This window comes from Collinsella sp. AM43-1 (assembly GCF_003467925.1).
Taxonomy (GTDB): domain Bacteria; phylum Actinomycetota; class Coriobacteriia; order Coriobacteriales; family Coriobacteriaceae; genus Collinsella.
In genome coordinates this window covers 1-115,343 of the sequence record NZ_QSFR01000004.1, presented here as the reverse complement: position 1 = coordinate 115,343, position 115,343 = coordinate 1, and the positions used below count along the sequence as shown (strand labels likewise).

Sequence of the window (115,343 nt, the reverse complement as noted above, 5' to 3'; positions counted from 1 at the left end):
CCGTGAATGGAGGCGAGCTCGAAGATGAGTAACTTCTTCAAGCCCAAGGAATTCAAGGACTTCAACGAGGCTCCAGCCCCCGTACAACTCCCCGATGGCTCCTATGAGCCCGTCCTTACCGACGAAGACCTCAAGATCTGCTCGCGCCGTATGTGCCTGATGGATACGGTCTCGTACTCCTACGCCACGCAGAACGCCCCGTGCGCCATGTTCGCCTCCTACTACGCGCTTCGCAAGATCTACGGCAACGACGAGGACGCCTTCAACACCGCGATCCTGAACCAGCTCGACTGCGTGTTCAACGCCACGCCTCCCGTCTCGGGCCTGCTTCTCGGTGCCGGCCTCGCCATGGAGGATAAGGGCCACCTTAACGGCATCCATGCCGAGAACGACCTCAAGGTCGGCCTCATGGGCCCCATCTCCGGTATCGGCGACGTCTTTATCTGGATCCTGCCGATGACGATCCTCGGCTCCATCGCCGGCTATATGGCCCAGCAGGGAAGCCCCGTTGGCATCCTCCTGTGGCTGGCGGTCTGGGCCGCCCTGTACTTCTGGCGTATGCAGAACTACGTCCAGGGCTACAAGGCGGGCGCTTCCGTGGTGACCAAGATGGGCGATAAGCTCAACGTCCTCACCGACGCCGCCTCCATCCTCGGCCTTACCGTGGTCGGCTCGCTGATCTACAGCTCCGTCAAGCTCACCACGCCCCTCGTGTTCCAGTACGGCGAGATCTCGCTCGGTATCCAGGAGGGCGTGCTCGACCAGATTTTCCCCAACATCTTGGGTCTGCTCTTGGCCGTCGTGGTCTACAAACTGATCAAGAAGGGCGTCAAGCTCAACTGGATCATCCTTGGTATCCTTGCCGTGAGCTGCGTCTGCGCCGCCTTCGGTATCCTGGCCGCCTAAGTTCCTTCACTTTTCCTCCGTCGGTGGCTTCCCCCGACCGCCGACGGGGCTGTGGGCGCCATCCCACGGCCCCGGTGTTACGGTTCGTATCTGATTTGAGCGAACCGTTCCACCGCACCCGCCCTGCACGTCTCCTTACACGCTTGTGCGCGGCGGGTGCCATGGAACGGTTTGTTTAGCGGGGTTCACTCCCGCTACTACATAAGGAGTTGGCTCATGAGGCAGGTAATCCTTGCGTCGCACCATAAATTTGCTCAGGGCTTGGCCGATACGCTGGAGTTTCTGGGCGCCAAGTGCGACTTTCACGTGATCTGCGCGTACGTGGACGATACGCCGCTCGAGCCGCAGGTCGAGACCGTGTTCGACGCGATTTCTCCCGACGACGAGGTGCTCGTTTTGACCGACATCCTGGCAGGCAGTGTCAATCAGAAGTTTCTGCCCTACGTGGCCCCCAACGTCTTTGTGGTGGCGGGCGTCAATGTGGTCCTGGCGATGGAGCTCTGCCTGGCACCTGCGCCGCTCACGGCCGAGGGTATCCAGAACGCGATCGACATGGCCGGGCAGTCCATCAAACTCCTCAACACCATCCAGGTCGAGGACGACGAGGACGACGAGTAGCATCTGCCGCTCAGACGGCACATGCGGTTGGTCATTTAGTTCCAAAAGGAGATTCATATGCTTATCAGCGAGGTTATCCAACACGTCAAGGACTTCTCGACAGGCGTGGACTCGTTTACCGGCAAGGCAATCGACGACGCGACTACGCGTGACCAGGTGCTCTACGGCGCTACCGACACCGAGTGCACGGGCATCGTTACCTGCATCTGGCCCACGGCAGATATCATCCGCCGCGCTCAGGAGCTTGGCGCCAACCTGATCATCAGCCACGAGGCACTTTTTTGGAACCATGGCGACCATCAGGACGTGGTGGGCGATACCGTAACGTTCAAGGCCAAGAAGACCCTGCTCGACGAGTGGGGCGGTGCCGTCTGGCGCTGCCACGACTATATCCACTCGCGCGTGCCCATCGACGCGGACGGTGCTCTGGCAGACGGCATCTTCTACGGCCTGGCCGATAAGCTCGGCTGGCTCGACTACCGCATGGGCGAGGACAAGGGCTTTTGCCTGGAGTACCAGATCCCCGAGACAGACGCCACGGAGCTCGCGCAGGAGCTCGTGCACAAGCTCGGCCTCAACGGCACACGTATTACCGGCGACCCGCACGCACGCGTCAAGAGCGTTCGCGTCCCGATGCATGTGACCGGCGACGCCAAGAGCGATACCGCCGAAATCAATCGCACCGATGCCGAGGCCAACGACTGCCTTATGACGATGGAGTTCATCGATTTCACCACGTGCGAGTACATCCGCGACTCTGGCATGCTCGGCCAAAACCGGTGCGCCATCACCATCGGGCACTTCAACCTGGAGGAGCCCGGTATGGAGTACATGGTCAACTGGCTGCCCGAGGCTCTGGGGACGAGCGAAATCCCGGCCACGTTTGTGCCGATGGGCGACACGTACCGCTACGTGGTCGCATAGCGAACAATATCTGCACTGCATGCCCGGGGCGCCCTGTGCGTCTCGGGCTTTTTTGAAAGGAGAGCCATGAAGGCTGCAAGCATATCTGTCGATATCACTCCCGCGGGCACGTTTTGGATGGAGGGCTATATCCATCCCATCCGCAAGCAGCCGGCGACGGGCGTGCACGATACGCCGCGTGCGACGCTGCTCCTGCTCGAGGTCGAGGGCACACGGTCGCTCTTTGTATCGATCGACGTGTGCATCCTCACGGCCCAGACGACCCGCGCGATGCGCGAGGGCCTCGCCGCGGGGCTTGGGGTCGCGAGCGAGAACATCGTGATCAACTCCATCCACTCGCACTCGTGCGCCAACGGCTTTGAGGGCGCGGGCGCCATGGGCATCCCCACCACGCCCGGCTATGTCGAGCTGGTCACGGGGCTGGTGCTGCAGGCGGCGACGGGTTTGGATGAGGAGCTCGTCGACGCCGCGCCCGAGATGCTCACGAGGCACGTACGCGGTTGGTATTCCAACCGCAACGATGCCGACCTGCCGTTTGACGATGAGGCCCTGGTGCTGCGCTTTGTGGCTGAGGGCGGCAAGACGCTGGGCGCGATGCTCAACTTCAACTGCCATGCCACGGTGGTCGGCCCCACCAACCGCCTGCTCACGACCGACGTGCAGGGAGGCGTGCGCGACAAGCTTGCGGACTGGATCGGCTGCGTGCCGTATATCTTTACCGGCGCCTCGGGCGATTTGGGCAACCGACAGTTCCGCCAGGGCAACGACTTTGCGGAGCTCCGCCGCGTGAGCAACGGCATCGCGGGCGAGATCATGAAGGGCGCCTTTGAGCCCATTGAGCTCGCTGCGCCCAAGGTTTCGCGGTTTGAGCACCATGTCCACTACAACAACGAGGACTTTTACCCGCAGTACCAGGCGCAGCTTGACGAGGTGCTCGAGGTGCTCGCCAACAATCCCACGTTTGACGAGAAGAAACTCGCCGATACCGAGAAGGAGATGCTCGAGCAGCAGCTCCAGCGCCACGAGATGGACTTCACCGTTGCGATGACGACGCTCGACTTTGGCTCGGTGGTGTTCACGACCTTCCCCGGCGAGCTTGCAAGCGAGCTAGGCGCCATCGTCAAGGGTGCGTTCGACGGGACGGGCAAGCATCCGGTGATCATCGGCTACGCCAACGATTACCAGGGCTATTTTGTCGCCGCCCACACCTATGGTGGTTCGAGCTACGAGAGCTACGTGACTCAGATGCCCAAGGGTTGGACCGAGCAGATGCTCGCGTCCTATGGGGAGCAGCTGTGAGCGCCGGTGGGGTGCGCTTAGAGAAGGGTCCGGTCGTTGCGTTTTTCGACGTTGACGGGACGTTGGTGTGCCGCGATCCCGTAACGGGCCCCGGCAGCTTTCCCACTGAGCGCGTGGTGCGCGCCGTGGAGGAGTTCGCCGAGCGCGGCGGCATTCCGATTCTCTCGACTGGACGCGCCCGGGTGGGGATCGACCAGCTGCTCAACAACCTCCCGTTTCGCGGATATGTTTCGCTCGACGGAGCGCACGTGGTGCTCGACGGCAAGGTTATCCTCGACTGTTGCTTTCCGCGCGCGGTGCTCGAGCGCATGGTAGCGGAGATGCTCCGCGTGGGGATGCCCGCCTTTTTTGAGGGGACGGAGCTCTGCCTGGAGCTCAACGCGAGCGGTGGGAGCCTCTACAACTGGGGTCCTGTGGCGTGCGACCTCGAGGAGATGCGTAGTACCAAGCCCGACCTGCGGTTTGCCAAGGTCGATTTTGTCGACGAGGCGTACGGGGCCTACCGGGCGAGCGACTTTTTGATGGAGGAGCTCGGCTACTACAACGTGGGCGAGGGGAGCCACGAGCTCGTCATGCCCGGGGTGTCCAAAGGTGCTGGGGCCCGGGCCCTGCTCGCGGAGCTCACTGCTGCGGCGGGTGCGGCGCCGGCGCGTGTCTTTGCCTTCGGTGATTCCGAGAACGATCTGTCTCTCTTTGAGACCGCGGACGTTGCCGTGGCGATGGGCCAGGCAGCACCCCATGTGCGCGAGGCCGCCGACTACGTCGCGGTCCCCTGTGCAGACGACGGCGTCGCCCAGGCCATGGAACACTTCGGCCTGATCTAGCCCCGCACTTTACAATACCCTGCAGGACTGAGGGGGCCAAATGTTCCTAGTTAATTTTTATCACGGCTCTAACGGGAGCATTTGACCCCTCAACTGTTTTGTAGCCATCCGAGGCATGTGATCACCCGGGCAATTCGACAGTGAAAAACTTGCTTAACTACTAATCAAGCTTCACACAATCTTACTTATCTGCTAATCAAGAATCGATATAATCTTGATTAGCATATAAGCAAGATTGGAGAATCATGGCATTCAACGACTTGGTGGCCCAGAAAATAAAGGACTTTGAACAGCAGGGGGTTCCACAGGTCTTTGAGCGAGACCTTGATCTGGGAAACCCACAGGAGCCAAAGCGCGACAACATCGTAAATGTGGTTGTGGGGGCCCGCCGTTGTGGAAAGACGTATCGCCTGTATCAGGAGATGCAGCGGCTTCGGGGCCGGGGCGTCGAGCTTGACCGGATGCTTTACTTTAATTTTGAGGACGAGCGCTTGCGCCCGTATGAGCCATCGCTGCTGGCGGACGTGCTCGACACGTTCTATGCGCTGCATCCTGCTGCTCGAACCGAGGGCGCTTACATTTTCTTTGACGAGATCCAGGAAATTCCCGAATGGGGTGCGTTTCTGCGGCGTGTAGTCGATACGGAGAAAGCGACCGTCTATGTGACGGGATCTTCTTCTAAGATGCTGTCCTCAGAACTTAAGAGCGAGTTCAGGGGTCGTTCTCTTATACGAGAGCTTTTTCCGTTGAGTTTTTCGGAATACGTTCGATATAAGACGGGGAGCGTTTTCGAGCCAGATGCGACCTTTTCCCCAAGCGATGCAGCGCTGCTTCGACATCATCTGATCGGATATCTTGAACGAGGGGGATTCATCGCGACGCTTGAGCAGACGCCCGCAGACGCGATTCAGCTGCTACAGGAATATGCTTCGCGAACGGTCGCTATGGACGTCGTTGAGCGTTACGACGTCAAGAACCCTCGCCTGGCATCGCTGTTCCTAACGCGGTGTATGGCATCTTCGGGACGAGAGCTGTCGGTGAACAAAGTGTACAACGAGTTCAAGAGCAGGCAGATACCCGTCAGTCGTAATTCGCTCAGCGACTTACTTGAGTATTATGAGGATGCCTACCTGCTGTTCTCCGTGCCGGAGTTCACGCGTTCACTGGCAAATAACATGCGGTCTGCGTCTAAGGTCTACGCTGTCGATCCCGCGATGTTTGGAGCATTCTCTCCCGCATCGGCATTGGACCAGGGCCAGAGGCTCGAGACCGCAGTGTTCAACGCGCTAAGAAGAAGGACTCCCGCGGTGAGGATCGGATCGGTCTGCCGCCTGCTGATCAAAGAGAAGAGCAAGAGCCATGAGGTGGACTTTGTGGCTGGGGATGCACTGCTCATGCAGGCTTACGGCCTGATTCAGGTAAGTGTGGATATGACAAGCGAGAAAACGCGCGAGCGCGAAATTGCCGCGCTCGATGCCGCGATGGCCCAGTTTGATCTTGGCGAGTCGGCAATCGTTACCATGGATGAGCAGGCCGATATTCCATGCAAACACGGCGTGGTACATGCTGTGCCCGCATGGAAGTGGCTCCTTTCCTAATCGTCTATGGATTTGCGAGGCCAGGACTCAGGTGTCATGGTCCGCTAGTCCTGGGCTTTGATGCTCGGCATCAGAATCTGGGCGAGGTAGTCGGTCTCGAGTTTGGTCGCGGCGTCGGCTTTGCCCTCTTTGCCGACCAGTACGTTCTTGATCTGGCTATAGGTGTAGCGGTTGCCGGTCGTAAGCTCGACAAGCTCAATGGCCGTGTCCATGGGGTAGGTTGACACGGGATTCTGCGTCCGTCCGTTGATGGTCTGGGGCACCACGTACGGATAGACGGGGCCGCTGGCGTAGACGGTATAACCGTTGCCTAGGTTGGCCGCACCCAAAACCGTATCGCCCTCATCGGGCGTAAAGCTCTCGCCCTCGCGCACCGCGACGAGCGTCACAATCGGCGTGTTCGTGTCGCCGGCAAGATAGATGCACAGCGTGCTGCCATTTTGCCAAGTCTCGACCTTGCCGTACCATTCGACGGGGATATCGAGCTGGTAGAGGTCGGTTGCCTTGTGGCGAGCGTCAGCATCGCGGGCTGCCTGTGCCTTTTGCGCGCTCACGGCATTGACGGCGGCGTCGCGCCGCGCGGTTGCCGCCTGCTGGAGCACCTTGGCGGTGGCGGCGGAGCTCGCGCCTCCCTCCTCGGCATATTTGGCGGCGGCATCGATCTGGTCGTCGGTTACCGTGTCGGCCGAAGGCACCTTGAGCTTAAAGGCGGCCTGGCTGCTTAGGTCCTGTCCGTCGCTCTTGATCGTGACCTGCGCCTTGGTGGTCGGCACGGTATAGACGGTGCCGTCGGACGCGATGGGGGAGGCAGCGATGGAGAGCGTGTAGTCACCGGGTAGCAGTTTGATGCCACGGCCGTGCTCGTCAACATAGAGTGTTTCGCTCACGGAGGATCCGTCAGAATCCTGGCCACTCACTTGTACGGGAATCTTGGAGCCGGCGGAACAGTCGAGCCCCGCGGCATGTACGCCAATCTGCACCGACATCATCGTGTGGGCATTGGCGGCGACAGCGGCAGCCTGCTCTTGCTGATATCCGTTCCAGGCAGCATAGCCTGCACCGCCGGCGACGAGCGCGACGGCCACGACACCGGCGACCATCAGATTGCGGCGCTTGGGCGACATCTTGCGATGACGAACCTCGGCCTCGCGTGCCGAGGGGACGGACGGAAGGGGAATATCGCCCATGGCGATGGTCTCGTCCACGGCCGGTGCGGAACCCAGGCCAGGAAGCTCGCGGGTCAGCGAATCCTCGGCCGGCAAGCTGTCGAGCAAGACGGTTTCCTCGCCCGTGTCGGATTCGAGCTGATTGCCGGCCTCGCTTTCGGTGTCTTCGTGACCTGCCTCATCTTTGGCAGGCTCAACGTCGTCTGCATCCTGATCATCGGACTGCGCCTCGATTTCCGGCTCATCCTGCACATCAACGCTCGAATCGTCAAACGTAATCTCGGCCAGCGCGATCTGGTCTAGACTCTCCAGGGCCTCGGCACACGCTTCTGCATCTTGGACCGCGTCCTCTTGGCCCATCGTCTCATCTTTCATATATCCCCCAAGCTCAATATCGGGACAACAATGTACCCAAAAACGGGGCTCCATAGAGCCGCCGCATGATTTGAAATCCGATTTTATATATGCGCGTGTTTTTGAATAGATGAATAGAGGCGCAACGACAAAAAGCCCCCGGAAAGCGAGCGAAACGCTTTTCGGGGGCTCTGCGAGACATTGGATTGAAAGGCCTGGTGAGCGGGCCTATGCCCAAGTGCCAACAGCGGCCAACATGTTACTCGGCGTGCGCGTAATCCGCCTTGGCGCGGCGGGCGGTAGCCTTCTCCCAGTCGCTGGTGCCCTCAAAGACATCCTGCTTGTAGGGATTGCGGCCGAGCTTCTTGGCGCGGTAGGCGATGTAGATGATCGCGGCGACGTTGGCGACCAGTGCGGCGATCGAGACCGCGGTAGCGGCGCCGGGGTCGAGCGTGGAGTGGGTCACAAAGATGGACTCCTCCTGGAAGTACGGGAACACCTGGGCAAACATGCACCAAATAGCAAGCGTAAAGGCGCGGTTCTGGATCCAGCCGCCCTTGTTCCAGATAAAGGCGGCGACGGTGGGCGCCAGCAGCAGCGCAAAGCCGCAGAACCAGGAGTGGGTGGGCAGGCAGTTGTAGGTGTAGCAGAAGTTCCAGATATCGTAGGCGATGATGTAGACCCAGGTCATGTCGGGCCACAGCATGTCGGTCTGATCCTCGGAGGCGTAGACGCTCCACCAACCGGTCATGCAGAAGATGTTGATGATACCGGCGATGCCGTTGAACACGTTGTTCCAGCCGGCCAGCTGCGTAGCACCTTCGGAGGTGACCCAGGTGGACTCGCCCAGGACAAAGAAGTGATAGGCGCTCTCAAAGTCGGACACGACGGCGATCATGATGTTGATGGCGACGATCACAAACGGCCAAGCGCGGAACCAGTGCGCCTTGCCGATCTTGCCCCACTGATACTTAATGGCGATGAAGCCCCAACAACCGGCCAACGCCGCGTAGACCTTGGCGTAGTGGAACCAGCTGTTCTGGTACACATGGGTGGGGTTGGTGAGCGCCCACTCGGCACCCTGCGAAACGCCGACGGCGATGGCGATGCAATAGATGGTCATGGCCAGCGGAGCCACGCCAAAGATGATTGCCGCGCCGAGCTTGGTGCGGCGGCCGACCTCGTTGAGCACGATCAGGCCGATAAAGACCATGGCCCAGCCGACCCAGTGGATAAGGGTATTGCTACCCCAAACATCGAACAGCATGCTGCTCTCCTTTCACGCGCCCGCGGCCCCTCTTCCGATCGCGGGCAGTTTGGCAAAATGTCGTCAGTTCCTGGGCTTGCGCTCGGGATACTTGGCGGTGTAGCCCTCGATGTGGAGCGTCGAGGCGATGATTTCCTTGACCGTCTCGTCGGGCACATCGGGGTGCGTGCGGATATACATCAACAGTCCCATGATGAGGGTGTAGAACGTCTCATAGACATGGTCGATGCGCAGGTCATGATGGGCGACAAAGTCCACCACGGTGGTGTCGCAAATGTATTGCGCCACGCGCTGGACCACGTTGTGCAGAAAGCCGCCGTAGAGCGCGCCGCTGCTCGAGGTAAGCGTGCTCGGCAACTCGTGGCCGCTCACGACCAGGCGCTTAAAGAGCGGAGCGACGGTGTCGAGTGCGCCTTCGATGTCACCAACCGTGCGGCTGGCGTTCCACTGCTCGAGCTCGGCGATAAAGCCGTCGATCGCCTCGTCCATAACGGCGGTGACGGCGGCGTCCATATCGGCAAAGTAGTGGTAGAACAATGAACGCGTGCAGCCGGCTCGCTTGGTCACGGCCGATACCGATAGGTGGGACACGCCCAGCTCGGAGCTTACGGTGCGCACGGCATCGAGGATCTCGCGACGGCGCTCGTCGCCCGTCAGGCGCTTTGCCGCACTATCGGATGCGGGGACGGCATCGACCACAGAGGTATCTGCTGTTTTGCCGCCCATGTTTTGCCGCCTTCCATCCTCTTTTGCCTGACCGTTCGCCTAACAGTCTTGAATATTGTTGACGGTTCGTCAATACTATTTTTGACACAATGTCAACTAATGGCGGGTGAACGGCATGGGGGCATGTCCGGCCTGCAAAAAAGAGGGGCGCTGCGGCCTCGTCGGGCTGCGGCAAGAGAAGGGACAACCATGATTCTCAACGGACCGGGAATTAGCTACACCGAGCCTGACATCGGTTCGGAGTTCGTGCCGCCGCTGCCGGAGCATCCGCGCGAGGCCATCGTCAAGCTGTGCGAGCACTGCACCAACCGTCTGCTGCATCGCGACGAGCTGCTGGGCTACGAGTACTGGTCGTTTGCCGAGGCCGCAACCGACGAGCAGGCCGAAGTGCTCTGCAAGATGAAGATGCGCCGTCCCTATACGCTGCCCGAGATGGTCAAGCTCACCGGCATGCCCGAGGCCGATATCGAGAAGATGCTCGACGACATGAGCTACACGGGTCTGCTCGAGTACAACTGGGAAAATCCCGAGCGCGCCAAGCAGTGGGTGCTGCCCATGCTGGTGCCGGGTTCCGCCGAGTTCCTCAACATGCGCGTGAGCCAGCTCGAGGAGCACCCGGTCTATGCCAAGTTCTTTGAGCAGGCGTCCAAGGGACCGCTGTCCCGCGCCACGCCGATGGTGCCGCCCGGAGGCGCCGGTATCGGCATGCACGTCATTCCGGTCGAGAAGGCCATCGATGCCGCGAGCACGTCGGTGCCGATCGAGCATATCGAGCATTGGCTCGACAAATACGATGGCAAGTATGCCGCCAGCACCTGCAGCTGCCGCGCGAGCCGTCGCGTGATGGGAGAGGGCTGCGCCGACGACCCGGCCGACTGGTGCATCGCCGTGGGCGATATGGCCGACTACGTGGTCGAGACCGACCGTGGCCATTACGTGACGCGCGACGAGGTCTACGACATTTTGCGCCAGGCCGAGGACAACGGCTTTGTGCACCAGATCACCAATATCGACGGCGAGAACAAGATCTTCGCCATCTGCAACTGCAACGTCAACGTGTGCTACGCCCTGCGCACCTCTCAGCTGTTCAACACGCCCAACCTGTCGCGCTCGGCCTATGTCGCCAAGGTCGAGAAGGACAAGTGCGTTGCCTGCGGTCGCTGCGTTGAGGTGTGCCCGGCCGGCGCCGCCAAGCTGGGCCAAAAGCTCTGCAGCAAAAAGGCCGGCGGACAGGTGCCCGAGTATCCGCGCCAGGAGCTGCCCGATGCCACCAAGTGGGACCACACCAAGTGGTCGCCCAACTACCGCAACGATAACCGCATCGAGACGCATGAGTCCGGCACCGCGCCCTGCAAGACGGCCTGCCCCGCGCACGTTGCCGTTCAGGGCTATCTGAAGCTCGCGGCGCAGGGTCGCTATGACGAGGCCCTGGCGCTCATCAAGCGCGAGAACCCGCTGCCCGCTATCTGCGGCCGTGTGTGCAACCGCCGCTGTGAGGATGCCTGCACCCGCGGCCGTGTGGACGCCGCCGTGGCTATCGACGAGGTCAAGAAGTTTATCGCCCAGCGCGATCTGGATGCCGCGACCCGCTATGTCCCACCTGTGGTGACCCCGACGCGTGCCGGCGGCTTCGATCAGAAGATTGCCATCATCGGTGCCGGTCCGGCCGGCCTGTCCTGCGCTTTTTATCTGGCCGAGAAGGGCTACAAGCCCGTCGTGTTCGAGAAAAACGAGCGCCCGGGCGGCATGCTCACCTACGGCATTCCCAGCTTTAAGCTGCAGAAGGACGTCATTGAGGCCGAGGTCGAGGTCATTCGCCTGATGGGTGCCGAGTTCCGCTATGGCGTGGAAGTCGGTCGAGACGTGACGCTCGACGAGCTGCGCGCGCAGGGCTTCAAGGCCTTCTACGTTGCCATTGGCTGCCAGGGCGGCCGCCTTGCCGGCATTCCGGGCGAGGACGCCGAGGACGTGACCGTGGCCGTCGACTTTTTGCGCGAGGTCAACAGCGGCAAGATCGATGCGCTGCCCGGCCGCACCATCGTGGTGGGCGGCGGCAACGTGGCCATCGACGTTGCCCGCAACGCCTGCCGTCTGGGTTCCGAGCACGTTGAGATGTTCTGCCTGGAGAGCGAGGCACAGATGCCCGCCAGCGAGGAAGAGCGTCGCGAGGCCATCGAGGACGGCGCACACATCAGTTGCGGTTGGGGCCCCAAGGAGGTCCATCTGGACGAGGCCGGTCATGTGCGCGGCATCACCTTCAAGCGCTGCACGCGTGTCTTTGACGACGAGGGCCGTTTTGCGCCCGAGTACGACGAGAACGACCTGCGTCGTGTCGATGCCGACCGCGTGGTCATGTCCATCGGCCAGTCCATTGTGTGGGGCAACCTGCTGGCTGGCTCCAAGGTGGAGCTTGGCCGCGGCCAGGGTGCTCTTGCCGATCCTCAGACCTACCAGACCGCCGAGCCAGACATCTTTGTGGGCGGCGACGTCTACACCGGCCCCAGCTTTGCCATCGACGCCATCGCCGCCGGTCATGAGGCCGCGGTGTCCATCCATCGCTTTGTGCAGCCGGGCTCCACGCTCACCATCGGCCGCAACCAGCGCCGCTACACCGCGCTCGACCGCGACGACGTTGTGCTCGAGAGCTACGACAACGCGAGCCGCGAGGTTGCGCATGTGGACCGCGAACGCGAGAAGGCCGCGCCGTTTAGCGAGTACGTCGAGACCTTTACCGAGGAACAGGTGCGCGCCGAGACCGCTCGCTGCCTGGGCTGCGGCGCCTCGATCGTCGACCCCAACAAGTGTATCGGCTGCGGTCTGTGCACCACCAAGTGCGCGTTCGACGCCATCCATCTGGATCGCGACCGCCCCGAGTGCTCAACGATGGTCAAATACGAGCAAAAGCTCCCCAGCCTCGGCAAGTACGCTTTGAAGCGCGCGATCAAAATCAAATTTGGGAAGAAATAAAAAACGCAACAAACAAGAGAACGGCGCAGAGAACGGTTGGACAGCGAGCGAGTCCCAGGCGTGGCGAGGTGCCTTGAAAGAGGAGGGCATAGGGCTTTTGCCCATGCCCGACGATTGAAAGGCAGATCGCCCGTCTGGGGCTCGCGCAGCGTCAAGCCGACCGCCGTTCGTTAGAACGGCGGAAGGAATAAAAGTGCACGAGCTCGGGATTGTTTACCACATCATTCGTGATGTCGAGAATGTGGCGCGCGCCAATGGCGTGAGTCGCGTTTCGAGCGTGACGCTGCTCCTGGGCGAGGTCTCGGGCGTCGTTCCCGATCTGCTGCTTGATGCTTGGCGCTGGGCGGCAGATAAAAAGCCTATCACGCAGGGCGCGGAGCTTATTGTGGAGCCTGTCGAGGCCGTGACGCATTGCGAGGCGTGCGGCTGCGACTACGCGACGGTCGAGCACGGCAAGACCTGCCCCCATTGCGGTAGCGGCGAGACCTATCTGCTGCAGGGCCAGGAGGTCATGATCAAGCAGATCGAGACCCCCGACGAGGACCCGACAGACGCTGCCCCCGACGGCCTATCCGATGCCCCCGATGCCGTCGACGCCGCCAACCCCCTCCACATCGCCTAACTTAGTCGTTGGGGACGTTCTTAAACGACTAGTCGAAAAAGAACGTCCCCAATGACTAGCCATTTAAGAACGTCCCCAATAACTACTTTGCTAGAGCATATCGCTCGCCATTAGTCAAGGCATAGCTGTTTAAACGAAATAGCCTCAGTCTCAGCACGTTTGCATCTGTTTAAAAGCGGTAATAATGACAGCATGCGCATATCCGTCGTGTAAGTATTGGTTGGGTATCAGTTATCAGCGGCAGATCAGCCAATGATGCCGGAATGTAATCAACTTGTAACAAATTAAGACGTTTAAACAAATAATGCTACCTTTTGCAGTTTTTCAAACAATTCTGCTGTATTTGCAGCTATACTCCATAACTGTCGTGTAGGAATTACGTAGACAAAAAGGAGGTTATGTGATGGTAAGTATTGTTCTTGCTAGCCATGGTGACTTGGCGGCTGGAATCAAGCAGACGGGCTCGATGGTCTTTGGCGATCAGCCGTCTGTAGCCGTGGTCTCGCTCGAGCCGAGCATGGGCCCCGACGACTTCCGAGCCAAGGTCGAGGAAGCAGTCGCTTCCTTCGAGGACCAGGAGCAGGTGCTCTTCCTCGTTGATCTGTGGGGCGGCACGCCCTTCAACCAGATCAGCGGTCTCATCGAGGGCCATGATTCCTGGGCTATCGTCACCGGTGTCAACCTGCCTATGCTCATCGAGGCATATTCGCAGCGCTTTGACGCAAAGAACACTGCACATGCGATCGCAAAACATCTCGTGACTGAGGCTAAGGCCGGCGTGCGCGTCAAGCCCGAGTCTCTGGAGCCCGAGGAGAAGAAGCCGGCTGCGGCCGCCGCTGCTCCTGCGGGTGCCATTCCTCCGGGAACGGTGATCGGCGACGGGCACATCAAGATCGCCCACGTCCGTATCGACACGCGTCTGCTGCATGGTCAGGTGGCCACCACGTGGACCAAGCAGATCAACCCCAACCGCATCATCGTGGTCTCCGACGGCGTTGCTCACGACGAGCTCCGCAAGACCATGATCGAGCAGGCTGCCCCTCCGGGAGTCCACGCCAACGTCGTGCCTATCAAGAAGATGGCCGAGGTCGTCAAGGACACGCGCTTTGGCGACACCAAGGCGATGCTGCTGTTCGAGAACCCGCAGGATCTGCTCAGGGCCATCGAGGCCGGCGTCGACATCAAGGAAGCCAACATCGGTTCCATGGCCCACTCCAAGGGCAAGGTCGTCGTCACTAACGCTGTCGCTATGGGCGATGACGATGTCAAGACCATCGAGGCTCTCAAGGCCAAGGGCGTCAAGTTCGAGGTCCGCAAGGTTCCTTCGGATTCCTCCGAGGATCTCGACGCCATGTTGAAGAAAGCTAAGGCCGAACTGGCCGCTCAAGCATAGTAAAGGAGGGTCCGATACATGTCTGCAATCACTATTCTGCTTGTTGCGATTGTCGCGTTGCTTGCCGGTATGGAAGGCATTCTGGATGAGTTCCAGTTCCATCAGCCGCTCGTGGCATGCACGCTTATCGGTCTCGTAACCGGTCACCTTCAGGAGGGCATCCTCCTGGGCGGTTCGCTCCAGATGATGGCCCTTGGCTGGGCTAACGTCGGCGCCGCCGTCGCGCCTGACGCCGCTCTGGCCTCGGTCGCTTCTTCGATCATCATGGTGCTCGCCCTCAACGGCGGCGCCACCGATTCGGCCAAGGCCGTTACCGCCGCCATCGCCGTCGCCGTCCCGCTGTCGGTCGCTGGTCTGTTCCTGACCATGATCTGCCGTACCCTGGCTACCGCTATGGTTCACGGCATGGACGCCTGCGCCGAGAAGGGCGACTTCGCCGGCATCGAGCGTTGGCAGTACGCCGGCATCCTCATGCAGGGTGTTCGTATCGCCATCCCGGCAGTACTTCTGTGCATCATCCCGGCCGAGGCCGTTACCAACGCGCTTAACGCTATGCCCGATTGGCTGTCCGGCGGCATGGCTGTCGGCGGCGGCATGGTCGCTTCCGTCGGTTACGCCATGGTCATCAACATGATGGCCACCAAGGAGACCTGGCCGTTCTTCATCCTCGGCTTTGTCCTTGCTGCCATCCCTCAGCTCACGCTGATCGCCCTTGGCCTCATCGGCATCTCCCTTGCCCTCATCTACCTTGGCCTTAAGGATCTGGCCAAGCAGGGTGGCGGCATGGGCGGTGGCTCCGGTGACCCGCTCGGCGACATTCTGAACGATTACGAGTAGGAGGGGAGTGATACATATGGCAGAGAACAAGATTCAGCTCACCAAGGCTGACCGTAAGAAGGTTTGCTTCCGTCATCAGTTCCTTCAGGGCTCGTGGAACTACGAGCGTATGCAGAACGGCGGCTGGTGCTTCGCAATGATCCCTGCGATCAAGAAGCTCTACACCAGCAAGGATGACCAGATTGCCGCTCTTAAGCGCCACCTGGAGTTCTATAACACCCACCCCTATGTTTCCGCCCCCGTCATTGGCGTTACCCTCGCCCTCGAGGAGGAGCGCGCCAACGGTGCTCCGATTGACGACGTCGCCATTCAGGGCGTCAAGGTCGGTATGATGGGCCCGCTCGCCGGCGTCGGCGACCCCGCCTTCTGGTTCACCCTTCGCCCGATTCTGGGTGCACTGGGCGCTTCCCTGGCCCTGTCCGGCAGCATCGCCGGTCCGCTGCTGTTCTTCTTCGCGTGGAACATCATCCGTTACGCCTTCCTGTGGTACACGCAGGAGTTTGGCTACAAGGTCGGCTCCTCCATCGCCAAGGACCTCTCCGGCGGTCTGATGGGCAAGGTCACCGAGGGTGCTTCCATCCTGGGTATGTTCATCATCGGCGCCCTGGTCGAGCGCTGGGTGTCCATCTCCTTCACCCCGGTCGTCTCCAAGGTCACGCAGTCCGCTGGCGCCTATATCGACTGGGCCAACCTGCCCGCCGGTTCTGAGGGCATCAAGCAGGCATTGACGATGTACAGCTCTGTCGGTGCCAACGCACTCGACCCGGTGAAGGTCACCACGCTTCAGGCCAACCTCGATCAGCTCATCCCCGGCCTTGCCGCCGTGTGCCTGACCCTTCTGGTCTGCAAGCTCCTCAAGAAGAAGGTCAGCCCGATCGTCATCATCCTGGCTCTCTTCGCCGTCGGCATCATCGGTCGCGTCTGCGGCTTCATGTAAGCACGCTTCGGCTTAAGACCGAGAGTTGCTAGGCAAGGGCTTTTGAGCCATTGAAACGGGCCGCACCCGGTGGGTACACTGGATGCGGTCCGATTGTTTTTATTGGAGGGCGAGGCGCGTATGGCGCAATCTCAGAACAGCACGGTCGATCTGGCAACGCCGGCAACCTGCCTGATGGGGCTTACCAGTCACGGTAACGTGATGGTGGGCAATAAGGCGTTTGAGTACTATAACGAGCGTAATCCCGAGGATTATATCCAAATCCCGTGGGACGAGGTCGACTATATTGCCGCCGAGGTTTTGCGCGGCACCAAGAAGATTACGCGTTTTGCCATCTTTACCAAAGAGAATGGCCACTTTACGTTTTCGACGCGCAATGACAAGGAAACGCTTCGCGCGGTGCGTAAGTACATTGACGAGGACAAGCTCGTTCGTTCGCCCGACTTTATCGATGTGACGGCCAAGGGCGCCAAGAGCATCCCCTCCGTTATCAAAAACCTTTTCCACAAAGGCAAGTAGTCATTAAAGAGCGCCCCCTCAAAGTGGGGCGCAGTCTCCCATGTGGCTCGATCGGGAAAGTGCATCCCAGTTCGAGCGTCGATTCCGGGATGTAGTTTCCGGAACGGGGTCGTTTGGGAAACCGTGTCCCGTTTCGAGCCGAAATTCTGGGTCACAGTTTCCCAGCGAGGTCTCATGGGGAAAGTCTGACCCAGAATTTGCCTGGATAGTGGGACGCACTTTCCGGAGGGCTGTTCCACCGCAACTTCGAAGAGTGGGTATACGCTGCATTACAGCGGCGTAAATCTGCTACACTAATACAACATGCCTCCGTAGCTCAGGGGATAGAGCACCGCTCTCCTAAAGCGGGTGTCGACGGTTCGAATCCGCCCGGGGGCACCAGAAAAATCGCAGGTCAGGAGTTAATTTTGCTTCTGACCTGTTCTGGTTTTAGGGTTAAGAACTGCTTTTGTTTGTAAATCTGGTAAGTAAATAATTTAACTTACCGAGTTTTCCACTGAAAACAGGAAATCACCATTTTGGGGATAAAAAGTTTTCAACAGCCGTTAGTCGGTTCCATTTTGGTGAAGCGCTTCCTCAATTTGGGTAAAAAATTTCACCATTTTGATGATTCGGCTGCTTTGAGTTTTTGATAAAAACGCCTGTTCAGAAGCTTGCGCTATACCCATTTTGGTGAAACCAATTAATAGAGAAATATACTATAAAAATATAGGGACGGCGATGCCGTCCTCTTCGCTCGCGAAGCTCGCTGCGCGGCCACGTACCGTGTCCTTGCCGCCGGCTAAGCCGTCGATAAAGAATAGGGACAGCGATGCTGTCCCCCTTCGCTCGCGAAGCTCGCTGCGCGGTCACGCGCCGTGACCTTGCCGCCGGCTGTGCCGTCGATTGATTCGCTCACTGCGTTCGCTGATTGATTGATGGACTAATCCGTTTTCTCAGTCACACCAGTCATGAGTGCAGCGATTGTCATGTCGAATCCGTTAGCAATTTTACAGAGGTTAGAAAGACTGACATTTCTTCGTCCGACCTCTATCGAGGCGTAGTAAGACCTGTCCATGCCGATGCGATTCGCAAATTGTACTTGAGAGTAACCAGACTTTGATCTTAATTCTTTGCAGCGTAGACCAAAGGATCGTTGTAGCGGCGAGATATCCATGACAAAAAGAGTCATGGATTGTTGTATAAAAGCCAACGGACCATATACAACAATCCCTGTTAAGGCGCATAATTATCTCTATTGGAAAGCACCCTGATGCCCAGTCGGATAGGGCACGGAAAAGGAATGGAATAGCAATGACTCAGGGAAAGCATTTCGCTGCCGGCGGCGATCACTTCGCCACACTGCCAAACAAAAAGATTCACGCCCCGAAGGGGATCGCGCGTCTGACCGTCACCGCGGCGACCATGGCCGCCATGACCGGATCGAGCCTCATCTCACCGTTCACGGCATTCGCCCAGACCGGTGACGGGGGCACGCAGCACCCCGCCGTGATGTCGCCGATTGCCGCCCACGCCGGCGCGGCATCCGGTGTCGGCGCGAAATCCGCCGCACAGACCATCGCGGACCTGCAGAAGGCAGTCGACGAGGCGAAGGCGAAGGAGGACGCCGCCAAGGCATCCTACGATGAGGCCGCCGGTCCCTACAACGAGGCGGCTTCCGCCCGCGACCAGGCCAAGGCATCCTACGATTCGGCAGTCAGCGCCGGCACGGCAGCCGACCGAGCGGCAATGGACGAGTACGCCCGTCAGGTCGCGGAGGGCAAGGACGCCGCCGATGCCGCCGGCAAGGACCTCGAGCAGGCGAAGGCGGGTCTCGCAGACGCCAAGGCGGATGCATCCGAGAAGGACGAAGCGTACCAGTCCGCCCTCAAGGCGGCCCAGGACGCCAAGGATGCCCTCGATAAAGCCAAGGCCGATGCCGTAAGCGCCACCCCGGAGGCTATCCGTGCCGCCGAGCAGGCGGTACGCGACGCCCAGGATGCCGTGAGCAGGGCACAGGCCGAACTCGACAACGCCAACGCGACGCTTGCCGATGCCCAGTCCAAGCTGGTTGCGGCCCAGTCTGCAAAGGATTCCGCCGATTCCGTCCTCGCCGCAGCCCAGCAGAACAAGGACGTGGCGGATGCGAAGGCCGCAGCCGCCAGCGCCGCCTACGAGAAGGCGAAAGCAGACCTCGCCGCAGCGGAGGCAGGCGCCAGCGGTCCGGAGTACGATGCGGCGAAACAGAAGGTCGCGGACGCGGAGGCAGCCCTCGCTGTCGCACGAGCGGCACAGTCCCAGTGCGAGTCCGAGCTCGAGCAGGCACAGTCCGCTGCGGCAACGGCACAAGCCGATCTGAATGATGCCCAGACGGCTCTCTCCGTAAAGCAGCAGGCCGCGGCCGATGCCGAATCCGGTGTGAACGCCGCCCAGTCCGCTCTCGATGCCGCGAACGCCGACCTCGATGCGGCCAAGCAGGCGAATGCCGACGCCGTCGCCAAGCTGGACGCCGCGAAGCAGGCTGTCAAGGACGCCGAGTCCGCCAAGGCAGCCGCCGACGTAGAGCTCGCGAACGCCAAGGCCGCAAAGGATACCGCAGACGCCGCCGTGACCGCCGCGCAGCAGAAGGTCGACGAGGCACAGGCGAAACTCGATTCCGCCGACGCGCAGCTCAAGCAGGGAGCCATCGGCTTCTTCCGTGCCATGGGTGCCGATGACGCAGTCAACATCATCCTGAACGCCAAATATGCCGGAAAGACCGAAGTCGGCAACTCCAAGGATGCCACGTCCCTTGATAACATGCTCAATGCGATCAGGTGGATGAAGTCCGTCAACGACTACCGCAAGTCGGTCGGCCTGTCCGAGCTCCATGTCACCTACAAGCTCATCGCCGGTGCCATTGCGGATGCCAACTACAGCGACACCGTGCTCGATCATGCCCGTCAATATGATTTTGCCGAAAACCTGGCATGGAATTACGGAATCGATCCGAGTGGGCAGTGGATCGAGCAGGAGAAGGGCTTTTTCGACAAGGCAACGGAGGCCCTTTATGGAGTCACCGGTCTTGTCGGCAAGGATGCCTATGATTTCTATGCAAAGAACGGCGTCGCAATCAACCATTGGATTGCAGACAACTGCCGCTGGGAGAACGGCAGCAGCGGCACCGTCGGCCATTACATGAACATCATCAATCCCGAACTCGCCGTTATGGGAATGGCAACCTGCACCAAGGGCACCATGTCCGGGCTTCAGACGCAGTGCTACACCGCAGAGATCTCCGGCTGGTCCGGCTCCGGTTGGAACATGAACCCCATGTCCGTCGACGAGTACGAGCAGAAGCTGACCTCCTATATCAACGGCCTCAAGAACGCCAAGAGCGCACTCGACGCAGCCAAGACCAATCTCGCATCCAAGAAGCAGGCAGCCGCCGGCGCCGCCGCAACCGTCCAGCAGAAGCAGGTCGCAGCGGATTCCGCACAGGCAGGTGTCGATGCCGCGAAGCAGGACGTCACCGATGCCCAGCGTGCCGTCGATGCCGCAAAGGCTGATCTCGCATCCAAGCAGCAGGGCGTCACGGATGCCCAGACCGAGCTTGATGCGGCGAAATCGGACCTCGATGCCGCCAACGCGGCAGTCGATACGGCAAAGACGACCGTCCAGCAGAAGCAGGTCGCCTTTGATGCCGCCAATGCGGTCGTAACGGGCGCACAGATCAAGCTGGACTCCGCCAAGGCGGACACCGAGGCCAAGCAGCAGGACGTCACGGTTGCGAACGCCGATCTCGCGAAGTTCTTCCAGGACGTCGCCGACGCCAAGAAGGCGCTCGATACAGCAAAGAGCGCCCACGACGCGGCGGCAGCCGATCAGGTCGAGAAGGCGACCGTCCTCGCCGCCGCCGAGCAAAAGGCGGACGCCACCGCACGCGCCCTCGCGGATGCCCAGCGTGCCGTCGATGCCGCAAAGGCCGACACCGGCGTTGCCGCCGAGAGGCTTACCGGCTCCCAGACCGATCTCGAGGACGCACAGTCGAACCTCGACATCCTCACCGGCCTTGCCGCGAAGCTCGCAGAGGCACAGCAGCGCGAGCAGGATGCAGCAAAGGCCGTCAATGACACCAAGGCCGCCCTCGATGCCGCGAAGGCGGATACCGCCGCCGCCGAGTCCCTGGTCTCCGCCGCCGAGCAGGTAAAGGCGCAGGCAGACGCCAAGCTGTCGAAGCTGAACTCCATCGATGCCGGCGCGGCGATCGCTTCCGGCCATGATGTGAACGCGGATGACGCCCTCAACGCGCTTTTCGCCGCAGCAGTCGAGGCACGTGCCAAGGTCGCGCCCGCCAAGGCCATCCTGGACGAGAAGCAGGCCGCGGTGGACGGGCTCCAACCCGGCTATGATGCGGCACTCGCTGCCTACGAGCAGGCGAAGTCCGACCGCATCGCGGCAGAGCAGGAGCTTTCCGCCGAGATCGCCCGTCAGGAGGCAGAGGAGGTCGCAAAGCAGCAGGCGGCATACACCCCGAAGCACCTCGCCGGCACGGATACCGCCCAGCCCGGCAGCCTCGCCCAGACCGGCGACCGCGCGGGACTCATCGGCGAGACGCTCGTCATCGGCGGTACCGTCCTCGTGGCAGCCGGCGTCTTCCTCGATCAAAAGAAGCGCCGCGAGCAGATGCAAAAGCGAGCCGGGCGTTGGATATCGGCTAGTGTCCAACGCCCGGTTTCACGGACGGGGAGATCGGTGTGAGAACAAAGGCTATTATCGTTGCGCTTCTGGTGTGCCTTTCGGCACCTCAACTTGGATGTGCCAGCATTGCAAAGCAAGGAAGCGGCTCTGCGGAAAGGGCCGCCACAGCGGTAAAGAATAAAGACAAAAAGAAGCCAAGCGAAGAAAAGGCGACGCAAACCTCTGGAACCAAGTCCGAGGAGAAGAAAGAATCCGACGACAAGGACCAGAAGTCCGATGACTCCAAGAAGGAGGATAACAAGTCCTCCGACTCGTCGAAGTCGGACAGCAAGGGAGATTCCTCCCAGTCCAAGCAGAATTCCGGCAGCTCTCAAGGTTCAAGCGGCAACAATTCCTCTTCCAACGGCGGTAGCCAGAAGAAATGGGTTGCCGAGCAGGGCCACTGGGAGACCGACTACAGCCAGGTCTGGGTACCGAACGTGGTATACACGCGTCATCCTCGTTTCTGGGTCAATCATGGTGGTACTATGGTAGGGCCCTTCGATTCATCCGATGCAGCCTACGCTTGGATTATTAACGATGGCGAAAACGGCGGTATCGGTGGATCCGTTGTAGATGATTCGTATACCACCTCTGAGGACCAAGGACATTATGAACAGCAGGCTACGGGACAACATTGGGTTGTCGACGTCGCCGGTCACTGGGAGTAATGTACATCGTTCCTCTCCTCTTACATTTGGTAAATATTTATTTATTTGTGGGCGGCCGGTTCGGCCGCCTTTTTTAGACGACAAGTCTGGGAGCAAACGATAGGAAAGCAATCAAACGAGAGGCCGTTCCAAAAGAATTCGGCGGTGCCGGATGCTTCGGGCAAAACCTTCCGCAAATCGGTAAGGTCTTCCATCGACTTGCTCCAGCCCTCGCCCGGAGTCCGCTACAGCGAATTTCTAACACTCAGCATCCTTCGCGTTAAAAATTCGCTTCCGCTCACGGTCTCCGCTGACACTACGACACCGCGAAGCCTTTCGCTCGAAACGAGGCCTCTCATTTCGTGTCTACGCTACGCTTCGCCCAATCGCCGTCCCGGTGATTGCAAGATTGGTGTTGGGCTAGATAAATGGGGCCATACTCGCCCCTTTATCTGCCAACACATCTTGTTTAACACCTCACACGGCGATAAAGTTAGAAATGAAGTTCGCCTTCATTTCTCTAAGGGAAGCGACGGCGTCACTTCAAAAATCGGCGCGACGTCAGTCGCTCCTAAAAAGGAAAGCAATCTCATATCGGTTTTGAATCGGTGGCCTCACCGATTCGCTCTGCTTTCCTGGGGGCATGAATGATGAGTTGCAAACGTCCGCACACCGTTAAGGCGACACTCACTTCTGAAGAATACGAAACGCTTTCCGCTTTGGCAGAAAAGGCGGGCATGACGAAAGCCGAATTCATTCGCTATGCACTGATTCATTGGAATGAATCGTTCGATGATCTAGTCATTTCCAAAAATAAGAACGGTGGCCGTAGCAAAAAGCTGCAAACCGTTTCAGAGGATTCGAACGAAAAGCGCTCGGAGGTTATTTACGTCAAAGTCACCGATGGCGAGCACGAGGCGATTCGCAAGCAGGCGGATGCGCTCGGCACGACCGTCAGTGCGTATGCCCGCCGCGTGATGCTGGCCGGGAAAATCGAGATGATCGATTTCGATATGAGCCAGGTCGCAAAAATCTATCACGAGCTGTATCGAGAGGGGACGAACCTCAACCAGCTGATGTATTTTGTGAATGCGCAAGGTCTTCCGGCCTACAACGAGAAGGCGGTTTTCCGAACGCTTGAAAAGGTTTACCAAAATGCCCGTAAAGTCACTCTCTTCATCGAAGAGCTCGAACAGCGCTATTTCACCGATGGCGGTGAGCTCGATGACCGTCGTTAAGCAGAAAGGTGTTTCGTCCGAGCGCTACGCGAAGCACCTGCGCAAGTACATTAACGGAAAGAATGCTTTGGCCCGCGGCGGCTGGAACCTCGCGAACGGAAAGCACTGGTTTTCCGAAATGGCTATGACGCGGAAGATGTTCCATCACGACAGGCCCGCGCGTGCCGGCGCGAAGAACATAACGATGCTTCATCAGATTCTCGCGTTTCTGCCCGAGGAGTGCGGCTGCAACGGAGGCAAGATGACCCCCGATGCGTGTATGGCCTACGCGGAGCAATGGCTTGCGAAACACTACCCGCATCAACAAGTGATTGTCGCGTTGCATGAGGAAAGCGATAAGGCGGGAAAACGCTACGCGGTTCATATGGCGATTAACCGCACGGATCTTTTGACGGGTAAGCGTTGCGAGACGGGCGGGCGTCGCGGAAAGTACGAACGCGCTGCGTGGGTTCGTGAAATGGACGAGGCCTGGAATCTCGCTCAGCTCGAAAAGGGAAAGAAGAACTCGAAGATTCGAGACCGACAGCCGCGCGACACTGAAAAGAAAATCGTTGAGCGGGGAGAGTGCAGTTATAAAAACAATCTGCGCGAGTTGATCCATCTTGCAATCAACGAAGGTCATCCGAAGAATATGGAGCAGTTTAAAAAGTTACTTGCCTCATGGGGCGTAGACATTTTCATCAAGAACAATCGAGTCTATGCGACAGATCTCGATATCAAGGAGGCCGGCAACCCGAAGTGCACTTTCAACCTGACTCGTCTTGACGGGAGGTTTGCGGTCAAGCAACTTGAGGCGGCCTTCAAAAATAACGTGCTGGAGGCCGAGCGAGCCCTTCCTTATGAGAGGCGTTGCGAGATTTACATTCAACGGCTTAAGAAGGCGTATTCGGCGTGGGTCGAGCAGGCAAAGGCGAGCAAGGGCGTCGCCTACAATCTCTTTCCTAAGTTCATCGCACCGAAGTGCGATGAAGATCTGCTCGAGGATCCGGCGGTTCGTGATGAGCTTCTTGCCCGGCGCGGTTACGCAAGGGAGATTCGCAACCGTTACGCCGGCGCCGTTCCCGATGCTGGCGATGACCGCGTTCGCGCCGCAGGACGAGCCCATGGTGGCAACGGCGACATCTCGCCGCAGGTCGATCGTGCGGTCGACCGAGGCGATTACGATCGCGGCGACGCGCCTCGCTAGTTTTGGAAAGCCTATCGTCGGTGCCCTAGCGCGCTGCCATCCAGTGCCGATTCTGCCATACTCGCAATTCGGTGAGGATGAGGAGCGTGAATTGATCGGCGGGGGTCAGCCGCTCTGATAGAATCGTCCTTGCTGGCGGCAGCCCTCGTGCCGGGCAGAGCCCTCCATTCGATGGGAGGTGATGCCCATGACCGATTTCACCGAGCTCGTGAAGCTCCTGACCGCTATGGTCTCGCTCCTCACGGCCCTTGTCGGCCTTTCCAAGGCACTCAAGCAGGGCTCGAAGCCCAAAAAGAAAGGCCACCGTCGCTAAGACGATGACCCAACTTCATTAAGCAACGGCTCTGCCCAGCTCTCTACAACTTGGGCTGCCGTCGGCACCATTTTACCCTCCTGACGAGGAATTCGTCCATATTTCAAAAATCAAATCCTGTTCGCGCGTGGGCGCGTGGGCGTAAACTTTTAGTTGGGCAAACCCGACAGATTGGAGCTTGAAACATGAGGGATATGCACCTCATGTCGCTCATAAAACGTCTCCTGACCTCGAAGGAGAACGTTTTTTAGCGACAGAAGGAGACATAAATATGATCTGGTTTACCAGCGACACCCACTTCGGGCATGAGAACGTGCTGAAGTTCACCGACCGCCCGTGGGAGACGATTTGGCAGATGAACGACGCCATCGTCGACAACATCAATGGCAAGGTTGCCGTGGACGACGAGCTCTACATCCTGGGGGATTTCTCATTCAAGATGACCGCCCAGGACGCCTACGGGCTGCGCAAGCGGATTGCCTGCAGGCGCATCCACCTCGTCCCGGGAAACCACGACAAGGACTGGACCCAGCCGGCGGTCGCGGCCGCCTTCACCGTGGAGCCGCCGATCTGCGTGCTCAAGATCGACGGGCAGAAGATCGTCCTGAGCCATTACCCCATGGCCGACTGGCAGGGCATGAACCATGGATCGTGGCACCTCCACGGGCACATCCACAGCAGCGGCGGCGCGTACAACGAGTTCAACCGCAAGCAGGGCCTTCTGCGCTACGACGTCGGTTGCGATGCCAACGGGCACTCCCCGGTGAGCCTCGACGAGCTGAGGAAATGGTTCGCCGGAGTCGACGAGCCGTGCGGCCGGGTGAAATGGCCGTGGTGGGTCAACGAGACCGGCGACAGGCAGGTCGAGCGCGAGCTGGCGGCGTACAAGAGGGAAGAGGCGATTCGATGACAGTCTATGTGACGGGCGACATCCACGGTGGGCTCGACATGCAAAAGCTCCGCGACTGGGAGCTTGGCGACAGTCTTACCGGCGACGACTATCTCATCGTCGCCGGCGACTTTGGCTTTCCGTGGGATTTCTCTGCCGAGGAATGCGCCGATATCACCTGGCTGGAGTCGCGCTCCTACACGGTACTGTTCGTCGACGGCAACCACGAGCGCTTCGATCACTGGGCGGAGCGCCCCATGGAGTTATGGCATGGCGGGCTGACGCAGCGCCTGTCGGACACCTCGCCCATTCGGCGCCTGACGCGCGGCGAGGTCTTCGAGCTCGACGGATCGACGGTCTTCACCATGGGCGGTGCCACGAGCGTGGACAGGGAATACCGCGTGCCGTATTCCAGCTGGTGGCCTCAGGAGCTCCCGGACGAGCGCGATTTCGATACCGCGCGGACAAAGCTCGACGAGGTCGGCTGGAAGGTCGACTGCGTCATCACCCATACCTGCCCGACGCGCATGCTCTCGCCGACGCTCTACCCGGACCCAGGCTGGGAACGCCCTGATGTGGACCGGCTGACCGAATTCCTCGACGAGCTTGAGGACCGCCTGGACTATAAACATTGGTATTACGGCCATTTTCACCGAGACGGCAACCCGGACGAACGGCACACGGCGCTGTATGACCGGATCGTGAGGCTCGGGGACAAACTCCTGCCGTGGGGCGCGTACTGATGGCTGTCTATGTGACAGGAGACGTGCACGGCAGGGCCGAGTACGGGGCCAGCAGGTTCGCCTTCAGGTCTTGGCCGTTGGGCCGGACCCTGACGCGCGATGACGCGGTGATCGTGGCCGGCGACTTCGGCTTTGTCTGGGACGGCTCGAATGCTGAGAGGTATTGGCTCGACTGGTTCGAGTCGAAGCCCTGGACCACGTGTTTCGTAGACGGCAACCATGAGAACCACCACGCCCTGGCTGGGCTGCCGGTGCGGGAGTGGAACGGCGGGCTCGTCCATGAGGCGCGACCGCACGTGCTGCACCTGATGCGTGGAGAGGTGTTCGATATCGACGGGCTCACGGTCCTTGCCATGGGCGGTGCCGCGAGCAACGACAGGCAGTATCGCAGGGAGGGGAGGAGCTGGTGGCCCGAGGAGATGCCGAGCGAGGAAGAGACGGAACACTGCCGCTCCTCGCTCGACCGCGTGGGCTGGAAGGTCGACTGTGTTGTGACTCACGAGGCGCCTGCCGCCATTGCTGAGGGGCTGTGTCGCGAGCGTGGGCGCGAGTATCGAGGCGACCGGCTGCAACGATTCCTTAGCGAGCTCGACGGACGGCTCGGCTACCGCGTCTGGTTCTTCGGTCACTACCACGGTGACAAATGGTGCGACGCCAAGCATCGCCTTATCTACCAAGGCATCGTGCCGATCGAAGATGCTGCGCCCGGTTCTAGGAACCTTCTAGAAGCGCTCTAGAAGGTTTCTAGAAATCAGCAGCCCGACAGGAGAAGCACGGGGCTACTCGCCCTTCATCTGGGTCATGACCTCGACCTTGGCCTCGGCCACAGCTGCCCGCTGCTCGGCTACAGCAAGGCGGTCCTTGAGGGCGGCGACCTCGGCCGTCAGGTCGCGCTGGGCCAGGAGCGCATCGCTCAGCTCGGCTTGGGCTTTCAACGCGGCGTCACGCTCGACGCGCAGACGCTCGATCTCATCGGACATGGCCTCAGCCTCGGCGTGGAGCTGGACGACCTGCCTGCTGAGCTCCCTGGCATCGGCGAGGTATCTGACGCTCGCGGCATGGAGCTCATTGTTCTCGAGCTCGATGCTCGCGGTGTCGAGCTCGAACTTCTCCTCGATAAAGGCGACCCGCTCATTGCCGTCGGCCTCAAGTCTTTCGTTCCGGTCTCTCGCCTCGACGAGCTTGCGGTTGAATTCGTCGAGCTGGGCCCTGAGTAACGCGTTCTCGGTTCTGAGGTCGCCCGTCTCGCGCAGCAGCTTCTCCCGCCACGTCGCCTCGATTCGCTCGGCGGCCTCATCGAGGACGGACTTCACGCCGTAGATCTCCCTGATTTTCTTCTCGTCTGCCATGGTGCGGCACTCCAATCAACAACGGGCATGGCTCCGCCATGCCATATGGCTGGGAACAATGCACGGCCGCTGTTGATTTGTGTTCGCCCTGCAATCGGTGAGTTCTAAAAGGCGTCTCAAGTCATGCATTCACGCAGGTTTTCGGTTGGAGAAATACCGCACGTTTTCATGGTATCACGCGCCTTAAAGACCATGAATGGACGGCCATATCGATTCGTTGAAAATGGCACCTACGACGTGTTGGTGGCGGGAGAGTGATGGCGTTAAAGATGTCGAGAATGATTATGGGATTGTTTTAGATGCGGGCATGAAAAAGGGTCGAATCGAAGTGTCTGGCCGGACGCCAATTGTCCGGGAACTGTTTCGGTTCGACCCTGTTTCATTTTACATCCGCGGCATGTTTTTGTAGACGCCTGGCGATTACCGACCTTCACGACCTCGATGACGGTTTCCCCGTCCTCGATTCTTGCCAGATTGCGGTGGACATCGCTGCGCGAACGGCCGGATATCATTTGAGCCAGAATCCTCTTCTATTGAAGCGGATTCTGGCTCAGTGGTTTTTAACTCGGTTGTTTGACAGAAGCCCACGTCGATAGTCGGTCTGTGGACTTAAGATTTCGGGGGCTCCCAAGCGTTTTCGATCGCGGCGCGGTAGATTGCAGCGTAATTAAGCATCCAGCTGCCATCACCCGCTTTTTGAATAAACCCCTTATTCTTCAAAGAGGTATAGGCCCGGGAGATCGTGTTCTTACTTAGGTGGTAGCGCTCCTCAATCCATTTGCTTTTTGCGTAAAAGCCCATGGCTCGTTTGTTTTTGGAAGGATTTCCAAGCTTCCATACGAGGCCGAGGATGAGGCGCTCGGCAGCGACAGTGGTGGCACAACACGCCCAGTCGGGCACCGAAATATAATTCGCGTTATCCATTTTCCTTCTAATCTCTCGTTGCTCAGTAACATCATCGGAAAATTTGTCGGAAATCGACGGTAGCTCGCTCATGTTTACCACCTAGTCAAGGTGGGCGGTCCGACCTTCAAGCTGCTTGAAAAGCTCATAAAACGAGCTTTCAAACATGTAATTCGAGCGATGGATTTGGATGAGCTTGCCGGACTCGCGCATGAATTTGCGTGCGGTGTTTTCGCTCCAGCCAGTGAGTTCGCGGATATCGTTAACGCGGAGCAACCGATCGCACTGAGCGGCACCAGTGGGGAAAGTCGGTGTGGACGCCTGAGTGCTAATCTTTGGAGTAGCCATGATGAGCTATCCTTTCAATGAGGGCCCTCCCTGTGCTTGTAAGACTTACCAGGTTCATAAGCACTTGGGGGGCCGGTTTCTATGACTACATGCGTAGCCATCTGACAGCTTTAGCATGTATTAAAACTCATTAGTTGTCAATCAAATATAGCATCTACCTGCGGAAATAGTATTATAGTACCGTAATATTATGAATAAAACGATGAATGAAAAACATGCTATTTCTCGCTTCTCTGTATATAGGCGTTGATGAAGTCTTCGTAGCCTTTAACTGCTTTTATTTCTGATTGTTGAACGAGGCTTGTATACGTTTTGAGCGTGATATTGGGGTCCGCGTGGCCAAGAATACCTTGCACGCTTCTAACGTCCGATCCGTTCGCCAGCATAAAAGTGCTTACGCAATGCCTGAGCTGATGCGGGCAGATGCCCTTATATAGTTTTCCGCCAGTCGAATTATTCGGCTCATAGATTCCAAGATTGCAGCTAACTGCGAAATCGCGAAACCAATGGTTGAAGATGTAGTTCTTCATGTGACAGACAGTAGGGACCCCTTGCTCGACAGCAATATCGCTAATGATGGGAGTGCTGCCAGTCTGGGACAGCCCCAGAGAGGCCAGGAGCTCTTTTTGTATGGCTGACCATGATTGAAGACGTTCGGCCAGGGTTTCTCCAACGGGGATTTTGCGTTGGCTTTCTTGTGACTTGGGTGCCCTCAGTTCATGATCGTTGGTGTACTGCCTGTCAATTTTCAAGGTTTTATTGGCAGGGTCCCAATCGCGCCATTCGAGGCCCAGCATCTCGCCTTTTCGCATACCCGTATACACTAGTACTAGCGTACCAACAGCTTCGGCGGTGAGCTCAATGTGTTGAAGATGTGTGCATAGGGTAGCTACTTGCTCGATTGTCAGTGATTCTCTTTTGTTGCGTGGTCTGCGAACATGAACGGTAGCGCAGGGGTTTCGGTCAATTATTCTCTTTGCGACTGCATTCGACAGAATCTGGCGCAGTTTCGCATTGATTCGTACAAGCTCAGATGGTTTGTATTTTCCCGTACGACGAGCTTCGGCATATGTTTCTTCGATTAGATCGGGAGTTAGCCCCTCAATTGTCTGAAACGCACCGAATAGGTCTTCGATATGCCTGCAATCGTACGCTTCTCTTTCATAGCTCGTTGGCGCAAGCTCGGTGTCCCTATTTTCATGAAAGGCCCAGCAGTAGGACGCAAGCAAAGTGGGCTTTTTAGTTTTAGTGATCGTGCCAGATGAGTTGATTTCAGCCAGCTTGGCCTGCATTGCAGCCTTAGCTTCTGTTTTAGTCTTGCAACGAACCGTATAAGTTGGGGATCGTTTGTAACGCCCTGTCTTAGGGTCCTTGACCCCAAGGGAAAAATAATAGCGATAGGTGTTAGGTGATCTCTTGTCTTTCCAACACGTGCCTCTTCCGCTAATTAGTGGCTGTTCTGACATCTTTGCACTCCGTTTCTTTGAATAGTTTTCAACAATTCATTGAGTGCAGTTTAGCTAAAGCTGTTAGTAATATGTTTGTAAAAGCGTAGGCGCAGCTACCGGAGGTAAAAGACACAAACTGCTATGTTTATCTGCGGTTATATGGTGTTCAATGATGCTTGATGAATAGTAGGGGGTAGCATTAAATCATATCTCCTAAAGCGGGTGTCGACGGTTCGAATCCGCCCGGGGGCACCAGAGATTTGCCGAGCCCGGTACCACTACGGTGCCGGGCTCTTCTGGTCTAAAGGCCGGATTCGGACCGTCGACACCCGCGTCACTTATTTCCCCGCGGGGGGAGTTTTCGAATCCGCCCGGGGGCACCAGAGATTTGCCGAGCCCGGTACCACTACGGTGCCGGGCTCTTCTGGTCTAAAGGCCGGATTCGGACCGTCGACACCCGCGTCACTTATTTCCCCGCGGGGGGAGTTTTCGAATCCGCCCGGGGGCACCAGAGGAATATCGAGCCCGGTACCGCTACGGTGCCGGGCTCTTCTGGTTCATGCCATGTCAAAAATGAAGCGCCCGCTTGCTGGGGGAGCAAGCGGGCGCCTGTGAGCGAATATGTTTGCGGCGAGAGCCGTAATGAACGGTTGGGTTGCGACTAGTTGGTCGTACCGGAATCGTCGCCCGTGCTCGTGCCTGAACCCGAACCCGAGCCAGAAAGTGCAACCGTCAGCGTAATCGTGCTGTCGGTGGACTGCTTGCCGGTGGGGGAGACGCCCGTGACGGTGGTGTTTTCGTTGCCACTCACGGGGTTGCCGTTCTGATCGCAGAACGCGATGTTGTAGAAGCCGGCGTTGTTGAGCGCGGTGACGGCGGCGGAAATGCTCTTGCCGTACAGGTTGCCCGGGACGGTGGCCTTGCCGGACTTCTTGGCAATGACGACGGTAATCGTGGCGCCGGGCTTCTGCTTGCCACTGGGGTTCCAGCTAATGACGGTGCCCTCGGTGACGGAGTCGTTCTCCTGGTAGCTGACGTCGACGCCAAAGCCTGCCATATCGAGGGCGTTGCGCGCCTGGGCCTCGGTCATGTCGGTCAGGTCGGGGACGGACGTGGTATCCGGGCCGCTCGAGACCTTGTACGAGATGGTCGTGCCCTTCTCGACTTCCTTACCGGCTTCGGTGCCCTGCTCAAAGACCTGGCCCTCATCGGCCTCGTTGGCCTCCTCGGAGGCGTTGCCCTTCAGGCCAACGCTTGCCAGCGCGGCTTCTGCCTGGTCCTTGGTCAGGCCGACCAGCCGGGGAACCTCGACCTTCTCGGAGGGCTTGGGGCCCTTGGAGATTACCAGGTTCACCTTGGTGCCCTTGGCCTTCTTGGTGTTGCCGTTGGGCGTCTGCTCGGCGACCTTGCCCTCGTCGACATCGTCGTTGTAGCTTTGGTCGATGGTGCCGACCTCGAGGCCGGCTTCCTTGATCTGCTCGACGGCAGTCTGCTGGTCCTTGCCTAGCACATCGGGCACGGTGACCTGCTCGCCGCCAAAGAGTCCTGTGGCAAAGGCCACCACGATACCGATGACGGCAACGGCTGCCACCACGGCGGCGATGATCTTGTTCTTGTTGGATTTGGGCTTTTCGACCTCGTAGGAGCCGGTGGAGCCCGAAACCGAGCTACGGGCGGTATTCTGGCCGCTCACGCCCGAGACGGGACGCACCATGGCGCGCGTCTGATCGGAAAGCTCGCGAGTCTTGGTGGCGCCCAGCTCACCGGGGGCACCGATGATGCGCGTGGGCTCCGAGATGTTGACGGCACGGCCCGACAGGTAGCTGTTGAGCACCTGACGCAGCTCGTCGGCGGTCTGGAAGCGGTTTGCCGGGTCCTTCTCCATGCACTTGAGGATGATGCGCTCAAGGTCGGCGTCGACACCGGAGTTGATCTGGCTCGGCGGAATAGGCAGCTCGTTGACCTGCTTGAGTGCGACCGAGATAGCGTCGTCACCGTCAAAGGGAACGCGGCCGGTGGCGCACTCGTACATCACGACGCCCAGCGAGTAGATATCCGAGGTGGGGCCGAGGTCCTGACCACGGGTCTGCTCGGGGCTGACGTAGTGGGCGGTTCCCAGCACGTTGTTGTCTTGCGTGAGGTGGCTGTTCTTGGCGCGCGCGATGCCAAAGTCCATCACCTTGATGTTGCCGTCTGGCAGCACCATGATGTTCTGCGGCTTAATGTCGCGGTGGATGATCTCGTGCTTGTGGGCGACCGAAAGCGCGGAGCTGATCTGCGAGCCGATCTGGGCGACCTTCTTGGGGTCGAGGGCGCCGTGGCTCTTGATGCCGCTCTTAAGGTCGGTGCCGCGCAGGTACTCCATGACGATGTAATAGGTGTCGCCGTCCTTGCCCCAATCGTAGACGCCCACGATATAGGGGGAGGAGAGACCGGCTGCTGCCTGGGCCTCCTGCTTAAAGCGTGCGGCGAAGGTTGCGTCGCCAGCATACTGCGGCAGCATGATCTTGACGGCTACCGTGCGGTCGAGGACCTGGTCCTGCGCACGGTAGACGGTCGCCATACCGCCTGTCCCCACCTTATCCTTGAGGAGGTATCTTCCCCCGAGGACCCTCTGTTCCATTCCTGCTCCTAACATAACTATTCGCTCAACGATGTGTGTAGTACCTACGATGTGGCCGCTGGGGCCGTGTGGCGCGTTGCCGCTAACTCTTCGGCCGCGGCGCGCCTCGGGTGTCCGATTCGATCATGGGCATCACGCTCCCTGTGCGGCGAGCGCCGCGGTCAGGACGATGCCGGCAATCTTGGCGGCCTCGACGTCATGCTTGTCGTAATCCTCTAAGGCCACCGAGATAGCGACCGTGGGTGAATCGTAAGGTGCAAAGCCAACGAACATCGAGTTGACGTTGGTGCCGCCGGTTTCGGCCGAGCCGGTCTTGCCGGCGACCTTGACGCCGGGGATTTGGGCATCGGTGCCGGTGCCGGACTGGACGACGGCAAGCATGGCCTGCTTGACCTGGTCGGCCGTGGCGGAGCTGACGGCCTGACCCAGCGAGCGGGACTGCGTGGTCTTGACCACGGTTCCGTCCGGGGCGAGTACCTGGGCTACAAAGTACGGGTCCATGACTACGCCGCTGTTAGCGATGGCGGCGGCAATCACGGCGTTTTGCATGACGGTGGTCTGCGGGCCGGGCGTGTGGTCCATGCCGACAGGCTGGCCGGCGCCGGCCCAGGCGGTCTCCCACTCGGTCATGAGCGACGGGTCGGCCATGATGGAGGCCGCGGAGGTCAGGTCCTGGCCGAGCTTTTGGCCGTAGCCAAAGGCGTTGGCAAACTGCACGAGCGTGTTTGCGCCAACTTCGTTTGCCACCTGGCCAAAGACGACGTTGGAGGACACGGCAAAGGCCTGCTGCAGGCTGATGGTGCCGTAGCTCTCGTTGGCATAGTTGGTGACCGGTGCGTTGCCGATGTCCATGGAGCCGGGCGCCTGGTAGGTGCTGGTAAGGCTGGCGGTACCGGTCTCGAGTGCCGCGGAAAGCGTAACGACCTTAAACGTTGAGCCCGGCGTGTACAGCGCGTCCATGGCGCGATTGTACATGGAGCCGTCCTCGCCGCCGCCCGTCTGCAGCAGGGCATCGATGTTGGTGTTGTCGTAGGTGGGCGAGCTGGCACATGCGAGCACCGCGCCGGTACGCGGGTCGATGACCACTACAGCGCCCTTAAAGCCCTTGAGTGCCTGCTCGGCCGCCGTCTGGATGCGCGAGTCGATGGTGAGCTTGGCGGTGTTGCCCGGCTGGGTCTGGCCCGCGAGCGACGCGATGGCGTTGTTCCAGCTGGAGTAGTCCTTAGAACCGGTGAGCGTGTCGTTCATGACGCTCTCGATGGCGGTGGTGCCATACTGCTGACTCACGTAGCCAACCACGTGCGCTGCCAGGTTACCGTTGGGGTAGGAGCGTACGTAGGTGCCGTCCTCCTGCTGCAGCGACTCGGCCAGCGTCACGCCGTCGGACGTGATGATGGAGCCGCGCTGGATGTACTTGGAGCGGGCGATGGTGTGGTTGTTGGTCGGCATGTCCTGATAGTCCTTGGCCTTAATGACCTGGACATAGGTGAGGTTGCCGATAAGGATGGCGAACAGCGCCGTAAAGGCGAGCACCGCACGGGTTAGACGGTTGGCGAGCGCAACGCGGCCGAGCACACCGGATTCAGGCGTGTCGAGCAGGCGACGGCGCATGCGCGAGCCGACGGAATGGCTGCCGCTGCCGTAGGAAGACGAGGTGGCAAAGCGCGTGCCCGTCGGGGCGGCGGCAGATGCGACCTGATCATCGGTGATGGCGGCCATGGTGCCGGTGCCGGTAAGCTCGGCCTCGCGTCCGGTCGCCTCGTCACCGGCGCGCAGCAGGAGCGCGACGATGATAAAGCTCGCCAGCAGCGAGGAGCCGCCCTGGCTCATAAAGGGCAGGGTGACGCCGGTCAGCGGGATCAGGCGGGTTACGCCGCCAACGATCAAGAAGGCCTGGAAGCTGATGGCGGCCGTAAGGCCCGTGGCACTAAAGGCGGCAAGGTCGGATTTAGCGCGGGCAGCCGTGGTGAGGCCACGCACGGCAAAGAGCATAAACAGGATGAGCACGGCGCCGCCGCCCAAAAGGCCCATCTCCTCGCCGATAGCCGAGAAGATAAAGTCGGACTCGACGACGGGGATGTTGTTGGCCATGCCGTTGCCGATGCCAACACCGACCAGACCGCCATCGGCAAGCGAGAAGAGCGATTGGACGATCTGGTAGCCCTGGCCCTGGGCGTCCTTAAAAGGATCGACCCAAACCTGGAAACGTACCTGAACGTGAGACAGGAACTTGTAGGCGCCCACGGCTCCAACGGCTAAGAGCGCAAGGCCGATAACGACATACGAAAAGCGTCCCGTGGCAACGTAGAGCATCAGCAAGAAGATGGTGTAGAACAGCACGGCCGAACCCAGGTCGCGTTCGAAGACGACGACGAGCAGGCACACACCCCACACGGCAAACAGCGGCAGCAGCAGTCGCAGGCGAGGGATCTTAAGACCTAAGATCTTGCGGTTGGAGATGGAGAGCAGCTCGCGGTTCTCGGCCAGGTACCCGGCCAGGAACAGCACGATAAAGACCTTGGCGAACTCGCCAGGCTGGATGGTAAAGCCCGCGATGCGAATCCACAGCTTGGAGCCCGAGATCGTGGTGCCGATAAAGATGGGCAGCATCAGCAGGATGATGCCGATGATGCCAAAGGTGTACTTGTAGCGCATGACCACGTCGAGGTTTTTGACCAGTGCGAGCGTTCCCACCATCAGGGCCACCGAGACAAACAGGATGATGAGCTGTGAGATGGCGAGAGCGGGGGCGAGGCGTGTCACGAACGTGATGCCGATGCCCGAAAGTATAAATACGATGGGCAGGATGGCAGGGTCGGCGCCAGGCGCCAAGATGCGCACGGCGATATGCGCCGCGGCGAAGGCGGCAAAGAGGCCGATCGGTACGGCGAGCGTCTCAAAGGAGATAACGGCGCCCGCGGTGAGGACGTACATCGCATACAGCAAGATGACGGGGAACGCCGAGGCGATGAGCAAGAGCAGTTCGGTGTTGCGGCGACTCATAAGCGGCACTCCCTTTCTAATTCTTATCGGAGGCTTCGGCCTCGGCGGACTGTTCGGCGGTTTTCTCGGAATCTGATTCGGAGGTCGATCCCTGGTCGGTGTTGTCGCGAATCGTTTGCGCGTCGATCACCTGGCGGGTCTGCTCCTCGTCGATCTGGTGGCGGTACTTGGATATCGTGTCCTGCGCATCGTCGACACTTGTTTGCGGAATGCCCGCCTTGAGGCGGTTTTGCGTGTCTTCGGGCAGGTCGGACAGCTTGATACTGGTTTCGCTTTCGAGCCAGTGGAGCTTGAGTCCGAGCGGCTTGCCGGGCAGGCCGCGCCAGACGGCGACATTGCCCTGGTAGGTACCCAGGTAGTACGAGCCGGTGACACCCGTGTAGGCCCAGATGGCAGCCGCCAGCACCAAGACGAGACCTAAGACGACGCCGATGGTGACGTTGCGGCGACGCACGCGTTGCGCCTCGCGCATAACGCCATCGTCAACCAGGTCAACGACTACTACGGTCACGTTGTCGTGGCCGCCGGCGGCAAGCGCCGCGTCCACTAGGTTGTCGACGCAGATTTGCGCGGTTGAGGACTGCGTGGCGATGTTCTCGATATCGCTATCGGGAATCATGCTCGAAAGGCCGTCGGAGCACAGGATCAGGCGGTCGCCTTCCTCGATATGCAGAGTGAAGTGGTCGGCATACATGGCGGGGTCCGAGCCCAGCGCACGGGTGATGACCGAGCGGTTTGGGTGGACGCGAGCCTCGTCTGCCGTAATCTCACCGGCGTCCACGAGCTCCTCCACGTAGGAGTGGTCGCGGGTCACGCGGATGAGCGTGCCCTCGTGGAGCAGGTAGGCGCGAGAGTCACCCACGTGGGCGATGGCGAGCGTGTCGTTTTCGATATAGGCGCAAGTGGCTGTGCAGCCCATGCCGGGCTTGCCCAGGCCGTTCAGGGCCGCCTCGATTACGGCGGCGTTGGCTGCCTCGACGGCTGCGGCCAGGCGTGCTGCGTCGGCGGACTGCGGGGCCGTCTTGGCAATAGTCTCGACGGCAATGGAAGAGGCTACCTCGCCGGCGGCGTGACCGCCCATGCCGTCGCATACGCAAAAGAGCGGCGACTGCACCAGGTAGGAATCCTCATTGTGCGGGCGTACGCAGCCAACGTCAGAGCGGGCGCCCCACATGAGTTGCGTGGTGGTGCCGGCATCATAGGTCGAGTCGGTCTCGATGCGCTCCTCGGTCAGGGGCTCAAAGCTCATGGTCGAGCCGGGGTCCTTAAGCTTGGCCTCCACGGCGGCAACGTCGATCTCGGCTGTGTCACCGGGAGAGACGGTGTCGGTCTCGGCGTTTGATTCGGAATCGCCGGTGTCCGGGGAGCCGGGCTCCTCGGGCGCGCGGGCGGTCGACTCGTCGTCTTGCGGGCTGACGTCTATAGGCTCGGGTGTCGCAAAGTGCGACGGCGCGGGCGTGCTTTGCGACTGGGCGGCGGGCTCGGCCACGGTATCGGACTCGCTTGCGGGCGCAGGCTGCGGGGCCTTGGGTGCAGGGCCGTCCTCGGGGGATGGCCCCGCCTCGGGCGCCGGCGTAGACGCGGGCGCAACCTCGGATGCCGGGGCTATGGGAAACGCCGGCGCGGCGGGTTCGGGTGCCGCAAACACCGCAGCGCTTTCGTTGATTGCCGCGGCGACGGGCTCTGCAAAGTGAGCCGGCGCCGGGGTTGCTTCGGGCGCTGTGGGCTGTTCCGCAGCATGTGCGCCGATGGGCGCCGCTACGGCATCCTCTTCGTCCTCGTTATCGGCGAGATCCGAAATATCATGCGTTACATGCGAAAGAGGCAGGGAGAACACGGTGTCCTCGGGCTCCACGGGCGCGGAGCCCGCCGGAGCGGCGTGGGCCGGCGCAGCTGTGGCGGCGGCCGGTGCCTCGGTCATAGTTGCGGACTTGTTCTCCTCGTCGATCATCGACGGTTCACCTTCATGACCACGTCGCCAATCTGGACTTCGTCGCCCTCACGCAGCGTCGCGGGCTCCACGAGCTGGCGGCCGTTGACGAGCGTGCCGTTAAGCGAGTTGAGGTCCTCGATGATGAGCGCCGGGCCCTGCAGCGAAAAGCGCGCATGCGAGGCCGAGACGAACGGTTCGTTGATGCAGATGTCCGAAGATGGCGAGCGACCGACGATGACGGGGCCGAGCATGTCTACGTGGATGCCGCGGATACCGCGCGGGCCCTTGTCCACATCGATCGTCCAGATAGCCGAGTCGCGGCGCTGCCCGCGCACGAGTCCCACGCCGGTCTTCATGACGGCGAACAGGAAGATATAGAGCAGGGCGACCAAGACGATGCGGCCTGCAAAAAGGACGATATCGATGTTCATAAGCGACTATCCCCTAAATTCAAAGGTACTCAGGCCAAACGTCAGCAGATCGCCGTTGCGCAGCGGGCAGCGCGTAATGCGGCGGTTGTTGACGAGCGTGCCGTTGGTGGAATTGAGGTCCTCGATCGACCAATCCGAGCCCGTAAAGGTGAGCTGGGCGTGGCGGCGCGACACGTTGGGGTCGCGCAGGGCAATGTCGGAAACTGAGCGCTCGCGACCGATGGTTACCTGTGCGGAGGTGATGCTATGGCTCTCGCCGCTCACGACGTCGACGAGCTGGGCGAGCGGGCGCTGCGGGGCGCGAGTGCTTGCCATGTTGGAGGCGATGCCGGCTGCGGCGCCTAGGCCCACGGCGGCACCGGTCGCGGCGGCTCCGCCCATGCCGGCAAGCGCGTCGCGCGAGACGGTCTGCGGCACCGGGATAGGAGCGACGGGGTCGGGGACGCTAGGCGCGAAGGGATCTGCTACGGCAAGCGGGTCGGGAGCGGCGGCACGAGGCGTCGGCTGCTGCTGGGGCATGGCGGCGGGGCGCTGCTGCTGCGGGGCAGCAAACTGCTGCTGGCCGGCGCGCGGGGCGCTGGCGGCACGGCTTGCCGCGGAGTTGTTTTGGCCCAGGCCATTCTGGTAGGCACGCTCTTCCTCGTACAGACGGCCGAGCGTGGGGGCATCGACGTTCTCGGCAAAGACCGAGAACTTGCCGGCGCGCAGCTGCGGGTCGATCATAAAACGAACGAGGGGCTCACCGACAAAGACGTAGCGGCGCTTTTCGGCCTGCGCTTTCACAAACTCGCGGACCTCGCGCGAAAGCTCGGGGTAGAACGGGGCGAGCATGGGATCGTCATCGGCGGCGATCAGAATGGTATAGAGCGCCGGCGCGGTGTTGACGCCGTTGATCACTAGAGTCTGATCCTCCATGTCGCGAGCGGCCTGCTTGGCAAGCTTCTTAAAGGAGAACGGGGCACGGGTGGCACCGAAGATGCCGGCCACGTGGTCCTCGAAGATGTTCAGGAAGTTCACGAAAGATCACTCTCCGTATAGGTTCTTTGGTATCCGAGCAAATATAGGCATATCCCAACGATTATAGAGGATAGGGTTCCCGCAACTGCCGCCTTGGCGGCGACCGCGGCTGCAAGGCTGGCAATTTCCATATGGTGTGCAAGACAGGATGCCGCTGCGCAGCCGATGCCGGTGACGGCGATGGCGGCGATTGCGGCAAGGTTTGAGCCCTGGTCGGCACGCTTGGCATGGGCATTGAGCAGCGCAGATGACGCTGCGGCAGTTGTCGCGACCAGCACAAAGGCAGCCCAAAGGAGCGGGTCTTCCAGCGCTGCGGCAACGTTACCGAGCCCCAGCACGCCTCCGGCTGAAAGCGCGACCGTCGCCAGACGGGCAAAAAGCACGCCCATGCCCGTTGCCGCGGCGGCGCTTGCCGGGCCGAGCCAAAATGACGCGACGCCGGCGGCGACCCCAGCTGCCAGGAAGGTATTGCCAGTCAGACAGCCAAGCGCGAGTGCACAGGTGAGCGCGGCGCTCGCGGCAGCCTCGGTGCGACCCCAGGCGATCCACCAACCGGACATGGCAGCGGCAAAGACCACCGCGACGGGCAACATCGACAGGATGCCCTGCGCCTGCATGGTGGCGTTGGCCATGAGCATCAAAAAGCCCACAGCCGAGATGGCCGAGCCGATCTGGGGGGCCAGGCCAGCCGCCGCTCCGATCGCGATAGCCGCAATGACCAGGCCGGGAAGCGCCGCGACCCCGGCTGTTTGCATCAGCAAAAAGCTAAAGGTGCCGCACGCTAGCGCCGAGATAGCGTGCATGGTGTAGTCGCGCGCATGGCTCCAGCGCGTGCCCGCCCAGCCGAGCGCGGGGTCGACCTCGATGGCGTCGTCCTCGTAGTACGACGGCTCGATATCGTCGAGCTCCTGCTCGTCATCCGAAAGCTCGCCAACCATTTGCTCCAGGCTGCGTCGGCCCTCGCGCACACTGCCCAAGCCGGCGAGCAGCTGGTCGCAAAATGCCTCGATGCTGTTGGGGCGGTCTTGCGGCATGGGGGAGAGGGCGCTCATGAGCGCAGCCTCAGCTCCCGGGGGAAAGTGCGGGATGAGCTCGCTGGGGTAGGTGGCACCGCCGATGATGCGGCCGAGCGAGTCGCCGGGCGTGGCGGCCATAAAGGGGGCGCTGCCGCACAGGCCCTCGTAGATCACGCAGGCGAGGGCAAAGACATCGGCGCGCTCGTCGACCGTGCCGGTCTCGATATCGAGCTGCTCGGGCGGCATGTAGCCGATGGTGCCGCCGCGTGAGCCGCCAAAGCCACCGGCGGACGACAGCCGCGCCATGCCAAAGTCGGTGAGCTTTACATTGCCCGAGTGGTCGATGAGCACGTTGGCGGGCTTAATGTCCAGGTGGAGTACGCCATTACTGTGGGCGAAGGTGAGCGCCTGGCCCAGGGCATCGGCAATGGCCGCGGCCTCGTCAAAGGTAAGTGAGTGGCCGTCCGCGCGGTGCAAAAACTCGGCCAGCGACATGCCATCGACATATTCCATAACCAGGTAGGCATAGGCTGTGTCGTGCGTAAAGTCGATAACCTGCACGATGTTGGGATGTTGAAGCATGGCGGCAGTGTGCGCCTCGCGCAGGACATCCATGATGTCGCTAGCGGGCATGCCGGCACCGTTGATAAGGGGGATGCGTTTAATGGCGACGCGGCGGCGCAGGTGCGTGTCGCGGCAGATCTCGATGGAGCCAAAACCGCCGGTCGCAAGTGTCTCGAGCGGCTGGTACCGCTTGAGCAGCTCGCGAGAGCTGGTGCCCTCCAAAGGAACGTCCGGCGAGAACCGGGCGGTATGTTGCGAGAAAAGCGGCATGGCCAACCCTCGTGCGTTTAAAGTTCGTTTGCGAGCGGCGGGCGCGGGGCCGAGCCGTTCGCGGTGGCATAGATGCTGCTAGTGTAGCACGCTCGGGCAGATGGCGAGGATAGCGGGATGCGAGGTGGCCCGATCGATTCGGCCCGTTTCGGCTCGTTTGGAAAGCGCATCTCAGTTTTCAGCCAAATTATGGGATGCGCTTTCCAAATGGGGTGGGCTGCGGAAACTGCATCCCAGAATATTGCCCTGGAACGGGATGCGCTTTCCGAACCGGCGTCCAAAAGGAAACCGCATCCCGCTTTGATGTGGGGACTGCGAACAAAAGCCGGACCGTGATCTGGCGCGGATTGGAGTTCGCCTGAATCATTGATGCTGGCTGGTGTGAGAACAGAGATAAACGAGCGGCTCGAGCGATATAATGACACGCTATGGAGGCCGTATGCTCTTTTCCCGCCGTTCTGCTACATTTGCCTGCGCCATTGCGCTTGTCGTAATGGCGGTCACCCCTTATCACCGGTTTTCATCTTCAATCGGCCTAGCGTCAGGTGCAATGACCTGGCTCGTTATCCTGGGCGCATGCCTCGCGGCGTTTGTTCATGGTGCTGCGCTATGCAAGGGGGGAATGAGAAGGCCGAGGCATCTCGGTGCCATCGGTGTTTTCCTTGGTGTTATTGCAACGGTTCCCGAATGGGCCGACCTGGCTTTCTATGCTCGCGGAGACTCTATTCCAATCGTGTTTGCACCGATTTGGTTGTTACATGGCGTTTCGTGTGTCTCGTGCTTTGTTGGGTCGCTGCTTCTCTCATATGTTATTTGGGGCACGGCGGACTCTCCTTTGACGCAGAGGTCGACACGGACTGACGAAAGGGAAACTCGTCACCCGCAGGACGCGATTTTTACAGAAACAATAGCCGTCATGTCTTGCCTGCTGTTTTGCTGTCGAGTTTCATGGAGAGTCGTTCCCGAGCCATGGGGGATGCCCCCTGTAACGGCCGCGTCAATTGGCCTTGCGCTTTTAATTCCGTTGGTCTATCTCGCATTGACTGTGGCCCCGCCGTTTTGCCGCCCTCGTGCCTTTGGCCATGGGCGGCGCGACGTGTTTGCCTGTTCTGTGCTCGTAGCAGTTCCTATTGGTCTTATTCCGGCTGTTGAGGCGGCATACTTCGCAAGCGATGCCGTGGTCATTGCATTGCTGGCGATGGGGTCCGTTATCGCTGCTGCCTTCGTATGCATGTTGCTAAGGGGGAAACGGGACAACAATTCGGATATCGCCTGTGCGTCCGACACATTCGATGCGGGGGTGTTTTCCCCTGCCCTGTCGCCTAGAGAAGAGCAGTTTGTTCGACTGCTGCTCAAAGGGAAAACGCCGGCGGAAATTGCCAAGGAGACGGATACGAAGCCATCGACGGTGAGAACAACGCTTCACCGAGCATACGGGAAGGCGTCGGTTGCGGGCTCACGCGAGCTCGTGGCGCTGTTTGCGGGTGAGGGCGATACTGTAGGGCATGAGCTACCGCAGCGGCATGCTGACGATATAGTGGCATCAGCTCGAACGCGCCGGCTGTTTCGATACCTGCTCACATTATTCTTTATCCTCCTTGCGGCGGGGCCCTTGGTAATGGCGGATAGCGATTGGGGGTCCGGTGTTTCGCGGGCTGTCGCCTTTTCCCTCTTAAGCTACGCATTGGGTCTCGGACTGCTTCTGTCGCTACGCTACGCGGGTGGAAAAGCGAATCGTGGCGCTGCGCTGGATAGAGCGGGTGAAGCGATTTGGCTCGGAAGCCCGTACGTATGGGCGGTGCTATCTGCTGTGGAATGGTCTTTTATCTATATCGCGGCATTGATGTGCATACGCGTTCCGTTGATGGCTGTGCCGGTCCTGTTTTGCGGCGTGGCGTCTACGGCTTCGCTCGCTGTTGGGCTGCGTCCGTTTAAGGTGCATGCCCATGCTCGGGCTATCGTGCCGTTGGTGTCAATGGGCATGGTTGCCTTAATCTATGCGGTCGCTAGGGGGCGAATCCATGGACTTGCGGTGCTGACGGGGGTGCTGCTCACATATATAGTGATGCGAAGCTGTCCGCAGCGCAAAATGCTTGGGATATGGATGCTTTGCTTCGGGGCGACGGCTCCTGTTTGGGCTGTCTTGCTCAATATGGTGCAGGATCTGACGGTTTTCGAGCCGTTGTTCCTCGCGTCGTTGTTGGGGCAAAGTTCGGCTGTCAATGTCGTCGTGGCAACGGTGATTGTTTGCTGGTCTGTGCCCATGTTCGTTACGCACATCGCGCTCGCCCGCTCGGTTGAGGACGAGAAGGCCGTCTTGGAGTACCGGGCGAACGGGTCCACCGAAACGGCCCGCGTGCGCCAGCTGGCCCTGCTTACGTCGCGCTCCCTTTCTGATGTTCAGTCGCAAATTTTGCTGATGACGGCAGAGGGGGCAACGACAAAGGCCATTGCGGAGGATGTCGGTTACGCTGCATCTACGGTGCAAGCGCTGCGGTCTGCATCTTACCGCCAGTTGAAGATCAAGAATAAGGCGGAGCTAATTTTATTGTTATCGCAGGTAAATAACGTGTAAACGCCTGAGCAATCAACTCAATAGCGGGTGTTTACAGACATCTTTCTCTATTCATGCGAAGGTTGCCGTGCGTCGACGCATTGTTAACCGCTTTTGATTGGAGAAGGCCATGATTAAGCCAAGGAGCGCTATTGCTCGAATCGGAGTCGGCTTGGTGATCGCAGCTGGTCTGTCCCTAGGGGTTCCCGCTGCATCGTTTGCACAAGAGGAGTTTGACACCTCTCAGGTTTCCAGCATTACTCAAAACGCCGATACGGGAATTACGACCTGTACGAACAATGCCGATAAGGCATTTAGTTTTCAATGTGCCGGGACGAGTGCAACTGGCTACCGTCAAAAGGATGATTCCTCATCGCTCTATCTGGATATCCAGGGCCATACGGGAAATCCGCTTCGGTTATATACAGACGGTGCGTATAACACAAGCGGTAGCGGCAGCATGAATTGTACTCAGGGAACGTATCGTTCGAATCACAAGGGACAGTGGGAAATGTATAACCTCGTCCGTGAGAACGGGCGATCTGCGGCGCGACTGACTGCATGGGCGGAGTCTGGCTACGGCACTGTTATTGGCGTATGGAGCCCCGACTGCGTCGGGCATTTCCACAAGCTTCCCGCATAGTTGTTTGAAATGGCTCCCTTCCGGCTTTCTGGGTCGGAAGGGGAAGGAGGACGTATGAACCAAAAGCTCGCAAGATACGAACTGTCGAAAACGATTAGACGTCCAGCTTTTATCCTTGCTCTCTTGATTGCGGTCGCAGTTGCAATAGCTGCCGCGCTGGAGCCGTGGGCAAATTTGGAAAAAGAGCGCCACAACCTTCTTTCTTTTGGTTACGGCGTTGGCGTGCAAGCCGAAAATTATCTCGGTCAAACACGTGAAAGCAGCTTCGGTAACTGGATTGTTGTGAGCGCGAACGCGCCACTGTCTGCGTCGGTGTTTTTCTATGCACTGCCCCTGCTTGCAATGTTGGCTGGATCTTGGTCGTGTCTCTTTGAGCGTTTGAGTGGTTATGACATGCAGATATGCACGCGCGTTTCCAGAAAGGCGTACGTGAACGTAAAGATGCTGTCTGCTTTCCTCTCCGCGTTTACAGTGACTGCCATTCCTCTGCTCGTCAATTTCCTGATCGTCTCGATGCTTTTTCCTGCGTATCTTCCTCGGGTCGATGAGTCGACTTACGTAGGACTTTACCTGCATAGCTACTTCTCCGGTCTATTTTATTCGCATCCTTTGTCATATGTGCTCGCATACACGCTGTTCGATGCTGTCACGCTCGGGACTTTATCCATGGCTGTAACTGGCTTCTCAATTTTGTTTCGTAGCAGAATCAAAGCGATAATTGTCCCGTATCTGCTAATGGTTGCGTGGCATTTTGCAAATGGCTGGATCTTCGGCGTAATGGCTTGTGTGGGGTTTAACTGCAATATCCTCAACAGCATCAGGTCGGAATCGCTGAATAACTGGCCAGACATTCGAGCCGGTTTTGCGGAAATCATATTATTGACCCTTGCTTCGTTGGCTTTTTCTGGGGCGTGGAAAAGACGCGAGGTGGTCTGATGCTGTTTAGGCTGGTCGCCGCGGACCTGAGGACCGTTTTGAAGAAGAACATCATCACTTTTATTGCAATTGCGGCAGTGACCGTTGCGAACTTGGTGTACGCCTACGGATTGTCTTCTGTGTATGGGGTTAGAACGGATACCTTGGGGTTTGCGGATAATCTTGCGCTCGTGTTTGCCGGATCTGCTCCGTTTGAGCCTAGGCCCGGGGTCATGTTTGTGCCTCCGCTAGGATGGCTATTTCTCATTCTGCTTATTCTCTATACAACACTCGACTATCCGACCGAATCGTTGCACGGGTTTGGTTTGCAAGCGCTTGTTCGATGCCGGGCAAGAACCCTTTGGTGGGTCTCGCGTTTTATCTTGGTGGCGGCAGTAACGGCATTTTCACTGCTCGTGGTGGTTTGCTCTGTTGTGATTTGGAGCTTGGTGGTGAGCTCCTCGTTCAGCGCGGTCATTCATGGTGAGTCGCTTCAACTGGCTAATTTGGCGCCGTGGTTTCTCAAAGCTGCCGAGGCAGATGCGCTGCCGTTTTTCATAGGTCTCTTATTTGCTTTTGAGGCGCTTGCGTTTGCGCAGGCAGCGGTTGGGTTTGTGCTTGGGTCGTCAGTCTCGTTTGTGGTTTTAATGAGCTACCTGATCTGCTCGGCATATGCACGACATTGGGCGCTATTGGGTAACGCCTTGATGCTGTTGCGCTGGGGTGGAATTGTCAAAGAGGGAATCGCGGCGGGCTCGAGTGTCTTGTCATCAATTGGGCTTATGTCGTTATGCCTATCGTTGGGTGGACTGTGGTTTCGAAGGGCCGACCTTATAGAAAAGGGGGACAAGATATGAGTGTGATCGTAAGGGGCGTATCGAAGCGCATGGGTAAAAACGATGTCCTGCGCAACGTGTCCATCGAGGTTGACCCTGGGACTGTGGTCGGGCTTCAGGGGATAAACGGTTCGGGTAAGACCATGCTCATGCGAGCGGTTTGCGGGTTGATCAAGCCTACCGAAGGCGAAATCTCTATCGATGGCCAAAGGCTTGGGGCGGACATCTCGTTCCCGCCGAGTCTGGGGATGTTGATCGAGGCGCCTTCCTTTTTGGGATATCTGTCTGGCTACGACAATCTGAAGCTCATCGCTCAGATCAAGGGCGTTGCCACCCCCGAGGACATTCGCTCTGCCCTGCGGCTCGTGGGGCTCGATGCAGACGAAAAAAAGAAGTTCCGAGCATACTCGCTTGGGATGAAGCAGCGTCTGGGGATAGCTGCGGCAATTATGGAGAAGCCGAAGCTGCTTGTTCTCGATGAGCCAACGAATGCCCTCGACGAAGCGGGCGTTGAAATGCTCAAGCGCGTTGTGGCGATGGCGGCATCAACGGGTCGTGAGGTCCTTCTGTCCAGCCATGACGGAGAGGTGCTCGAGGAACTGGCCGATCGGGTTTACTGCATGCGCGACGGTGCCGTTGTGAAAGTTCGGGAAAGGTCGTGAGCGCGATGAAGAAGACCCTGTGGACGAGAAGATCGGCGCTCGCGCTTTTTTGCTGTGCTGCTGCCGGCCTTGCGGGCATGAGGGTGAGCGTCGTTAACGGGAACCGGACGGTCATTCCTGAGAAATATTACGCGGAGGGCGAATGGCTCTCGATGGATGGAGCGTTTCTGGGGTCGAAGGATGTGGTGACTGATGGGTATTCGTTTTGCATAGACGGGGCAGAGTTGCTCACGCCGCGCGAGTATCTCAAACGAGCACATGACGATTATTCAAAATATGGCACCGTGGATACGAAAACGAGACTGAAGGATGCCGACATCACGTGCGTTATCGCCGTAAAGATGCGTGTCAGAAATAGGGATAATATCGACGGTGGAATCAAAGCGTATGTTTGGCATCTGGTTCCGGAGTCTGCGCCAAACTATGATTTTGTAGTCAATACCGATCTGATAACGCAAGCCATGCCGGTCCTTGGCGGCTCTGCTGCGTTTGCCGTGGAGGTTGGGGCAGAAAACGAGTTGCTCGTCCCATTTATGATGCAGAACACCAACGACTATTTCGAAGGTTACGAGACCGTCCGTTTTGAGAAAGCATTTCCCGGGACTTACACGATGAAGATGACCGATCTGCCGGAGCGGAGGCTCTTAAGGTTTGAAGTGAAATAGCTCGAGAGCAAGGCAAAACGGGTCCATTGGCGGTACGCGCGCCCGATTCCAGGCGCCCCGGCCCGGAATCGGGCGCGGGACGAGGCGCCTTCGGTGTCGGCCGGCCTACCGCTTCTTCTTGCTCTTCTTCTGCTTGCGCTGCTTGCCCTTGGTCTCCTGGGGCTTGTCGCCCTGTTTTGCTTCGGCAGCGGCCTTTTCTGCCTTCATCTTCTTGCGTTTGGTCTCGATGCGGAGTTTTTTGTTGATGCGCGCCTTAAGGAAGGGACCGAACTGCTCGGCATCGCCGCGGACAAAGGTGTCCTTAGGGATCGTCACGCCCTGGTCGGCGAACATGGCCACAAAGATGCGCTCGCCGTCGAGCACGTGGTCGAGCTTTTCAAACGGGAAGAACTGCGACTTGCCGCTCGTGCCCCAAACCATCAGGCCGTCCTCGTTGGCGGCGACGCGGCGATAGCGGCCACCCATGGACTCGTCGGCCTCAACGGCGTCGATAAAGTCGCGGGCGAGGGTGTGGTGCAGGTTTTTGCTCCACCAGGCCAAAAAGGCGCCGAATACGATCAAGACGACGCCAAACTTGATCCAGTTGCCGCCGGCCACCAGCATGCCGATGCCGATGAGCGCGGCAATTGCCGCGGCGACATACAGCGAGCCGCGACGCCTGGGCGAGGCGACCAGGCGGGCGAAGTCGGTGACGAGGTCGTTTTCGTATTGGTACTCGTTGAGGTACAGGATGCCGTCGTCGGCTGCGGCCTGCTCCTCGAGCGCGACCTCGACCTGGTCGGCTGCTTCGGAGGGAACGAGGTTGCTCTCTGCGTCTGCCATGCTCTTTGGACTCCTATCGCGGCGGGCTCGCCGTACGGGTTATTATGGAATGCAGTATGCCGTGCGACCGCATGGCCGCCGCGGCAACAAGACTCAGTATACCCGGGGGAGCACCCATGGAATCGTTGTACCGAAAGTATCGCCCGCTCACCTTTGACTCCGTGGTGGGCCAGCAGCATATCGTCTCGACGCTCGAGCACGCCATCACCGAGGGGCGCCTGTCCCACGCCTACCTGTTCTGCGGACCGCGCGGCACGGGCAAGACCACCATGGCGCGCATTCTGGCCAAGGCGCTGCTGTGCCGCAATGCCGAGGCGGCGCGCGCCGAGGGTGCAAGCGGCTGCATGCCCGACGGTACTTGCGAGGAGTGCGAGCTCATTGCCGAGGGTAACCACCCCGATGTCTACGAGCTCGATGCCGCCTCCCGCACGGGCGTGGACAATGTGCGCGAGGAAATCATCAACTCCGTCAACTTTGCCCCGGTGCGCGGCAAGTACAAGATCTATATCATCGACGAGGTCCACATGCTCACGACGGCGGCGTTCAACGCGCTGCTCAAGACGCTCGAGGAGCCGCCGGCACACGTGATCTTTGTGCTGTGCACCACCGACCCGCAAAAGATTCTGGAGACCATCCTCTCGCGCTGCCAGCGTTTCGATTTCCATCGCATCGGCAACGAGGATATCGAGCGTCGCCTGGCATACGTGTGCGAGCAGGAGGGCTTCGATTACGACGATGAGGCGCTGGCTATCGTGGCGCGCCATGCCAAGGGCGGTATGCGCGACGCGTTGTCCACGCTGGAGCAGCTGAGCGTCTTTGGCAACGGTTCTGTGCATGCGGACGACGCCCGCTCGCTTTTAGGCGAGGTTTCGGACCAGATTCTGGGCGAGTTTTCCCGCGCCATTGCCGATCGCGATGTTGCCGAGCTCTATGGACTGATCCGTGCGCAGGTCGAGGAAGGAAACGACCTGCTGGAGCTGACGCGCGACCTGGTGGCGCATGTGCGTGACGTGTACGTTGCCTGCGTTGCCGGTGCCCGTGCCGAGCTGTTTGAGGGCGGCTCCGAGCAGGCCGAGGCGCTTGCTGCCGAGGCCGCTGCCTTTGGCGAGCATCCTGCCGACCGCCTGGCCCGTGTACTGACGGTGCTCGACGATGCCGCACTGGAGATGAGGGGCGCGAGCGACGTGCGCCTGGTGCTCGAGATCGCCTGCACGCGCCTGGCACGTCCCGAGGCCGATTTAACGATTGAGGCATTGGCCGAGCGCGTGGCCCGCTTGGAGGCCATGGTTGCCAACGGCGCCGTGCCGGCGAGCGTGGCTGCTGCTCAGGCCGCCGCGCCTGCAGCATCCGTACCCGCTGCTGCCCAACAGCCGACGCTCATTTCGGGCGCTCGCGCTGCCGCTCCGGCGGCATCCGCTGCCCCCGCTGCTACGTCCGCGCGCCAGGGCGGTATGCCTTGGGACCGTGGTGCTGCTGTTCCGGCTGCCCAGCCTGCGTCCCGTTCTGCGTCCGTGTCAGCTTCCAAGCCTGCAGCGCCTGCACCTCAGCCTGCGCCGACTCCGACGCCTCAGCCCGTTGCGGCTCCCGCGCCTGCCACCGCTCCGGCACCTAAGCCCCAGTCCAACAATGCCGCCCAGGTTGCCGCCGCCGGTACTGCCGAGACGCCCGCGGTCGAGGATGCCGGAGAGCTGCAGCGCAAATGGGCCGAGGTTGTCGAGCGTGTCAAGGCGCGTCAGGCTTCCTACGCGGGGCTTTTGCTCAATGCCCGCGCCACGGCTGACGACGGCTCCAGGCTCACGGTCTCGTTCCCCGCGGGCTCGACCTTTGCCATCAAGATGCTTGGACGCGCCGACACGCAGTCGGTGGTCCTGCCGACAGTCAGTGCGGTCTTCGGTCGTCGTACCGTCGACTATGTCCTGGATGGGGGTGGCACGCCGGCTCCTCAACATGAGGAGCATTCTCCATCTGCACGGGCTGCGGTATCTGCGGACCCGCAACCCGTGTCCTCGGCGGCCCCTGCATCCTCGAGCGCCAGCGCGACGCAGCCAAAAGCAGCACCGATAGCGGCGCCGACCCCGTCGGCGCCTAAGCCCGTCATGGCCAAACCGGCTGCTCCGACACCCGCGCCCAAGCCTGCCTCGCCCGCGCCCAAGTCGTCTGACCTGGGCAAAGCCCCCTGGCTGCGCTCCGACAACCCCGCCGGCGCTCCTGCCACGGGCAAGCTCCCGACCGAGCCCGCGCCCCGAGCGCCCGAGCGCGCGTCCGCTCCCAAGGCTCAGCCCGCCGCGCCGTCTGCGCCATGGGAATCCGAGCAGGTTCCCTACGACGATGCCATGGTTGGCGGTTTTGTTGCCGATGCTGGTGGGGACGATCTGCCTCCGTTCGACGTGCCGGGTGCGGCGTCCGCGCCCAAGTCCGCTGCAACTGCCCCCAAAGAGGAGGACGCTCCTGCAGCTCCCTGGGAGTCCAACTCCGGTGCGGGCGGCCCCTTCGGCCATCAGGGTGCAGCCCCGAGCATCCCGCAGACCGAGGACGAGGCCAAAGCCCTCATCCGCAGCGTCTTCGGCCAGTCCACCATCTTCAAGCCGGTGGAGTAGCTGCGCAGGCGGGTATACTGCTCAAGAAGAGAACCCCTTGCCCGGGCGCATCTGTATTTCGGACATGTGCAACGTGGTGCCGCGTATATCGCATTCGAGCAGACAGGCGCGTGACGGTCGGCCTAGGATGCTGAGGTCGATACGATACGTCGCATGGCTGTCCGTGTACTCGACTTGCTCGGCGTTGACGGTTGCTCCGATTGTAAATAAAGAGCCCAGTTCGGCATCGACAATCTTGGAGTCCTTTATCTTGACCTTGAACTCTTGGTAGAGGGACGGGCTGTTGTAGTAAATGGTTCGGGTTCCGTCGGTGCATTCATCGGTCGTCTCCCATTTGACGACGGGCTGGTCCGAGCTGGCTATCAGCAGTTCTGCTCCAAAAGCTATGGCATGGGTGATGATAACCAGTAATACCCAGACGACAAAGAGATAGAGAACCACATATGCAACGGGGTGTTTTGAGCGGATGTTTTGGAGTACGGCTGGGACATTCACGAGGGCACCTCCAAATCGTCATCTATGACAATCAAATTATACCCAGCCGCCATGCGTGCCGCCTCGAGCAGCGGCTCGGCATTTTGCCATGTAGCCTTGTAGCCCTACGCATAAACTGCCTGGTTCCAGCTCTGCTAGATGTAGCTTGAGATAATTATGCAACCTTGCATAATTCGACCTTGCATAATCTTGGGCGTGCGTCACGCTCAAGGACATGTATATCGACTGAGGTAGCGTGTCCGCCCCGCTTGCTTGCCCCGCGCCGTGGTACGATTTTTGAGTTTGAAAGTCCCGTCGCGCTCCGGCTGCCCTTGCAGCTTGTCGCGCGGCCGCACGTAAAGGAGCCATCATGGCCGGTATGAACATGCAGCAAATGATGAAGCAGGCTCGCAAGATGCAGGAGCAGCTTGCCGCCGCGCAGGAAAACCTTAAGTCCCAGACCGTCGACGCCTCTGCCGGCGGCGGCATGGTCAAGGTGACCGTTAACGGCGAGATGGAGCTCGTCAACCTCACCATCGACCCCGATGCCCTCGATCCCGAGGACGTCGATATGCTGCAGGACATGATCATGGCTGCCGTCAACGAGGCCGTCCGCGGTGTCAACGAGCTCGCCAACAAGCAGATGGGCGCCATCACCGGCGGCCTCAACATCCCGGGCATGCCGTTCTAAGACACGCATATATATGAGTGCCAACCATAGTCTGCAAAAATTGCTCGATGAGCTGGGCCGTCTGCCGGGCATTGGTCCCAAGTCGGCCCAGCGCATCGCCTATTACCTGCTCGAGGCCGATGCCGAGGAGGCGCGCCGCCTGGCCGAGGCTATCCTGGAGGTTAAGCAGGAGGTTCACTTTTGCAGCCGCTGCTTTAACTACGCCACGGCCGACGAGTGCTCCATCTGCCAGGATTCGATGCGCGATACCACTCGCATTTGCGTGGTGGGCGAGCCGCGCGATGTCCAGGCGATTGAGCGCACGGGCAGCTACCACGGTCTCTACCACGTATTGGGCGGCGTGATCAGTCCCATGGACAAGATTGGTCCCGAGCAGTTGCACATTCGTGAGCTGCTGGCACGCTTGGGCCACGAGGACATCCACGAGGTCATCATCGCCACCAACCCCAATATCGAGGGCGAGACCACGGCGAGCTACCTGGCCCGCACTATCAAGCCGCTGGGCGTTGAGGTATCGCGTCTGGCGAGCGGCCTTCCCGTGGGCGGCGACCTGGAGTATGCCGACGAGCTTACGCTTGGGCGCGCCATCGAGGCCCGTCGCACGATTTAGGTGGCGAGCCTGCTCCTGCCGTATGTCTTCATCGCGACGCACGGGGTAGCCATAATTTCCCCGTGCGACTGTAAGTTTGTTGTGCAACAAAGATGCTTTGTATCCGCTTATCGCATGGATGCTTCCACTCGCATCCTTAATTTGCCCATTCGTTGCGCAACCTTTTGGGTTCGCTGATACACTCAAATATGGATTCGAATGAATGCGCCGCTCCCGAGCGGCGTGTTTTTGTTGGAGGAGAACGCATGCGGCCCGGTGGCACTCAGACAAAGCGCGGCGCCGCGGTGCGCATGCGACGCCGACTGGGCTTGGCGCCGCGGGCGTACGCACTGCTGTCTTGCTCGCTGGTGCTGGTCATAGCTGGCGTTTCTGCCTATGGCATGACCGTGCCGTCCATGATGCAGGCACATGCCGCACGCGAACCGCGCGTGGGGCATGAGGTCAAAAGTGACCTGGGGACCACGACTGGATATGCTTGGGCAAGTGTGGTCGCGCATATTGTGTTTGGCACCGGCGACGCGGACGGCGCCGAGGCCCCGGACAACGAAGTCACGCTTGCCAATGGCAAAACCATCGTGCTCACCAACACCAAGATCATCGATCGGTTGTCCAACAATAGCGTGGCGGCAACGGTGAATAAGGTCGAGCAGCAGAAGGAGCAGGACGCCCAGCAGTCCGGAAAGCCCGGTAGCTCGGATACTTCTGGCTCCGGCTCGGATTCGTCGAGTTCGGGCGGTGGCTCTGGGTCGGGTTCCTCTGCCGGAGGGTCTGGAAACGGCGGCTCGACGGGCGGCAACACTGACAACGATGCAAACTCCGGTGGCCTTTCCGCTGCTGAGGAAGAGAGCATTCACAGCTGGCTTGTGACCAAGTACAACATGCTCGACGGCTATGTTTCTCGTGCCAATGACGTGGTCTCGACCTATAACTCTACGGGAGATCCCAGGCCGTGCGACAGCCTGGTCGGGGAGATGTTTGTCATTCGAGCCGAGTTCGGTCGTCAGACATTCTCGCCCCGGTCAAAGTGGTATCAGCAGTATGCCAATCTGTGGGGCTGTTACACCAACCTATGTCAATGGGTCGGCCATTACGGCGATGATGACGTCGCGCTCGGTAACTTCAACAATAACGTGGCGGCGCTTGCCCTATGATGACCGATCTTGCATCCACCACACCACAATCGCTCGGTCGCGATCCCATGGTCGGCCTGCGCCTGGCGCGTGTCGACGGGTTTGAGCCGGCCATTGCGCTCGGTCAGGACGAACTGCCTGCCTATCTGCGTCGTTTTACGATACTGTTTGCCGACGATGCCACCATGCGCCGTGGCGGTATCGGCCGCGTGACGCGTGCCGTCAACGCCCAAGGCGAGGCCGTGGCACTCAAGCAGCTCATCTTGCCAACGTGCGATGAGTTTGACGATGCCGCCGCCCATGAGGCGCTGGTCGCCAAGTTCAAAGCGGCGTTTCGCGAGGAATACGAATGCCATCGCGCCCTTTCGGGCCTTAAGGGCTTTCCCCGCCTCTATGGCTGGGGCGAGGTCGACGGTGTGCCTGCAATTGTCATGGAATGGGTCGAGGGCGAGACGCTCGCCCGCTTGCGCTCGCGCTTTGCCGTGGACGATGCCGGCCGCCTATCGCCGCTTGTGGCGGCGCGTCTGGGTCGCGACCTGTTCGATCTGCTCTGCCGTATGAGCCTGGTGGGCGAGGGCTTTGTCCATCGCGATATCTCGCCCGCTAATATTATGGTGCGTACGGCGCGTCTACCGCTTGACCGGCAGCTTGCCGAGGGCACCTTTGACCTGTGCCTGATCGACTTTGGCTCGTCGCTGGCGCTTGAGCCTGCGTCGGCCGTGGCCGGTACCGGCGGCAAGGCGTCGTTTACGGAGCGCTATGCCACGCTGCGTCGCGCGACGGTTGCCTATGCCCCGCCCGAGATGCTCACCGACGATATTCCCGACCTGCGCGCTTTGCGTATGTCGCCGGCGATCGACGTCTATGCCGCAGCAAGCACGGTTTACGAGCTCATTGCCGGCGCCGCGCCATACGAAGCCGCGCCGAGCACTTCGGGCACCTCGGGTTCGCGCAAAAAGACGCGCGACATCGCCAGCCCCTACCGTCTCAAGATGGACACGCTGCCCGACTATCCCATTGGTGCCCATGCGCCCGGTTGCGATTTGACTCAGCTGCTTCGTCGTGAGCCCGATGTGGCGCTCGCTGCGGCCGAGCAGGCCCAGCAGCTGGGGCTTGAGCCGGATTCCGAGGAGCTACGCGATGCGCTGGCGTTTGTCGATGCCCAGCTGTTCGACGTGGTGATGGCCTGTCTGTCCAGCCATCAAAAAGATCGTCCCGAGCCGGCGGCGGTCGAGGCGGCGCTCTCGGCGTTTTGTGACCACTATGCGCAAAATGTCGGTCGTTCGCTCCGCGGCGAGCCGCTCACGCCGTGCCCCATGGATGCGTCTGGCCGCGCGGTTCGTCGCGCGCTGATGGTCGGCGCGACGGTCGTCTGTGGCGTGGTTTGGGCTGTGGTCGTGGTTTCGGCCGCGCTGCTGGCGTCGGGCGCTCGCGTGACGGCGACTTTGGGATCGCTCGTGTGGTCTGGGTCGCTACCGGGTATTATTGCCGCACTGGCGTTGGCGCTGCCAGGCATAGCCGGCGTTGCCGCGGGGGCACTTGCGCGCGATCGGCGCTCGGGCTTCCTGCAGGGTGTGCTTGCGCTTTCTGCCTGCGAGGTTCCGGTGCTGGTTGTGGCTGCATGTAGCGTATTTTCCCAACGCGCCGTGATGGGCGGCCTTGTTGCCGCTCTGGTTGCAACCTATACGCTTACGTGGTTTTTGCTTGCGATGGGCTTTGCCTTTGAACTTCCCGTTTCGGCACCGCGACGCATAAAAGCCCAGATGGCGACTCCGCTTGCCGGTGGAGCCGCAGCTGTCCGTACTTTTGGCGGACCTGTCGAAGTATCGTCCGATTCTATTTCTACGACCAAGGAGGCCTAGGTCATGGCATCTCAAGTTGAGCTCACCCCATGCGGGGCCATGTTTGACATCTTTAAGCGCGCGGCGCATCTGAGCCATATCGAGCTGTGCGGCTTGGTGCTTTCGTCCCGTCCGCTCGCCGACGGCCGCAGCCCGCAGAGCCGAGCCGCCGATCGCTCTTGGGTTTCCCGCTTTATCGTTCGCGCGCCGGTCGGCACGCTTCAGCAGCGCTACTTTGCCGAATACGGTACCTCGGCTGCGCGTATTATGTCGCAACTGGCCCTGCGCCAGCGCAACCCCATGGACTCCACGGCTGTGATCAATATGGTGTGCGGTCCTGCAGGTGAACCGATGGTACGCGCGCTCGAAGAGTGCCACCAGGACACGAATCTCTATCGCAACGCGCTCGATCGCCTGTCCCAGGCGGCGGAACTCATGCCCGCCGAGCGCGCCGAGGCCGTGCTGGTGCTGTTTGTCGCCGTCGGTTGTTCGGCGGATGTGCGGTCCTCGGTGGACTATGCCATCGACTACGCGCACGCGACCTGTGGCGGAGGCACCTCCACGCCGCGTTCGCTTGGCATGTCGATGACCGCGGGCGAGCGCGAACCCGCCCCGGCACACCCCTTGGGCTTGCTGCGCGTGCAAAACAGTTTTGTCGTGAGCGCCCCGCGTTGGATTCAGCCGAGTGAGCAGGGTGTTGAGATTGGCGCGCTGGCCACTGGTGAGGGCGATATTACCGACGTCGGCGACGATGTCTCGGCCCGCCATGCCCATATCTGGTGCGATGCTCAAAATATCTGGCACGTCGAGGACTTGTCGTCCACCAACGGAACCGTGGTGGTAAACGGGGCCACGCGCGTCTGCATTCAGGTCGAGCCCGGCCGTTCCGCCCAACTCAATCCCGGCGACGAGCTCAAGCTCGGCGAATCCACTACCTACGCCATCCTCTTCGGTGCCCTCTAGCCAGTCCCGCCAAATGGTCCCTCCGTCCCCAAGGGACCATTTTTGCCCTTGGCAGTCACCCAAGGTAAACCTTTACCGCCTGCCTATATTTGCCGAAATTACACTTGAAGGCGGGGTACAATAAACCCGCATGCGGATTTCCGTTGCGGGCGCTTCCCATCGCCGGGGCGTGCCCGGGAGCATCCGGCATGCGGCCTTTGCGGCGCTCGGTCATGTGCAAGACGGGCGGTCGGGTCTGTGGGGCGCGTCAGTTGCCCCTCGCCTCGGCATGTCTTCTCTCCACGCCACGTACCTGCTGCTGAGCCTGCCTGCCAGATGATTGGAAGCAACAGCGTAAATCCCATCACGCCAACATCCCGGCGATCGCCGGGGCCTGTATACCTATATGAGAGGAGAGGGGTATATGGCGCGTAAGTTTAAGTCTATGGACGGCAACGAGGCGGCCGCATATGTTTCGTATGCGTACACCGAGGTAGCGGGAATCTATCCCATTACGCCGTCCAGCCCGATGGCCGACCATGTCGACCAGTGGGCGGCCCAGGGTCGCAAGAACATCTTCGGCACCCCGGTCAAGGTCGTCGAGATGGAGTCCGAGGCAGGTGCAGCCGGTACCGTTCACGGTTCGCTGGGTGCCGGTGCTCTGACCACCACCTACACGGCTTCTCAGGGTCTGCTCCTGATGATCCCGAACATGTACAAGATCGCGGGCGAGCAGCTCCCGGGCGTCTTCCACGTCTCCGCGCGTTGCGTCGCTTCCCACGCCCTGAACATTTTTGGCGATCACTCCGACGTCATGGCCTGTCGTCAGACCGGCTTCGCCATGCTCGCCGAGGGTAACGTCCAGGAGGTCATGGACCTCTCGCCGGTGGCTCACCTTGCCGCCATCGAGGGCAAGACCCCGTTCCTTAACTTCTTCGACGGCTTCCGCACCAGCCACGAGATCCAGAAGGTCGCCATGTGGGACTACAAGGATCTTGCCGAGATGTGCGACATGGACGCCGTCCAGGCTTTCCGCGACCATGCGCTCAACCCTGAGCACCCGCACACCCGCGGCAGCCATGAGAACGGCGATATCTTCTTCCAGAACCGTGAGGCCTGCAACAAGGTCTACGACGAGCTTCCCGCCGTCGTCGAGGGCTACATGAAGAAGATCAACGAGAAGCTCGGCACCGATTACGGCCTGTTCAACTACTACGGCGCTCCCGATGCCGACCGCGTCGTCGTGTGCATGGGCTCTTTCTGCGACGTGCTCGAGGAAGTCATCGACTACCTCAACGCTCACGGCGAGAAGGTCGGCCTGGTCAAGGTTCGTCTGTTCCGTCCGTTCTCCATCAAGCACTTCGTCGACGTTCTCCCCGAGACCGTCCAGAAGATCGCCGTCATGGACCGTACCAAGGAGCCGGGTTCCATCGGCGAGCCGCTCTACCAGGACGTCGTCTCCGCTCTCTACGAGGCTGGCAAGACGGGCATCAAGGTTGTCGGCGGCCGTTATGGTCTGGGCAGCAAGGACACGCCTCCCGCGTCCGCGTTCGCTGTCTTCGAGGAGCTCAAGAAGGACGAGCCCAAGCGTGAGTTCACCATCGGCATTGTCGATGACGTGACCAACCTGAGCCTGCCCGAGGCCGAGGATGCGCCCAACACCGCAGCCCCCGGCACCATCGAGTGCAAGTTCTGGGGTCTGGGTGGCGACGGTACCGTCGGCGCCAACAAGAACTCGATCAAGATCATCGGCGACCACACCGACAAGTACGTCCAGGCCTACTTCCAGTACGACTCCAAGAAGACCGGCGGCGTCACCGTCTCGCACCTGCGCTTTGGTGATTCCCCGATCCGTTCGCCGTACTACGTGACCAAGGCCGACTTTGTCGCCTGCCATAACCCCAGCTACATCGTTAAGGGCTTCAAGATGGTCCGCGACGTCAAGCCGGGCGGCACCTTCCTGGTCAACTGCCAGTGGAGCGACGAGGAGTTCGCCGAGCACATGCCCGCCGTGGCCAAGCGCTACATCGCGAACAACAACGTCAACGTCTACCTGATCGACGCTATCGACCTGGCGGCCAAGGTCGGCATGGGCAAGCGCACCAACACGGTGCTCCAGTCCGCCTTCTTCGCGTTGGCCAAGGTCCTGCCCGCCGAGGATGCCCTGCAGTACATGAAGGACGCGGCTACCAAGTCCTACATGAAGAAGGGCCAGGCTATCGTCGACGCCAACCACAAGGCCATCGATGCCGGCGCTACCGCCTTCCGTAAGTTCGAGGTTCCGGCCGACTGGGCTACCGCCGAGGATGCCGCCCCCGTCGAGCTCTCCGAGGAGACCAAGTCCGCTATCGCCCAGCAGGTCAAGAACCTGCTCGAGCCCATCGATCGCATGGACGGCGACAGCCTGCCTGTTTCCGCCTTCGTCGATTGCGCCGACGGCCAGTTTGAGCTGGGCGCCTCCGCATACGAGAAGCGCGGCGTCGCCGTGGTCGTTCCCCACTGGGACGAGACCAAGTGCATCCAGTGCAACCAGTGCGCCTACGTGTGCCCGCATGCCACCATCCGTCCGTTCGCGATGACCGAGGACGAGGCTGCCGCCGCCCCCGAGGCTACCCGCACGCTCGACGCCATGGGCCCCAAGGCCAAGGGCATGAAGTTCACCATGGCTGTGTCCCCGCTCGACTGCATGGGTTGCACCAACTGCGTCAAGGTCTGCCCCAAGGGCGCCCTCGAGATGGTTCCCACCGAGCAGGAGATGGACCAGCAGCCCGTTTGGGACTACATGGTCGAGAACGTCTCCGAGAAGAAGGAGCTCATCGCGGCCAACGTCAAGGGCAGCCAGTTTAAGCAGCCCTACCTGGAGTTCTCGGGTTCCTGCGCCGGCTGTGCCGAGACCGCCTATGCACGTCTGGTGACCCAGGTCGCCGGCGACCGCATGTTCATTTCCAACGCCACCGGCTGCTCCTCCATTTGGGGTAACCCCGCTGCCACCGCTCCTTACTGCAAGGACAAGGACGGTCACGGCCCGGCGTGGAACAACTCCCTGTTCGAGGACAATGCCGAGCACGGTCTGGGCATGGCCGTTGGCTATGAGGCCGTTCAGCACAAGCTGATCGCCGCTACCCAGGACATCATCGCTGCCGATGGTCCATCCGATGAGCTCAAGGCCGCCGGTCAGGCTTGGATCGACTCCGTCAACGACGCCGAGGCCTCCAAGACCGCTGCCGCTGCCTACGTTGCCGAGCTCGAGAAGTGCGGCTGCGACGCTTCCAAGGCAATCCTCGCCGACAAGGCTTACCTCACCAAGAAGTCCTTCTGGATCTTCGGCGGCGACGGCTGGGCCTACGACATCGGCTTCGGTGGCCTGGACCACGTCCTGGCTTCCGGCCACAACGTCAACGTCTTCGTCTTCGACACCGAGGTCTACTCCAACACCGGCGGTCAGGCCTCCAAGGCCTCGAACCTGGGCCAGGTCGCTCAGTTCGCCGCTGCCGGTAAGGTGACCAAGAAGAAGTCTCTGGCCGAGATTGCCATGAGCTACGGCTACGTCTACGTGGCACAGGTTGCCATGGGCGCCAACCCGGCTCAGACCCTCAAGGCCATTCACGAGGCCGAGGCCTACGACGGCCCGTCCCTCATCATCGGCTACAGCCCCTGCGAGATGCACTCCATCAAGAAGGGCGGCATGCAGAACTGCCAGGCCGAGATGAAGAAGGCTGTCGAGTGCGGTTACTGGAACCTCTTCCGCTTCAACCCCGAGGCTGCTGCCGGCAAGAAGTTTTCGCTCGATTCCAAGGAGCCCGCGGGCGGTTACCAGGAGTTCCTGATGAACGAGGCCCGTTACGCTTCGCTGACGCGTTCCTTCCCCGAGCGCGCCGAGGAGCTCTTCAAGGAGAACGAGCAGGCCGCCATGGACCGCTACGCTCACCTGCTGAAGCTCAAGACGGTGTACAACGAGGCCTAGGTCTCCCACCGCAGGATCTGAGGGCTAACCTTCGCGGACGTCCTCGGACATGAAAGAACCCCCGCTGCGCAGTTCACACTACGTGCGGCGGGGGTTCTTTCGTCCTGCGGAGTGTCCGCGAAGGTTAGCCCTCAGATCCTGCTACGACTACGTCCTCGGATTGTGGGGCTGAATGAAGGACGTGGCTGTGGGGGTGCCTTGTCCCGGTCGCTGTTTCGCGGCGTGGCCGCGAAACCACGCGCCACTTTGGGCATGGAGGGCTAGCTGATTGTGGCCTTCTGCTGCCCCAGTGCTGTTTCGCGCTTTGCGCGAAACATCGCAGCACTTTGGGCATAGTGGGGGAGTTGGTTGTCGCTGCCTTCTATCCCCTTGCTGTTTCGCGCCTTTGGCGCGAAAGGCGCAGTACTTTGGGCGTGGGGGCTGGCTTGCGGACTCAGATGACCTAGAGAGATATGGGTGCAAACGAGAAATCGTTGTTGGGGTCGTCCTTTTCCATAAACTCATCGAGACAGAATGTCATATAGATTGGAACGTAAAGGATCTTGCCCTCTTTACAAAGGTTTTCGTGGCTCAGCACAACGGCCTCGGGAATTTTGTACTCGCCCACACTCATCAAACGGTCGAGGGCTGCATGTGCTCGAACTTTCTTGCCCGATTTGACTTCGATTGGGACAACATGCCCGCGGGCACCTTCGATTACAAAGTCGACTTCACCGACCTCATGCGTTTGGTGGTACCACGTATCTGCTCCGAGGGCAACGAGTTCCTGTGCGACCACGTTCTCATAGAGGCCGCCGAGGTTGGGGGTTTTCATGTCAAGGTAGACGGCGCGTGCCGTGCTGCCGGGATACCGCGATGCGAGCATACCTGTATCGGACTCGTATAGTTTAAAGGCCGTCGTTTTCTCCGTCCTCTTGAGAGGACTTCGTGCCTCCGTCACCTGGGGGACCATCAATCCAACGCCTGCGTTCACCAGCCATAGGAAATCCTGCTCGTATTTTTGAAGACGAGCTCCCTCGCCTAGAGACGAGACGATAAAGCGATGGGACTCCGCCTCAAGCTGAACGGGAATTTGCTCGAAAATGGAGCGAACGTTAAACGCTCGAGTCGATGCATATTTAGAGATATCGCTTTTGTACTGATCGACTAGCTGAATTTGAAGCTCACGCGTTCTCACGAGCGAATAGCCCGAATCGATATAGTTCTGAACGACCTCCGGCATGCCGCCGCAAACGATATAAGCTCTAAAGTTTTTGAGCATCGCCTCATGAATAAAATTTTCGACGGGACGCCTCTCGACAAGGCAGCTGCGGATGTCTGCAAGCACATTCTCGCTGATGCTGTTTGCCCAACAAAACTCTTCAAAATCCATTGGCCGCATAACAATGTGCTCGACATACCCCACCGGGAAAGAAGAGATCCCCTTAAACTCAGTCCCAAGCATAGACCCCGAGAAGACATAGCTAAAGCGTCCGTCCTCGACCAGCGCCTTCATAAGTGTAACGATCTGCGGATACTCCTGAATCTCATCGACAAAGATAAGCGTATCTCCCTCAACAAGCGGTGCATCCGCAAGAAGGGCCACACGGTTGATGAAGTCAATGGAGTTCTTAGCGCCAACAAGTACGTCTCTTGCCTCGGCATCAAGTAGCAGATTGACCTCATAATACGAAGCGTAGTTGCTCTTTCCAAACGCGCGAATCGCATAGCTCTTGCCAATCTGACGCGCACCGGTAACAAGCAGGGCCTTATGGGAGTTATTCTTCCAGCTCAAAAGCCTATCAGTGACCTTGCGGCGTAGCATTAAAACACCTCATTGACAAAAATTGGCAAATAGATTTGCTCTTAATCATACAAAAATTGACAAATAGATTTGACCCAAATCATACAAAAATTGGCAAATAGCAAAGCTCACTTAGGCCTCAAAGCCAGCGAGCCAGCACGGTACTTTGCGAAAAGGCTGGGGACGTCGTTATTTGCGTCTCCAGCCTCCTGATTGCTGTTTTTGATCCCGCGATGGGGCGTTGTTGGTGTTGCTAGTTCGGCTTACCTTGTCTCGCCGGTTTCGGTGCGTAGGCGGTAGCCGTGGACCAGGTCGCTGATGGCCGGCCAGGGAATCTGGCGATCGACCCAAAATTGCAGCTGAACCAGATAGCGCTCGGTGGCGCGGGTGAGGGCGGCAAACTGCTCGCGGGTCTCGACCTGGGTGTAGAGATCGCGGCTGCGGGCGAGGATGGCGGTCGTGTCGTCCATCTTGCCGGTGACGTCGAAGGCGCCCGAGAACCAGTCGCACAGGCGCGCGGCGCTGTTATTGAGGGTGGCCAAGTTGGCGGTGTCGCCGTTGGCGTTCTCGGTTGCTTGGGCGCGCAGGAGCGAAAGGGCGTCGGCGGCGTTCATGCAGTAACCGACGGTAAAGTTCCATACTGCGAACTCTCGGCCGGTGTCGAGCTTGCGACGGCGCATCAGGTCGATGTCGCGGGGCTCCTCGAGTATCATTTGGTCGGCGAGGGCTTCAAGTGCAGTGGTGTACTCAGCAAGGTCGAGCGTGAGCAGGGTGTTGATATCCATCATCTTTAGGCCTCCGTTTCGATCTCGACGATTTCGTTTTTAATGTACATGCCTTGGTTGTCCCAGACATTGCGGCAGACGGCGGCAAAGCGCTCGCGGTCGGCCTCGCAGATGCGGGCAAACATGTTGCAGGTGCCAAAAGGCTCGCAAACATCAAAGAAGATACAGACCGAAGACCAGCCGCCGTACCAGCTCACCGCACCCGCGGGTTCGTTAAAGACGGGATTCTCGATGTGCTCGTAGTTGGCGATGGGGCCCGATACGGGATAGGTCACCTCGGTATCGCAAATCTTTGCCGAGAAGATGCGCGACTCGACCGGACAGGACGCTTCGAACAGTCTGCATGCTTCGGGCGCTTTGTCCCAGAGCATGTCGGCGAGAAACGTCTCACCATTCAGCGTAATCTTGAGCATTTTTGTCATAGTAAGGACCTCCTCAATCCGTCGCTCAAGGGGCTCGCTGGCGGATAAAGGAGAAGACAGCTACGGGGTCGCCGAACCCAAACTTCACGACAGACGCCTGCCGCCCCAGCCCGTGCTGTACTCGGCTAAAGTATCACGCTTGAGGAGCGAAAGCAATATTCCTATTTCGTTTTTTGGACCCTTGGTCAGACCCGCATGGCCAAACCGCAGTTCGCTCTCGGTCGCTTGCCGAAGGGTGAGACGCGATTGATTATTCCTTATGCTGGATGAAAAGCCCCTTGTTTTTGCAGGGGTGCATACTCAACTTATAAGTGCATAGAATCTCGTATAGTGCGAGTAAGATATTGCGCTGTCCGTTTTGTGTTTAGCAAAGATATAGTTTGCATAATCTGGTCTAATCCCTGCTCTATTTAAATAAAGTTGCACGTAAATGGCGTAGATGTGCCTGAACTGGGCTTCTTTACGCTGAGCGGGTAAAATCGACCGTTCGCCGCTTAGGTATTTTCAAAATGAATAAAATGAGCGATAAAGAGAATATAAACCTTAATAAACTCGCGTATCGCACGGACGCGGGTTATTAATGGGTTGTAGGCCTTTTACAGAAAGGATTCCAGCAATGTCTAAGCCTCTTGGCAAGCCCGATCGTATTGTCGTCGCCCTTGGCGGCAACGCCCTCGGCAACAACCCCGTCGAGCAGATCGAGGCCGTGAGCAACACCGCCCACGCTCTCCTCGGTCTCATCGAGCAGGGCAACGAGATCATCATCACCCACGGCAACGGCCCGCAGGTCGGCATGATCCAGAACGCCTTCGCCGCTGCCCACGATGCCATCGGTACCCCCGAGATGCCGCTGCCCGAGTGCGGCGCCATGTCCCAGGGCTACATTGGTTATCACCTGCAGCAGGGCATCGGCCGCGAGATGCACAAGCGCTATAAGCGTTGGCACGCCGCCACCGTCGTCACCCAGATCGAGTGCGATCCGGATGATCCCGCGTTCAAGAACCCGACCAAGCCGATCGGCCCCTTCTACACCGAGGAGCAGGCCAAGGAGTTCATGGCCGAGGATCCCTCCAAGGTCTTCGTCGAGGACTCCGGCCGCGGCTGGCGTCGCGTCGTCGCCTCCCCCGATCCCAAGAAGATCGTCGAGGCTGACTCCATCCTCAACCTGCTCGACAACGAGTTCATCGTCATCGCCTGCGGTGGCGGCGGCATCCCCGTCGTCCGCGACTACGAGAACAAGGGCTGCTACAAGGGCGTTCCCGCCGTCATCGACAAGGACCTGGGCGGCGAGCTGCTGGCCGAGGACTGCGACGCCGACGTTCTGTTCCTGCTGACCGCCGTTGAGCATGTCGCCATCAACTTTGGCAAGCCCAACCAGGAGGAGCTCGAGGACCTCACCGCCGACGAGGCCGAGCGTCTGGCCGACGAGGGTCAGTTCGGCAAGGGTTCCATGGAGCCCAAGGTCCGTGCTGCCATCAAGTTCGCTCGTTCCCGCAAGGGCCGCACCTGCATCATTGGCGCTCTAGACAAGGCCGCCGAGACCATGGCCGGCCTCTCCGGTACCCGCATCCACGAGTAGTCTCTACTCTGTTGCCTCTCTCGTGGGCGCCAGGCAAAGCGCCCACAAACTAGCCTCTCTTCATGAGCCCCGCAGTCCGCTCCGGCTGCGGGGCTTTTGCTATTGAGGTAGCTGTTCATGGGTAGTGCTGCGGGCAGCGCCAAAATGACGAGAGTGGATAATCTCCCACTTTGAGCCTGCAAACAGGCCAAAAACGGGAGATTATCCACTCTCATTCTGCGGGTACTCATTGGGGACAGACTTAAATGAGTAGCCGTTGGGGACGTTCTTAAACGACTGGTCAAAAAATGACTACTCATTTAAGTCTGTCCCCAATGAGTACCCAATGACTAGTAGTAGGCCCACATGGCTTCGACTTCGTTAAGGACCTCTACGACGCCCCAGCGACGGGCGCTGCGGCTGGCCGAGTTGGGGTCGTAGACGCCAATCTGGTTGGCATCGTCGATGCCGTAGAGCACGATGTAGTGGCCTACGTTGGTAAACGTACCGGGGCGCACTGCGGCGATAACGGGCGCACCCGCGCGAAGTGCTTGGGTAATCGATTCACGATCGTTATAGAGCTGTGTTCCGTTGAGTCCCAGCTGCCACGCACCGCCTGTCATAAACGACCACTCGGTGGCACCAGTGGGGGCGTAGTTGCCGGCTTCGGCCAGTGTGCATATATCAACCGGCGTCTTATCGGTGTGGCCGGTCTTAAAGATATAGACCATGGTGAGGCAAGTGGGGCCGCAAGCGTTTTCGCGAATAGTGCCACCGGCATAGGGCAGCTCCGACCATGCGGGGTCAATTTGGTAGATGTGGGGCATGGTGCCGGCCTGCCATTGCGAGCGTGGGGTCGAGAACGCAAAGGAGTAACCGGGCGCGACGGGAGCTTTAAGCAGCTTGTCCTCGGCAGTGGGCTCAAGACCGGCTGATCCGTGCGAGATACAGGATCCCAAAAACACAAAGACGAGGCAGGCGGCAATGGAGCAAAGCGCAAGGCGTAGGCGGCGGGCTGGAAGTGCGTGGCTTGTGGTGTGCGACGCGGGGCGAGGGGCGGAATTGCCGCGATTGCGTTGAGGTCGCGAAAAGGAGCGCTTAACGTAGTAGTCGGTCGTACGGCAATCGTAGCGGCGTGGCTGCGATGTGTCGATCTGGCGTTGGCGTGCGCTCGTGCTCACGCGGTCTGACTGCTGCACGGTACGGCTTTGTTGCCGAGAAGAAGCCCCGGGCTGCTCTTGGGGGCGCTGCTGGTTGTCGTTGTCGGAGGTGCTTCTGGGCGTTGGTGTGGTACGGCCGGCAAGGCGCACGCTTTGTGGCCGTTGGTCGCCGTCATTGTATCCGTATGCCATTCGAATCACCTTGCCTCGTGTGTAACTTGTCTATCCTACATAAAAAGATGCACGACACATGGGTATGTGCGCCAAAAGCCTGACAAATGGTATGAACGTTGCCGCGCCGCGCGCCAAGCGTCACGGCAACAGGTATTCAAAAGCAGACAAGATGAAAGCGTCCAGGACGAATGACGTCTCCCGCCGTTCGTCCCAAAAACGGTGCCGCTCGTTTTGTAGTTCTGCCTTCGGTCGAGCTGCGAGCGGCGCTGCTGCGCCAAGGCCGTATCTTAAAGCCATGGAATAAAAGCGCGCGGCAAAACGGACCGCGCAAGGGGTGACGCCAAAGAGGCGTCAATAAGGAAAGGAGGGGAACAATGGCGGACAAGAACGCAGAAGTTGCAGTCGAAGGTAACGGTGGCATGAAGAAAACGCTTTCGCTCTGGAACTTCTTCACCATCGGTTTCGGTGCCATCATCGGAACTGGCTGGGTTCTGCAGGTCGGCGACTGGATGGTCGTGGGCGGCGGTCCCGTTCCCGCTATGATCGCATTCCTCTTGGGTGCAATCTTTCTCGTGCCCGTCGGAGCTGTTTTCGGTGAGCTCACGGCTGCTATCCCCATCTCGGGCGGCATTGTCGAGTATGTCGATCGTAGCTTTGGCCGTACGCTGAGCTATATCACCGGTTGGCTCCTGGCCCTGGGCAACGGCATCCTGTGCCCGTGGGAGGCAATCGCTATCTCGACCCTCGTGTCCGAGATGTTCGGCAGCCTGCCCGGTCTTGAGTGGCTGCGTGCCGTCAAGCTCTATACCATCCTGGGCGCCGACGTTTACCTGTTCCCGACGCTGATCGCGCTCGGCTTTGCAGTCTACGTCATCTTCCTCAACTTCCGCGGTGCCAGCTCAGCCGCCAAGCTGCAGGCCTTCCTGACCAAGGCCCTGCTCTGCGGCATGCTGCTCGCCATGGGCGTCTCGCTGTTCACCGGCTCGCCGGACAACGCCATGCCCGTGTTCTCCCAGGTCACCGGTGCTGGCGGCGGCAAGCCTGCTACCGAGGGCACCAGCCTGTTCGCAGGCATCGTTTCGGTCCTGGTTCTGACCCCGTTCTTCTATGCCGGCTTCGACACCATTCCTCAGCAGGCTGAGGAAGCAGCCGAGGGCCTCAACTGGAACAAGTTCGGCAAGATCATCTCCCTGGCCCTGCTGGCCGCAGGCGGCTTCTACATGGTCTGCATCTACTCGTTCGGCACCATCCTCGACTGGCATGAGTTCGTTAAGAGCCCGGTTCCCGCGCTTGCCTGCCTCAAGGGCATCAACATGCTCCTGTACCTGGCCATGCTCGTCATTGCCACGCTTGGACCCATGGGCCCGATGAACTCCTTCTACGGCGCCACGAGCCGCATCATGCTCGCCATGGGCCGCAAGGGCCAGCTGCCCGAGAAGTTCGCCGAGGTCGATCCCAAGTCCGGCGCTCCCAAGCTCGCCTGCGTCGTTCTGGGCGTCATCACCGTCGTCGGTCCGTTCCTGGGCAAGAACATGCTCATCCCTCTGACCAACGTGTCGGCTCTCGCCTTCATCTTCTCCTGCGGCATGGTCGCTCTCGCTTGCCTGCGCATGCGCTTCACCGAGCCCGACCTGCCTCGTCCCTACGAGGTGCCCGGCGGCAAGTTTGGCATCAGCCTCGCTATCGTTGCCTGCGGCACCATCATTGGCCTGCTCGTGATCCCGTTCTCTCCCGCCTCCCTCAACATGGTGGAGTGGAGCATCGTGATCGGCTGGCTGGCTATTGGCCTGGCCCTCATGGCCTTCACCAATTCCCGCAAAAAATAACGCCTAGCCGGGGCGGATCGGGTGCGCGGAACCCTCTCTTCCGCGCACCGAACCCGGCACCACTTGGGTAGTTTTGTGAGGCCTTAACCCAACGCGGCCTCGCCCACTATATGGATCCATAAGGAGGAACCATGTCCACTAAGTACGCAATCGTTGGCGGCAAGCTCATCGACGGTACCGGTGCCGAGCCGGTCGAGAACTCCCTCGTTCTCGTCGACGACAACGGCAAGATCGAGTATGCCGGTGCTATGCAGGACCTTCCCGAGGGCGTTGAGGTTATCGACGCCGCCGGCAAGACCGTCCTTCCCGGCCTGATCGACACCCACCTGCACTTCTCGGGCAATCTGACCGACGATGACACCGACTGGGTCATGCAGCCGCTCCTCGAGAAGCAGGCCGTCGCCGTCAAGCAGGCCTACGACTGCCTCACCCACGGCCTCACCACCGTCTGCGAGATCGGCCGCTTTGGTATCCAGATCCGCGACTGCATCGACAAGGGCGTCTTCAAGGGCCCGCGCGTTCTGGCCACCGGCCTCGGCTTCTGCCGCGTTGCCGGCCACGGCGACTCCCACCACTGCAGCCAGCAGCTCAACAAGGAATCGCACCCCTGGGGCGACCAGGTCGACGGTCCTTGGGATCTGCGCAAGGCCGTCCGTCGTCGCCTGCGCGAGAACCCCGATGCCATCAAGATCTGGGCTACCGGTGGCGGCATCTGGCGCTGGGACTCCGGTCGCGACCAGCACTACTGCTCCGAGGAGATCCAGGCCGTGGTCGAAGAGGCAAAGATGGTCGGCATCCCCGTGTGGAGCCACTGCTACAACAACCACGCCGCTGCCTACGATTCCGTTCGCTTTGGCTGCGAGCAGCTGATTCACGGCTTCGATATCGATGAGCGCACCATGGACCTCATGGCCGAGCAGGGCACCTTCTTCACCCCGACGATCGCCTTCCTGCCCACCTGGTACGCCACCTATCCGCCCGTCTACGTCCCCGAGCTGCACGACAAGTACGAGGGCACCCTGGTCGAGAAGGAGCTGCAGCGCAACTACGACTGCCTGCGCGAGGCCAAGAAGCGCGGCGTCGTCATGACGATCGGCTCCGACTCCTTCTCTTTCGTCACCCCGTACGGCACCTGCTCTATCGAGGAGATGTACGAGTTCGTCGACAAGATCGGCTTCACCCCGGTCGAGACCATCACCTGTGCCACCCTCAACGGTGCCAAGATGTGCCACATCGAGGACGAGACCGGTTCCATCGAGGCCGGCAAGTGCGCCGACCTGCTGGTCGTCAACGGTGACGTCGCCGCCGACATCCACGTGCTCAACACCGACAACATGGACGTCATCATGAAGGACGGCTGGATCGTCGAGGCTGGCACCTTTGGCGAGGCCAACAAATACAGCGCCTAAGATACCGTTTGTCGATGGCTGGATGTAAAACACAGTTTTTGATTGCATAATGCAATGGAGAGGGTCGCTTGCGGCCCTCTTTATTGCTATGGGGTGCGTCAGTAAGAAGGAGATGACGGTGGATCTCAATAGGCTGATTCTGGGCAAGAGCTACAACTCTACCAAGGTCTTTCGTACCGCTCAGCATGTGGTTCAAGCCATCTTGCTCGGTATTGTCGTTCCGCTGCTTATCCTGCTGCTCATCTGGGATCTAACCGATAATCCCAATCCCGTTCCGGCCGTTGTCGTCATTGCCGGCTTGGTCATGCTGTGCTTCTTCTTCTCGTACGTTTTTGTCGTTCCCGACGACCTCACATCGAGCGCTACCGACCGCACGCTCGCCATCGCGTCGAAAATATTCGCCTACACGTCGCGCGGCCTTACGCCCGAAGCTGCCCTGGGCGCCTCTAAGATCATCCTGTCCGAAACCATCGCCTCTGCCATCTGCTTTACCGACGGCAAGCAGGTGTTGGCAAGCTGGGGCGAGGACTCGGCAAAATGCCCCGCGGGCACCCCGGTGGTGCTGCGGACCACGCTCAATGTGATCAACAGCGGTGAGCAAAGCGTTTTCTCGCGCGATGCCTCGACCGAGACAGGTGGCTACTTTCCGCGCCTGCGCGCCGGTATTGTCGCACCGCTTACCGTGCGCGGGCATTGCGTGGGCACGCTCGAGCTGTATTATCCCCGTCTGAGCAGCATCGATATGCGCCAGACGGCGCTTGCCTCGGGCTTTGCCGACCTCATTTCCACGCAGCTTGCGAGCTTTGAGCTCGAGCGCCAGGACGAGCTTACAGCTCGCGTGGAGCTGCGCGCCTTGCAATCGCAGGTCGATCCTCATTTTCTGTTTAACACCATCAGCACCATCGTGTCGCTCGTGCGTACCGAGCCGGACAAGGCCAGGTCGCTGCTCATCGACTTTTCCAATTACTACCGTCAGACGCTTTCTGATTCCGATACCCTCACAACGCTCGAGCACGAGGTGGAACAGGGCACTCGCTACATCAACCTTATGCAGGCCCGGTATGGCGACGGCCGTCTGCGCGTCTCGGTCGATATCGACTTTGAGGTGCGCGACAGCATGGTGCCGCCGTTTATCTTGCAGCCGCTGCTCGAAAACTGCATCAAGCATGCGCAGCGCGAGACCGAGCCGCTTTCTATTCGTGTTAGGGCTTTTGAGACCGATGACGGTCTGGAGATCATCGTCGAAGATGACGGCATCGGTATGAGCGAAGAAGTCTGCGCGCACCTGTTTGAGCAGCATCGCCGAGAGGAGCCCGAGAGCATTACCGCCGACGGCTCCATCAAGCGAGGCTGCGGCCTGGCGCTCTTCAACGTGCTTCAGCGCATCCATTTCTTTTACGGGGAAGATTCTGGCATGCGCGTGAAGTCCCAGGAGGGCGTGGGAACGCAGGTCATCGTCGAGCTGAACGGCGAGCCGCATGAGCCGGCGCCGATGAAGGTGTAGCGCGCGGTTGGATTGAGAGAAAAAAGAGGGGAAGCGCATATGTCCGAGGGATGGAACATCTTGGTGGTTGATGACGAGCCTCCTATTAGGGCTGAGCTACGTTATCTGCTGGAAAAGGATGCACGTGTGGGACAGATTGCCGAGGCGGGCAATGTCACCGAGGCCGTGGAGTCGATTCTGTCGAACAAGCCCGACGTGCTGTTTTTGGATATCACGATGCCCGGCCGCTCGGGAATTGAGCTTGCCGAGACGCTGCAGAACCTAAAGACGCCGCCGGTCGTGGTGTTTGTGACGGCATTTGCCGAGTATGCGGCTGATGCCTATAACCTCGATGCCGTCGATTATGTCGTCAAGCCGGTTGAGGACGCACGCCTGTCAAAGGCACTCGACAAGATCGAGGCGGCCTTGGGCGTCCGTCGTGTTATCCACGCTCCGCGCCAGCCTTTGCGTCTGACGGTGGACCGCGGGGGCAAAAAGGTGTTCATTCCCGCCGCAGACGTTTGCTACTTTGAGGCGCGCGCCGATTTTTGCAACGCCATCTGCGCCGAGGGAACGTACCTGATCAATGAGTCGATCTCTTCGCTCGAGCGTCGCTTGGACTCCGAGGGCTTTATTCGCGTTCATCGCAGCTACCTGGTCAATTTGGAAGACGTGCACAATGTTGAGATTGGCTCCACGGGGTTGATGGAGCTCAGGCTCGACCGCGTGAACTCGACGGTACCGGTGTCCCGTCGTCGTGCCGCCGAGGTCAAGTCGCACCTGGGGCTTGCGTAAGAGGCTTGCGTGCTGTCGTTTACCATCGCAGGTTTGGCATGGGCGCGCGGTGGGCATAATGGGTGGCATCGAATGAAATCGAAAGGATCATTATGCCCGCGCTTATCACCCATCATCTGTTTGGCGAGGAAAGCATCGACCGTCTTCCGCAGTGCGTCATCACGTCCGATGAAGAGCGCATTGCCTTTATCTTGGGCAACCAAGGCCCCGACCCGTTTTTCTTTCACATTCTGACACCGCGTGTTTCCGACTGCACGCTGCTGGCGCAGGTCATGCATCGGTCGCGCATGTCTCGCCAGTTCGCGTGCCTGCGCGACGGCGTGTCGCATCTGCTGCCGCGCGATGCCAGCTTGGGTCGTGCCTTTGCGCTGGGCCTGCTGTCTCATTACGTGCTCGACCGCAACGCTCACCCCTTTGTCTATGAGCAGCAGTTTGGCATCGTGGAGTCCGATTCAGAGCTTGAGGATTCGAGCAGTCAGGTCCATGCCGTGATCGAGAGCGACCTGGATGTACTGATGCTGCAGCTTAAACGCGATGGCGCTACGGTCGACGATTACCCGCCGGCGGGCGAGATCGTCACCACCGATCGCATCAATCGCGTGGCCGGCGTGCTGATGAGCTATGTTGCCGGACGCGTGTACGGCATTGACATTCCGGCGGGGGAGTACGGTGCTGCCGTTGCCAATATGCAGCGACTTTACCGCGCGATTGAGCCGGCCGGCTCCGCAAAGACGCGCGCGATCTCGCTGGTTGAGGGCTTGGTGCACGACTACTCGCTGCTCGACGGCCTTGCGCACCGCGTGACGACCGAGCTGACCGAGCGTACCGGCAACCTGGGCCACTTGGCATGGAAGAACCCCTTTACCGATGAAGTCTCGACCGAGAGCTTCCCCGAGGTCTTTGACCGCGCGCTGCTCGATTACGAGTGCACGGTTGCCCGCTTTATCGAGACCGGCGATATGGAAGCCGTGACCAACCATGTCAATTACAGCGGTCGCGTGCTCAATGCCGATGAGGAGTTCGACCGCGAGGAATAGGGCTCATGCGTGCCCCTTTGCCGAATCCTTACCGGTGCTTCTGGACAATTGGGGTACGATGAACTAACTGCATATCGGGCAAATACGAAGGGTCCCTGTCCATGAAATACACCAAGCTCGAGCGTAACTGGGTTATGTACGATGTGGGCAATTCGGCCCTCGTGCTGCTCAATACCTCGGTGGTGCCCATTTACTTTAACGCCATCAATACCGGCGCTTCCTCGGCCGACCTGGTGGTCGCTTGGGGCAATGCGCAGACGATCGCCTCGCTGGTCATCGCCATGCTCATGCCCATTCTGGGCGCACTTGCCGACTACGCCGGCAACAAGATCAAGTTCTTCTTGGGCTTCTTCCTCACGGGCCTGGTGCTTTGCCTGGCGCAGGCTATCCCAATGTCCGCCATGGCATTTTTGACCGTGTACGTGCTGTGCACCATCGGCCTTAACTCTTCTATGACGTTCTACGACGCCATGCTGCCTGACATTACCACCGACGAGCGCATGGACGCCGTGTCCAGCTCGGGTTATGCCTGGGGCTACATCGGTTCCACCGTGCCGTTCGTCATCTGCCTGGCGCTCATCATGGGTGGCCCCGCTCTTGGCATCCCCACCATGCTGGCAACGCGTCTGTCGTTTATCATCACTGGTGCCTGGTGGCTCATCTTTACCCTGCCGCTCATTCGCACCTATAAGCAAAAGTACGGTCGCGAGCGCGGTCCCGAGGACACCATCGGCCACATCGTGGGCGGTGTGTTCTCCGAGGTCGGACACACCATGCGCGAGATTGCCCACAATAAGACCGTGCTGGTCTACATGATCGCGTTCTTCTTCTATATCGACGGTGTGCACACGGTCATTTCCATGGCCACCAGTTACGGATCGGCCTTGGGCATCGATTCGACGCAGCTGGTGCTGGCGCTGCTCGTTACGCAGTTCGTGGCCTTTCCGTCCGCCATCATCTACGGCAAGCTCGCCGGACGCGTGGGCACGCTCAACATGATCCTGGTGGCGGTCGCCGCCTACATGGGGATTGTGCTGTTCGCCGCGTTCTTCCTAAAGACCGCCTTTGAATTCTGGGTGCTTGCCATTTTGGTCGGCCTGTTCCAGGGCGGCGTGCAGGCGCTCAGCCGTAGCTACTTTGGCCGCATTATCCCCAAGGAAAAGTCCAACGAGTACTACGGCTTCTTTGACATCTTTGGTCGTTATGCAAGCGTTATGGGCACCTTTCTGGTGTCGGTCGTCACCTCGCTGACCGGCAACCCGTCGCTGGGCGTCCTTTCCATTGGTGTGCTGCTGGTCGTTGGCTTTATGCTGCTGGTCCGCCTGTCCCGCATGACTCGGGCGGCAGAGCATGCCGCATAGGAGCGAGCGGCTATTGTGCCTGTCCACGGTACTCTTTTGGGGTTATCCGCAATAAACATTGTGACTTGCGAGCAATGATTTGCCCAAGTGGGTATGATGGAATCAGCTAGGTCGCGGGGCGTCGCCTGTGTTTGGCGACGTCCCGTTTTTGTGTTGCAGGGAGGGTAAGGCATGAACGCCACAGTCGTGATTCCAACGTATTGGGCGGGCGACGACGCTTGCGCAAACGCCCCTGGCACCTATGACCATTCGACCCGACTCAACGCCGACAATCCCGAACTCGACCGCTGCCTGGCCTCGCTTGAGCAGGTACGTGACATCCCGCGCATCATCCTTTTGGTGGTCTGTCCCGTTTCTGCCACAGCCGATGTGTCGCTGCGCGTGCGCGAGATTGTCGACGCGCATCCCACGCTCAAGGTCACCGTTGTCACCAACACCCAGGCCTCGCGCATCGCAGACCGGGTTGCTCAGATCGCGCCCAAGGGTTCGGGCGAGTGCGTGAGCCTGCGAGGCTACGGTGCCATCCGCAACATGGGGCTAGCCTGTGCCGCTGTGCTGGGGCATGACGCGGTTATCTTTTTGGATGACGATGAGACTGTCATCGACGCCGACTTTATGAAGCGCGCGACCTATGCGTTGGGGCAGCAGACGCGTCAGGGCTTGCCGATCTTGGTCAAGAGCGGCTATTTCTACGATCGCGACGGTTCGCCGCTGGCTCCCACGGACAAGGCGGGCATCTGCCATCGTTGGTGGACCAAGCGCATCGAGTTCAACCGTTGGATGAAAAAGGCGCTCTCGGGCACCCGCATCTCGCGCTCCAACTACGTGTGCGGCGGCCTGATGGCCCTGCACGCCCGCGCCTTTACGCGTGTGGCCTTTGACCCGTTTATCACCCGCGGCGAGGACTTGGATTACCTCTTTAACATGCGTATGTTTGGCTACGACGTGTGGTTCGATAACGAGTGGACCGTGCGCCATCTGCCTCCGGAGTCCGAAAAGCGCTCACCGCGCTTTATGCAGGATGTATACCGTTGGTACTACGAACGGGCCAAGTTGACATTCGCCGCGCATCAAAAGGAGCTCATTCCCGTTACGGCGGCATCACTCATGCCCTACCCGGGCCCGTGGATTTCGCGCGAGCTCGACGACCGCGTGCGCAAGACCGCTATGGTCCGCAGCGTGTTTACCCGCGAGCATGAGGGCTACCTGCGCATTTGGCGCCATGGCATCGACGAGGCAAAGGCCTATGCGCGCCAAAACGCTGCAAGCTACCTGCGTTTCCAGAGCTTTTGGCCCAAGATCATGGACGGGCTTTGGCGTGACGCACAACTGATCAGTATCCTGGAGGGGGCCGAATGATCGACCGCCGCGCCCAGCGCGATAGTTCAATATCAATCTTTCGCATCATTGCCGTTGCCTGCGCCATTTGCGTGCTGGTGTACTTTATTTTTGCCTTGGTGACCGGTATCGAGCCGATCGCCACGGTGATTGCCTGCGCGCTGCTGTGCATCTTTCTGTGCATCTTTATCTTTTTGACGCTCAATCCCGATTCGGTGCGCTCCCAGTACACCGAGGAGACGCTCTCGGTGGCCTCGGCCATGCTCGAGGACATTAAGGGCGGTCTGACGCAGGAGTCGGCGCGTTTGGTGTGCCGGCGCATTTTGCCCGAGACGCGCGCCATGACGGTGGCCATCACCGACGAGGGCAACGTGCTTGCCTGCGCGGGAGAGTTTGAGGAAAAACTACTGCCAGATTCTCCCATCCACACGCTTGCCACACGCTACGTTATCGAACATGGCATCGTGCAGTCGTTCAACCGTATGGTGGATGTCGTGGGCTCGGACGGCTCGCACAACCAAGTCCCCGCCGGCATTATCGCCCCCATCAAGGTGGGCGATCGTACCGTCGGCACGCTCAAGTTCTACTACAAGACCCCGCGCGCCGTCGACCGTACCCAGTACGCGCTTGCCTCGGGCTTTGCCGAGATCTTGTCCACGCAGCTCGCCATCCACGAGCTCGAGGTGCAAAAGGAACTCACGGCGCGCGCTGAGGTGCGTGCGCTGCAGGCGCAGATTAACCCGCACTTCCTGTTCAACACGCTGAACACCATTGCATCGTTTACGCGCACCGACCCGTTGCGGGCCCGCGAACTGCTTCGTGAGTTCTCATCGTTCTATCGTGCCACGCTCGACAACTCGGGATCGCTTATTCCGGTCTCGCGCGAGGTCGCACAGACCAAGCGCTACCTTACCTTTGAGAAGGCCCGCTTTGGCGAGGACCGCGTGCTTGCGACGTTCGATGTGTCCGAGGACGTGGAAGATACGCTGGTGCCGGCGTTCGTGATCCAGCCGATTGTCGAGAACGCCGTACGTCATGGTATGGGCGATGACGACGCCCTGAGGATCGACGTGACCGTTCACCAAGACGGCGAGGATGCAATCTTGATTGCCGTGGCCGATAATGGCGTGGGCATGGATGAGGGTACCGCCGCCAGACTGTTTGACGAGCGCTCTGCCCGTCCCGACGCCAGCTCTCCCCAGGGTGGCGGCGCCGGTGTGGCCATGCACAATATTTCGGAGCGCATCCATCGCTTTTATGGGCCGCACTCCTATACGCGTGTCGAATCGGCGCCGGGCAAGGGCACCAAAGTGCTCCTTCATCTTGATTTGTCAGAGAGCATCTTTGACATTCAAGAGTAAAATAAAAGGCTACGGGCTCAACGTCATGCGACGGATGCCCGGCGTAGTTAGTTGACGAAAGGTTTTATCCCTATGCTGCGTGCGATGATTGTGGATGATGAGGCGCCGGCTCGCTCGGAGCTTCGCTTCCTGCTCGAGCAAACGGGCAAGATCGGCACGATCACGGAGGCGTCGAGCGTCCGCTCCGCCATCGAGATGCTTATGGAAAGTCGCGTGGATGTCGTGTTTCTCGATATCTCGATGCCCGGTGCCTCGGGCCTGCAACTTGCCGAGGCGCTGCATAAGCTCAAAAATCCGCCGGCGATCGTGTTTGTGACTGCGTATAGCGACCATGCGGTCGAGGCATTCGACGTGGATGCCGTCGATTATCTGATGAAGCCGGTCGAGGAAGCTCGCTTGGATCGCGCGATCGAGAAGGTCATGCAACGCGCCAAGCCGGTTACGGACAGCAAAGTGACCATCGAGCGTATCCCGGTGGAAAAGGGCGGCCGCAAGGTGCTCATTCCCGTGGATGACATCCGCTTTATCATGGCAAAGGACGATTACTCCTGCATCTATACCGTCGATGATCGCTTTTTGTCGACGACCTCGCTGGCGCAGTTTGAGGCCAAGCTCTGCGACTTTGGCTTCTTCCGTGTTCACCGCCGCTATATCGTCAACCTAGCGTGCGTCACGGACGTTGAGACGGTGCCCTCGGGCGCCATCCAGCTGGGCATTACGGGCGTCGACGAACGCGTGCCGGTTTCGCGCCGCCGCGTCGTGCCGCTCAAGAAGGCTCTGAGTCTCTAGCACACTGGCCCCGCAGCCCTGTAGACCCATCGTCTGCGGGGCCGTGGGGCCTTTTTTGTATGTATCTGCCGAATCGTTTTTTGCGGAAGGGATCCCATGAACAGCGCAAGCGCCAAGCGCATCGACATCATCTCGGACACCCACGGCTATTTATCGCCTGCGCTCTTGGATGAGCTTGAGGGCGCAGACCTGATCATCCACGCCGGCGACCTTACGTCAGAGATGGACTACGAGCACCTATGCACCATCGCCCCCGTGCGGGCCGTATTGGGCAACAACGATTACTACCGCGACTACGGCCCCGATGTAGACCGTCTTGCGCTCTTTACCTACGAAGGCCTCAAATTCGCCGTAGCCCACTACCGCGAAGACCTTCCGGTGGGATCCGTAGACGTAGCCATCAACGGCCACACCCACGTAACCAAAGAAGCCCAAGTGGGCCGCTGCCTAGTCCTCAACCCGGGCAGCGCCAGCTATCCCAGAGGCACCCGAGGCCCCACCATGGCCAGAATGCTCGTTAAAGACGGCAAGATCCTAAGCACCAAGTTTATTGACCTAGACTAACCGTAACAAAAACGGGGGATGCAGATTGCATCTCCCGTTTTTTATGAGCCAAAGGCCGAGCTTCAACAAAAACCTTAGACAACCCCGCCCCGGAGACCCTCCCGGAGGGACCGAAAAATTTTTTCAAAAAAGTTGTTGCGCGCCGGACAGACTTCTGTGTATACTAATCCCCGCAGCGCACGCGAGCGGAAACAAACGCGAACGTCTGCCTGGGGAGTTAGCTCAGTTTGGTTAGAGCGCCGGCCTGTCACGTCGGAGGTCGCGGGTTCGAGCCCCGTACTTCCCGCCAACGCAATTAAAGCCACGTCTTCGGACGTGGCTTTTTGCGTTTGATGCACTTTGTTTCGATAGAACGATCGCCCTGGCGCATCTTCGCCCAGAATCCCCGCCCCTTCGGGAACGCAAGTAAAATCTAATAAGCATATCTGTCTAAACAACAGCTTTGTTGCGCAACACCTGTTCAACGAAGCAGGGGGTTAGGTTATACTAAATTGCACTGTGGGCCGCATCTGATGCATTTCGCTCCAAGCGCGGCATTCAGTGGATATCCGATTTACCATTTGGATGTCCTGCGGTCATTTAGCGTCTCGACACAAGCTCGGCCCCGGAGCTCGTTCGAGCTGTTCGTATTCCTTGAAAGGGGAAAAATGGACATATCGAGGAAGACTGATTACGCCCTTCGTATGTTGGCGATGCTTGCCGAGGATCCGGAGCGTTTGCTTTCTGTTCGCACCGCTGCCGAAGAGGTCAATGTCCCGTATTCGTTTGCCCGCTCGATTCAGCACGGTTTGGTCCAGGCCGGTATTGTGGAGAGCCTGCGTGGCGTCCACGGTGGCATGCGTCTCAAGGTCAGTCCGGACGACGTTACCATTCGTCAGGTCGTCGAGGCCGTTCAGGGCCCTATGGTTATGAATGATTGCACCGCACCCGATGGCGACTGTGCGCGCATGGGCACGTGCTGCTATCATCCCCTGTGGGCCGGAGCTCAAGCATTGATGCGCGACTACCTCGATTCCGTTTCGCTCGGCGACATCGTCGCTCACCGCCAGTTCCCGGCCGTCGATCCCAAGTTCGCCGACCGCGAAGCGTTTCCCGAGTACGCCACCTGTGCGTATACATGCCGGGAGGAATAGCGCCGCATAAGGAGCATAGATATGATTCAGGACCCCTTTCGTTCGATGATTCGTTCGGAAGGGGTCCTGCGTTATCGCGACCTTCCGTGGCGCCGCACGCGCGATCCGTACATCATTTGGCTTTCCGAGGTCATGTTGCAGCAAACACAGGTGCCACGCGTGGAGACGCGTATGCCGGCGTGGCTCGATCGCTTTCCGACCGTGCAGGCGCTTGCCCAAGCCGCGCCTTCCGATGTTTTGGACGCTTGGCAGGGCATGGGCTACAACCGACGCGCTCTGGCGCTCCACAAGGCCGCTCAGCGCGTTGTGGAGGACTGGGACGGTGAGTTTCCGCGTGAGACGCGTGACTTGGTCGCTCTGCCTGGTATTGGCCCGGCAACGGCGCAAGGTATCCGGTCGTTTGCGTTTGATCTTCCGGGCGTGTATCTGGAGACCAACGTGCGCACGGTCTTTCTGCATCACTTCTTTCCCGATGTACCGGCTGTTCCCGACCGCGAGCTGGTGCCGCTGATTCAGGCGGCCTGTCCGGCGGTCCCCGGTGCGGCGACCGACGAGATCGCTCCCTTTGCCGTGCCGCTCGATGATGCCGACACGCCGCGCGCGTGGTATTACGCGTTGCTGGACTACGGCGCATATCTAAAAAAGACGTTGCCCAATCCGTCCAGGCGCTCGGCGGGCTATAGCCGTCAATCAAAGTTTGAGGGCTCACGTCGCCAAAAGCGCGCGCATATCGTGCGCATGTTGCTGGCAGCGCGCGATGGCCAACCGGCGGGGATTACGCTTGCTGATGCCGTGGTGGGCGTTAACGATATGGAAGCGGCGGCTGGGCGCGGGCCGGTCGAGCGCGAGCTTGTCGCGGGCATTCTGGCCGACCTGGAGCGTGAGGGCTTTTGCCGAGCCGAGGACGATCGTTGGTTGAGTGTGTAGCCCGCTCAAATCTGAAGAACGGGATTGTAAGGTTTAAATTCTCGGCTTGAGGGCATCCTAAAGGCGAGGCCGCTCGAAGCCTACGGGCGGCATGCGTTGAAGGGAAGTACACCTATGGATTTTGAGAACTCCCAAACCAAGAAGAACCTCGAGACCGCTTTTGCCGGTGAGTCCCAGGCACACACCAAGTATCGCTACTATGCATCCAAGGCCAAGAAGGACGGCTACGTTCAGATCTCGAACATCTTTGCCGAGACCGCAGGCAACGAGTCCGAGCACGCCAAACTGTGGTTTAAGTATCTGCACGACGGCGCCGTTCCGGGCACTCTGGACAACCTGCGCGACGCCGCCGCGGGCGAGAACTACGAGTGGACCACGATGTATGACGAGTTTGCCAAGACCGCCGAGGAGGAGGGCTTTGTCGAGATCGCCGAGAAGTTCCGTGGTGTCGCCGCCGTCGAGAAGGCCCACGAGGAGCGCTACAACAAACTCGTCGAGCGCATCGAGTCGGGCGAGGTGTTTGAGCGCGAGGGCGTAAAGGTGTGGAAGTGCCTGAACTGCGGACATCTGCACGTTGGTGCCGAGGCACCTGAGGTGTGCCCGGTGTGTAACCACCCCAAGGCGTACTTTGAGGAGCAGGTGGTGAACTACTAGCGCTTGGCGCTGGCTGCTGCGGAGCGCAGGGCGGGGAAACACCTTTCCCTCTCGCTCACGGCTTCGCAGAGTCGCGCGAGGCAAAGGTATTTCCCCGCCTTGCGCTCCGGCGTTGGGTCGTCGCGTGCTCGATACAGAAAAGCTGATAAAAAAGGTTGTGTGCCGCCCCTTTTTGGGGCGGCACGTTTTTGTGGGGTCCCGGTCTCCACAATTTTCGTCAAGCTATTGGTTAGATTTTGGTCAGTTGGCGTAAGGGTGGAAGGCCAAAAGATTGTTGGCGAAAAAAGCTCAGAGAAAGTGCTGGTAGGGGAGTTGTTGAGCTTTTCGACAGCTTTTGAGCAAAAGAAACTTTGTGGCTATTGCCGGCGATTGCGTTGTCGCGGTCATGGCGGTGCGGGATGCTGGTCGTAAGCGTCGAATGCTCCGATTTTGGAGGCCAGTATGGATCTGTTTCTTGAGACTCCGCAGCAACAAGCTGAGCGCATGCTGCGTCAGCAGCAACGACTCATGGAGATGCAAATGCAAGGGGTTGCCAACCAGGCGCCCGTGCAAAACGTCGTGCCCGCTGCTGTACCTGCAGCTGTGCCCGGGTGTGAATCGGCGCCAGAGGCCTATTCCGTACAGCAAGATTCATATGCGCAGGAGCTCGCGTTCGACAAGCATCGTGCGCGTCGCCGTCGCTGGGCCCAGCGCCTGCGTACGCTGGCGATGATCGTGCTGATTCCGCTGGGGCTCGCGACAATCTTCTTGGCCTCATATGCCCTCACGTGCATCCTCAACGGCGCCTCGCCCAATGAGGTACTTCAGCACTTGGCAGCTCTCGGTCAGCGCTTGGGGGATGTCGCAGCAACCATCCGCGCCAGCTGGGAGAGCTAGCGGACCAGCACCCATAGCGCAAAGGTAACTTGTCTGCGCTCGATTGGACATGAGCTGCGTTTGACAGGGTAAGATTGATCGCGGTTTTGATTGGTGCTCGATTGGGTTTGTTGGGCGGAGTTTATGTCTGCAATTGATATTGCACTTATTGTGATTGCTTTGGTGGCGGTGGGGGTCGCTGCGGCCTGTGCCCTGCAGCTCAAGGGCCTTCGTGCCGAGTTGCGGGAGCGTGGCGACAGTAGCGCGGAAACGCTGGCAGCACTCGAGCAGGCCAACAACGCGCTCGATGCCCTGAACGTCGCGCTGGCCGAAACACGCCGCACGGCCAATGCCATCGCGCAGCAGCAGACGACCGATGCGGCCGTGGAGCAGCAACGTTACCTGGCCATCGCACGCGAGTTCTCGCAAGCTGGTGACCGGATGGATGACCTGCGCCGTGAGACGGCCCAACAGCTCGGCGCCAATCGCGAGGGCATCGAGCATCGCCTGGACAAGGTGCGCGAGACGGTCGATGCTCAGCTGGGCGCCATCCGCAAAGACAACAACGTGCAGCTCGATCAGATGCGCGCGACGGTGGACGAGAAGCTCTCTCGCACGCTCAACGACCGTCTGTCTGCATCGTTTAAGCAGGTGAGCGACCAGCTCGAGGCCGTGTACAAGGGCCTGGGCGACATGCAATCTATCGCCACTGGCGTGGGCGACCTTAAGCGCGTGCTGGGTAACGTCAAGGCGCGCGGCATTTTGGGCGAGGTGCAGCTGGGCGCGATCCTGGCGGATATCCTCACACCCGATCAGTATCTGGAAAACGTTGCCACCAAGCCCGGCGCCTCGGAGCGTGTTGAGTTTGCCGTCAAGCTGCCGGTAGACGAGGGCGACCCCGTACTGCTGCCGATTGACTCCAAATTCCCGGGCGACGCGTACGAGCATCTGCTCGATGCCCAGGAGTCGGGCGACGCGGATGCCGTCGCCGCCGCGCGCAAGACGCTTGACGCTATGGTCAAGCGTGAGGCAAAGGACATCTGCGAAAAGTATCTGAGCGTGCCCGTGACCACCAACTTTGGCATCATGTTCGTTCCGTTTGAGGGGCTGTACGCTGAGGTCGTCAGCCGCCCCGGGCTTATCGAGACCCTGGGCCGCGACTATCACGTCAACGTAGCCGGTCCCAGCACCATGGCCGCCATTCTCAACAGCCTGCAGATGAGCTACCAGACGTTTAGGCTGCAAAAACGTACCGACGACGTACTGCGCGTGCTCTCCGCCGTCAAGGCCGAGCTGCCACGTTATCAGGCGGCACTGCGCCGCGCCCAGCAGCAGATCGAGACCGCGGGTAAAACGGTCGAGGGCATCATCACCACGCGCACCAACGTCATGGAGCGCAAGCTCAAGGACATCGACGCGCTGGAGGATGCTGGGGAAGCCGACGCGATTTTGGGCTTGGAGTCCGCAGGCCTGCTCGCAGACCAAAAAGACGAGGACTAGCTGCATCTGACGGCGGGGCGCCGGCGTAAACGCGGGTGCCCACCGCTTTTCGCATCGTGCTTGCCTGAAGTGCGCTTCAATGTGCAACAATGGCGTTTCGCCCTATCAGACGCGAAAGGAAGCCCATGTCTCAGAGAAGCACCAGTCCGCTCAAACGCTCCACCGTGCGCCGCACGCTGCAGCGTTTTTGGGACGTCACGCGCACGCAGCCGCTGATCGTCTTTCTCTCGGTGTTCTCGTCGGCGGGCTACATCTTTTTGCTCACGTTTTCCAACACCTACGTGATGGCCCTCATTGTCGACCGCATTCAAGCCGGTCCCGTGGCGGGTGACCAGGTGTTTGAGGTCTTCGCCCCCTATATCCTGGCGCTCGTGCTCGTTAACCTGGTGGGTCAAATCCTCTCCAAGCTGCAGGACTACACCGTCTACAAGCTCGAGATTGCGGGCAACTATCACCTGGCGCGTCTGTGCTTCGACACGCTCTCCAACCAATCCATGACATTCCATACCAGCCGCTTTGGCGGATCGCTTGTGAGCCAGACAAGCCGTTTTATGAGCGGCTATACGGGCTTGGTCGACGTGACGGTGTATTCGCTCATCCCCACCATCACCTCGGTCATCTGCACCGTGGCCGCACTCGCTCCGGTGGTGCCCACATTTACCGTGATCCTGGTGGGCATCATGGTCGTCTACATTGCGTTTGTCTGGCTTATGTACAAGCGCATCATGCCACTTTCGGCCGCGACGTCCGCCGCGCAGAATAAGCTCTCGGGTGTGCTGTCCGATGCGGTAACGAACATCTTGGCCGTCAAGACCTGCGGGCGAGAGGACTTTGAACGCGATCTGTTCGATGCCGCCGACCGTGCCGCGCGCGATGCCGAAACGGTATCGATGCACGCCATGATGCAGCGCAACTTTACGACCTCGGGCCTTATCGTCATCACCATGGCCGTGGTGAGTGTGTTCGTGGCGGGCGGCAACGCGTGGTTTGGCATCTCGGCCGGCTCGCTCGTCATGATCTTTACCTACACCTATAACCTCACCATGCGTCTGAACTACGTGAGCTCCATGATGCAGCGTATTAACCGCGCTTTGGGCGATGCGGCAGAGATGACGCGCGTGCTGGACGAGCCGCGTCTGGTGGCAGACGACGAGAACGCCCCCGAGCTCAAGGTGCGCGAGGGCGCAATTGATTTTGAGCACTTGAGCTTTGCGTACCGTGACGCTGCGGCGGGCGAGAACGTGTTCGATGGCCTGACACTTCATGTGGCGGCGGGCCAGCGCGTGGGCCTGGTGGGCAAATCGGGCTCGGGTAAGACGACGCTTACCAAGCTGCTGCTGCGCCTGAACGATGTTCAGGGCGGCCGCGTGCTCGTGGACGGTCAGGATGTCTCGCGCTGCACGCAGCAAAGCCTGCGCCGCCAGGTTGCCTACGTGCCGCAGGAGGCGCTGCTGTTCCACCGCTCCATTCGCGAAAACATTGCCTACGGTCGTCCCAACGCCACTGATGAGCAGATTCGCGAGGCCGCGCGCCTGGCCAATGCCCTGGAGTTTATCGACCGATTGCCCCGTGGCTTTGACACCATGGTGGGTGAGCGCGGTGTCAAGCTCTCGGGCGGCCAGCGTCAGCGCGTGGCTATCGCCCGCGCGATTCTCACCGACGCGCCGATTCTAGTGCTCGACGAGGCGACCTCTGCCCTTGACAGCGAGTCCGAGGCGCTGGTGCAGGAGGCGCTCGAGAACCTGATGCGCGGGCGCACCTCCATTGTGGTGGCGCACCGCCTGTCCACCGTGGCGGCGCTCGACCGCATTGTGGTGTTGGCCGATGGTGAGATTGTCGAGGACGGCACGCATGCGCGGCTCGTCGAGGCGGGTGGCGAGTACGCGAGTCTGTGGAGCCGTCAGACCGGCGCATTCTTGGAGGCGTAAGCGTCTCGGACGTGGGACAATTGTGCCCATAAGTTTATTGTGCCGTTGAGCCGAGGAGTCGTTATGCCACGCGAGACCAATGCCGCCAAGCGCGAGCGCGCCATCGAGGTGTGTGAGCGCCTCAACCGTCGCTATGGCCCGGTCGAGTGCTTTTTGGACCACGAGAATCCCTTTAGGCTGCTGATCGCGGTGCTGCTCTCGGCTCAGACGACCGACGCGCAGGTCAACAAGGTGACGCCGCGGCTCTTTGCCCAGTGGCCCACGCCCGAGACCATGGCGGGAGCGAGTGTGGCCGATGTGGCCGAGACCATTAAGTCGCTCGGCTTTTATAAGAGTAAGGCCAAGCATGCCGTGGAGGCCGCGCAGATGATCGTTGCCGACTACGGTGGCGAGGTACCGGCCGACATGAAGGAGCTTGTAAAGCTGCCGGGCGTGGGGCGCAAGACGGCGAACATCGTACTCAACGTGGGGTACGGTATCGTGGAAGGCATCGCGGTGGATACACACGTCAACCGCATCGCGCACCGCCTGATGCTGAGCCCCAAGACGCATGCCAAGGAGCCGCTCAAGACCGAGCAAGATCTGCTCAAGATTTTGCCACACGAGTATTGGGAGTCGGTCAACCACCAATGGATCACCTTTGGTCGCGAGATCTGCGACGCCCGCAAACCCAAGTGTGACGAGTGTCCGCTGGCAGATTTGTGCCCCAGCGTGCGCGTAGCGGGGTAGGGCGGAACGCATCTTCGTCTGGCGTTTTTGTTGCGGGGCTGGGCGTACGCTTGAGCCGGAGTCCTCTCCATGCGCTACCATGACAGGCAACGAATTTGACGAACGACCCGCCGAGCATGCCTCGGCGGGCTTTTGGCGTTGCAATGCCGGAGGAACAGCATGCTCATTCACCGTATAGCCGCGCAGCTCTACACTGCCGAGGCACTGCAGACCGTCGAGGCCGGGCTCGATTCTGGCGAGGACGTGACGCTGGCCGTGTCTCAGTCGGGCCGAACGCTCATGGCGGCCGCCCAGTTTGCGCGTCGTCCGCGCCCCACGGTCTACATCGTGAGTGGTGAGGATGCGGCCGATCGCGCCGCACGCAGTCTGGCCGCCTATGTGGGCCTGGCGCACGTGTGCCGCTTTCCCGAGCGCAAGGACTACCCTTGGCGCGAGCAGGCGCCCGACGATGCCGTGGTGGCCCAGCGCTGCGAGGCGCTCGGGCGCATCGTGCGCGGGGACAACTGCATCATGGTCGCCTCGGCCCGCGCGCTGCTGCGCTGTGTGCCGCCGGTCGAGAGCTGTTACTGGGAGTCGACGACCTTTGCGGTGGGTGAGGAGATTCCTTTTGACGAGGTACCGCAGCGCCTGGTGGGCATGGGCTACACCAATGCCGGCGCCGCCGACGCGCCCGGCCTGTTCCGCGTGCATGGCGACACCGTCGAGGTATTTCCCGCGCAGGAAAAGGCGCCCGTGCGCATTGAGTTTTTCGGCGACGAGATTGACCGCATCCGCCGTATGGTGAGTTCAACGGGTCAGACCATCGGCAACGAGGACAGTATCGAGATCTTCCCGTGCCGCGAGCTGGCACTTACCGACGAGGCGGTCCACAACATGCATGTGGCGCTCTATCGCGCCAGCCAGGACGACAGCAAGTTGGCGGCGCTGCTCGAGATGGTGGATGCGCGCATCGTCACGCCTGAGCTCGACCGCTTTTTGCCGGTGATGTACGGCCAGACCGTGAGCCCGTTGTCGCACGTGAGCGGCAAGGCGCTCGTGGTGCTGTCCGAGCCGCGCTCGCTGTTCGACGATTGCCTGCGCGCCTACGAGGATATCGAGGCGCGTGCCGGCGAGGCGGGGGTCGACCGTCTGGACGGCCTGTACGTGCGTGCCCAGCAACTCGACTTTGGCTCCCAGCAACGCCTGAACTATGTGAGCCTCATCCGTGCCGGCGGCGCGGTGACGGCCGAGCTCAAGATTGAGCAGCCTGCTATCGCAGGCTCGGACAACCGTTTTATGACGCGTATTCAGGAGGTCGTGGGCAAGCGCTATGCCTGCGTGTTTGCCATTCCCGACCGCGGCGCGCGCGAGTCGATGGAGCTTACCTTTGGCGATGAGGGTATTACCTTTGAGGAGTCGCTGACGGCCGCGCCCGAAAATGCCGGTGTCATTGGTGAGCGCGTGCGCGTGGCGGCGGCGGATTCTGCCGACCGTGCTGCCCGCCAGGATGCCCATGCTGCAATTCGCGAGCGCAAGGCCGATGCACTCAACGCCCGCTCGCTCGAGGCGGGTGCCGCCCAGGCTGCCGCCGGTGCCGCCGTGCCCACCATCTCGCGCGGGCGCGTGACCTTTGTCGATGCCGCTCTGCCGCAGGGCGTGGTGGTACCCGACGCCAATTTGGCAGTGTTCTCGATCGCCGACCTCAACGCCCGCATGGATGCCAACCGCGCGCGCAGCCGCCGCAAGGTTGACATTACGCAGATCACCTTCCCGTTTAAGCCGGGCGATTACGTGGTGCACGCCACCCACGGCATCGCGCTCTTTAGCGAGATCGCGCGCCAGGAAGTGGGCGGCAAGGAACGCGACTACTTTTTGCTGGAATATGCCGACGGCGACAAGCTCTACGTGCCGCTCGAGCAGGTCGACCGCATCACGCGCTATGTTGGCCCCGACGGCGACAAGCCGCGCCTGACCAGGCTCAATACCGCCGACTGGACGCGTGCCACCAACAAGGCACGCAAGAACGCCAAAAAGCTGGCGTTTGACCTGGTCGACCTGTATACGCGCCGCTCGTCGATTACCGGTATCGCCTGTCCGCCCGATACGCCCGAGCAGATCGAGATGGAGGAGAGCTTCCCCTACGACGAGACGCGCGACCAGCTGGAGGCCATTTCCGACATCAAGGCCGACATGGAGGCGCCCAAGCCCATGGACCGCCTGCTGTGCGGCGATGTGGGCTTTGGCAAGACCGAGGTCGCCCTGCGCGCGGCGTTTAAGTGCGTGGACTCCGGCCGCCAGGTCATGGTGCTCTGCCCCACGACCATTCTGGCCCAACAGCACTACGAGACATTCTTTGAGCGCTTTTCCCCGTTTGGCCTGGAGGTCGAGGTGCTCAGCCGCTTCCGCACCCCGGCGCAGCAAAAGCGCGCGCTCAAGGCGTTTGCCGAGGGCACGATCGATGTGCTCATCGGCACGCACCGCTTGCTTTCTGCCGACGTGAACCCCAAGAACCTGGGCATGGTGATCATCGACGAAGAGCAGCGCTTTGGTGTGCAGCACAAGGAGCAGCTCAAGAACCTGCGTGAGCAGATTGACGTGCTCACGCTTTCGGCAACGCCGATTCCGCGAACCATGCAGATGGCCACGAGCGGCGTGCGCGACATGAGCCTGATCACCACGCCGCCGACCGGGCGCCGCCCCGTGATCGTGCACGTGGGGGAGTACGACCCCGACGTGGTGAGCGCGGCGATTCGCCTGGAGGTGGGTCGCGGCGGCCAGGTGTACTACGTGTCCAACCGCGTCAAGACCATCGACGACGCCGTGGCGCGCGTGCACGAGGCCGCGCCCGAGGCGCGCGTGGGCGTGGCGCACGGCAAGATGAGTCCGCGCGAGGTCGAGGACGTGATGATCGAGTTCGCGACCAAAAAGATCGACGTGCTCATCGCCACGACCATCGTGGAGAGCGGCATCGACAACGCGTGCGCCAACACGCTCATCATCGAGGACTCGCAGCGCCTGGGCCTGGCACAGCTCTACCAGCTCAAGGGCCGTGTGGGCCGTTCTGCCACACAGGCCTACGCATACTTTATGTTCCCGGGCGAGCTGCCGCTCACCGAGGAGGCAACGGCGCGCCTGACCGCACTGTCCGAGTTCCAGGACTTGGGCAGCGGCATGCGCATCGCCATGCGCGACCTGGAGATTCGTGGCGCCGGCTCGCTTATGGGCGCCGAGCAGCACGGCAATCTGTCGAGCGTGGGCTTTGACCTGTTTACACAGATGCTGGGCCAGGCCGTGGCCGAGGCGCGCGGCGACGACGACGCCGGCGTGGAGGCGGCGAGCGTGGGCATTAACCTGCCGGCCGATTACTTCTTGTCCGAGGAGTACCTGCCGGCGGTGGATCAGCGCGTGCTCGTGTACCGTAAGCTCGCAGCGGCCGAGGACTTGGAGAGCATCGATGAGGTGCAGGAAGAGACCGAGGCCGCGCATGGCGAGCTGCCGTTGGCAGGGCTCAACCTGTTCAACCGCGCGCGCATCCGTATTCGCGGCGAGCGCCTGGGGCTCGAGAGCGTCACGCTCAGCGGCGGTCGCATCACGTTTTTGGGCGTCGACGTGCCCAAGAAGGTGGCCTTTGAGCTTAAGACCCGCTATGGCGCGGTGAGCTTCCCCAAGAGCCGCAAGCTGTCGGTGCCCTACAAGGCGGGCGCCGGTGTGGGCAGCGGCCTGGGCCGCGGTCTCGACGCCAACGACGAGGCCGGTCCCGTGGCGGCCGCACTCATGCTGCTGCAGCAGCTGGGTGCTAGCGATGATGAATAACAGGTAGGTGGCGTGGCGGGACAAGGATTCTTTGCCCCGCCACGTTGCAGGTTGAAAACTTCGCCCGATGGAAAGGAAAGCATGTTCGGGTACATCTATAAGAAAGACGCCGCCGCTATCGCGGTCGTCCTGTGCCTTTGTCTGGGCGTGGGCAGCTTCTTCGATTACCAGATCTCGAGCGCGCTGTTCAACATCGCCAGCATGTACGGCCGCTTTATCGAGGCCGCCGGCGAGCTGCCGTTTGAGCTGACGGCGAGCGTCGCAGGCGTTATGCTCGTACGCGCGGTGCGTCCCGACTCCAGGGGGAGCAAATGGCTCGCCGTGCTGGGCGTTCTGGTCAACGTGGGCCTGGTCGGCTACGAGATCGTTTCGTCCCTGCGGGTTGGCGGCAAACTCATCGTGGTTCAGTTGGTGCTGACGTTTGTGCTGGTCATCGCGGCCAACCTCATCGCCTATCGCCTTACGCGCGACACCGCGCCCGACGATCTCACGCGCTGGGCGTTGATGGTGCTTGCCGTGTGGGTCGCTCAGGCCATTATCCTCAACGTGATCGTCAAGCCACTGTGGTCGCGCCCGCGCATGCGCGTGATCGAGGTGACGCAGGGGCTCGATTTTCAGCCGTGGTGGGTGATCGGCAACCCCGACAAGTGGACCTATATCGCCGCCGGCGTGATCAAGGACGGCTTTAAGTCGTTTGCGAGCGGACACACGGCACACGCGGCGATCGGCCTTATGCTCGCCGGGCTTCCCGCGGCGGCCTTTAAGGAAAAGCCGTCGCGCCGCCGCGCGGTCTTTTGGGTCGCCGCTGTGGTTGCGGCGTTCGTCGCCTTTGGTCGTATCGTGATCGGTGCGCACTTTTTGAGTGACGTGAGCTGCGGCTTTGCCCTGGTGCTGGCGCTTGAGTGCCTTGCCGCGCGCATTGCCTATCCGAGCGGCGTACAATAGCGGCACCTGAATCATCGGGCTCGTGCCCGGCTAGAGAGGATTACCATGCTCGCGTTTAACAACGACTATTCCCACGGCGCACATCCGGCAGTGCTGCAGGCGCTCGTCGACACTAATATGGAGCCGCAGCCCGGCTACGGCACCGATGCACACACCGAGCGTGCCAAGCGGCTCATCCGTGAGGCCTGTCAGGCTCCCGATGCCGACGTATTTTTCCTGGTGGGCGGCACACAGGCCAACGCGACGGTGATTGACATGCTGCTTGCGCCCTACGAGGGCGTCGTTGCAGCCGAGACCGGCCACGTTGCCTGCCACGAGGCGGGTGCCATCGAGTTTGGCGGCCACAAGGTGCTTACCATTCCCGGCTACGAGGGCAAGATGCATGCCGAGGATCTCGACAGCTATATCCAGGTGTTTTACGAAAACGAGAGCTACGAGCACACGGTGTTCCCAGGTGCCGTGTACGTGAGCCTATCGACCGAGTACGGCACGCTGTACTCCGCCGCCGAGCTTGCGGCGATTCATGCGGTGTGCCAGAAGCGCCAGATTCCGCTGTTTGTGGATGGCGCCCGTCTGGCCTATGCGCTGGCGGCCGATGAGTGCGACATTACCCTGCCCGAGCTGGCGCAGCTGTGCGACGTATTCTACATTGGCGGCACCAAGTGCGGCGCGCTTTGCGGCGAGGCCGTGGTGTTTTGCGGCATGCACGCTCCGGCACACCCCATTCCGCGCATTAAGCAGCACGGAGCGCTGCTGGCCAAGGGCCGTCTGACGGGCGTTCAGTTTGAGGCGCTCTTTACCGACGGCCTGTATTTTGAGATTGGCCGCCAGGCGATTGAGACGGCGCAGGCGCTTCGTCGCGTGCTGCATGAGCGCGGCTACCAGTTCTTCTTGGAGACGCCCACCAACCAGCAGTTTGTGATTTTGCCCAACGAGGACATGGCCCGCATTCGCGAGCATGCTTCGATCGAGTACTGGGAAAAGTACGACGAGACCCACACCGTGGTGCGCTTTTGCACCAGCTGGGCCACGACACAGGAGGACATCGACGCGCTGGCGGCTGTCCTGTAGGTTGATGTAATGACGAGGGGCCGCCTTGCGCCTGGGTTTGGCGCAAGGCGGCCTTTGCTTTTGAGAGGGGCTGTATGGCCAAGATGTCCGAGCCGACGATTCGCCTGGCGACGCCCGATGATGCGCCGGCATTGCTTGCCATTTATGAGCCGTATGTGCTCAAGACGGCGATTACCTGCGAATACGAGGTGCCGAGCGTCGAGGAATTTGCCGGGCGCATTGCGCGTACACTCAAGCGCTATCCGTATTTGGTGATGGAGTTGGACGGGCGTCCGGTGGGTTATGCCTACGTGAGCCCGCTCAACAGCCGCGAGGCATACGACTGGTCGGTCGAGACGTCGATCTACCTGGCGCGCGATGTGCGCCATGGTGGGCTGGGCCGCAAACTGCACGATGCGCTCAAGCAATGCCTGGTCGCGATGGGTATCACCAACATGTGTGCGCTCATCGCCGTACCGCACGACAAAGACGACGAGTACCTGACGCACAACAGCCAGGACTTCCATGCCCATATGGGGTATCGCCTGGTGGGTGCCTTCGACCGCTGCGCCCAAAAGTTCGGCCGCTGGTACGACATGTGCTGGATGGAGCTGGTCCTAGCCGAGCGCGTTCCCAACCAACCCAAACCAACCTGGTTCCCCGACCTCCCCAAACCTGCCATTTAGGGACAGGTTTTTGGCTGTCTTGCGGTATCAAATTGCCGCAAGAAGCGCCGCGTTCGTACGCTTTTTTGACTCGAATCGTCCCGTCGAGACACCTTGCGAGCTAAGTGAGTAGACTTTTTGGCGCAAGGCGAGCACAAAGCGTATCTGCTTTAGTAAAACCGCAGGTCACGGAGGTGGCTGTTTTGGGTGTGCTTGGCAGGTCGCGAAAAGTCTACTCACTTAGGTTTACGGTGCTGGATATTCTGGGCAGGAACAGTTGAGCTTGGGCGGCGCGTGTTGCCAGGCGATGTTGGCATTTGCGCCATGCCGGCTTGAGATTTAATAAAAACCGCAGGTAAAACGTTTATTAGGTACATTTTGCCTCGTTTGGTGCGCTAGCCGATGGGCTCGGTGTATTTGGCGCGGTCGGTACGTTGGATGCGCTTGGAGACATGGAGCGGGCGACCGTCGGTGTCGCAGACGTAGTCGGTGATCAGGATCAGCGCCTGCCCGCGCTCGACGTTGAGCAAAAACGCCTCGTTTTGCGAGGCATAGCACACCTCAAAGGTCTTATGCCCCTGCGCCGGCGCACGATGGAACTCCTGGCGCAGCGTGGCGTAGAGCGAACCGTTGATATCGCGGTCGATGAGTGCCTCGAAGCTTGGCGGCAGATAGGTGGTCTCCAGGCACAGTGGCGCATCGTCCAGGTAACGCAGGCGGACAAGTTTGACAAGCTTGCTGCCCACGCTAGCGTCAAAGAACTTGGCCACGCTGCCCATTGCTTTGGCAAAGCCCGAGTCCACCGTGCGCGTGGTGGGCTTCATACCCTGGCCTTCGACCTGCTTGGTATAGCTCGAAAACACCAGGTTGTTCTCGTGGAGCGCCGGCGTGTCAGCCACAAAGGCGCCGCGTCCGCGCTCGGTGCGAACCAGGCCCTCGTCAACAAGCACCTTAAGCGCGTGACGCACAGTGCTGCGCGACAGGCCCGATTCGCCCATGAGCTCCATCTCGGACGGCAGCTTGTCTCCGCACGCGTAGATGCCGGCGGCGATGCGGTCACGCAGCGTACCCGCCAGACGCTCGTATTGGGCCAAGTTCTTTTTCGACGAAGTGCTCATGCGAACAACCTGTATCTAACCTGTATGCTTACTGAACCAAGCATGTATCCAACATGACAACAAAACCGCTGATAATGGATTGCCGAAAACTTTACCAGCAAAATATCTAAGACAAATATAGCATACAACTAGTCGACATAACCAAAACATGTATGTAACTTGTATGCCATCAAGAGCATCAAACGAGAAGAAAGGCTGATGCACGATGACTACTCAGGAACAGGTTAAGGATGTCGTCTCCCAGGTTTTGGCTGACAAGGCAGACAAGGGCGGCATCAAGCGCGTTGTGTGGATCGGCGCCGGCGGATCTAACGGTGGTAACTATCCTGCCCAGTACTTTATGGAGCACGAGGCCACGCAGGTCGTGAGCTCCAGCTACACCAGCAACGAGTTCGTGCACGCAACCCCTGCCTACGTCAACGAGAACACCCTGGCCGTCGTCGTGTCCATGCGCGGCACCAAGGAGACCATCGTCGCCGCCCAGGTCGCCAAGGACCACGGCGCCAGCACCATCGCCATCTATGTCGACGAGTCCGGCCTCACCGAGGTCTGCGACTACAAGATCCAGTACGACAGCCTGGCCGTCGACGAGTCCTGCATGGGCCGCACCAACTCCGCCGTCGTGACCATGATCGCCATGGAGCTCACGCAGCAGACCGAGGGCTATGCCGAGTACGAGACCGCTATGGCCGCCTTCGACTTGGTCGACCCCATCTACCGCAAGGCCGTCGAGTACACCCGTCCGCTCGCTGCCAAGTGGGCCGAGCAGAACGCCGACAAGCCCTGCATCAACGTCATGGCTCAGGGACCGCTCTTTGGTGCCGCCTACGTCTTTAGCATCTGCAACGTGCAGGAGATGCTGCAGATCGACTCCTGCATCATCAACACCTGCGACTTCTTCCATGGCCCCTTTGAGATTCTGGACAAGCGCACCTCGCTGTTCCAGCTCATCAGCGTCGGCCGCAGCCGCTGCAATGACGAGCGCGGCATCCGCTTCGTCAACCAGTACGGTGGCGAGCGCGTCTATCAGCTCGACGCCAAGGAGCTCGGCCTCAACGACATCAAGGACAGCGTGAGCGAATACTTCAACCACCTGATCTTTGCGCCGATTCTCAACAACGTGTACATGCGTGCGCTCTCTGCCGTCACCCACAAGGACTACATGACGCGCCGCTACATGTGGAAGCTGGACTACTAGGAGTATTGGTTCCGCCGTTCTACCGAACGGCGGACCAGCCGACGCTGCGCGCCCGGCATTTGGCCAATCTGCCGTTCAATTTCAAAGGCGCGACCAAAAGGTCAGCGCCTTTTCATTTCACGGCACCTTGGCTCAAACGACGGGCGCTCGCTGACGTTGCCAAAACGTCGGCGTCGCCGTGTTTGTCAAGGGGTTGGTGCATTGGGGACAGGTTGCTTTGTACCAAGTTGGTGCATATGAACCTGGCCCCTTTGTACCAATGGGTTGTAGCGGTAGAGCAGATTTCCCGCTCGCCGATTTGTGTCTTGAAAAATGTATATAACGACTATAACGTAGTATGAAACATATTGGAAACAATATCGAGGGGGCTGCGTTGAAGAAAAGCAATCTGGGCTATGTGCTGGTGCTGATCGCCGCGCTTATGTGGGGCAGCATCGGAATCTTTGTAAACGGCATCTCGGCCATGGGCGTTTCGTCCCAGAGCATGGCTGCCTTTCGCCTGTTGGTCGGAGCGCTTATCTTGGTGCCGGTCCTGATGTTTATGGGCTGCCGTCCGGGCGAGGGGTCTACCGTGGCTCAGGGTCCGCTGGCCCTGTTCAAGGCAAGCCCTAAAGAGCTTGTTCCCTGCGCGCTTGTCGGTATCGTCGGTCTGGCCGCCGCCAACACCTGCTATTACGAGTGCATGGGCGAGGTCGGCATGTCCACGGCCTCGGTGCTGCTCTATACCTCGCCGGTGTTTGGCGTCGTGCTCGGCCGCGTGCTTTATCGCGAGGACGTGACCCCCAACAAGCTCGTTGCCATCGCTTTTAACATAGGTGGCTGTGTACTTGCAGTGACCAATGGCGACCTTTCCGGTTTCCATTTTTCGGTTTGGGGCGTCACGTCGGGCGTGATTGCAGGCCTTTGCGGTGCGTCGCTCGCGGTGTTTAGCCGGATAGCAACCAAGACGGTCCACCCGCTGGCTGTCACGTTTTGGGGCCTTGTTTTTGGCGGTGCGGTTATGGCAGCTATCGCGGCTCCGTGGCCGGATGTCGCCGCGGCAATGTCGCCACAGCTACTGCTGCTGTTCCTTGGCTTTGGACTCATCCCCACAGCCGTGGCTTACATCTTATATATGCAGGGTCTGTCCATGGGGCTCGAGACATCGAAAGTTCCCGTCGTAATGTCTTTCGAGACGGTTGTCACCGTAATAGTGGGCATTGGTGTCTATGCCGAGTCCGCCGGCGCGATCAAGGTTCTGGGCATTGTGCTGGTGCTCGCGTCCATCCTGATCATGAACACCGACTTCTCCGAGCTGCGCAACAGTGTGTTTGTCGGTCATGTCGCTGAGAGCATGACTTTTAAGCCCAACGCGTGGTGGACGGAGAAATCGCAGGACATGGATCTGTTTAAGGAACGCACCGGCATCGCGCTGGAGCCCACCGTGCAGGAAAGCCCTTGGTACTTCGTGCGATAAGGGATTGCGCACGGCGTCCGACCTGGGATTATCCAGCCAGCGCCGGCCTACCCAGCCCCAACGTTTCAAGTACGTTAAACCCGTCAACGGTCGATTTTCACCCGCGAACGGTCTTTATACTAATTAGCAATATCCGCAACGTATAAGACGTTATAATGACCATAACGAAAAGGAGGAGGCAAGATGAATCAGATCATTCTCGCATCTCATGGCGGCCTGGCCGCAGGCGCCAAAGACACGCTCGAGATGGTTCTCGGCGACGTGTCGAACGTCCACGTCGTGTCGCTTGCTCGTGACGACAAGGAGCCCATCACCAATAAGGTGGACGCCATGATCGCCACGTTCAACGCGGACGACACCGTCTATGTGCTGACCGATATGCTCGGCAGCTCGGTCAACAACAGCATGGTCGAGCTTTCCAAGAACGGCACGAAGTTCACGGTTGTCAGCGGTTTCAACATCCCGCTGGCGCTCACGCTCGCTATGAGCCCCGTCCCCGTCAAGGGCGCCGAGCTCGCGGCCCTCATCAACGAGGCCCGCACCGGTCTGACCAACCCCAACGCACCGGTCGAGGCCGCCGCGGCTCCCGCCAAGAAGGCCAAGGCACCCCGTCACAGCTCCGGTCCCGCCAAGATCGTCCTCGCACGTCTTGACTACCGTCTGCTGCACGGCCAGGTCGTCTTTACCTGGACCACCAAGGTTCAGGCCGAGCGCATCATCGTCGTCGACAACGCTGCCGCCAACGATGACATCAAGAAGGGCGCTCTTAAGCTGGCCAAGCCCCAGGGCGTGCGCCTGAACGTCTTCACCGTCGAGCGTGCCCTCGCCAAGATGGACAAGCTCAACACCCTCGGCGAGCGCGTCATGTTCGTCTTTGGCAACACTGCCGAGATGCTGCAGTTCTGCCAGGGCTACAAGCTCGACGCCATCAACCTGGGCGCCACCGCCAACCACGACGGTGCCGAACAGGTCGGCGGCAAGGACAGCTCCGTCTTCTTCGACGCCACCCAGAAGGCCGACGTCAACCAGCTGCTCGACATGGGCATCAAGCTCTACGTCCAGCAGACCCCTACGTATCAGAGCGTCGACATCGACGCCAAGCTGTAATCAACCAGGCTTTTGCCTGACTGAAAGGAGAAGGGTATGAATACGTTCATCAGTGCGGTGCTCGTCGGCCTCGTCGGCGTGTTCTGCATGTGGGACTCCCGCCTGCTCGGTCGTCTTAACTTCGAGCAGCCCCTCGTTGGCGCTACGCTCGTCGGTCTGCTGCTGGGCGATGTGCCCACCGGCCTTGCCGTCGGTGCCGCCGTCGAGCTCGTGTCCATGGGCCTGGTGCAGGTCGGCGCCGCCGTTCCGCCCGATATGGTCCTGGGCGGCATCGTGGCAGCTGCCTTCGCGTGCCTGACCGATGCTTCTGCTGAGACCGCCATGACGATCGCCATCCCGGTCGCCGTCTTGGGTCAGCTCCTCGGCATCGTGTTCCGTTCCATCATCGCCGCCCTCACCCATGTGGCCGATAGCGCGATCGATAACGGTAACTTCAAGACCGCCTACCGTATGCACATCTGCGCCGGCTCCGGTCTGTACGCCATCATGTACTTCCTGCCGATCTTCCTGGCCGTCTTTGTTGGCACCGACCTGGTTCAGGCCATCGTCAACATGGTTCCCGAGTGGCTGTCCGTTGGTCTGAACGTTTCGACCAAGATCATGACCGCCTACGGCTTGGCCCTGCTGCTCACCATGATGATCAAGAAGGGTATGACTCCGTTCCTGTTCATCGGTTTCCTGCTCGCCGCCTACCTCGACCTGTCCGTCATCGCGGTCGCTCTGATCGGTGTGTGCCTGGCTATCGTCTTCATGGGCTTCAAGTTCAACGGTTCCCATGCAGCCGCCGGTGTCGATTCCGACTACGATCCGCTCGAAGACGACGAAGACTAAGGAGGAACACACTATGGCAACCGCAACCAAGGACGTGTCCCTGAACAAGAAGGTCAGCCAGTTCTTCTGGCGCTCCTGGGCCATCCAGGCCTCTTGGAACTACGAGCGTCAGATGAACATGGGCTTCCTCTACGGCATGGTCCCCACGCTCGATCGCCTCTATCCGGACGAGTCCGACCCCAAGCAGCTCGCTGCTAAGAAAGAGGCTTACCACCGTCACATGGCGTTCTACAACTGCACCCCGCAGACGAGCGCTTTCATCCTGGGCCTCGCCGCCTCCATGGAGGAGGAGTACGCCAAGGATCCCGAGAACTTCGACCCCGATTCGATCAACGCGGTCAAGACCTCCCTCATGGGTCCGCTTTCCGGCATCGGTGACTCCTTCTTCCAGGGCACCATCCGCGTTATCGCCTTTGGCCTGGGCGTTCAGCTGGCTCAACAGGGCTCCATCATGGGCCCGATCCTGGCCATGCTCATCTCCATCGTCCCCTCTGTGCTGATCACTTGGTTCGCAGCCAAGATCGGCTATCAGGGCGGCCACGAGTACCTGAGCAAGCTCCAGGGCGGCGACCTCATGGAGAAGCTCATGTATGTCTGCGGCATCGTGGGTCTTATGTCCGTGGGCGGCATGATCGCTACGCTGATCGGCGCCACCACCCCGCTGCAGTTCGCTGAGGGCACCGTCGTGATTCAGGACATCCTGGACGGCATGATGCCCCAGATGATCTCCCTCGGCCTCACCGGCCTTATGTACTGGCTCATCAAGAAGAACGTCAACACCGGTTGGCTTCTCGTGATCGCCATCGTGGGTGGCATCGCCCTCTCCGCGGCCGGCATCCTGGCCTAGTCGCGACCAAGCGTCTAACCGCTTTCCCCGGGGGCCTGCCTGGCATCCCATACCCCAGGCAGGCTTCCATCCCTAAATGTGTCAAAGGGACAGTTCCCTTGTCACATCCTCAACGGGCCGGCGACTCGGTCCTAACTACGGTAACCCTGCGTGCGTCCGGCAATGTGGCGCCGCAAAAAATCGAAAGGAATGTGTCAGATGTACGAGATCGACCTTAACCTCCCTAAGCAGATCGTCGCTGACGTCCTGTCCAACCACGAGATCCACAGCGTCGCCTTCGTCGGCTGCGGCGCTTCCATGTCCGACCTTTACCCCGCCAAGTACTTCCTGGCCAACAACACGGACAAGCTGAACGTTCAGATCTTCACCGCTAACGAGTTCAACTACGACACGCCTTCCTGGGTCAACGAGCACACCTTCGTGATCACCTGCTCCCTCGGTGGCTCCACGCCCGAGACTGTCGAGGCCAACAAGACCGCCAAGAAGCACAACTGCCCGGTCGTCTCCCTTACCAACAAGGCTGGCTCCGCTCTGACCGTCGACGCCGACCACGTCATCGTTCACGGCTTCCACGCCAACTACGCTGCCAAGTGCGAGAAGCCCGGCTACGCCATCGCTCTTGCACTCGAGATCCTTCAGCAGACCGAAGGCTATGACCACTACGAGGACATGATCACCGGCCTCACCAACGTCTTCGAGCTCTGCGAGAACGCCGCTCAGTCCGCCAAGGGTCTTGCCAAGCAGTTCGCCCAGGACTTCAAGGACGACAAGATGATCTACTTCATGGCCTCCGGTGCCTCCGAGAAGATGGCTTATTCTCACGCCGCCTTCCTGTTCACCGAGATGCAGTGGATCGATGCCGCCGCCTACAACACCGGCGAGTACTTCCACGGCCCGTTCGAGGTTTCCACCGAGGGTAAGCCCTACGTCTTCTTCATGTCCGACGGTGCCACCCGTCCGATGGACGCCCGCGCCCTCACCTTCCTTAAGCGCATGGGCGCCAAGGTCGCTCTGATCGACTCCAAGGACTACGGTCTGGCCGACGCCGTGCCGGCAAGCGTCGTCACCTACTTCAACCCGCTGCTGCACCTCGCCGTTATGCGCGAGTACGGCAACCAGATCGCCGAGGCCCGTCAGCACCCGCTGACCATGCGTCGCTACATGTGGAAGCTTTCCTACTAATCACAAGTAAGTAGACCTTACAGGTTGATTGAGAGGGGATGGGGTTTGCGCCCCGTCCCCTTTTTTGCTCTGGGGAGGGCGCGCCCGTCGCGCCGCAAAACCCCAGATAAAACCTACCAAAATAAACCTGTCCCTTTTTGGCGGGTGGGAGGAGATGCGTATGATCAAGGCAGTGCTGTTTGATATGGACGGCGTGCTGGTCGATACCGAGTGGTTCTACAACCGTCGCCGCGTGGCGTTTATGGAGGAAAAGGGGTTCCACTTTGACGAGATCCCCGATCTTTCGGGGTCTAACGAGCCTGCCATCTGGAAGTCGCTGGTGCCCGACGATGTTGAGCTGCGCGAGCGCTTGCGCGTTGAGTACAAGCAGGTCTACAGCCCGGTTCACCCTGTTCCGTATGCCGAGCTGCTCAACGAGCAGGCGGAGCCGGTGATGCGCGAGCTGCACGAGCGCGGCGTCAAGTGTGCCATCGCGAGCTCGTCCTATCGCGAGCTCATTGACGAGCTGGTGGAGATTGCCGGTATCACCGACGTGCTGGACTACACCATCAGCGGTCACGAGTGCAGTGCATTTAAGCCCGACCCCGAGATCTACCTGCGTGCCATGGAGGCACTGGGGGTGGAGCCTACCGAGTGCCTGGTTATCGAGGACTCGCCTTTGGGCATCGAGGCCGGCAAGCGCTCCGGCGCGCGCGTCCTGGCACTGCGTCCGCACGAGGGCGTTAACCTGGACCAAACGGGAGCCGACGCCGTCATCGACAACCTCGCCGACATTCTGACCGCTTTGTAGCGTCAATTCGCCGCAAGAAGTGCGGATTCACACGTCTCTTGCGGTGGATTGGCTCATTTTGGCTTTGATTTAGATCCGTTTGGCTTCGACTCGGACTAAGTGAGTAGACTTTTTGGCACATGCCGAGCACAAAGCGTATCTGCCTTAGTAAAACCGCAGGTCGGAGAGGTGGCTGTTTTGAGTGCGCTTGGTAGATCGCGAAAAGTCTACTCACTTAGAATTTGGCTCTTTGGTTGGGGAGCTGCTGGCTCGTTTTGGTTGTCGAGAGAGGGTGAATTGAAGCGCCCTCTCGCGCTCCATGCTACAATCGCCGGCATGCCCCACAATTACATCTGCCTTCGAAAGGAGCCTACGTGGCGAACGCCATCGATCAGCTCACGGACCGCGTGCTCGTGCTCGGCCGTCTCACCATCGTCCGCCGCGCCATTACTGCCGTGGCGGTCACCATCTCCGCCGTTCTCCAGACATTTCTGATTCAGGCGTTCATTCGCCCCGCCGACCTGCTTCCGAGCGGCCTCACCGGCGTCGCGGTCCTGCTCGATCGCGTCACCTCGCTCGGCGGCGTTCACATCGACATCTCGCTCGGCATGCTCGCGCTCAACATCCCCGTGGCGCTCCTGTGCTGGAGCGGCATTAGCAAGCGCTTCGTCATCTTCTCGATGATGCAGGTCATGCTCTCGTCGCTGTTCCTCAACGTCTTTCACTTCGCGCCGTTTTTGGGCGACAAGATCATGCTCATCATTTTTGGTGGCGTGGTCTCGGGTCTGGGCGCTGCCATCGCGCTTAAGTCCGGCGCATCCACCGGCGGCACCGACTTTATCGCGCTGTGGGTTTCCAACCACACGGGCAAGACCATCTGGGGCGTTATCTTTGGTTTCAACTGCTTTATCCTGGCGATCTTTGGCTTTATGTTTGGCTGGGACAACGCGGCGTACTCCATCGTGTTCCAGTTTATTTCGACCAAGACCATCGACAGCTTCTATCGTCGCTACGATCGCGTGACGCTGCAGATCACGACGCGCAAGGCCGACGAGGTCATGACCGCCTATGTTGACCATTTTCAGCATGGCATTAGCTGTGCCGAGGTCATTGGCGGATACAGCCGCGAGAAGATGTACCTGCTGCATGCCGTTGTCTCGACCTACGAGAGCCAGGACATTATCAAGCTGGTGTGCGACATTGATCCCGGCGCCGTGATCAATGTGTTCCATACGCTCAACTTTGTGGGCGGCTGGTGGGGCGGTCATGTCGACGAGCCCATGCCCACGGCCGTGCCCGATCCCGACAAGCCCGCGCGCATGGCCAGCAGGCAGGCGCGCCTCATCGATCAGGACAGCCTGCAACAGGACGACGGCAGGTAAGGATTTGCTGTATGCGGTGTATCGTTTTATCATTATGAGGTAACATGAAACTAGACGTTATATACGTATTAGTTATTTCAATATTTCGATAAGAGTGATTAGATATGCCTGCACCCAAAAATGCACCGCTTTACCAGCAGATTTACGACGAGATCAAGGATGCGATCGAGAAAGGTGTTTATGCACCCAAGGAGCGTATTCCGTCCGAGCTCGAGCTAGCCGAGCAGTACGAGGTGAGCCGAATTACGGTGCGTCGCGCCGTCGAGGAGCTGTGCTCCGATGGCTACCTGGTTAAGCAGCAGGGCCGTGGCACCTTTGTTTCCACGCCGCACATCAATCGCCAATTTCACGCCTCGACGCTGCAGACGTTTACCGCGCTGTGTGCCGGCAACGGCATGAAGGCCGGTGCGCACGTAATCGATCGCCAGATTGTGCCGGCGCGCCAAAACGAGATGGAGTTCTTTGGCCTGCAGAAGGATGCGCTGCTGCTGCACATCAAGCGCGTGCGTACTGCCGACGGCGAGCCCATCTTTGAAGAGAACATCTTTGTGCCGTTTGACGCCTACCGTGAGCTGTTGACGGCCGATCTTGAGGACAAGTCGATTTTTGCCGAGGTCGAGCGTGTTGGCGGAACGCCGATTGTCTCGGTTGGTTACCGTACGGTCGAAGCCGTTCGCGCCAACGCCGAGCAGGCGGCTGAGCTGGGCATTGCTCCGCACGATCCGCTGCTCAACCTGCGCGCCGGCTTTATCGGACCCAATGGCGAGCCGGTCCTGATGGGTAAGCAGTACTACGTGGGATCGCGCTACGTTATGGTCATGTAGCTCTAGTTGCGCGGTTTTCCAAACCGCGCAACGGGCCGACGCTGCGCCCTTGGTTCCGCCGTTCTAGCGAACGGCGGACCGGTCGACGCTGCAAACGCCCCTAAGCGGCAATCTGACGTTCAATCGTCGGTCGCGTACCGAAGTACGCTTCCCTCCTCTTTCACGTCACCTTGCTCGCTTAGGGGCGTTTTCGCTGACTTATGCTCAACCTGAGACGTTTCCACGCCTGTCAAGAGCTTAGCCGTTGGGGACGTTCTTAAACGACTAGTCATTCAAGAACGTCCCCAATGACTACCCGCAGAATGAGCGTGGCTGACAGCCGTACGGCAGCGGTCCGCGTGGCGGCGTATAATCGGCGGCAGATGACTTGGACGTTAGGAAACCATGACCGATAGCATGCAGCAGATGGCGCTCGACACGCTCGGCGCCTATTTTGGCTACACCTCGTTTCGCCCGGGGCAGGACCGCATGGTCGATGCGATCCTTGCCGGCCGCGACGCGCTGGGCGTTATGCCCACGGGCGCCGGCAAGTCCATTTGCTACCAGGTGCCTGCGCTCATGCTGCCCGGCATCACCTTTGTGGTGAGTCCGCTGCTGTCGCTTATGGAGGACCAGACCCGCGCACTGCTTGCGGCGGGCGCGCGCCCCAGCTATCTCAACTCCAGCCTTACGCCGGCTCAGCAAAATACCGTGCGCAAGCGGGCGCGCGAGGGTCGCTACCAGCTTATGTATGTGGCACCTGAGCGCCTGCTCGAGCCGCGTTTTCTGGCCTTTGCGCAGGAAGCTGCGGCCGAAGGCGGCATCGGCGTTCCGCTCGTGGCCATTGACGAGGCCCACTGTGTGAGCCAATGGGGTCAGGATTTCCGCCCCGCCTACCTGCAGATTCGCGAGTTTATCGATTCCCTGCCGCAGCGCCCCATCGTGGCGGCCTTTACCGCTACAGCGACTGAGCGCGTGCGTGCGGACATTCAGCAGATGCTCGGCCTGCAAAACCCGGCGACGGTGGTGACGGGCTTCGATCGCAAGAACCTCTACTTTGGCTGCGAGGAGATGGGCGACAAGGCTAAGACCGCGTGGGTGCGCGACTATGTGATCGCGCATTCGAGCGAGAGCGGCATCGTGTATTGCTCGACTCGCAAGACGGTTGATGCGCTGGCAGGAGAGCTTGCTGAGGCGTTGGGTCCCAGCGGCATTCGCGTTGGCCGCTACCATGCCGGCATGGGTAATGACGCCCGCCGCCAAAGCCAGCGCGCCTTTATCGACGACGATATTCAGGTGATGGTTGCCACCAACGCCTTTGGCATGGGCATCGACAAGCCCAACGTGCGCTACGTCATCCATAACAACGTGCCCGAGAGCATCGAGGCCTACTACCAGGAGGCGGGCCGCGCCGGCCGCGATGGCGATCCGGCCAGCTGCCACCTGCTGTGGAACGGCAACGATTTTCGCATGCGCCGCTTTTTGATCGACCGCGGCGATGCGGCCGACGAGACGCTCGACGACGAGCAGCGCGCGTGGGCGCTCCAGAACCGATATCGCCTGCTCAGTCAGATGGAAGGCTATTGCAACACCACCGGCTGCCTACGCGAATACATGCTGCGCTACTTTGGCGACGAGGCCGCGGCCGAGCATACGGCCGTGGGCGGCGCCGCCGCGGATGAGGCCGAGGGCTGTGGCAACTGCAGCAACTGCCTCACGCAGTTCGAGGTCGAGGACGTCACCGGTATGGCTCGCGCCGCCGTGCGCTATGTGGCCACGCGCCCCATGCGCTTTGGCAAGTCGCTCATCGCCGATGTGCTTCACGGCGGCAACACCGAGCGCATTCGCCAGATGCATCTGGACGAGGACCGCGGCTATGGTGGGCTGTCGAGCGAATCGGTCGGCCGCATCAAGGACATCATCGGCCAGCTGTGCGGCCGCGGTTATTTGGCCACCTCGCAGGGGCAGTACCCGGTCGTGGGCCTGGGTCCGCGTGCCGGCGAGGTCGAGGACGAGGCGTTTGCCTTTACCGTTAAGCGTCGCGCGTCCAAGCGCAAGGCCTCGGCCCGTGCTCGCCGTGCGGTGGATCTGCTGCGCGAGGAGGCCGAGCTGGATCAGCGCCCGCGCGTGGGCGACGATGCCGAGCTGTTCGAGCGCCTGCGTACCCTGCGCAAGGAGATCTCGACCGAGCTCGAGATGGCGCCGTACATGGTCTTTTCCGACAAGGCCCTGCGCGGCCTGTGCCGCCTGCGCCCGCAAACGCGCGACGAGCTGATTCAGGTCAACGGCATCGGCGAGAAAAAGGCCGATGCCTTTGGCGAGCAGTTTATGGCGGCGATTGAAGAGTTTGAGTCCGAGCATGCGCGGGATGGAGCGTAACGATGGCAACCGACGATAAAACCGACCGCGCTGGCGTATCCGCCGTACCGCTGTACCAGCAGGTCATGGACGACCTGAAGGGCGAGATCGCGCGCGGCGTGTATGCGGCCGGCTCGCGCATTCCTTCCGAGATGGAGCTCGCGAAGTCTTACGGCGTGGGACGCATCACCGTGCGTCGCGCCATCGAGGAGCTGTCGCGCGCGGGATATCTCAACCGACAGCAGGGGAGGGGCACCTTTGTGTGCGCTCCCAAGCTCAAGCGCAAGATTGTCCAGAAAGGTGACGTCCAGAGCTTTACTGAGGGTTGTGCCGCCAACGACATGGTGGCCGGAGCGCGTCTGGTGTCGCGTACGGTGGTCGCGGCGACGCGCGAGGATGCGGCGTTCTTTGGCGTGGAGCCCGGCTGCGAGCTCATCGTGGTCGAGCGCGTGCGCACGGCGGATGGCGTGCCCGTCATGCTCGAGAACAACGCCTTTGTGCTGGCCGACCATCCCTACCTGCAGACGCTTGCCGATAAGGACCTCACCGATAACTCGATCTTTGCGCTCGTTGCCGAGCATTCGGGCCGCGCGCCGCTCAAGTCCGACCCCTGTACCGTGGAGATTGCGCTTGCCGATGCTCAGGCGGCCCCGCTGTTGGAGGTGCCGGCCGGCGAGCCACTCTTCTATATGGAGGCGTACTTTACCGATGAGGACGAGCGGCCCCTGCTGCTCGGGCGCCAAAAGATCGTGGGCTCGCGCTACGTGTTCGACATCTAACGTCCATAGATAGAACAACATAGAACAAATTTGCTGAAATGACTTCACCTGCGACAGCTCGCATGCTATAAATAGAACAACATAGAACGACTGCAGGTACGAGCTGCCGTCGTCCAAAGCCGCCACACAAGGAGGAGCGTCACCGTGAACGCACACGATCTGATTCAGGAAATTATCGAGCGCAAGGGTAAGATCGAGAACGTCTTTTGGATCGCCTGCGGCGGTTCGATGATCGACCTGATGCCGGCTAACGAGCTGCTCAAGCGCGAGGCCACTACGTTTGCCTCGACGGTCTACACCGCGCGCGAGTTTTGCCTGATGGCCCCCAAGAGCCTGGGGCCGAAGTCGCTCGTCGTCGCCTGCAGCCACAGTGGCAACACGCAGGAGGTCATCGACGGTTGCGAGATGGCGTTGACTGCCGGCGCCGAGGTCGTCGCCCTCACCGACTGCGAGGGCTCCAAGATCGACAACGGCAAGTGGACCACCTGGGTCTACCCCTGGGGCGAGGGTGTGTCGCAGGCCGAGGTGCCGCAGGGCATCGGCGCTCTGATCGCCGCCGAGCTGCTCGACCAGCAGGAAGGCTACGAGGCGCTCGCCGACATGTACGAAGGCCTCAAGCAGATGGATGCGCTGCTGCCCGCCGCCCGCGAGAAGGTCAACGCCGAGCTGGGCGCCCGCTTTGCCGAGCTCTGCCAGCAGCACAAGTTCTTCTATATCCTGGGGTCCGGCCCCAACTTTAGTCAGACCTACGCCATGGCCATCTGCTCGCTCATGGAGATGCAGTGGCAGCACTGCTGCTATATCCACTCCGGCGAGTACTTCCACGGCCCCTTCGAGGCTACCGAGCCCGGCGTGTTCTACTTTGTGCAGCTCGGATCGGGTGAGTGCCGCCCCATGGAGGAGCGTGCACTCGCGTTCCTCAACACGCACACCGATACGATTATGGTGCTCGATGCGCTCGAGTACGGCGTGGGCGAGGTACCTGCCAGCGTGCGTTCGTTCTTGGAGCCGATCTTCTTTTACGCGATGAGCTGCGAGCTGCGCGCCGCCCGCGGCAAGGTGTTCGACCACAGCCCCGAGATCCGTCGCTACATGGGCATCGAGCAGTACTAAGTAACGGGAAAACCATTCACCTTCGATTCGCAAGGGCACTGCGTGAGTCAAAAAAGCGGGCCGCGCCGGTAGTATTCCGGCGCGGCCCGCTTGGTATCGCGCTTAGATTCGCGAGATTGCGGCAGCCAGCGGCCTACTTTGCGTCGTGGGCCTCGGCGTCCCACCAGTCGAGCTGGGCGATGTTGTCGCGAATGTGCTGACAGCTCTTGTGGAAGCCCTCGAGCTCATATTCGGAAAGGTCGAGCGTGTAGACCTCCTCGACGCCTTCGGCGCCGATCACACACGGCAGGGAAGTAAAGATGCCCTCCTCGCCATACTGGCCGGTCATAAGCGTAGAGGCCGAAAGCACGGCGTGCTCGTTGTGAAGCACGGCGGCGCAGACGCGCGCGGCGGAGTTGGCGACGGCGTACTCGGTGCACTGCTTGCCCTGGTAGGTCACATAGCCGCCCTTGCGTGCAAGCTCCTCGACCTCCATGTGGTCGAAGGCGTACTTGTCGGGGTTCTCGGCCTGAAGCTCGTTAAGGCTCTTGCCGGCGATGGTCGCGGCCTTAAAGGCTGCCAGTTGGCTAAAGCCATGCTCGCCGATCATGTAGGCGTCGATGGACTTGGGGCTCACACCGACCTTCTTGGAGATCTCGGTGCGCAGGCGGGCGGAGTCCAGGCCGCAGCCCGAGCCGATGATCTTCTTGGGATCGTAGCCGGTCAGGTGCCACAGCTCGGTGCACACGACGTCGCAGGGGTTGGAGATGCTCACGAAGATGCCGTCAAAGCCGGCGTCGACGATACGCTTGGCAAAGGTGCGGGCGGCATCGGTGGTAAAGAACAGCTCGCCGTCGCGGTTGCCGGCGGCCAGCGCGACCTTGCCGGCGGCGTTGACGATGACGTCGCAGCAGGCCAGCTCCTCGTAGCGGTCGTAGCAGTTGACGATTTTGGTATTGTACGGGACAAACGAAAGGGAGTCGCGCAGGTCCTGGACCTCGGACGTAACCTTGGCCTCGTTGATATCGCACAGGTACAGCTCATCGGCAATGCCCTGCATGAGCAGGCTGTTGGCGACATGTGCTCCTACGTGGCCCTGGCCGACCACACCGATCTTACGCGTCTGGTACATATATGTATCCTTTCGGCCGAGTTTTTCGCGTCGAACCATTGTAGCGTTCTGCTGTTACTTTGCTAGGCTAAAGTGCCGTAGATTTTGGGACATGCCTTAATCTTTACTTTTGGAGTGATTTGGACCGCTGACGGCATCGCTGGGCGATGTGCTCGCGCGGATGGGGCCGGTCGTTGTACCATAGCTGCAACTGACTCATAAGGAGCATCCATGCCCATTCGCATCCCCGACGCCCTCCCTGCCGCCGCGCAGCTCGAGAGCGAGAACATCTTTGTCATGACCGAGTACCGCGCGCTGCACCAGGACATCCGTCCGCTGCGCGTGCTCATCCTCAACCTCATGCCCACCAAGATCGCCACCGAGACGCAAATTATGCGCAAGCTCTCCAACACGCCGCTGCAGGTGGAGGTGGACCTGCTGCGCACTAAGACGCACGAGGCCACGCACGTGAGCGCCGGCCACCTGGAGACGTTTTACCGCACGTTCGACGACATCCGCGACATCCACTACGACGGCCTGATCATCACGGGCGCGCCGGTGGAGCAGATGCCGTTCGAGGAGGTCGACTACTGGCCCGAGCTCTGCCAGATCATGGATTGGTCCACCACACACGTGCACTCTACGCTGCACATTTGCTGGGGCGCGCAGGCGGGGCTCTACCATCATTACGGTATCCAGAAGTACGACCTGCCGGCAAAGGCGAGCGGCGTGTTCGAGCATTATCTGGTGAAGCCGCAAAGCCCGCTGGTCCGCGGCTTCGACGACCGTTTCTATGCCGTGCACTCGCGCAACACCGATGTGCGCCGCGAGGACGTGGAGGCCGAGCCGCAGCTTGAGGTCGTGGCCGTATCCGACGAGGTGGGCCTGTACATCGTCAAGTCGACCGACAGCCGCCGCTTCTTTGTATTTGGCCATCCCGAGTACGATACCGACACGCTGCGCCTGGAGTACGAGCGCGACGTGAAGCGCGGGCTCAACCCCCAGGTGCCGGCGCATTACTTCCCGAACGACGACCCCGCCGCTGAGCCGCGCAACGTCTGGCGCAGCCAGGCTCAGCTGTTCTACACCAATTGGCTCAACTACTACGTCTACCAGACCACACCCTACGACCTGGCCCGCGCCGGCGAAGAGCACTAGGCCTGTCGGGAGGTGCGCCAGCCGTTAGGCGCTGATGATGTGGGGTAGCGGCAGGTCGTGGACATCGGTGGGAACGTGATCGACACGCTGCTCGTCAAAGGCGATACCGACGATTTGGCATGCGGGCGAGAGCACGGGCAGGTAGCGGTCGTAGCAGCCGCCGCCGTAGCCCAGGCGCGCGCCGGCGTGGTCGAAGGCTACGAGCGGCACGACGATCATGTCGAGAGCCTTGGCAGGCACGATGGGGAAGTGGTCGCTGTCGACGTTCATGGCTGCGAAGGCCCGCGTGGGGCGGGCGATAAACGGGGCCTCGGACGCATCGCCGGCAGCAACTGCCCGCATGCACATGCGCTGGCCGCAAGCCACGGCGTCTGTTGCCGAGAGCATGCACGGATAGGCTACGCGCCAGCCACGTTTGGCGGCCGCAGCGGCAAACGCGGCTGGGTCGACCTCGGAATCCATCGCGGCATAGACGGCAACGGTGTGCGGCGCCGTGGTACCCAAGCGATCCAACAGCTCAACGAGTCGCGCACAGATAACGGCAGACTTCGCCGCCCGCACATCCAAATCAAGAGCATCGCGCCGAGCAATCACCACCCGCCGCAACTCAGCCTTGTCCATCCCAGCCTCCTCTAGCAAACCTGCCAAAAAGGGACAGGTTTATTTTGGCAGGTTTTATCTGGGCAAATGTCGAAACCACCACAAAGGTGCCTGTCCCCTTTGTGGTGGTTTTGGCCCATGCGTTAACGCTATAGCGCCGCAGCGATCGCTTCAGTCACAAACTTATTGAGTGACTCGCCCTTCTTTGCCGCTGCCAGCGCCGCCTGTTTGTGGAGCTCAGAGCCCGTTCTTACGTTGAACGAGCCCTTAAAAGCCCGCTCGGGCTCTTTGCCCTTCTCGGCGCAAAACTCAAGGTAATCGTCGACGGCGTCGTGGAAGCATTGCTCAACTTCGTCAGCCGTGGAGCCCTCAAATACGATTGCGTCCCTAATGCCGGCGACCATACCTGTTAGCACATGCTGTTCGGCATCGAACTCGACCGGGGCGAAATAACCCTTGTATGCCAAAACGTTACTCATGACTACCTCCGACATCTTGCAGAAAGCGAACGATGTTCCAAGGCGTTCCGCTTCATAGCTGCAACTATATTACAGTTGCAAATTATATCTGATGCAGACACCCATGTTCGAACCACCGCAAAGGCGCCTGCCCCCTGTGCGCCAAAGAAAAAGGTAGATTTTCGGGCATGTCCCAAAAATCTACCTTTGCTGTGGTTAGGCGAGCAGGTCGACTACGTTAAAGCCGGCGTTGCTCTTGGCGATGACGTCTCGGCCGCCAAAGACGCAGGTGGGCGACTCGGCTGCGATGCGCGTTACGTCGGTGCCGAGCGAGCGCAGCTCACCGGGCGTGGCGGCGAGCATCTGGGCGCGACGCTCCTCGCGCGCATGCGGATCGAGCCCGGCCAGGTAGGTCGTGTTGCGGCGCTTGGTGAGCGCATAGGGCTTCACCGGCGCGTCCATGCCGCTCACGCAGCTCACGATAAAGCCCTCAAAGGCGGCCTCGTCGGGCTCAAAGCGGCCAAGCCATGCGCCTGCACGCTCCACGCGCTCAATCGAAGGGTCAATCGCCGGGTCGCGGTAGGTGTAGAACGCCGTCTGGCGCTCGCCGGCTGCGCGGAATCCGCAGCCGTATGCACCGCCCTTCACGCGAATCTCGTTCCACAGGTAATCGTAGGAGAGCGCGTTGGCAGCCACGGCCCAAGTGCCTGTCACGTCAAGCCCCAAGCGACGCGGGTCGCACGCGCTTGCCGCAAAGCAGATGTCGCTGGGGATCACGAAAGCCTCGTGGCGGTCGCACGGCGCCGGCACCACGAGCGCGTCGCGGCCGGCACCATCGCCCGCACCCAGCCCCAGGTCGCCCGCGGCATCCCAGTACGCGTCAAAGTCCTCGTCGCTGCCGGTAAAGCTCGCCATGCAGCCGTCGACCACAAAGATACGACCTGCCAACTCGGCAAGCTTGGCGCGCAGGTCGTCCAGTCGCTCGTCAAAGTGCTCGAGCAGATCGCGCAGGAACAGATAGAAATCAACGCCCGAAAGCTGCTCGCGCACCACGGCCGAAGGCGAGCTGTAGCTCATCGCGCGACCGAGCGCCGCCGAGTGACCGTTGTTGATAAAGCCCTGCTCGAGCCCAATGCGAATCTGCGTGAGCACGTCGCGCACGCGGTCGGCGTCGGCATCGAGCAAAAGCGTGCTCGACCACACCTCGCGCGGCAGGCTCGCCAGCGCATCGATCTTCTCGGACAGGGCGCCGGCGCTCACCAGCAGGTAGGGGCGCACGCCGTCCACGTCGGGCTGTGTCATGACCTCGGTCGTAAAGCTCAAAAAGCCCAGCTTGCCGGCGAGCAGATTGTCGAGTTCCTCGGCCGAGTGCTCGCTCGTGGGCAGCTGTTTGAGCAGGCGGCAGAGCAGCGTCACATAGGGCAGGTCCTCAAATGCGACGCCGCTCAGGTCGAAATACTGCATGGCGTAGGCCAGGCGGTTGGTGGGGATGCCGTGGCGCAGGCAGGGGATGGGCGCGGTCGTGTCCACGACCAGCGGCGGCTCGGGGCGCGCCTCGCCAATGTCGGACACGCGCAGGCGCGGCAGCGTGGCCTTGTCCTCGGGCGTGTCCTCGGCCTCCTGCGCGGCACGCAGCACGGCCGTGCGCTCGACCACATCGGCCAGCTCGGCATCGGTCATGGCGTCACGCTTGGCTGCCAGCTCGGCGGCCTCGGCACCCTCTGCGCCCTCGGCGGCGTCAACCGGCACCAGCTCGACCAGCGCCATGTGGTCGTTCTGCAGCACGAGCTCGCGCAGCAGGCCCTCAAAGTAACTGCCGTCCAGCTCGCCACGAAGCTCCTCGTACACCGGGCCGTACTTGAGCGCCAGCGTCGCGGCGTCGTCATCGTAGAGCCAGGTGCTCAGCGCGTCGCACGCAATGGCCACGCCGTCGGCGATGCCATAGTCGCGCTGGCGCAGGTCGTATTCGTTGCTGCTGATGATGGCTTCCAGGCGCTCGCGCGGAATGCCATGCTCGCATAGGTCGCAGCAGGCGTCCTGGAACACGCGGCGCAGCTCGCGCGCCACGCCGGGCTGCGCGTTTTGCAGCATGATGAGCTCGTAGGGCTGCAGGCTCTCGGCCGCGGTATAGCTCACCACGTTGCCGCCCAGGCCGGCGGCCAGAATGGCCTTCTTAACTGGCGCCTCGTTAGAACCCAGCAGTGCCTCGAACAGGATATCCGCCGCGATCGTGCGCTTGCGGTCGAGCGCGCTGCCCAGCACAAGGCCCAGGCCCACCAGGGCGTTTTCGGGCGTGGTGGCCATCTCGACGCGCTTATACTCGCAGGTCACGGGCGCCTGCACGTCCAGCGGATTGGGCGCCAGCGTGGACGGGTCCTCGCCGGCGGCAACGGCTGCGTCCATGCGCCGGCTCGCGGCACTCGGCTGCGACAGATAGCGCTCGTCCAAAAAGGCCAGCGCGCGGTCCACATCTAGGTCGCCATAGAGCGTGATGTAGGAGTTGGAAGGATTGTAGTGGCGCGCGTGCGTGTCCAGGAACTGCTCGTAGGTGAGCGCGGGAATCGCGCGCGGGTCGCCGCCGCTCTCGTGCGCATAGGCGGTGTCGGGATAGAGCGCGGCGTTGACGGCGTCGTCCAGCACGCTCATGGGGTCGGACAGCGCGCCCTTCATCTCGTTGAACACTACGCCGTTATAGCGCAGTGTGCCCTTGCGCAGGCTCGCGGAGCTGCCGTTACCCGCGTCCTCGGCGCCCTCCGGCAGGTCCAACTCGTAGTGCCAGCCCTCCTGCTCAAAAATGGTCGGCTTGGTGTAGATGGCCGGGTTGAACACGGCGTCCAAGTACACATCCATCAGGTTGTACAGGTCCTGCTCGTTGGTGGTGGCAACGGGGTAGATGGTCTTGTCGGGGTAGGTCATGGCGTTGAGGAACGTCTGCATGGAGCTCTTGATCAGGTCGACAAACGGCTCCTTGACGGGAAACTTGGCCGATCCGCACAGCACCGAGTGCTCAAGAATATGGAACACGCCGGTGGAATCGGCCGGCGGCGTCTTAAAGCCAATGGCAAAGGCCTTGTTTTCGTCGTCGCACGCCAGGTACAGCAGGCGAGCGCCCGAGGCAGTGTGGCGCAGCACGTAGGCGTCTGAGTCGAGCTCGGGCACGGTCTCGCAGCGCTCGACGGCAAAGCCGTGGCAGGTGGTACCGGGCACCAGCAGCGCGGCAGCAGCGGCGCGTGGGTCGGTTGAGGTGGTGGGCATATGCAGTCTCCTTTGACGCCCCAGCGGGGGCGAATCGAGTCGAATCCTCGAGAGTATACCCATATGGGACCGCGGCACTGCAGCGAACTGAAGACGATGCCGGCGGATTGGCATGGGCCCCGCGTGTCCCGCCAAATGAGCGTGGATTTTCGGACGAAATAATCCGTCGCAGGCCCAAATGTCGTCCAATAATCCACTCCCGCATACCTTTCGTCTCCAACCGTGAGATGAGAGATAGACGAGAGACGTATACGAAAGATGGCTGTACAGCAAAGAGCCAAACAATTAATAGTGCTGTTAATAGTGCTGTTTGGTTGGTGATTGTTTTTTCAGTAAAAACATTTACGAATAAAGCAAGTTGCAAACGGCTGCCCCCTTATTTCGTACGCATTTTTATGGCGAGAAATTGCCGCCATATGATCGGACGAGTTTCAACGATTGCGATTTAGTATTTGGCGCGGATGCGGTCGATTCCGATGAAACGCTAGTTGACCACGCGGTAGATTGTGCTTTCTCCCAGACGCCCCGGCAATGCGCAATAAGCCAGATAACGAAGCGATTGCCGGTGCGTCTATCCATAGGGAATTCCGGGAAAGCTTCTGCGGGCAGTCAAAAGATTCGTCGGCCTCAAGCGGATTAAAGGTATTTGCATAAGACGTCATTTAACCAGAGACGATGCACATTGAATCGTTCAATGAACTTGCGCGCTGTGTCCAACAACGCCGATTGTTGTTTTAAGGGGCTTGAGGAAAGAGCAGAAGCAAAATAATACTTGCATAGTTAGTTATATAAAGTATTATAACGTTATGGGATGAATGAAGGGTTCATCTAAGTGAGTTAGGAGTAAGGGATGTTCAATTTCGATGAGCCTCGTTACGAGAAGGTTGTGAG

Annotated in this window: 95 protein-coding genes and 2 tRNA genes (1 of these 97 running past the window's edge); 72 read left to right on the top strand and 25 right to left on the bottom strand. The window is 60.2% G+C overall.

What is annotated here, in order from left to right; translation table 11 throughout:
- From DW925_RS02885 to DW925_RS02855, 7 genes are all read left to right on the top strand, one after another.
- On the top strand, positions 1 to 32 hold the end of the coding sequence (locus DW925_RS02885; protein ID WP_089573286.1) for a PTS sugar transporter subunit IIC. 754 nt of this gene lie to the left of the window's left edge; 32 of the gene's 786 nt are visible here — the last part of the coding sequence; its start codon lies off the left edge, out of view; its stop codon occupies positions 30 to 32.
- The gene (locus DW925_RS02880; RefSeq protein WP_158561640.1) at positions 25 to 906 is read left to right on the top strand and encodes a PTS system mannose/fructose/sorbose family transporter subunit IID; all 882 of its coding nucleotides are present in this window, start codon (positions 25 to 27) and stop codon (positions 904 to 906) included. The genes DW925_RS02885 and DW925_RS02880 overlap by 8 nt, the downstream gene beginning before the upstream one ends.
- A gap of 216 nt (positions 907 to 1,122) precedes the next feature.
- On the top strand, positions 1,123 to 1,524 hold the full coding sequence (locus tag DW925_RS02875; RefSeq protein ID WP_117759094.1) for a PTS sugar transporter subunit IIA: 402 nt from the start codon (positions 1,123 to 1,125) through the stop codon (positions 1,522 to 1,524).
- A 57-nt stretch (positions 1,525 to 1,581) separates the two neighbouring features.
- Positions 1,582 to 2,448, top strand: coding sequence for a Nif3-like dinuclear metal center hexameric protein (locus DW925_RS02870; RefSeq protein ID WP_089573283.1), 867 nt, complete (start codon positions 1,582 to 1,584; stop codon positions 2,446 to 2,448).
- A 66-nt stretch (positions 2,449 to 2,514) separates the two neighbouring features.
- On the top strand, positions 2,515 to 3,747 hold the full coding sequence (locus DW925_RS02865; RefSeq protein ID WP_117759092.1) for a neutral/alkaline non-lysosomal ceramidase N-terminal domain-containing protein: 1,233 nt from the start codon (positions 2,515 to 2,517) through the stop codon (positions 3,745 to 3,747).
- Entirely contained in the window at positions 3,744 to 4,571 is an 828-nt protein-coding gene (locus DW925_RS02860) for an HAD family hydrolase (protein WP_158561639.1), read from the top strand. The genes DW925_RS02865 and DW925_RS02860 overlap by 4 nt, the downstream gene beginning before the upstream one ends.
- Before the next feature lie 245 nt (positions 4,572 to 4,816).
- Positions 4,817 to 6,169 (top strand): ATP-binding protein, encoded by a 1,353-nt coding sequence (locus DW925_RS02855; RefSeq protein WP_117790311.1) that lies wholly within the window; start codon positions 4,817 to 4,819, stop codon positions 6,167 to 6,169.
- Between the two features lie 44 nt (positions 6,170 to 6,213).
- Here the strand turns inward: DW925_RS02855 and DW925_RS02850 are convergent, their stop codons facing one another.
- From DW925_RS02850 to DW925_RS02840, 3 genes are all read right to left on the bottom strand, one after another.
- On the bottom strand, positions 6,214 to 7,710 hold the full coding sequence (locus DW925_RS02850) for a hypothetical protein (RefSeq protein ID WP_117790310.1): 1,497 nt from the start codon (positions 7,708 to 7,710) through the stop codon (positions 6,214 to 6,216).
- Between the two features lie 238 nt (positions 7,711 to 7,948).
- Entirely contained in the window at positions 7,949 to 8,956 is a 1,008-nt protein-coding gene (locus tag DW925_RS02845; RefSeq protein ID WP_117790309.1) for a DUF5692 family protein, read from the bottom strand.
- 63 nt (positions 8,957 to 9,019) lie between these two features.
- On the bottom strand, positions 9,020 to 9,682 hold the full coding sequence (locus DW925_RS02840; RefSeq protein WP_117790308.1) for a TetR/AcrR family transcriptional regulator: 663 nt from the start codon (positions 9,680 to 9,682) through the stop codon (positions 9,020 to 9,022).
- 189 nt (positions 9,683 to 9,871) lie between these two features.
- Between DW925_RS02840 and DW925_RS02835 the strand changes: the two genes are divergently transcribed.
- The 7 genes from DW925_RS02835 to DW925_RS02805 all read left to right on the top strand — a co-directional run bounded on the left by DW925_RS02835 (position 9,872) and on the right by DW925_RS02805 (position 17,338).
- Entirely contained in the window at positions 9,872 to 12,649 is a 2,778-nt protein-coding gene (locus DW925_RS02835; protein ID WP_199577029.1) for an FAD-dependent oxidoreductase, read from the top strand.
- A 193-nt stretch (positions 12,650 to 12,842) separates the two neighbouring features.
- Positions 12,843 to 13,271: a hydrogenase maturation nickel metallochaperone HypA gene (locus DW925_RS02830; protein ID WP_117583629.1), complete on the top strand. Its 429-nt coding sequence runs from the start codon at positions 12,843 to 12,845 to the stop codon at positions 13,269 to 13,271.
- Between the two features lie 403 nt (positions 13,272 to 13,674).
- A complete protein-coding gene (locus tag DW925_RS02825; RefSeq protein WP_117637934.1) occupies positions 13,675 to 14,664 on the top strand; it encodes a PTS sugar transporter subunit IIB in 990 nt (329 codons plus the stop codon).
- A gap of 18 nt (positions 14,665 to 14,682) precedes the next feature.
- On the top strand, positions 14,683 to 15,501 hold the full coding sequence (locus tag DW925_RS02820) for a PTS mannose/fructose/sorbose transporter subunit IIC (protein ID WP_089573274.1): 819 nt from the start codon (positions 14,683 to 14,685) through the stop codon (positions 15,499 to 15,501).
- Positions 15,502 to 15,517: 16 nt separating this feature from the next.
- On the top strand, positions 15,518 to 16,438 hold the full coding sequence (locus DW925_RS02815) for a PTS system mannose/fructose/sorbose family transporter subunit IID (RefSeq protein WP_117564942.1): 921 nt from the start codon (positions 15,518 to 15,520) through the stop codon (positions 16,436 to 16,438).
- A 120-nt stretch (positions 16,439 to 16,558) separates the two neighbouring features.
- Positions 16,559 to 16,957, top strand: a complete 399-nt coding sequence (locus tag DW925_RS02810) for a DUF956 family protein (RefSeq protein ID WP_117716162.1) — start codon at positions 16,559 to 16,561, stop codon at positions 16,955 to 16,957.
- Between the two features lie 305 nt (positions 16,958 to 17,262).
- Positions 17,263 to 17,338, top strand: a tRNA-Arg gene (locus DW925_RS02805).
- Positions 17,339 to 17,879: 541 nt separating this feature from the next.
- On the opposite strand, the gene DW925_RS02800 is transcribed toward DW925_RS02805, so the two are convergent.
- A complete protein-coding gene (locus DW925_RS02800; protein ID WP_231500812.1) occupies positions 17,880 to 18,113 on the bottom strand; it encodes a helix-turn-helix domain-containing protein in 234 nt (77 codons plus the stop codon).
- A 137-nt stretch (positions 18,114 to 18,250) separates the two neighbouring features.
- Between DW925_RS02800 and DW925_RS02795 the strand changes: the two genes are divergently transcribed.
- The 8 genes from DW925_RS02795 to DW925_RS02765 all read left to right on the top strand — a co-directional run bounded on the left by DW925_RS02795 (position 18,251) and on the right by DW925_RS02765 (position 27,411).
- Positions 18,251 to 21,676, top strand: coding sequence for a hypothetical protein (locus DW925_RS02795; RefSeq protein ID WP_199577028.1), 3,426 nt, complete (start codon positions 18,251 to 18,253; stop codon positions 21,674 to 21,676).
- Positions 21,673 to 22,326 carry a hypothetical protein gene (locus DW925_RS02790; protein WP_233540214.1) on the top strand — a complete coding sequence of 218 codons (654 nt, stop codon included), beginning with the start codon at positions 21,673 to 21,675 and terminating at the stop codon, positions 22,324 to 22,326. Before DW925_RS02795 ends, DW925_RS02790 begins: the two co-directional genes overlap by 4 nt.
- Before the next feature lie 626 nt (positions 22,327 to 22,952).
- Positions 22,953 to 23,543: a ribbon-helix-helix protein, CopG family gene (locus tag DW925_RS02785; protein ID WP_117640693.1), complete on the top strand. Its 591-nt coding sequence runs from the start codon at positions 22,953 to 22,955 to the stop codon at positions 23,541 to 23,543.
- Positions 23,530 to 24,729, top strand: coding sequence for a relaxase/mobilization nuclease domain-containing protein (locus DW925_RS02780; protein WP_158565730.1), 1,200 nt, complete (start codon positions 23,530 to 23,532; stop codon positions 24,727 to 24,729). The genes DW925_RS02785 and DW925_RS02780 overlap by 14 nt, the downstream gene beginning before the upstream one ends.
- Positions 24,730 to 24,916: 187 nt before the next feature.
- Positions 24,917 to 25,042, top strand: a complete 126-nt coding sequence (locus tag DW925_RS10315) for a hypothetical protein (protein ID WP_255413117.1) — start codon at positions 24,917 to 24,919, stop codon at positions 25,040 to 25,042.
- Positions 25,043 to 25,313: 271 nt separating this feature from the next.
- The gene (locus DW925_RS02775) at positions 25,314 to 25,952 is read left to right on the top strand and encodes a metallophosphoesterase (RefSeq protein ID WP_117790306.1); all 639 of its coding nucleotides are present in this window, start codon (positions 25,314 to 25,316) and stop codon (positions 25,950 to 25,952) included.
- Positions 25,949 to 26,674 carry a metallophosphoesterase family protein gene (locus tag DW925_RS02770; protein WP_117790305.1) on the top strand — a complete coding sequence of 242 codons (726 nt, stop codon included), beginning with the start codon at positions 25,949 to 25,951 and terminating at the stop codon, positions 26,672 to 26,674. Before DW925_RS02775 ends, DW925_RS02770 begins: the two co-directional genes overlap by 4 nt.
- Positions 26,674 to 27,411 carry a metallophosphoesterase gene (locus DW925_RS02765; protein WP_117790304.1) on the top strand — a complete coding sequence of 246 codons (738 nt, stop codon included), beginning with the start codon at positions 26,674 to 26,676 and terminating at the stop codon, positions 27,409 to 27,411. Before DW925_RS02770 ends, DW925_RS02765 begins: the two co-directional genes overlap by 1 nt.
- A gap of 42 nt (positions 27,412 to 27,453) precedes the next feature.
- On the opposite strand, the gene DW925_RS02760 is transcribed toward DW925_RS02765, so the two are convergent.
- Entirely contained in the window at positions 27,454 to 28,023 is a 570-nt protein-coding gene (locus DW925_RS02760) for a hypothetical protein (protein ID WP_117790303.1), read from the bottom strand.
- A gap of 196 nt (positions 28,024 to 28,219) precedes the next feature.
- Here DW925_RS02760 and DW925_RS02755 point away from each other — a divergent pair, with 196 nt between their 5' ends.
- Entirely contained in the window at positions 28,220 to 28,432 is a 213-nt protein-coding gene (locus DW925_RS02755; protein WP_117640698.1) for a hypothetical protein, read from the top strand.
- A gap of 200 nt (positions 28,433 to 28,632) precedes the next feature.
- Here DW925_RS02755 and DW925_RS02750 read toward each other — a convergent pair whose 3' ends face one another.
- From DW925_RS02750 to DW925_RS02710, 9 genes are all read right to left on the bottom strand, one after another.
- On the bottom strand, positions 28,633 to 29,019 hold the full coding sequence (locus tag DW925_RS02750) for a hypothetical protein (RefSeq protein WP_117640699.1): 387 nt from the start codon (positions 29,017 to 29,019) through the stop codon (positions 28,633 to 28,635).
- Between the two features lie 9 nt (positions 29,020 to 29,028).
- The gene (locus tag DW925_RS02745; protein ID WP_117640700.1) at positions 29,029 to 29,274 is read right to left on the bottom strand and encodes a hypothetical protein; all 246 of its coding nucleotides are present in this window, start codon (positions 29,272 to 29,274) and stop codon (positions 29,029 to 29,031) included.
- Between the two features lie 218 nt (positions 29,275 to 29,492).
- Complete coding sequence (locus DW925_RS02740) at positions 29,493 to 30,740, bottom strand: tyrosine-type recombinase/integrase (protein WP_117640701.1); 1,248 nt, start codon at positions 30,738 to 30,740, stop codon at positions 29,493 to 29,495.
- A 643-nt stretch (positions 30,741 to 31,383) separates the two neighbouring features.
- Positions 31,384 to 33,345: a Stk1 family PASTA domain-containing Ser/Thr kinase gene (gene pknB / locus DW925_RS02735; RefSeq protein ID WP_117716161.1), complete on the bottom strand. Its 1,962-nt coding sequence runs from the start codon at positions 33,343 to 33,345 to the stop codon at positions 31,384 to 31,386.
- A 132-nt stretch (positions 33,346 to 33,477) separates the two neighbouring features.
- Positions 33,478 to 36,348: an FtsW/RodA/SpoVE family cell cycle protein gene (locus tag DW925_RS02730; protein ID WP_117790302.1), complete on the bottom strand. Its 2,871-nt coding sequence runs from the start codon at positions 36,346 to 36,348 to the stop codon at positions 33,478 to 33,480.
- Between the two features lie 16 nt (positions 36,349 to 36,364).
- Positions 36,365 to 38,299 carry a Stp1/IreP family PP2C-type Ser/Thr phosphatase gene (locus DW925_RS02725; protein WP_117790301.1) on the bottom strand — a complete coding sequence of 645 codons (1,935 nt, stop codon included), beginning with the start codon at positions 38,297 to 38,299 and terminating at the stop codon, positions 36,365 to 36,367.
- Positions 38,296 to 38,712 (bottom strand): FHA domain-containing protein, encoded by a 417-nt coding sequence (locus tag DW925_RS02720; RefSeq protein WP_006235180.1) that lies wholly within the window; start codon positions 38,710 to 38,712, stop codon positions 38,296 to 38,298. Before DW925_RS02720 ends, DW925_RS02725 begins: the two co-directional genes overlap by 4 nt.
- 6 nt (positions 38,713 to 38,718) lie before the next feature.
- The gene (locus DW925_RS02715; protein ID WP_117646407.1) at positions 38,719 to 39,729 is read right to left on the bottom strand and encodes an FhaA domain-containing protein; all 1,011 of its coding nucleotides are present in this window, start codon (positions 39,727 to 39,729) and stop codon (positions 38,719 to 38,721) included.
- Positions 39,726 to 41,579, bottom strand: a complete 1,854-nt coding sequence (locus DW925_RS02710) for a serine/threonine-protein kinase (RefSeq protein WP_117790300.1) — start codon at positions 41,577 to 41,579, stop codon at positions 39,726 to 39,728. The genes DW925_RS02715 and DW925_RS02710 overlap by 4 nt, the downstream gene beginning before the upstream one ends.
- Before the next feature lie 439 nt (positions 41,580 to 42,018).
- Here DW925_RS02710 and DW925_RS02705 point away from each other — a divergent pair, with 439 nt between their 5' ends.
- From DW925_RS02705 to DW925_RS02685, 6 genes are all read left to right on the top strand, one after another.
- Positions 42,019 to 44,154, top strand: coding sequence for a LuxR C-terminal-related transcriptional regulator (locus tag DW925_RS02705; protein WP_158551214.1), 2,136 nt, complete (start codon positions 42,019 to 42,021; stop codon positions 44,152 to 44,154).
- A 109-nt stretch (positions 44,155 to 44,263) separates the two neighbouring features.
- Complete coding sequence (locus DW925_RS10070; protein WP_124785772.1) at positions 44,264 to 44,776, top strand: hypothetical protein; 513 nt, start codon at positions 44,264 to 44,266, stop codon at positions 44,774 to 44,776.
- 54 nt (positions 44,777 to 44,830) lie between these two features.
- The gene (locus DW925_RS02700; RefSeq protein ID WP_089573265.1) at positions 44,831 to 45,712 is read left to right on the top strand and encodes a hypothetical protein; all 882 of its coding nucleotides are present in this window, start codon (positions 44,831 to 44,833) and stop codon (positions 45,710 to 45,712) included.
- 38 nt (positions 45,713 to 45,750) lie between these two features.
- Positions 45,751 to 46,548 (top strand): hypothetical protein, encoded by a 798-nt coding sequence (locus tag DW925_RS02695; RefSeq protein ID WP_147326479.1) that lies wholly within the window; start codon positions 45,751 to 45,753, stop codon positions 46,546 to 46,548.
- Positions 46,549 to 46,577: 29 nt separating this feature from the next.
- Positions 46,578 to 47,189: an ATP-binding cassette domain-containing protein gene (locus DW925_RS02690; RefSeq protein ID WP_231500810.1), complete on the top strand. Its 612-nt coding sequence runs from the start codon at positions 46,578 to 46,580 to the stop codon at positions 47,187 to 47,189.
- A 5-nt stretch (positions 47,190 to 47,194) separates the two neighbouring features.
- A complete protein-coding gene (locus tag DW925_RS02685; protein ID WP_117584193.1) occupies positions 47,195 to 47,854 on the top strand; it encodes a DUF5028 domain-containing protein in 660 nt (219 codons plus the stop codon).
- A 105-nt stretch (positions 47,855 to 47,959) separates the two neighbouring features.
- Here DW925_RS02685 and DW925_RS02680 read toward each other — a convergent pair whose 3' ends face one another.
- The gene (locus tag DW925_RS02680; protein WP_089573261.1) at positions 47,960 to 48,676 is read right to left on the bottom strand and encodes a hypothetical protein; all 717 of its coding nucleotides are present in this window, start codon (positions 48,674 to 48,676) and stop codon (positions 47,960 to 47,962) included.
- 116 nt (positions 48,677 to 48,792) lie between these two features.
- Here DW925_RS02680 and dnaX point away from each other — a divergent pair, with 116 nt between their 5' ends.
- A complete protein-coding gene (dnaX, locus tag DW925_RS02675; protein ID WP_158551940.1) occupies positions 48,793 to 51,273 on the top strand; it encodes a DNA polymerase III subunit gamma/tau in 2,481 nt (826 codons plus the stop codon).
- 21 nt (positions 51,274 to 51,294) lie between these two features.
- Here dnaX and DW925_RS02670 read toward each other — a convergent pair whose 3' ends face one another.
- Positions 51,295 to 51,768 carry a hypothetical protein gene (locus DW925_RS02670; protein ID WP_117648547.1) on the bottom strand — a complete coding sequence of 158 codons (474 nt, stop codon included), beginning with the start codon at positions 51,766 to 51,768 and terminating at the stop codon, positions 51,295 to 51,297.
- Positions 51,769 to 52,117: 349 nt separating this feature from the next.
- On the opposite strand from DW925_RS02670, the gene DW925_RS02665 reads away from it, so the two are divergent.
- The 6 genes from DW925_RS02665 to nifJ all read left to right on the top strand — a co-directional run bounded on the left by DW925_RS02665 (position 52,118) and on the right by nifJ (position 60,925).
- Complete coding sequence (locus DW925_RS02665; protein WP_006235174.1) at positions 52,118 to 52,438, top strand: YbaB/EbfC family nucleoid-associated protein; 321 nt, start codon at positions 52,118 to 52,120, stop codon at positions 52,436 to 52,438.
- Between the two features lie 13 nt (positions 52,439 to 52,451).
- On the top strand, positions 52,452 to 53,048 hold the full coding sequence (gene recR / locus DW925_RS02660; RefSeq protein WP_089573257.1) for a recombination mediator RecR: 597 nt from the start codon (positions 52,452 to 52,454) through the stop codon (positions 53,046 to 53,048).
- 245 nt (positions 53,049 to 53,293) lie between these two features.
- Complete coding sequence (locus tag DW925_RS02655) at positions 53,294 to 54,199, top strand: hypothetical protein (protein ID WP_117564927.1); 906 nt, start codon at positions 53,294 to 53,296, stop codon at positions 54,197 to 54,199.
- Positions 54,196 to 56,040 (top strand): hypothetical protein, encoded by a 1,845-nt coding sequence (locus DW925_RS02650; protein ID WP_117790299.1) that lies wholly within the window; start codon positions 54,196 to 54,198, stop codon positions 56,038 to 56,040. The genes DW925_RS02655 and DW925_RS02650 overlap by 4 nt, the downstream gene beginning before the upstream one ends.
- Before the next feature lie 3 nt (positions 56,041 to 56,043).
- A complete protein-coding gene (locus tag DW925_RS02645) occupies positions 56,044 to 56,982 on the top strand; it encodes an FHA domain-containing protein (RefSeq protein ID WP_117790298.1) in 939 nt (312 codons plus the stop codon).
- Between the two features lie 403 nt (positions 56,983 to 57,385).
- On the top strand, positions 57,386 to 60,925 hold the full coding sequence (nifJ, locus tag DW925_RS02640; protein ID WP_117646394.1) for a pyruvate:ferredoxin (flavodoxin) oxidoreductase: 3,540 nt from the start codon (positions 57,386 to 57,388) through the stop codon (positions 60,923 to 60,925).
- Positions 60,926 to 61,367: 442 nt separating this feature from the next.
- On the opposite strand, the gene DW925_RS02635 is transcribed toward nifJ, so the two are convergent.
- The 3 genes from DW925_RS02635 to DW925_RS02625 all read right to left on the bottom strand — a co-directional run bounded on the left by DW925_RS02635 (position 61,368) and on the right by DW925_RS02625 (position 63,915).
- Positions 61,368 to 62,699 carry an ATP-binding protein gene (locus DW925_RS02635; protein WP_233540213.1) on the bottom strand — a complete coding sequence of 444 codons (1,332 nt, stop codon included), beginning with the start codon at positions 62,697 to 62,699 and terminating at the stop codon, positions 61,368 to 61,370.
- Between the two features lie 272 nt (positions 62,700 to 62,971).
- A complete protein-coding gene (locus DW925_RS02630; RefSeq protein ID WP_117790296.1) occupies positions 62,972 to 63,496 on the bottom strand; it encodes a hypothetical protein in 525 nt (174 codons plus the stop codon).
- Between the two features lie 2 nt (positions 63,497 to 63,498).
- Positions 63,499 to 63,915 carry a DUF3830 family protein gene (locus DW925_RS02625; RefSeq protein WP_117790295.1) on the bottom strand — a complete coding sequence of 139 codons (417 nt, stop codon included), beginning with the start codon at positions 63,913 to 63,915 and terminating at the stop codon, positions 63,499 to 63,501.
- Between the two features lie 616 nt (positions 63,916 to 64,531).
- On the opposite strand from DW925_RS02625, the gene arcC reads away from it, so the two are divergent.
- A complete protein-coding gene (gene arcC / locus DW925_RS02620) occupies positions 64,532 to 65,494 on the top strand; it encodes a carbamate kinase (RefSeq protein ID WP_006235166.1) in 963 nt (320 codons plus the stop codon).
- A 329-nt stretch (positions 65,495 to 65,823) separates the two neighbouring features.
- On the opposite strand, the gene DW925_RS10235 is transcribed toward arcC, so the two are convergent.
- Complete coding sequence (locus DW925_RS10235; RefSeq protein ID WP_233540212.1) at positions 65,824 to 66,825, bottom strand: C39 family peptidase; 1,002 nt, start codon at positions 66,823 to 66,825, stop codon at positions 65,824 to 65,826.
- A 356-nt stretch (positions 66,826 to 67,181) separates the two neighbouring features.
- Here DW925_RS10235 and DW925_RS02610 point away from each other — a divergent pair, with 356 nt between their 5' ends.
- The 22 genes from DW925_RS02610 to DW925_RS02505 all read left to right on the top strand — a co-directional run bounded on the left by DW925_RS02610 (position 67,182) and on the right by DW925_RS02505 (position 92,969).
- Complete coding sequence (locus tag DW925_RS02610) at positions 67,182 to 68,633, top strand: APC family permease (RefSeq protein WP_117790294.1); 1,452 nt, start codon at positions 67,182 to 67,184, stop codon at positions 68,631 to 68,633.
- A gap of 131 nt (positions 68,634 to 68,764) precedes the next feature.
- Positions 68,765 to 70,042 carry an amidohydrolase family protein gene (locus tag DW925_RS02605; RefSeq protein ID WP_117790293.1) on the top strand — a complete coding sequence of 426 codons (1,278 nt, stop codon included), beginning with the start codon at positions 68,765 to 68,767 and terminating at the stop codon, positions 70,040 to 70,042.
- A 112-nt stretch (positions 70,043 to 70,154) separates the two neighbouring features.
- Positions 70,155 to 71,546, top strand: coding sequence for a sensor histidine kinase (locus DW925_RS02600; protein WP_233502905.1), 1,392 nt, complete (start codon positions 70,155 to 70,157; stop codon positions 71,544 to 71,546).
- Positions 71,547 to 71,585: 39 nt separating this feature from the next.
- The gene (locus DW925_RS02595; protein ID WP_117790292.1) at positions 71,586 to 72,320 is read left to right on the top strand and encodes a LytTR family DNA-binding domain-containing protein; all 735 of its coding nucleotides are present in this window, start codon (positions 71,586 to 71,588) and stop codon (positions 72,318 to 72,320) included.
- Between the two features lie 92 nt (positions 72,321 to 72,412).
- Entirely contained in the window at positions 72,413 to 73,357 is a 945-nt protein-coding gene (locus DW925_RS02590; protein ID WP_117758476.1) for a zinc dependent phospholipase C family protein, read from the top strand.
- 101 nt (positions 73,358 to 73,458) lie between these two features.
- A complete protein-coding gene (locus DW925_RS02585; RefSeq protein WP_117790291.1) occupies positions 73,459 to 74,718 on the top strand; it encodes an MFS transporter in 1,260 nt (419 codons plus the stop codon).
- Between the two features lie 171 nt (positions 74,719 to 74,889).
- Positions 74,890 to 76,077, top strand: a complete 1,188-nt coding sequence (locus DW925_RS02580; RefSeq protein WP_117790290.1) for a glycosyltransferase — start codon at positions 74,890 to 74,892, stop codon at positions 76,075 to 76,077.
- Positions 76,074 to 77,417 (top strand): histidine kinase, encoded by a 1,344-nt coding sequence (locus tag DW925_RS02575; protein WP_055310084.1) that lies wholly within the window; start codon positions 76,074 to 76,076, stop codon positions 77,415 to 77,417. Before DW925_RS02580 ends, DW925_RS02575 begins: the two co-directional genes overlap by 4 nt.
- Before the next feature lie 72 nt (positions 77,418 to 77,489).
- Entirely contained in the window at positions 77,490 to 78,206 is a 717-nt protein-coding gene (locus DW925_RS02570; RefSeq protein ID WP_006235156.1) for a LytTR family DNA-binding domain-containing protein, read from the top strand.
- Positions 78,207 to 78,302: 96 nt separating this feature from the next.
- Positions 78,303 to 78,770, top strand: a complete 468-nt coding sequence (locus DW925_RS02565; RefSeq protein ID WP_117584170.1) for a YfcE family phosphodiesterase — start codon at positions 78,303 to 78,305, stop codon at positions 78,768 to 78,770.
- Positions 78,771 to 78,981: 211 nt separating this feature from the next.
- Positions 78,982 to 79,059: transfer RNA gene (locus DW925_RS02560), tRNA-Asp, on the top strand.
- 358 nt (positions 79,060 to 79,417) lie between these two features.
- A complete protein-coding gene (locus tag DW925_RS02555) occupies positions 79,418 to 79,903 on the top strand; it encodes an Rrf2 family transcriptional regulator (protein WP_117564951.1) in 486 nt (161 codons plus the stop codon).
- Between the two features lie 21 nt (positions 79,904 to 79,924).
- Positions 79,925 to 80,830, top strand: a complete 906-nt coding sequence (locus DW925_RS02550) for an adenine glycosylase (RefSeq protein WP_117790289.1) — start codon at positions 79,925 to 79,927, stop codon at positions 80,828 to 80,830.
- A gap of 114 nt (positions 80,831 to 80,944) precedes the next feature.
- On the top strand, positions 80,945 to 81,484 hold the full coding sequence (gene rbr / locus DW925_RS02545) for a rubrerythrin (RefSeq protein WP_055285276.1): 540 nt from the start codon (positions 80,945 to 80,947) through the stop codon (positions 81,482 to 81,484).
- Positions 81,485 to 81,925: 441 nt separating this feature from the next.
- Positions 81,926 to 82,360: a hypothetical protein gene (locus tag DW925_RS02540; RefSeq protein WP_117790288.1), complete on the top strand. Its 435-nt coding sequence runs from the start codon at positions 81,926 to 81,928 to the stop codon at positions 82,358 to 82,360.
- 123 nt (positions 82,361 to 82,483) lie between these two features.
- Positions 82,484 to 83,839 (top strand): DNA recombination protein RmuC, encoded by a 1,356-nt coding sequence (locus DW925_RS02535; protein WP_117790287.1) that lies wholly within the window; start codon positions 82,484 to 82,486, stop codon positions 83,837 to 83,839.
- Between the two features lie 125 nt (positions 83,840 to 83,964).
- Complete coding sequence (locus DW925_RS02530) at positions 83,965 to 85,767, top strand: ABC transporter ATP-binding protein (protein ID WP_117790286.1); 1,803 nt, start codon at positions 83,965 to 83,967, stop codon at positions 85,765 to 85,767.
- Between the two features lie 63 nt (positions 85,768 to 85,830).
- Positions 85,831 to 86,496 carry an endonuclease III gene (nth, locus tag DW925_RS02525; protein ID WP_117790285.1) on the top strand — a complete coding sequence of 222 codons (666 nt, stop codon included), beginning with the start codon at positions 85,831 to 85,833 and terminating at the stop codon, positions 86,494 to 86,496.
- A 159-nt stretch (positions 86,497 to 86,655) separates the two neighbouring features.
- Positions 86,656 to 90,288, top strand: a complete 3,633-nt coding sequence (gene mfd, locus DW925_RS02520) for a transcription-repair coupling factor (RefSeq protein WP_117790284.1) — start codon at positions 86,656 to 86,658, stop codon at positions 90,286 to 90,288.
- Between the two features lie 81 nt (positions 90,289 to 90,369).
- Entirely contained in the window at positions 90,370 to 91,233 is an 864-nt protein-coding gene (locus tag DW925_RS02515; protein ID WP_117655860.1) for a phosphatase PAP2 family protein, read from the top strand.
- Between the two features lie 45 nt (positions 91,234 to 91,278).
- Entirely contained in the window at positions 91,279 to 92,304 is a 1,026-nt protein-coding gene (locus tag DW925_RS02510; protein ID WP_117655859.1) for a low specificity L-threonine aldolase, read from the top strand.
- 74 nt (positions 92,305 to 92,378) lie between these two features.
- Positions 92,379 to 92,969, top strand: a complete 591-nt coding sequence (locus DW925_RS02505) for a GNAT family N-acetyltransferase (RefSeq protein WP_117655858.1) — start codon at positions 92,379 to 92,381, stop codon at positions 92,967 to 92,969.
- A 374-nt stretch (positions 92,970 to 93,343) separates the two neighbouring features.
- Here the strand turns inward: DW925_RS02505 and DW925_RS02500 are convergent, their stop codons facing one another.
- A complete protein-coding gene (locus DW925_RS02500; protein WP_117790283.1) occupies positions 93,344 to 94,066 on the bottom strand; it encodes a GntR family transcriptional regulator in 723 nt (240 codons plus the stop codon).
- Positions 94,067 to 94,271: 205 nt separating this feature from the next.
- On the opposite strand from DW925_RS02500, the gene DW925_RS02495 reads away from it, so the two are divergent.
- The 12 genes from DW925_RS02495 (at position 94,272) to DW925_RS02440 (ending at position 107,891) form a co-directional block, all read left to right on the top strand.
- Entirely contained in the window at positions 94,272 to 95,264 is a 993-nt protein-coding gene (locus tag DW925_RS02495) for an SIS domain-containing protein (protein WP_117790282.1), read from the top strand.
- 373 nt (positions 95,265 to 95,637) lie between these two features.
- Entirely contained in the window at positions 95,638 to 96,720 is a 1,083-nt protein-coding gene (locus DW925_RS02490) for a DMT family transporter (protein WP_158565729.1), read from the top strand.
- A gap of 183 nt (positions 96,721 to 96,903) precedes the next feature.
- Positions 96,904 to 97,827, top strand: a complete 924-nt coding sequence (locus DW925_RS02485; RefSeq protein ID WP_117716979.1) for a PTS mannose/fructose/sorbose transporter subunit IIAB — start codon at positions 96,904 to 96,906, stop codon at positions 97,825 to 97,827.
- Between the two features lie 36 nt (positions 97,828 to 97,863).
- The gene (locus DW925_RS02480; RefSeq protein ID WP_117790280.1) at positions 97,864 to 98,658 is read left to right on the top strand and encodes a PTS sugar transporter subunit IIC; all 795 of its coding nucleotides are present in this window, start codon (positions 97,864 to 97,866) and stop codon (positions 98,656 to 98,658) included.
- 13 nt (positions 98,659 to 98,671) lie between these two features.
- Entirely contained in the window at positions 98,672 to 99,505 is an 834-nt protein-coding gene (locus tag DW925_RS02475; RefSeq protein ID WP_117640939.1) for a PTS system mannose/fructose/sorbose family transporter subunit IID, read from the top strand.
- A 198-nt stretch (positions 99,506 to 99,703) separates the two neighbouring features.
- Entirely contained in the window at positions 99,704 to 100,687 is a 984-nt protein-coding gene (locus DW925_RS02470; protein ID WP_233503150.1) for an SIS domain-containing protein, read from the top strand.
- A 160-nt stretch (positions 100,688 to 100,847) separates the two neighbouring features.
- Complete coding sequence (locus DW925_RS02465; RefSeq protein ID WP_158551578.1) at positions 100,848 to 101,477, top strand: HAD family phosphatase; 630 nt, start codon at positions 100,848 to 100,850, stop codon at positions 101,475 to 101,477.
- Positions 101,478 to 101,830: 353 nt separating this feature from the next.
- Entirely contained in the window at positions 101,831 to 102,838 is a 1,008-nt protein-coding gene (locus tag DW925_RS02460; RefSeq protein WP_117583851.1) for a YitT family protein, read from the top strand.
- A 104-nt stretch (positions 102,839 to 102,942) separates the two neighbouring features.
- Positions 102,943 to 103,662: a GntR family transcriptional regulator gene (locus DW925_RS02455; RefSeq protein ID WP_117583850.1), complete on the top strand. Its 720-nt coding sequence runs from the start codon at positions 102,943 to 102,945 to the stop codon at positions 103,660 to 103,662.
- A 384-nt stretch (positions 103,663 to 104,046) separates the two neighbouring features.
- The gene (locus tag DW925_RS02450) at positions 104,047 to 106,020 is read left to right on the top strand and encodes an ATP-dependent DNA helicase RecQ (RefSeq protein ID WP_117583849.1); all 1,974 of its coding nucleotides are present in this window, start codon (positions 104,047 to 104,049) and stop codon (positions 106,018 to 106,020) included.
- 2 nt (positions 106,021 to 106,022) lie between these two features.
- Entirely contained in the window at positions 106,023 to 106,778 is a 756-nt protein-coding gene (locus DW925_RS02445) for a GntR family transcriptional regulator (protein ID WP_117629032.1), read from the top strand.
- Positions 106,779 to 106,922: 144 nt separating this feature from the next.
- Positions 106,923 to 107,891: an SIS domain-containing protein gene (locus tag DW925_RS02440; RefSeq protein WP_117629031.1), complete on the top strand. Its 969-nt coding sequence runs from the start codon at positions 106,923 to 106,925 to the stop codon at positions 107,889 to 107,891.
- Positions 107,892 to 108,024: 133 nt separating this feature from the next.
- Here DW925_RS02440 and DW925_RS02435 read toward each other — a convergent pair whose 3' ends face one another.
- On the bottom strand, positions 108,025 to 109,002 hold the full coding sequence (locus tag DW925_RS02435) for an L-lactate dehydrogenase (protein ID WP_117790279.1): 978 nt from the start codon (positions 109,000 to 109,002) through the stop codon (positions 108,025 to 108,027).
- A 210-nt stretch (positions 109,003 to 109,212) separates the two neighbouring features.
- Between DW925_RS02435 and metA the strand changes: the two genes are divergently transcribed.
- Positions 109,213 to 110,139, top strand: a complete 927-nt coding sequence (gene metA / locus DW925_RS02430) for a homoserine O-succinyltransferase (protein WP_117790278.1) — start codon at positions 109,213 to 109,215, stop codon at positions 110,137 to 110,139.
- A gap of 24 nt (positions 110,140 to 110,163) precedes the next feature.
- Here the strand turns inward: metA and DW925_RS02425 are convergent, their stop codons facing one another.
- The 3 genes from DW925_RS02425 to DW925_RS02415 all read right to left on the bottom strand — a co-directional run bounded on the left by DW925_RS02425 (position 110,164) and on the right by DW925_RS02415 (position 114,452).
- Positions 110,164 to 110,760, bottom strand: a complete 597-nt coding sequence (locus DW925_RS02425) for a 5-formyltetrahydrofolate cyclo-ligase (protein ID WP_117790277.1) — start codon at positions 110,758 to 110,760, stop codon at positions 110,164 to 110,166.
- A gap of 128 nt (positions 110,761 to 110,888) precedes the next feature.
- On the bottom strand, positions 110,889 to 111,218 hold the full coding sequence (locus tag DW925_RS02420) for a type II toxin-antitoxin system HicB family antitoxin (protein ID WP_117790276.1): 330 nt from the start codon (positions 111,216 to 111,218) through the stop codon (positions 110,889 to 110,891).
- A 195-nt stretch (positions 111,219 to 111,413) separates the two neighbouring features.
- The gene (locus DW925_RS02415; RefSeq protein WP_117790275.1) at positions 111,414 to 114,452 is read right to left on the bottom strand and encodes an insulinase family protein; all 3,039 of its coding nucleotides are present in this window, start codon (positions 114,450 to 114,452) and stop codon (positions 111,414 to 111,416) included.
- Positions 114,453 to 115,343: the final 891 nt, after the last annotated feature.

What these genes read in the sequence shown, in the direction of transcription:
- DW925_RS02880 (WP_158561640.1), top strand. Translation starts at nt 25, where the DNA reads ATGAGTAACTTCTTCAAGCCCAAGGAATTCAAGGACTTCAACGAGGCT.
- DW925_RS02875 (WP_117759094.1), top strand. Translation starts at nt 1,123, where the DNA reads ATGAGGCAGGTAATCCTTGCGTCGCACCATAAATTTGCTCAGGGCTTG.
- DW925_RS02870 (WP_089573283.1), top strand. Translation starts at nt 1,582, where the DNA reads ATGCTTATCAGCGAGGTTATCCAACACGTCAAGGACTTCTCGACAGGC.
- DW925_RS02865 (WP_117759092.1), top strand. Translation starts at nt 2,515, where the DNA reads ATGAAGGCTGCAAGCATATCTGTCGATATCACTCCCGCGGGCACGTTT.
- DW925_RS02855 (WP_117790311.1), top strand. Translation starts at nt 4,817, where the DNA reads ATGGCATTCAACGACTTGGTGGCCCAGAAAATAAAGGACTTTGAACAG.
- DW925_RS02850 (WP_117790310.1), bottom strand. Translation starts at nt 7,710, where the DNA reads ATGAAAGATGAGACGATGGGCCAAGAGGACGCGGTCCAAGATGCAGAA.
- DW925_RS02845 (WP_117790309.1), bottom strand. Translation starts at nt 8,956, where the DNA reads ATGCTGTTCGATGTTTGGGGTAGCAATACCCTTATCCACTGGGTCGGC.
- DW925_RS02840 (WP_117790308.1), bottom strand. Translation starts at nt 9,682, where the DNA reads ATGGGCGGCAAAACAGCAGATACCTCTGTGGTCGATGCCGTCCCCGCA.
- DW925_RS02835 (WP_199577029.1), top strand. Translation starts at nt 9,872, where the DNA reads ATGATTCTCAACGGACCGGGAATTAGCTACACCGAGCCTGACATCGGT.
- DW925_RS02825 (WP_117637934.1), top strand. Translation starts at nt 13,675, where the DNA reads ATGGTAAGTATTGTTCTTGCTAGCCATGGTGACTTGGCGGCTGGAATC.
- DW925_RS02820 (WP_089573274.1), top strand. Translation starts at nt 14,683, where the DNA reads ATGTCTGCAATCACTATTCTGCTTGTTGCGATTGTCGCGTTGCTTGCC.
- DW925_RS02815 (WP_117564942.1), top strand. Translation starts at nt 15,518, where the DNA reads ATGGCAGAGAACAAGATTCAGCTCACCAAGGCTGACCGTAAGAAGGTT.
- DW925_RS02810 (WP_117716162.1), top strand. Translation starts at nt 16,559, where the DNA reads ATGGCGCAATCTCAGAACAGCACGGTCGATCTGGCAACGCCGGCAACC.
- DW925_RS02800 (WP_231500812.1), bottom strand. Translation starts at nt 18,113, where the DNA reads ATGGATATCTCGCCGCTACAACGATCCTTTGGTCTACGCTGCAAAGAA.
- DW925_RS02795 (WP_199577028.1), top strand. Translation starts at nt 18,251, where the DNA reads ATGACTCAGGGAAAGCATTTCGCTGCCGGCGGCGATCACTTCGCCACA.
- DW925_RS02785 (WP_117640693.1), top strand. Translation starts at nt 22,953, where the DNA reads ATGATGAGTTGCAAACGTCCGCACACCGTTAAGGCGACACTCACTTCT.
- DW925_RS02780 (WP_158565730.1), top strand. Translation starts at nt 23,530, where the DNA reads ATGACCGTCGTTAAGCAGAAAGGTGTTTCGTCCGAGCGCTACGCGAAG.
- DW925_RS10315 (WP_255413117.1), top strand. Translation starts at nt 24,917, where the DNA reads ATGACCGATTTCACCGAGCTCGTGAAGCTCCTGACCGCTATGGTCTCG.
- DW925_RS02775 (WP_117790306.1), top strand. Translation starts at nt 25,314, where the DNA reads ATGATCTGGTTTACCAGCGACACCCACTTCGGGCATGAGAACGTGCTG.
- DW925_RS02770 (WP_117790305.1), top strand. Translation starts at nt 25,949, where the DNA reads ATGACAGTCTATGTGACGGGCGACATCCACGGTGGGCTCGACATGCAA.
- DW925_RS02765 (WP_117790304.1), top strand. Translation starts at nt 26,674, where the DNA reads ATGGCTGTCTATGTGACAGGAGACGTGCACGGCAGGGCCGAGTACGGG.
- DW925_RS02760 (WP_117790303.1), bottom strand. Translation starts at nt 28,023, where the DNA reads ATGGCAGACGAGAAGAAAATCAGGGAGATCTACGGCGTGAAGTCCGTC.
- DW925_RS02755 (WP_117640698.1), top strand. Translation starts at nt 28,220, where the DNA reads ATGGACGGCCATATCGATTCGTTGAAAATGGCACCTACGACGTGTTGG.
- DW925_RS02750 (WP_117640699.1), bottom strand. Translation starts at nt 29,019, where the DNA reads ATGAGCGAGCTACCGTCGATTTCCGACAAATTTTCCGATGATGTTACT.
- DW925_RS02745 (WP_117640700.1), bottom strand. Translation starts at nt 29,274, where the DNA reads ATGGCTACTCCAAAGATTAGCACTCAGGCGTCCACACCGACTTTCCCC.
- DW925_RS02740 (WP_117640701.1), bottom strand. Translation starts at nt 30,740, where the DNA reads ATGTCAGAACAGCCACTAATTAGCGGAAGAGGCACGTGTTGGAAAGAC.
- pknB (WP_117716161.1), bottom strand. Translation starts at nt 33,345, where the DNA reads ATGGAACAGAGGGTCCTCGGGGGAAGATACCTCCTCAAGGATAAGGTG.
- DW925_RS02730 (WP_117790302.1), bottom strand. Translation starts at nt 36,348, where the DNA reads ATGAGTCGCCGCAACACCGAACTGCTCTTGCTCATCGCCTCGGCGTTC.
- DW925_RS02725 (WP_117790301.1), bottom strand. Translation starts at nt 38,299, where the DNA reads ATGATCGACGAGGAGAACAAGTCCGCAACTATGACCGAGGCACCGGCC.
- DW925_RS02720 (WP_006235180.1), bottom strand. Translation starts at nt 38,712, where the DNA reads ATGAACATCGATATCGTCCTTTTTGCAGGCCGCATCGTCTTGGTCGCC.
- DW925_RS02710 (WP_117790300.1), bottom strand. Translation starts at nt 41,579, where the DNA reads ATGCCGCTTTTCTCGCAACATACCGCCCGGTTCTCGCCGGACGTTCCT.
- DW925_RS02705 (WP_158551214.1), top strand. Translation starts at nt 42,019, where the DNA reads ATGCTCTTTTCCCGCCGTTCTGCTACATTTGCCTGCGCCATTGCGCTT.
- DW925_RS10070 (WP_124785772.1), top strand. Translation starts at nt 44,264, where the DNA reads ATGATTAAGCCAAGGAGCGCTATTGCTCGAATCGGAGTCGGCTTGGTG.
- DW925_RS02700 (WP_089573265.1), top strand. Translation starts at nt 44,831, where the DNA reads ATGAACCAAAAGCTCGCAAGATACGAACTGTCGAAAACGATTAGACGT.
- DW925_RS02690 (WP_231500810.1), top strand. Translation starts at nt 46,578, where the DNA reads ATGGGTAAAAACGATGTCCTGCGCAACGTGTCCATCGAGGTTGACCCT.
- DW925_RS02685 (WP_117584193.1), top strand. Translation starts at nt 47,195, where the DNA reads ATGAAGAAGACCCTGTGGACGAGAAGATCGGCGCTCGCGCTTTTTTGC.
- DW925_RS02680 (WP_089573261.1), bottom strand. Translation starts at nt 48,676, where the DNA reads ATGGCAGACGCAGAGAGCAACCTCGTTCCCTCCGAAGCAGCCGACCAG.
- dnaX (WP_158551940.1), top strand. Translation starts at nt 48,793, where the DNA reads ATGGAATCGTTGTACCGAAAGTATCGCCCGCTCACCTTTGACTCCGTG.
- DW925_RS02665 (WP_006235174.1), top strand. Translation starts at nt 52,118, where the DNA reads ATGGCCGGTATGAACATGCAGCAAATGATGAAGCAGGCTCGCAAGATG.
- recR (WP_089573257.1), top strand. Translation starts at nt 52,452, where the DNA reads ATGAGTGCCAACCATAGTCTGCAAAAATTGCTCGATGAGCTGGGCCGT.
- DW925_RS02655 (WP_117564927.1), top strand. Translation starts at nt 53,294, where the DNA reads ATGCGGCCCGGTGGCACTCAGACAAAGCGCGGCGCCGCGGTGCGCATG.
- DW925_RS02650 (WP_117790299.1), top strand. Translation starts at nt 54,196, where the DNA reads ATGATGACCGATCTTGCATCCACCACACCACAATCGCTCGGTCGCGAT.
- DW925_RS02645 (WP_117790298.1), top strand. Translation starts at nt 56,044, where the DNA reads ATGGCATCTCAAGTTGAGCTCACCCCATGCGGGGCCATGTTTGACATC.
- nifJ (WP_117646394.1), top strand. Translation starts at nt 57,386, where the DNA reads ATGGCGCGTAAGTTTAAGTCTATGGACGGCAACGAGGCGGCCGCATAT.
- DW925_RS02630 (WP_117790296.1), bottom strand. Translation starts at nt 63,496, where the DNA reads ATGATGGATATCAACACCCTGCTCACGCTCGACCTTGCTGAGTACACC.
- DW925_RS02625 (WP_117790295.1), bottom strand. Translation starts at nt 63,915, where the DNA reads ATGACAAAAATGCTCAAGATTACGCTGAATGGTGAGACGTTTCTCGCC.
- arcC (WP_006235166.1), top strand. Translation starts at nt 64,532, where the DNA reads ATGTCTAAGCCTCTTGGCAAGCCCGATCGTATTGTCGTCGCCCTTGGC.
- DW925_RS10235 (WP_233540212.1), bottom strand. Translation starts at nt 66,825, where the DNA reads ATGGCATACGGATACAATGACGGCGACCAACGGCCACAAAGCGTGCGC.
- DW925_RS02610 (WP_117790294.1), top strand. Translation starts at nt 67,182, where the DNA reads ATGGCGGACAAGAACGCAGAAGTTGCAGTCGAAGGTAACGGTGGCATG.
- DW925_RS02605 (WP_117790293.1), top strand. Translation starts at nt 68,765, where the DNA reads ATGTCCACTAAGTACGCAATCGTTGGCGGCAAGCTCATCGACGGTACC.
- DW925_RS02600 (WP_233502905.1), top strand. Translation starts at nt 70,155, where the DNA reads ATGACGGTGGATCTCAATAGGCTGATTCTGGGCAAGAGCTACAACTCT.
- DW925_RS02595 (WP_117790292.1), top strand. Translation starts at nt 71,586, where the DNA reads ATGTCCGAGGGATGGAACATCTTGGTGGTTGATGACGAGCCTCCTATT.
- DW925_RS02590 (WP_117758476.1), top strand. Translation starts at nt 72,413, where the DNA reads ATGCCCGCGCTTATCACCCATCATCTGTTTGGCGAGGAAAGCATCGAC.
- DW925_RS02585 (WP_117790291.1), top strand. Translation starts at nt 73,459, where the DNA reads ATGAAATACACCAAGCTCGAGCGTAACTGGGTTATGTACGATGTGGGC.
- DW925_RS02580 (WP_117790290.1), top strand. Translation starts at nt 74,890, where the DNA reads ATGAACGCCACAGTCGTGATTCCAACGTATTGGGCGGGCGACGACGCT.
- DW925_RS02575 (WP_055310084.1), top strand. Translation starts at nt 76,074, where the DNA reads ATGATCGACCGCCGCGCCCAGCGCGATAGTTCAATATCAATCTTTCGC.
- DW925_RS02570 (WP_006235156.1), top strand. Translation starts at nt 77,490, where the DNA reads ATGCTGCGTGCGATGATTGTGGATGATGAGGCGCCGGCTCGCTCGGAG.
- DW925_RS02565 (WP_117584170.1), top strand. Translation starts at nt 78,303, where the DNA reads ATGAACAGCGCAAGCGCCAAGCGCATCGACATCATCTCGGACACCCAC.
- DW925_RS02555 (WP_117564951.1), top strand. Translation starts at nt 79,418, where the DNA reads ATGGACATATCGAGGAAGACTGATTACGCCCTTCGTATGTTGGCGATG.
- DW925_RS02550 (WP_117790289.1), top strand. Translation starts at nt 79,925, where the DNA reads ATGATTCAGGACCCCTTTCGTTCGATGATTCGTTCGGAAGGGGTCCTG.
- rbr (WP_055285276.1), top strand. Translation starts at nt 80,945, where the DNA reads ATGGATTTTGAGAACTCCCAAACCAAGAAGAACCTCGAGACCGCTTTT.
- DW925_RS02540 (WP_117790288.1), top strand. Translation starts at nt 81,926, where the DNA reads ATGGATCTGTTTCTTGAGACTCCGCAGCAACAAGCTGAGCGCATGCTG.
- DW925_RS02535 (WP_117790287.1), top strand. Translation starts at nt 82,484, where the DNA reads ATGTCTGCAATTGATATTGCACTTATTGTGATTGCTTTGGTGGCGGTG.
- DW925_RS02530 (WP_117790286.1), top strand. Translation starts at nt 83,965, where the DNA reads ATGTCTCAGAGAAGCACCAGTCCGCTCAAACGCTCCACCGTGCGCCGC.
- nth (WP_117790285.1), top strand. Translation starts at nt 85,831, where the DNA reads ATGCCACGCGAGACCAATGCCGCCAAGCGCGAGCGCGCCATCGAGGTG.
- mfd (WP_117790284.1), top strand. Translation starts at nt 86,656, where the DNA reads ATGCTCATTCACCGTATAGCCGCGCAGCTCTACACTGCCGAGGCACTG.
- DW925_RS02515 (WP_117655860.1), top strand. Translation starts at nt 90,370, where the DNA reads ATGTTCGGGTACATCTATAAGAAAGACGCCGCCGCTATCGCGGTCGTC.
- DW925_RS02510 (WP_117655859.1), top strand. Translation starts at nt 91,279, where the DNA reads ATGCTCGCGTTTAACAACGACTATTCCCACGGCGCACATCCGGCAGTG.
- DW925_RS02505 (WP_117655858.1), top strand. Translation starts at nt 92,379, where the DNA reads ATGGCCAAGATGTCCGAGCCGACGATTCGCCTGGCGACGCCCGATGAT.
- DW925_RS02500 (WP_117790283.1), bottom strand. Translation starts at nt 94,066, where the DNA reads ATGAGCACTTCGTCGAAAAAGAACTTGGCCCAATACGAGCGTCTGGCG.
- DW925_RS02495 (WP_117790282.1), top strand. Translation starts at nt 94,272, where the DNA reads ATGACTACTCAGGAACAGGTTAAGGATGTCGTCTCCCAGGTTTTGGCT.
- DW925_RS02485 (WP_117716979.1), top strand. Translation starts at nt 96,904, where the DNA reads ATGAATCAGATCATTCTCGCATCTCATGGCGGCCTGGCCGCAGGCGCC.
- DW925_RS02480 (WP_117790280.1), top strand. Translation starts at nt 97,864, where the DNA reads ATGAATACGTTCATCAGTGCGGTGCTCGTCGGCCTCGTCGGCGTGTTC.
- DW925_RS02475 (WP_117640939.1), top strand. Translation starts at nt 98,672, where the DNA reads ATGGCAACCGCAACCAAGGACGTGTCCCTGAACAAGAAGGTCAGCCAG.
- DW925_RS02470 (WP_233503150.1), top strand. Translation starts at nt 99,704, where the DNA reads ATGTACGAGATCGACCTTAACCTCCCTAAGCAGATCGTCGCTGACGTC.
- DW925_RS02465 (WP_158551578.1), top strand. Translation starts at nt 100,848, where the DNA reads ATGATCAAGGCAGTGCTGTTTGATATGGACGGCGTGCTGGTCGATACC.
- DW925_RS02455 (WP_117583850.1), top strand. Translation starts at nt 102,943, where the DNA reads ATGCCTGCACCCAAAAATGCACCGCTTTACCAGCAGATTTACGACGAG.
- DW925_RS02450 (WP_117583849.1), top strand. Translation starts at nt 104,047, where the DNA reads ATGACCGATAGCATGCAGCAGATGGCGCTCGACACGCTCGGCGCCTAT.
- DW925_RS02445 (WP_117629032.1), top strand. Translation starts at nt 106,023, where the DNA reads ATGGCAACCGACGATAAAACCGACCGCGCTGGCGTATCCGCCGTACCG.
- DW925_RS02435 (WP_117790279.1), bottom strand. Translation starts at nt 109,002, where the DNA reads ATGTACCAGACGCGTAAGATCGGTGTGGTCGGCCAGGGCCACGTAGGA.
- metA (WP_117790278.1), top strand. Translation starts at nt 109,213, where the DNA reads ATGCCCATTCGCATCCCCGACGCCCTCCCTGCCGCCGCGCAGCTCGAG.
- DW925_RS02425 (WP_117790277.1), bottom strand. Translation starts at nt 110,760, where the DNA reads ATGGACAAGGCTGAGTTGCGGCGGGTGGTGATTGCTCGGCGCGATGCT.
- DW925_RS02420 (WP_117790276.1), bottom strand. Translation starts at nt 111,218, where the DNA reads ATGAGTAACGTTTTGGCATACAAGGGTTATTTCGCCCCGGTCGAGTTC.
- DW925_RS02415 (WP_117790275.1), bottom strand. Translation starts at nt 114,452, where the DNA reads ATGCCCACCACCTCAACCGACCCACGCGCCGCTGCTGCCGCGCTGCTG.